This window comes from Pseudonocardia sp. ICBG601 (genome assembly GCF_020496245.1).
Genome location: NZ_JAHLJA010000148.1, coordinates 2,656,897 through 2,767,749, shown reverse-complemented (window position 1 = coordinate 2,767,749; position 110,853 = coordinate 2,656,897). Strand labels below are relative to the sequence as shown.

Annotated in this window: 119 protein-coding genes, 1 tRNA gene, 2 pseudogenes and 2 riboswitches (2 of these 124 cut by a window edge); of the genes and pseudogenes, 54 read left to right on the top strand and 68 right to left on the bottom strand. The window is 74.3% G+C overall.

Annotated features, from left to right (window positions below):
* On the top strand, positions 1 to 331 hold the final stretch of the coding sequence (locus KPL57_RS42645) for a hypothetical protein (protein ID WP_226356075.1). Its footprint begins 866 nt before the window's first position; only the last 331 of its 1,197 coding nucleotides appear in the window; its start codon lies off the left edge, out of view; its stop codon occupies positions 329 to 331.
* Between the two features lie 73 nt (positions 332 to 404).
* Here the strand turns inward: KPL57_RS42645 and KPL57_RS42640 are convergent, their stop codons facing one another.
* Positions 405 to 1,526, bottom strand: a complete 1,122-nt coding sequence (locus KPL57_RS42640; RefSeq protein WP_226356074.1) for a DoxX family protein — start codon at positions 1,524 to 1,526, stop codon at positions 405 to 407.
* Positions 1,527 to 1,616: 90 nt separating this feature from the next.
* On the opposite strand from KPL57_RS42640, the gene KPL57_RS42635 reads away from it, so the two are divergent.
* Together KPL57_RS42635 and KPL57_RS42630 are read left to right on the top strand one after the other, a co-directional pair.
* A complete protein-coding gene (locus KPL57_RS42635) occupies positions 1,617 to 2,579 on the top strand; it encodes an ROK family protein (protein WP_178375448.1) in 963 nt (320 codons plus the stop codon).
* A 43-nt stretch (positions 2,580 to 2,622) separates the two neighbouring features.
* Entirely contained in the window at positions 2,623 to 4,344 is a 1,722-nt protein-coding gene (locus KPL57_RS42630) for an alkaline phosphatase D family protein (protein WP_226356073.1), read from the top strand.
* 23 nt (positions 4,345 to 4,367) lie between these two features.
* Here the strand turns inward: KPL57_RS42630 and KPL57_RS42625 are convergent, their stop codons facing one another.
* Positions 4,368 to 5,147: a maleylpyruvate isomerase family mycothiol-dependent enzyme gene (locus tag KPL57_RS42625; RefSeq protein WP_226356072.1), complete on the bottom strand. Its 780-nt coding sequence runs from the start codon at positions 5,145 to 5,147 to the stop codon at positions 4,368 to 4,370.
* Between the two features lie 164 nt (positions 5,148 to 5,311).
* Here KPL57_RS42625 and KPL57_RS42620 point away from each other — a divergent pair, with 164 nt between their 5' ends.
* The gene (locus KPL57_RS42620; RefSeq protein WP_226356071.1) at positions 5,312 to 5,617 is read left to right on the top strand and encodes a hypothetical protein; all 306 of its coding nucleotides are present in this window, start codon (positions 5,312 to 5,314) and stop codon (positions 5,615 to 5,617) included.
* Between the two features lie 114 nt (positions 5,618 to 5,731).
* On the top strand, positions 5,732 to 8,971 hold the full coding sequence (icmF, locus tag KPL57_RS42615; protein WP_226356070.1) for a fused isobutyryl-CoA mutase/GTPase IcmF: 3,240 nt from the start codon (positions 5,732 to 5,734) through the stop codon (positions 8,969 to 8,971).
* A gap of 36 nt (positions 8,972 to 9,007) precedes the next feature.
* On the opposite strand, the gene KPL57_RS42610 is transcribed toward icmF, so the two are convergent.
* On the bottom strand, positions 9,008 to 10,423 hold the full coding sequence (locus KPL57_RS42610; protein ID WP_226356069.1) for an MFS transporter: 1,416 nt from the start codon (positions 10,421 to 10,423) through the stop codon (positions 9,008 to 9,010).
* Positions 10,424 to 10,941: 518 nt separating this feature from the next.
* On the opposite strand from KPL57_RS42610, the gene KPL57_RS42605 reads away from it, so the two are divergent.
* From KPL57_RS42605 to KPL57_RS67865, 3 genes and pseudogenes are all read left to right on the top strand, one after another.
* Entirely contained in the window at positions 10,942 to 11,520 is a 579-nt protein-coding gene (locus KPL57_RS42605; RefSeq protein WP_226356068.1) for a hypothetical protein, read from the top strand.
* A gap of 128 nt (positions 11,521 to 11,648) precedes the next feature.
* Positions 11,649 to 11,903 (top strand): annotated as a pseudogene (locus KPL57_RS72935) (protein kinase); the annotation flags it as partial.
* A 64-nt stretch (positions 11,904 to 11,967) separates the two neighbouring features.
* The gene (locus KPL57_RS67865; protein WP_308253091.1) at positions 11,968 to 12,636 is read left to right on the top strand and encodes a serine/threonine-protein kinase; all 669 of its coding nucleotides are present in this window, start codon (positions 11,968 to 11,970) and stop codon (positions 12,634 to 12,636) included.
* A 7-nt stretch (positions 12,637 to 12,643) separates the two neighbouring features.
* Here KPL57_RS67865 and KPL57_RS42595 read toward each other — a convergent pair whose 3' ends face one another.
* Complete coding sequence (locus tag KPL57_RS42595; RefSeq protein WP_226356067.1) at positions 12,644 to 13,888, bottom strand: MFS transporter; 1,245 nt, start codon at positions 13,886 to 13,888, stop codon at positions 12,644 to 12,646.
* 67 nt (positions 13,889 to 13,955) lie between these two features.
* On the opposite strand from KPL57_RS42595, the gene KPL57_RS42590 reads away from it, so the two are divergent.
* Positions 13,956 to 14,855, top strand: a complete 900-nt coding sequence (locus tag KPL57_RS42590) for a LysR substrate-binding domain-containing protein (protein WP_226356066.1) — start codon at positions 13,956 to 13,958, stop codon at positions 14,853 to 14,855.
* A gap of 58 nt (positions 14,856 to 14,913) precedes the next feature.
* Here KPL57_RS42590 and KPL57_RS42585 read toward each other — a convergent pair whose 3' ends face one another.
* Positions 14,914 to 16,044, bottom strand: coding sequence for a zinc-binding dehydrogenase (locus tag KPL57_RS42585; protein WP_226356065.1), 1,131 nt, complete (start codon positions 16,042 to 16,044; stop codon positions 14,914 to 14,916).
* Positions 16,044 to 16,598, bottom strand: coding sequence for a 2,4'-dihydroxyacetophenone dioxygenase family protein (locus KPL57_RS42580; protein ID WP_226356064.1), 555 nt, complete (start codon positions 16,596 to 16,598; stop codon positions 16,044 to 16,046). Before KPL57_RS42580 ends, KPL57_RS42585 begins: the two co-directional genes overlap by 1 nt.
* Before the next feature lie 102 nt (positions 16,599 to 16,700).
* Here KPL57_RS42580 and KPL57_RS42575 point away from each other — a divergent pair, with 102 nt between their 5' ends.
* Positions 16,701 to 17,765 carry an AraC family transcriptional regulator gene (locus KPL57_RS42575; RefSeq protein ID WP_226356063.1) on the top strand — a complete coding sequence of 355 codons (1,065 nt, stop codon included), beginning with the start codon at positions 16,701 to 16,703 and terminating at the stop codon, positions 17,763 to 17,765.
* Positions 17,766 to 17,812: 47 nt separating this feature from the next.
* Here KPL57_RS42575 and KPL57_RS42570 read toward each other — a convergent pair whose 3' ends face one another.
* From KPL57_RS42570 to KPL57_RS42515, 12 genes are all read right to left on the bottom strand, one after another.
* Positions 17,813 to 18,889, bottom strand: coding sequence for a phosphotransferase family protein (locus tag KPL57_RS42570; RefSeq protein ID WP_226356062.1), 1,077 nt, complete (start codon positions 18,887 to 18,889; stop codon positions 17,813 to 17,815).
* Positions 18,886 to 20,079 (bottom strand): acyl-CoA dehydrogenase family protein, encoded by a 1,194-nt coding sequence (locus KPL57_RS42565; protein WP_226356061.1) that lies wholly within the window; start codon positions 20,077 to 20,079, stop codon positions 18,886 to 18,888. Before KPL57_RS42565 ends, KPL57_RS42570 begins: the two co-directional genes overlap by 4 nt.
* A gap of 53 nt (positions 20,080 to 20,132) precedes the next feature.
* The gene (locus KPL57_RS42560) at positions 20,133 to 20,966 is read right to left on the bottom strand and encodes an enoyl-CoA hydratase/isomerase family protein (RefSeq protein ID WP_226356060.1); all 834 of its coding nucleotides are present in this window, start codon (positions 20,964 to 20,966) and stop codon (positions 20,133 to 20,135) included.
* Positions 20,963 to 21,886: an enoyl-CoA hydratase-related protein gene (locus tag KPL57_RS42555; protein ID WP_226356059.1), complete on the bottom strand. Its 924-nt coding sequence runs from the start codon at positions 21,884 to 21,886 to the stop codon at positions 20,963 to 20,965. The genes KPL57_RS42560 and KPL57_RS42555 overlap by 4 nt, the downstream gene beginning before the upstream one ends.
* 11 nt (positions 21,887 to 21,897) lie before the next feature.
* Positions 21,898 to 22,713 carry an SDR family oxidoreductase gene (locus KPL57_RS42550; protein ID WP_226356058.1) on the bottom strand — a complete coding sequence of 272 codons (816 nt, stop codon included), beginning with the start codon at positions 22,711 to 22,713 and terminating at the stop codon, positions 21,898 to 21,900.
* 85 nt (positions 22,714 to 22,798) lie between these two features.
* On the bottom strand, positions 22,799 to 24,046 hold the full coding sequence (locus KPL57_RS42545; protein ID WP_226356057.1) for an ABC transporter substrate-binding protein: 1,248 nt from the start codon (positions 24,044 to 24,046) through the stop codon (positions 22,799 to 22,801).
* Between the two features lie 105 nt (positions 24,047 to 24,151).
* Positions 24,152 to 26,092 (bottom strand): ABC transporter permease, encoded by a 1,941-nt coding sequence (locus KPL57_RS42540; RefSeq protein ID WP_226356056.1) that lies wholly within the window; start codon positions 26,090 to 26,092, stop codon positions 24,152 to 24,154.
* Complete coding sequence (locus tag KPL57_RS42535) at positions 26,089 to 26,817, bottom strand: ABC transporter ATP-binding protein (RefSeq protein ID WP_226356055.1); 729 nt, start codon at positions 26,815 to 26,817, stop codon at positions 26,089 to 26,091. Before KPL57_RS42535 ends, KPL57_RS42540 begins: the two co-directional genes overlap by 4 nt.
* Positions 26,814 to 27,578, bottom strand: coding sequence for an ABC transporter ATP-binding protein (locus KPL57_RS42530; RefSeq protein ID WP_226356054.1), 765 nt, complete (start codon positions 27,576 to 27,578; stop codon positions 26,814 to 26,816). Before KPL57_RS42530 ends, KPL57_RS42535 begins: the two co-directional genes overlap by 4 nt.
* A gap of 111 nt (positions 27,579 to 27,689) precedes the next feature.
* On the bottom strand, positions 27,690 to 28,409 hold the full coding sequence (locus KPL57_RS42525; protein ID WP_226356053.1) for an SDR family NAD(P)-dependent oxidoreductase: 720 nt from the start codon (positions 28,407 to 28,409) through the stop codon (positions 27,690 to 27,692).
* The gene (locus tag KPL57_RS42520) at positions 28,406 to 28,942 is read right to left on the bottom strand and encodes a 2,4'-dihydroxyacetophenone dioxygenase family protein (protein WP_226356052.1); all 537 of its coding nucleotides are present in this window, start codon (positions 28,940 to 28,942) and stop codon (positions 28,406 to 28,408) included. Before KPL57_RS42520 ends, KPL57_RS42525 begins: the two co-directional genes overlap by 4 nt.
* A gap of 45 nt (positions 28,943 to 28,987) precedes the next feature.
* Positions 28,988 to 30,034 carry an alcohol dehydrogenase catalytic domain-containing protein gene (locus KPL57_RS42515; protein ID WP_226356051.1) on the bottom strand — a complete coding sequence of 349 codons (1,047 nt, stop codon included), beginning with the start codon at positions 30,032 to 30,034 and terminating at the stop codon, positions 28,988 to 28,990.
* A 396-nt stretch (positions 30,035 to 30,430) separates the two neighbouring features.
* Between KPL57_RS42515 and KPL57_RS42510 the strand changes: the two genes are divergently transcribed.
* The 3 genes from KPL57_RS42510 to KPL57_RS42500 are packed head-to-tail and all read left to right on the top strand — an operon-like array spanning position 30,431 to position 34,581.
* Positions 30,431 to 31,312: a TetR family transcriptional regulator gene (locus KPL57_RS42510; RefSeq protein ID WP_226356050.1), complete on the top strand. Its 882-nt coding sequence runs from the start codon at positions 30,431 to 30,433 to the stop codon at positions 31,310 to 31,312.
* A gap of 29 nt (positions 31,313 to 31,341) precedes the next feature.
* On the top strand, positions 31,342 to 32,112 hold the full coding sequence (locus KPL57_RS42505) for a helical backbone metal receptor (protein WP_226356049.1): 771 nt from the start codon (positions 31,342 to 31,344) through the stop codon (positions 32,110 to 32,112).
* Between the two features lie 27 nt (positions 32,113 to 32,139).
* Positions 32,140 to 34,581 (top strand): glycoside hydrolase family 3 C-terminal domain-containing protein, encoded by a 2,442-nt coding sequence (locus KPL57_RS42500; protein ID WP_226356048.1) that lies wholly within the window; start codon positions 32,140 to 32,142, stop codon positions 34,579 to 34,581.
* A 9-nt stretch (positions 34,582 to 34,590) separates the two neighbouring features.
* Here the strand turns inward: KPL57_RS42500 and KPL57_RS42495 are convergent, their stop codons facing one another.
* The 3 genes from KPL57_RS42495 to KPL57_RS42485 are packed head-to-tail and all read right to left on the bottom strand — an operon-like array spanning position 34,591 to position 39,212.
* Complete coding sequence (locus KPL57_RS42495; RefSeq protein ID WP_226356047.1) at positions 34,591 to 36,147, bottom strand: GMC family oxidoreductase; 1,557 nt, start codon at positions 36,145 to 36,147, stop codon at positions 34,591 to 34,593.
* Positions 36,144 to 37,700 carry an APC family permease gene (locus tag KPL57_RS42490; protein WP_226350874.1) on the bottom strand — a complete coding sequence of 519 codons (1,557 nt, stop codon included), beginning with the start codon at positions 37,698 to 37,700 and terminating at the stop codon, positions 36,144 to 36,146. Before KPL57_RS42490 ends, KPL57_RS42495 begins: the two co-directional genes overlap by 4 nt.
* A 42-nt stretch (positions 37,701 to 37,742) precedes the next feature.
* Complete coding sequence (locus tag KPL57_RS42485; RefSeq protein WP_226356046.1) at positions 37,743 to 39,212, bottom strand: aldehyde dehydrogenase family protein; 1,470 nt, start codon at positions 39,210 to 39,212, stop codon at positions 37,743 to 37,745.
* A gap of 127 nt (positions 39,213 to 39,339) precedes the next feature.
* On the opposite strand from KPL57_RS42485, the gene KPL57_RS42480 reads away from it, so the two are divergent.
* Complete coding sequence (locus KPL57_RS42480; RefSeq protein WP_226356045.1) at positions 39,340 to 40,101, top strand: IclR family transcriptional regulator; 762 nt, start codon at positions 39,340 to 39,342, stop codon at positions 40,099 to 40,101.
* 9 nt (positions 40,102 to 40,110) lie between these two features.
* On the opposite strand, the gene KPL57_RS42475 is transcribed toward KPL57_RS42480, so the two are convergent.
* Positions 40,111 to 40,575, bottom strand: coding sequence for an SRPBCC family protein (locus tag KPL57_RS42475; protein ID WP_226356044.1), 465 nt, complete (start codon positions 40,573 to 40,575; stop codon positions 40,111 to 40,113).
* 203 nt (positions 40,576 to 40,778) lie between these two features.
* Between KPL57_RS42475 and KPL57_RS42470 the strand changes: the two genes are divergently transcribed.
* The 3 genes from KPL57_RS42470 to KPL57_RS42460 all read left to right on the top strand — a co-directional run bounded on the left by KPL57_RS42470 (position 40,779) and on the right by KPL57_RS42460 (position 43,559).
* Positions 40,779 to 41,138: a hypothetical protein gene (locus KPL57_RS42470; protein ID WP_226356043.1), complete on the top strand. Its 360-nt coding sequence runs from the start codon at positions 40,779 to 40,781 to the stop codon at positions 41,136 to 41,138.
* Positions 41,135 to 42,751 carry an alpha/beta hydrolase gene (locus KPL57_RS42465; RefSeq protein ID WP_226356042.1) on the top strand — a complete coding sequence of 539 codons (1,617 nt, stop codon included), beginning with the start codon at positions 41,135 to 41,137 and terminating at the stop codon, positions 42,749 to 42,751. The genes KPL57_RS42470 and KPL57_RS42465 overlap by 4 nt, the downstream gene beginning before the upstream one ends.
* 160 nt (positions 42,752 to 42,911) lie before the next feature.
* On the top strand, positions 42,912 to 43,559 hold the full coding sequence (locus KPL57_RS42460) for a TetR/AcrR family transcriptional regulator (RefSeq protein ID WP_226356041.1): 648 nt from the start codon (positions 42,912 to 42,914) through the stop codon (positions 43,557 to 43,559).
* A 67-nt stretch (positions 43,560 to 43,626) separates the two neighbouring features.
* On the opposite strand, the gene KPL57_RS42455 is transcribed toward KPL57_RS42460, so the two are convergent.
* The 5 genes from KPL57_RS42455 to KPL57_RS42435 form a co-directional block, all read right to left on the bottom strand.
* Positions 43,627 to 43,830, bottom strand: a complete 204-nt coding sequence (locus KPL57_RS42455; RefSeq protein ID WP_020624259.1) for a cold-shock protein — start codon at positions 43,828 to 43,830, stop codon at positions 43,627 to 43,629.
* A gap of 147 nt (positions 43,831 to 43,977) precedes the next feature.
* Positions 43,978 to 44,349, bottom strand: a complete 372-nt coding sequence (locus tag KPL57_RS42450) for a hypothetical protein (RefSeq protein ID WP_226356040.1) — start codon at positions 44,347 to 44,349, stop codon at positions 43,978 to 43,980.
* 42 nt (positions 44,350 to 44,391) lie between these two features.
* On the bottom strand, positions 44,392 to 44,799 hold the full coding sequence (locus tag KPL57_RS42445) for a hypothetical protein (RefSeq protein ID WP_226356039.1): 408 nt from the start codon (positions 44,797 to 44,799) through the stop codon (positions 44,392 to 44,394).
* Positions 44,800 to 44,860: 61 nt separating this feature from the next.
* On the bottom strand, positions 44,861 to 46,117 hold the full coding sequence (locus KPL57_RS42440) for an alpha-hydroxy-acid oxidizing protein (protein ID WP_226356038.1): 1,257 nt from the start codon (positions 46,115 to 46,117) through the stop codon (positions 44,861 to 44,863).
* Positions 46,118 to 46,189: 72 nt separating this feature from the next.
* Positions 46,190 to 46,948 (bottom strand): SDR family oxidoreductase, encoded by a 759-nt coding sequence (locus KPL57_RS42435; RefSeq protein WP_226356037.1) that lies wholly within the window; start codon positions 46,946 to 46,948, stop codon positions 46,190 to 46,192.
* A 101-nt stretch (positions 46,949 to 47,049) separates the two neighbouring features.
* Between KPL57_RS42435 and KPL57_RS42430 the strand changes: the two genes are divergently transcribed.
* Positions 47,050 to 47,892: a helix-turn-helix transcriptional regulator gene (locus KPL57_RS42430; RefSeq protein ID WP_226356036.1), complete on the top strand. Its 843-nt coding sequence runs from the start codon at positions 47,050 to 47,052 to the stop codon at positions 47,890 to 47,892.
* A 12-nt stretch (positions 47,893 to 47,904) separates the two neighbouring features.
* Here the strand turns inward: KPL57_RS42430 and KPL57_RS42425 are convergent, their stop codons facing one another.
* A complete protein-coding gene (locus KPL57_RS42425; protein ID WP_226356035.1) occupies positions 47,905 to 49,116 on the bottom strand; it encodes a cytochrome P450 in 1,212 nt (403 codons plus the stop codon).
* Positions 49,117 to 49,187: 71 nt separating this feature from the next.
* Here KPL57_RS42425 and KPL57_RS42420 point away from each other — a divergent pair, with 71 nt between their 5' ends.
* Positions 49,188 to 49,793, top strand: a complete 606-nt coding sequence (locus KPL57_RS42420; RefSeq protein WP_226356034.1) for a TetR/AcrR family transcriptional regulator — start codon at positions 49,188 to 49,190, stop codon at positions 49,791 to 49,793.
* A gap of 34 nt (positions 49,794 to 49,827) precedes the next feature.
* Positions 49,828 to 50,253, top strand: coding sequence for a PPOX class F420-dependent oxidoreductase (locus tag KPL57_RS42415; protein ID WP_226356033.1), 426 nt, complete (start codon positions 49,828 to 49,830; stop codon positions 50,251 to 50,253).
* Positions 50,254 to 50,258: 5 nt separating this feature from the next.
* Here the strand turns inward: KPL57_RS42415 and KPL57_RS42410 are convergent, their stop codons facing one another.
* The 3 genes from KPL57_RS42410 to KPL57_RS42400 form a co-directional block, all read right to left on the bottom strand.
* A complete protein-coding gene (locus KPL57_RS42410) occupies positions 50,259 to 50,636 on the bottom strand; it encodes a hypothetical protein (RefSeq protein ID WP_226356032.1) in 378 nt (125 codons plus the stop codon).
* 108 nt (positions 50,637 to 50,744) lie between these two features.
* Complete coding sequence (locus tag KPL57_RS42405; protein WP_226356031.1) at positions 50,745 to 51,236, bottom strand: SRPBCC family protein; 492 nt, start codon at positions 51,234 to 51,236, stop codon at positions 50,745 to 50,747.
* Positions 51,237 to 51,411: 175 nt separating this feature from the next.
* Positions 51,412 to 51,483, bottom strand: a tRNA-Asn gene (locus tag KPL57_RS42400).
* Positions 51,484 to 51,657: 174 nt separating this feature from the next.
* On the opposite strand from KPL57_RS42400, the gene KPL57_RS42395 reads away from it, so the two are divergent.
* Complete coding sequence (locus KPL57_RS42395; RefSeq protein ID WP_073577971.1) at positions 51,658 to 51,855, top strand: hypothetical protein; 198 nt, start codon at positions 51,658 to 51,660, stop codon at positions 51,853 to 51,855.
* Positions 51,856 to 51,903: 48 nt separating this feature from the next.
* Here KPL57_RS42395 and KPL57_RS42390 read toward each other — a convergent pair whose 3' ends face one another.
* From KPL57_RS42390 to KPL57_RS42370, 5 genes are read right to left on the bottom strand one after another with little or no spacing between them, the layout of a single operon-like run.
* On the bottom strand, positions 51,904 to 52,677 hold the full coding sequence (locus KPL57_RS42390) for a trans-aconitate 2-methyltransferase (protein ID WP_226356030.1): 774 nt from the start codon (positions 52,675 to 52,677) through the stop codon (positions 51,904 to 51,906).
* Complete coding sequence (locus KPL57_RS42385; protein ID WP_226356029.1) at positions 52,674 to 53,186, bottom strand: hypothetical protein; 513 nt, start codon at positions 53,184 to 53,186, stop codon at positions 52,674 to 52,676. The genes KPL57_RS42390 and KPL57_RS42385 overlap by 4 nt, the downstream gene beginning before the upstream one ends.
* Positions 53,183 to 55,051: a DNA primase gene (gene dnaG / locus KPL57_RS42380; RefSeq protein WP_226356028.1), complete on the bottom strand. Its 1,869-nt coding sequence runs from the start codon at positions 55,049 to 55,051 to the stop codon at positions 53,183 to 53,185. The genes KPL57_RS42385 and dnaG overlap by 4 nt, the downstream gene beginning before the upstream one ends.
* 10 nt (positions 55,052 to 55,061) lie before the next feature.
* On the bottom strand, positions 55,062 to 56,045 hold the full coding sequence (locus KPL57_RS42375) for a DMT family transporter (RefSeq protein ID WP_226356027.1): 984 nt from the start codon (positions 56,043 to 56,045) through the stop codon (positions 55,062 to 55,064).
* A gap of 54 nt (positions 56,046 to 56,099) precedes the next feature.
* Complete coding sequence (locus KPL57_RS42370) at positions 56,100 to 56,237, bottom strand: hypothetical protein (RefSeq protein ID WP_226356026.1); 138 nt, start codon at positions 56,235 to 56,237, stop codon at positions 56,100 to 56,102.
* A 126-nt stretch (positions 56,238 to 56,363) separates the two neighbouring features.
* Between KPL57_RS42370 and KPL57_RS42365 the strand changes: the two genes are divergently transcribed.
* The gene (locus KPL57_RS42365; RefSeq protein ID WP_226356025.1) at positions 56,364 to 57,146 is read left to right on the top strand and encodes an HNH endonuclease family protein; all 783 of its coding nucleotides are present in this window, start codon (positions 56,364 to 56,366) and stop codon (positions 57,144 to 57,146) included.
* A gap of 69 nt (positions 57,147 to 57,215) precedes the next feature.
* Here KPL57_RS42365 and KPL57_RS42360 read toward each other — a convergent pair whose 3' ends face one another.
* The 4 genes from KPL57_RS42360 to KPL57_RS42345 all read right to left on the bottom strand — a co-directional run bounded on the left by KPL57_RS42360 (position 57,216) and on the right by KPL57_RS42345 (position 61,424).
* The gene (locus tag KPL57_RS42360) at positions 57,216 to 58,514 is read right to left on the bottom strand and encodes a deoxyguanosinetriphosphate triphosphohydrolase (protein WP_226356024.1); all 1,299 of its coding nucleotides are present in this window, start codon (positions 58,512 to 58,514) and stop codon (positions 57,216 to 57,218) included.
* Positions 58,511 to 59,128 carry a YdcF family protein gene (locus tag KPL57_RS42355; protein ID WP_062404469.1) on the bottom strand — a complete coding sequence of 206 codons (618 nt, stop codon included), beginning with the start codon at positions 59,126 to 59,128 and terminating at the stop codon, positions 58,511 to 58,513. Before KPL57_RS42355 ends, KPL57_RS42360 begins: the two co-directional genes overlap by 4 nt.
* A gap of 89 nt (positions 59,129 to 59,217) precedes the next feature.
* The gene (locus KPL57_RS42350; RefSeq protein WP_226356023.1) at positions 59,218 to 60,264 is read right to left on the bottom strand and encodes an XdhC family protein; all 1,047 of its coding nucleotides are present in this window, start codon (positions 60,262 to 60,264) and stop codon (positions 59,218 to 59,220) included.
* Between the two features lie 80 nt (positions 60,265 to 60,344).
* Positions 60,345 to 61,424 (bottom strand): C4-dicarboxylate ABC transporter, encoded by a 1,080-nt coding sequence (locus KPL57_RS42345; RefSeq protein WP_226356022.1) that lies wholly within the window; start codon positions 61,422 to 61,424, stop codon positions 60,345 to 60,347.
* Between the two features lie 154 nt (positions 61,425 to 61,578).
* Between KPL57_RS42345 and KPL57_RS67860 the strand changes: the two genes are divergently transcribed.
* The 4 genes from KPL57_RS67860 (at position 61,579) to KPL57_RS42330 (ending at position 64,399) form a co-directional block, all read left to right on the top strand.
* On the top strand, positions 61,579 to 61,707 hold the full coding sequence (locus tag KPL57_RS67860; protein WP_255625041.1) for a hypothetical protein: 129 nt from the start codon (positions 61,579 to 61,581) through the stop codon (positions 61,705 to 61,707).
* The gene (locus tag KPL57_RS42340; protein WP_226356021.1) at positions 61,704 to 63,125 is read left to right on the top strand and encodes a hemolysin family protein; all 1,422 of its coding nucleotides are present in this window, start codon (positions 61,704 to 61,706) and stop codon (positions 63,123 to 63,125) included. The genes KPL57_RS67860 and KPL57_RS42340 overlap by 4 nt, the downstream gene beginning before the upstream one ends.
* Positions 63,122 to 64,111: a CNNM domain-containing protein gene (locus KPL57_RS42335; RefSeq protein WP_226356020.1), complete on the top strand. Its 990-nt coding sequence runs from the start codon at positions 63,122 to 63,124 to the stop codon at positions 64,109 to 64,111. Before KPL57_RS42340 ends, KPL57_RS42335 begins: the two co-directional genes overlap by 4 nt.
* Positions 64,112 to 64,198: 87 nt before the next feature.
* Complete coding sequence (locus KPL57_RS42330; RefSeq protein WP_226356019.1) at positions 64,199 to 64,399, top strand: hypothetical protein; 201 nt, start codon at positions 64,199 to 64,201, stop codon at positions 64,397 to 64,399.
* A gap of 64 nt (positions 64,400 to 64,463) precedes the next feature.
* Here the strand turns inward: KPL57_RS42330 and KPL57_RS42325 are convergent, their stop codons facing one another.
* Positions 64,464 to 65,870: a glycine--tRNA ligase gene (locus KPL57_RS42325; RefSeq protein WP_226356018.1), complete on the bottom strand. Its 1,407-nt coding sequence runs from the start codon at positions 65,868 to 65,870 to the stop codon at positions 64,464 to 64,466.
* 203 nt (positions 65,871 to 66,073) lie between these two features.
* Entirely contained in the window at positions 66,074 to 66,304 is a 231-nt protein-coding gene (locus KPL57_RS42320; protein ID WP_226356017.1) for a hypothetical protein, read from the bottom strand.
* A 54-nt stretch (positions 66,305 to 66,358) separates the two neighbouring features.
* Here KPL57_RS42320 and KPL57_RS42315 point away from each other — a divergent pair, with 54 nt between their 5' ends.
* A complete protein-coding gene (locus tag KPL57_RS42315; protein WP_226356016.1) occupies positions 66,359 to 66,877 on the top strand; it encodes a hypothetical protein in 519 nt (172 codons plus the stop codon).
* Positions 66,878 to 66,915: 38 nt separating this feature from the next.
* On the opposite strand, the pseudogene KPL57_RS72930 reads toward KPL57_RS42315, so the two are convergent.
* Both KPL57_RS72930 and KPL57_RS42310 read right to left on the bottom strand, forming a co-directional pair.
* A pseudogene (locus KPL57_RS72930) lies at positions 66,916 to 67,014 on the bottom strand (hypothetical protein); the annotation flags it as partial.
* 195 nt (positions 67,015 to 67,209) lie between these two features.
* Entirely contained in the window at positions 67,210 to 67,539 is a 330-nt protein-coding gene (locus KPL57_RS42310) for an antibiotic biosynthesis monooxygenase (protein ID WP_226356015.1), read from the bottom strand.
* Between the two features lie 105 nt (positions 67,540 to 67,644).
* Between KPL57_RS42310 and KPL57_RS42305 the strand changes: the two genes are divergently transcribed.
* The gene (locus KPL57_RS42305) at positions 67,645 to 68,022 is read left to right on the top strand and encodes a helix-turn-helix transcriptional regulator (RefSeq protein ID WP_020624590.1); all 378 of its coding nucleotides are present in this window, start codon (positions 67,645 to 67,647) and stop codon (positions 68,020 to 68,022) included.
* Positions 68,019 to 68,471 (top strand): Fur family transcriptional regulator, encoded by a 453-nt coding sequence (locus KPL57_RS42300; RefSeq protein ID WP_373324130.1) that lies wholly within the window; start codon positions 68,019 to 68,021, stop codon positions 68,469 to 68,471. The genes KPL57_RS42305 and KPL57_RS42300 overlap by 4 nt, the downstream gene beginning before the upstream one ends.
* A 10-nt stretch (positions 68,472 to 68,481) precedes the next feature.
* Here KPL57_RS42300 and KPL57_RS42295 read toward each other — a convergent pair whose 3' ends face one another.
* The gene (locus KPL57_RS42295; RefSeq protein ID WP_226356014.1) at positions 68,482 to 69,849 is read right to left on the bottom strand and encodes an aminotransferase class V-fold PLP-dependent enzyme; all 1,368 of its coding nucleotides are present in this window, start codon (positions 69,847 to 69,849) and stop codon (positions 68,482 to 68,484) included.
* Between the two features lie 43 nt (positions 69,850 to 69,892).
* A riboswitch (SAM riboswitch) is annotated at positions 69,893 to 70,007 on the bottom strand.
* Positions 70,008 to 70,081: 74 nt separating this feature from the next.
* Here KPL57_RS42295 and KPL57_RS42290 point away from each other — a divergent pair.
* Positions 70,082 to 70,717, top strand: coding sequence for a hypothetical protein (locus KPL57_RS42290; protein WP_226356013.1), 636 nt, complete (start codon positions 70,082 to 70,084; stop codon positions 70,715 to 70,717).
* An 80-nt stretch (positions 70,718 to 70,797) separates the two neighbouring features.
* Positions 70,798 to 70,998 carry a DUF2795 domain-containing protein gene (locus tag KPL57_RS42285; RefSeq protein ID WP_226356012.1) on the top strand — a complete coding sequence of 67 codons (201 nt, stop codon included), beginning with the start codon at positions 70,798 to 70,800 and terminating at the stop codon, positions 70,996 to 70,998.
* Between the two features lie 37 nt (positions 70,999 to 71,035).
* On the opposite strand, the gene KPL57_RS42280 is transcribed toward KPL57_RS42285, so the two are convergent.
* The 13 genes from KPL57_RS42280 to hrcA form a co-directional block, all read right to left on the bottom strand.
* On the bottom strand, positions 71,036 to 71,452 hold the full coding sequence (locus KPL57_RS42280) for a hypothetical protein (protein ID WP_226356011.1): 417 nt from the start codon (positions 71,450 to 71,452) through the stop codon (positions 71,036 to 71,038).
* Complete coding sequence (locus KPL57_RS42275) at positions 71,449 to 72,234, bottom strand: isoprenyl transferase (protein ID WP_226356010.1); 786 nt, start codon at positions 72,232 to 72,234, stop codon at positions 71,449 to 71,451. Before KPL57_RS42275 ends, KPL57_RS42280 begins: the two co-directional genes overlap by 4 nt.
* A gap of 34 nt (positions 72,235 to 72,268) precedes the next feature.
* Positions 72,269 to 72,631 (bottom strand): hypothetical protein, encoded by a 363-nt coding sequence (locus tag KPL57_RS42270; RefSeq protein WP_062401510.1) that lies wholly within the window; start codon positions 72,629 to 72,631, stop codon positions 72,269 to 72,271.
* Positions 72,632 to 72,854: 223 nt separating this feature from the next.
* Positions 72,855 to 73,691: a DNA repair protein RecO gene (recO, locus tag KPL57_RS42265; RefSeq protein ID WP_226356009.1), complete on the bottom strand. Its 837-nt coding sequence runs from the start codon at positions 73,689 to 73,691 to the stop codon at positions 72,855 to 72,857.
* A gap of 20 nt (positions 73,692 to 73,711) precedes the next feature.
* Positions 73,712 to 74,614, bottom strand: coding sequence for a GTPase Era (gene era / locus KPL57_RS42260; protein ID WP_224403076.1), 903 nt, complete (start codon positions 74,612 to 74,614; stop codon positions 73,712 to 73,714).
* The gene (gene lhgO / locus KPL57_RS42255; RefSeq protein WP_226356008.1) at positions 74,611 to 75,843 is read right to left on the bottom strand and encodes an L-2-hydroxyglutarate oxidase; all 1,233 of its coding nucleotides are present in this window, start codon (positions 75,841 to 75,843) and stop codon (positions 74,611 to 74,613) included. Before lhgO ends, era begins: the two co-directional genes overlap by 4 nt.
* 114 nt (positions 75,844 to 75,957) lie before the next feature.
* On the bottom strand, positions 75,958 to 77,382 hold the full coding sequence (locus KPL57_RS42250; RefSeq protein WP_226356007.1) for a hemolysin family protein: 1,425 nt from the start codon (positions 77,380 to 77,382) through the stop codon (positions 75,958 to 75,960).
* 37 nt (positions 77,383 to 77,419) lie between these two features.
* Entirely contained in the window at positions 77,420 to 77,965 is a 546-nt protein-coding gene (ybeY, locus tag KPL57_RS42245) for an rRNA maturation RNase YbeY (RefSeq protein WP_226356006.1), read from the bottom strand.
* Positions 77,966 to 78,056: 91 nt separating this feature from the next.
* Positions 78,057 to 79,121, bottom strand: coding sequence for a PhoH family protein (locus KPL57_RS42240; RefSeq protein ID WP_226356698.1), 1,065 nt, complete (start codon positions 79,119 to 79,121; stop codon positions 78,057 to 78,059).
* Positions 79,122 to 79,253: 132 nt separating this feature from the next.
* Positions 79,254 to 80,150: a S9 family peptidase gene (locus KPL57_RS42235; RefSeq protein WP_226356005.1), complete on the bottom strand. Its 897-nt coding sequence runs from the start codon at positions 80,148 to 80,150 to the stop codon at positions 79,254 to 79,256.
* Positions 80,151 to 80,243: 93 nt separating this feature from the next.
* A complete protein-coding gene (locus KPL57_RS42230) occupies positions 80,244 to 80,999 on the bottom strand; it encodes a 16S rRNA (uracil(1498)-N(3))-methyltransferase (RefSeq protein WP_226356004.1) in 756 nt (251 codons plus the stop codon).
* Between the two features lie 4 nt (positions 81,000 to 81,003).
* On the bottom strand, positions 81,004 to 82,170 hold the full coding sequence (gene dnaJ / locus KPL57_RS42225) for a molecular chaperone DnaJ (RefSeq protein ID WP_161151755.1): 1,167 nt from the start codon (positions 82,168 to 82,170) through the stop codon (positions 81,004 to 81,006).
* A 45-nt stretch (positions 82,171 to 82,215) separates the two neighbouring features.
* Positions 82,216 to 83,235: a heat-inducible transcriptional repressor HrcA gene (hrcA, locus tag KPL57_RS42220; RefSeq protein WP_226356003.1), complete on the bottom strand. Its 1,020-nt coding sequence runs from the start codon at positions 83,233 to 83,235 to the stop codon at positions 82,216 to 82,218.
* Between the two features lie 92 nt (positions 83,236 to 83,327).
* Between hrcA and KPL57_RS42215 the strand changes: the two genes are divergently transcribed.
* The 3 genes from KPL57_RS42215 to KPL57_RS42205 are packed head-to-tail and all read left to right on the top strand — an operon-like array spanning position 83,328 to position 86,268.
* Positions 83,328 to 84,467: a hypothetical protein gene (locus KPL57_RS42215; protein ID WP_226356002.1), complete on the top strand. Its 1,140-nt coding sequence runs from the start codon at positions 83,328 to 83,330 to the stop codon at positions 84,465 to 84,467.
* Positions 84,464 to 85,414: an ABC transporter ATP-binding protein gene (locus tag KPL57_RS42210; protein ID WP_226356001.1), complete on the top strand. Its 951-nt coding sequence runs from the start codon at positions 84,464 to 84,466 to the stop codon at positions 85,412 to 85,414. Before KPL57_RS42215 ends, KPL57_RS42210 begins: the two co-directional genes overlap by 4 nt.
* Complete coding sequence (locus tag KPL57_RS42205) at positions 85,411 to 86,268, top strand: ABC transporter permease (RefSeq protein WP_062401494.1); 858 nt, start codon at positions 85,411 to 85,413, stop codon at positions 86,266 to 86,268. Before KPL57_RS42210 ends, KPL57_RS42205 begins: the two co-directional genes overlap by 4 nt.
* Positions 86,269 to 86,290: 22 nt before the next feature.
* On the opposite strand, the gene KPL57_RS42200 is transcribed toward KPL57_RS42205, so the two are convergent.
* Positions 86,291 to 87,076: a lipase gene (locus tag KPL57_RS42200; protein ID WP_226356000.1), complete on the bottom strand. Its 786-nt coding sequence runs from the start codon at positions 87,074 to 87,076 to the stop codon at positions 86,291 to 86,293.
* Positions 87,073 to 88,266: a radical SAM family heme chaperone HemW gene (gene hemW / locus KPL57_RS42195; protein ID WP_374203870.1), complete on the bottom strand. Its 1,194-nt coding sequence runs from the start codon at positions 88,264 to 88,266 to the stop codon at positions 87,073 to 87,075. The genes KPL57_RS42200 and hemW overlap by 4 nt, the downstream gene beginning before the upstream one ends.
* A 435-nt stretch (positions 88,267 to 88,701) precedes the next feature.
* Here hemW and KPL57_RS42190 point away from each other — a divergent pair, with 435 nt between their 5' ends.
* The 10 genes from KPL57_RS42190 (at position 88,702) to KPL57_RS42145 (ending at position 96,486) form a co-directional block, all read left to right on the top strand.
* Positions 88,702 to 90,369: a nitrite/sulfite reductase gene (locus tag KPL57_RS42190; RefSeq protein WP_226355998.1), complete on the top strand. Its 1,668-nt coding sequence runs from the start codon at positions 88,702 to 88,704 to the stop codon at positions 90,367 to 90,369.
* Positions 90,366 to 90,542: an Insertion element protein gene (locus tag KPL57_RS42185; RefSeq protein ID WP_226355997.1), complete on the top strand. Its 177-nt coding sequence runs from the start codon at positions 90,366 to 90,368 to the stop codon at positions 90,540 to 90,542. Before KPL57_RS42190 ends, KPL57_RS42185 begins: the two co-directional genes overlap by 4 nt.
* Positions 90,539 to 91,243 (top strand): phosphoadenylyl-sulfate reductase, encoded by a 705-nt coding sequence (locus KPL57_RS42180; RefSeq protein WP_226355996.1) that lies wholly within the window; start codon positions 90,539 to 90,541, stop codon positions 91,241 to 91,243. The genes KPL57_RS42185 and KPL57_RS42180 overlap by 4 nt, the downstream gene beginning before the upstream one ends.
* Entirely contained in the window at positions 91,240 to 92,178 is a 939-nt protein-coding gene (cysD, locus tag KPL57_RS42175; protein ID WP_226355995.1) for a sulfate adenylyltransferase subunit CysD, read from the top strand. Before KPL57_RS42180 ends, cysD begins: the two co-directional genes overlap by 4 nt.
* On the top strand, positions 92,178 to 93,476 hold the full coding sequence (locus tag KPL57_RS42170; protein WP_226355994.1) for a sulfate adenylyltransferase subunit 1: 1,299 nt from the start codon (positions 92,178 to 92,180) through the stop codon (positions 93,474 to 93,476). Before cysD ends, KPL57_RS42170 begins: the two co-directional genes overlap by 1 nt.
* Before the next feature lie 272 nt (positions 93,477 to 93,748).
* Positions 93,749 to 93,901 (top strand): hypothetical protein, encoded by a 153-nt coding sequence (locus KPL57_RS42165; protein ID WP_226355993.1) that lies wholly within the window; start codon positions 93,749 to 93,751, stop codon positions 93,899 to 93,901.
* Between the two features lie 96 nt (positions 93,902 to 93,997).
* The gene (locus KPL57_RS42160; RefSeq protein WP_226355992.1) at positions 93,998 to 94,900 is read left to right on the top strand and encodes a sulfite exporter TauE/SafE family protein; all 903 of its coding nucleotides are present in this window, start codon (positions 93,998 to 94,000) and stop codon (positions 94,898 to 94,900) included.
* Positions 94,901 to 94,988: 88 nt separating this feature from the next.
* Positions 94,989 to 95,129 (top strand): hypothetical protein, encoded by a 141-nt coding sequence (locus KPL57_RS42155; protein WP_226355991.1) that lies wholly within the window; start codon positions 94,989 to 94,991, stop codon positions 95,127 to 95,129.
* A gap of 53 nt (positions 95,130 to 95,182) precedes the next feature.
* The gene (locus KPL57_RS42150) at positions 95,183 to 95,335 is read left to right on the top strand and encodes a hypothetical protein (RefSeq protein WP_226355990.1); all 153 of its coding nucleotides are present in this window, start codon (positions 95,183 to 95,185) and stop codon (positions 95,333 to 95,335) included.
* Positions 95,332 to 96,486 (top strand): putative sulfate exporter family transporter, encoded by a 1,155-nt coding sequence (locus KPL57_RS42145; protein WP_226355989.1) that lies wholly within the window; start codon positions 95,332 to 95,334, stop codon positions 96,484 to 96,486. The genes KPL57_RS42150 and KPL57_RS42145 overlap by 4 nt, the downstream gene beginning before the upstream one ends.
* 37 nt (positions 96,487 to 96,523) lie before the next feature.
* Here the strand turns inward: KPL57_RS42145 and KPL57_RS42140 are convergent, their stop codons facing one another.
* The 3 genes from KPL57_RS42140 to KPL57_RS42130 all read right to left on the bottom strand — a co-directional run bounded on the left by KPL57_RS42140 (position 96,524) and on the right by KPL57_RS42130 (position 99,545).
* Entirely contained in the window at positions 96,524 to 98,476 is a 1,953-nt protein-coding gene (locus KPL57_RS42140) for an FAD/NAD(P)-binding protein (protein ID WP_226355988.1), read from the bottom strand.
* A 233-nt stretch (positions 98,477 to 98,709) separates the two neighbouring features.
* The gene (locus tag KPL57_RS42135; protein ID WP_226355987.1) at positions 98,710 to 99,081 is read right to left on the bottom strand and encodes a barstar family protein; all 372 of its coding nucleotides are present in this window, start codon (positions 99,079 to 99,081) and stop codon (positions 98,710 to 98,712) included.
* Complete coding sequence (locus KPL57_RS42130; protein WP_226355986.1) at positions 99,078 to 99,545, bottom strand: ribonuclease domain-containing protein; 468 nt, start codon at positions 99,543 to 99,545, stop codon at positions 99,078 to 99,080. Before KPL57_RS42130 ends, KPL57_RS42135 begins: the two co-directional genes overlap by 4 nt.
* 314 nt (positions 99,546 to 99,859) lie before the next feature.
* Here KPL57_RS42130 and KPL57_RS42125 point away from each other — a divergent pair, with 314 nt between their 5' ends.
* Entirely contained in the window at positions 99,860 to 100,102 is a 243-nt protein-coding gene (locus KPL57_RS42125) for a hypothetical protein (protein ID WP_145983293.1), read from the top strand.
* Positions 100,103 to 100,111: 9 nt separating this feature from the next.
* Here the strand turns inward: KPL57_RS42125 and KPL57_RS42120 are convergent, their stop codons facing one another.
* Positions 100,112 to 100,972 carry an LLM class F420-dependent oxidoreductase gene (locus KPL57_RS42120; protein WP_226355985.1) on the bottom strand — a complete coding sequence of 287 codons (861 nt, stop codon included), beginning with the start codon at positions 100,970 to 100,972 and terminating at the stop codon, positions 100,112 to 100,114.
* Between KPL57_RS42120 and KPL57_RS72925 the strand changes: the two genes are divergently transcribed.
* The 3 genes from KPL57_RS72925 to KPL57_RS42110 are packed head-to-tail and all read left to right on the top strand — an operon-like array spanning position 100,953 to position 102,489.
* Positions 100,953 to 101,195, top strand: a complete 243-nt coding sequence (locus KPL57_RS72925) for a putative leader peptide (protein ID WP_374203841.1) — start codon at positions 100,953 to 100,955, stop codon at positions 101,193 to 101,195. The two genes, KPL57_RS42120 and KPL57_RS72925, sit on opposite strands and share 20 nt — an antisense overlap.
* A gap of 38 nt (positions 101,196 to 101,233) precedes the next feature.
* Entirely contained in the window at positions 101,234 to 101,683 is a 450-nt protein-coding gene (locus KPL57_RS42115; RefSeq protein WP_073578011.1) for an OsmC family protein, read from the top strand.
* Between the two features lie 17 nt (positions 101,684 to 101,700).
* Positions 101,701 to 102,489 carry an enoyl-CoA hydratase-related protein gene (locus tag KPL57_RS42110; protein WP_226355984.1) on the top strand — a complete coding sequence of 263 codons (789 nt, stop codon included), beginning with the start codon at positions 101,701 to 101,703 and terminating at the stop codon, positions 102,487 to 102,489.
* 54 nt (positions 102,490 to 102,543) lie between these two features.
* On the opposite strand, the gene KPL57_RS42105 is transcribed toward KPL57_RS42110, so the two are convergent.
* Positions 102,544 to 102,732, bottom strand: coding sequence for a hypothetical protein (locus tag KPL57_RS42105; RefSeq protein WP_226356697.1), 189 nt, complete (start codon positions 102,730 to 102,732; stop codon positions 102,544 to 102,546).
* Positions 102,733 to 103,150: 418 nt separating this feature from the next.
* Between KPL57_RS42105 and KPL57_RS42100 the strand changes: the two genes are divergently transcribed.
* The gene (locus KPL57_RS42100) at positions 103,151 to 103,996 is read left to right on the top strand and encodes an NAD-dependent protein deacetylase (RefSeq protein WP_226355983.1); all 846 of its coding nucleotides are present in this window, start codon (positions 103,151 to 103,153) and stop codon (positions 103,994 to 103,996) included.
* A gap of 4 nt (positions 103,997 to 104,000) precedes the next feature.
* Here the strand turns inward: KPL57_RS42100 and KPL57_RS42095 are convergent, their stop codons facing one another.
* A complete protein-coding gene (locus KPL57_RS42095) occupies positions 104,001 to 104,183 on the bottom strand; it encodes a hypothetical protein (protein WP_020626278.1) in 183 nt (60 codons plus the stop codon).
* A 44-nt stretch (positions 104,184 to 104,227) separates the two neighbouring features.
* Between KPL57_RS42095 and KPL57_RS42090 the strand changes: the two genes are divergently transcribed.
* A complete protein-coding gene (locus tag KPL57_RS42090) occupies positions 104,228 to 105,193 on the top strand; it encodes a zinc-binding dehydrogenase (RefSeq protein ID WP_226355982.1) in 966 nt (321 codons plus the stop codon).
* A 221-nt stretch (positions 105,194 to 105,414) separates the two neighbouring features.
* The gene (locus KPL57_RS42085) at positions 105,415 to 105,843 is read left to right on the top strand and encodes a MarR family winged helix-turn-helix transcriptional regulator (protein WP_062401445.1); all 429 of its coding nucleotides are present in this window, start codon (positions 105,415 to 105,417) and stop codon (positions 105,841 to 105,843) included.
* Positions 105,844 to 105,930: 87 nt separating this feature from the next.
* Here KPL57_RS42085 and lepA read toward each other — a convergent pair whose 3' ends face one another.
* A complete protein-coding gene (gene lepA / locus KPL57_RS42080; RefSeq protein ID WP_226355981.1) occupies positions 105,931 to 107,793 on the bottom strand; it encodes a translation elongation factor 4 in 1,863 nt (620 codons plus the stop codon).
* Between the two features lie 232 nt (positions 107,794 to 108,025).
* Here lepA and cynS point away from each other — a divergent pair, with 232 nt between their 5' ends.
* Together cynS and rpsT are read left to right on the top strand one after the other, a co-directional pair.
* The gene (gene cynS, locus KPL57_RS42075; RefSeq protein ID WP_226355980.1) at positions 108,026 to 108,490 is read left to right on the top strand and encodes a cyanase; all 465 of its coding nucleotides are present in this window, start codon (positions 108,026 to 108,028) and stop codon (positions 108,488 to 108,490) included.
* 171 nt (positions 108,491 to 108,661) lie between these two features.
* Positions 108,662 to 108,925 (top strand): 30S ribosomal protein S20, encoded by a 264-nt coding sequence (rpsT, locus tag KPL57_RS42070; protein WP_062401442.1) that lies wholly within the window; start codon positions 108,662 to 108,664, stop codon positions 108,923 to 108,925.
* A gap of 110 nt (positions 108,926 to 109,035) precedes the next feature.
* On the opposite strand, the gene holA is transcribed toward rpsT, so the two are convergent.
* Positions 109,036 to 110,004 carry a DNA polymerase III subunit delta gene (gene holA, locus KPL57_RS42065; RefSeq protein WP_179760589.1) on the bottom strand — a complete coding sequence of 323 codons (969 nt, stop codon included), beginning with the start codon at positions 110,002 to 110,004 and terminating at the stop codon, positions 109,036 to 109,038.
* 140 nt (positions 110,005 to 110,144) lie between these two features.
* Positions 110,145 to 110,298, top strand: a riboswitch (SAM riboswitch).
* A 6-nt stretch (positions 110,299 to 110,304) separates the two neighbouring features.
* On the opposite strand from holA, the gene thrC reads away from it, so the two are divergent.
* Positions 110,305 to 110,853, top strand: partial view of a threonine synthase gene (gene thrC / locus KPL57_RS42060; RefSeq protein WP_226355979.1) — the beginning only. It continues 720 nt past the right edge of the window; the window shows 549 of its 1,269 coding nt (coding positions 1-549); it begins with the start codon at positions 110,305 to 110,307; its stop codon lies off the right edge, out of view.

Sequence of the window (110,853 nt, the reverse complement as noted above, 5' to 3'; positions counted from 1 at the left end):
CACCGCGGCCGACCACCTGCTGCGCGCACCGAACCGGCCGCTGACCGCGCTGCGGCCCTTGATCGAGAGCGACCTCGCGGGCCGGGCCGCCGACGTCGCGCGGCTGCACCGGCTGCTGACCACGCTGTCGACGCTCCCGCAGACCGTGCGCAAGCGTTCCGGCGGGATGATGCCGAACCTGATCGCCGACCAGGCGGCGGCCAACGCGCGCAGCCAGGCGCTGTTCACGCGGATGGCGAACGCGCTGCGGTCCCCGGTGTGGGACGGCCGGGTCGTCGTCGAGGTGCGGTCGCTCGACTCGGGCGAGCTGCAGGTGCTGCGCCCGGTCTGACCCCGGACACGCCACGGCCCTCCCGTCCGGCGTGGAGCCGGTCGGGAGGGCCGTGGACGGGTGTCGCGGTGGGTCAGCGGGCGACGGCCTTGGCGCGCTTGCGCGCGTCCTTCGCCGACGCCTTGGCCTGCTTGGCGGCCTCGGCACCGGCCACCGACGCGCGGTCGGCCAGGTCCGAGCCGAGCTTCGCGGCCTGCGACTGGGCCTGGGTGACCAGGGTGGAGAAGCGGTCGGCGTACTCGGGGGCACGCTTCTCCGCGCGGGCGGCGGCCTTGCGGGCCTGCTTCTCCCAGCGGACGCGGCGCTTCTCGGCCTCGCGCACCCACCTGTCACCGGTGCGCCCGGCGGCCTTGCGGTACTGGGCGCCCTTCTTGTCCACGACCTTCTCGAGCTGGGCGCCGCGCTTCTCGGCCGCCTTCGCCAGCTTGGCGCCGCGCTTCTCGGCGACCTTGGCCTGCTTCTGGGCGGCCTTGGAGGTGCGCTCGGCGGCGGCCGAGAGCTGCTCGGACCAGGTGGACGCCTTGTCCGAGGCGACCTCGGACAGGTGCGCGGCCTGCTCGGAGGCCTTGCCGCCCCACTCGGTGGCGCGCTCACGCACGACCGGGCCGTACTCCTCGACGGCCTCGGCCAGCTTCTCCCGGCTACCCGCGGCGGCCGCGGCGATCGAGGTGCCCGCGCCGGCCAGTCCCGCGGCGAGCTGGGCACCGGTGTCGGAACCGGAGCCGGAGAGCCGGGCCTGGGCCCGCTCGGCGGCCTGGCGCGTCCGGTAGGCGTGCGACGGCTTGCCGTGGGTGTCGGCGGCCGCGATGAGCAGCCCGCCGAGCAGGCCGACGTTCTTCAGGAAGTGGATCTGCTCGTTGGCGCGCTTCTGCTGGTCGGTCTCCTCCCAGAAGCGGTGCCCGGCCAGGGTGGTCGGGACGAGCGAGGCGGCCAGCGCGGTGGCCGACAGGCGGGGGAACTTGCCCAGGGCGAGCAGCGATCCCGCCACGATCTTCACCCCGGCGTCGACCTTGACCAGGGTCTCGTTGTCCGGGCGCCGGTCCAGCGGGGCGTTCTCCACGACCTTGTCGATGGCCGGGGCGGCCTGGTCGAGAACGGGCTGTGCGGCGGAAGTCAACGCGTCGGCGTTCCGCAGCTCGTTGATTCCGCCGTAGATGAACACGGCCGCGAGGGCGGGTCGGGCTACACGTCGCAAGACTGGCATGGGGCACCTTTCCCCGGCTCGTCCGTCCGCAAACCCGGGGTGGGTGTGGCGTCACCGCCGTGGGATGGCAATCATGCCCGGGTGACGAACGGACGGCGGGCCATCGGGCTCGACATCGGAGGAACGAAGGTCGCCGGAGCGATCGTGGGCGAGGATGGCACGGTCCACGCCGAGCTGCGGCGCAACACCCCGGACACGTCCGATGCGGACACGATGACCACCCTGTTGCGGGAGATGGTCGAGGAGCTGCGCGGCGACGCCGAGGGGGCGGACGTGTCCGCGATCGGCGTCGGTGCCGCGGGGACCGTGGAGTGGCCGGTCGGCCGGATCCGCTGGGCGCCCAACAACAACTACGAGAACTGGGACGTCCGCGGCCTGCTGGAGTCCGCGTGCGGGCTGCCGGTGGTCGTCGACAACGACGGCAACGTCGCCGGTCTGGCCGAGGCCCGGCTCGGCGAGACCCGCAACGACGACATGGTGCTGCTGACCGTCGGCACCGGCGTCGGGGCGGGGATCGTGCTCGACGGGAAGATCTACCGCGGCCCGCACGGGCTCGGTGCCGAGGTCGGGCACATGAACGTCAACCCGGACGGCCCGCAGTGCGGCTGCGGCAACTACGGCTGTCTGGAGGCGGTCGCGTCGGGGACCGCGCTGACCCGGATGGGCCGCAGCGCCGCCCTGCACGACCCGCGGGGCATGATCGCGACCCTGGCCGCGGAGGCCGGGGGCGAGGTCACCGGCCAGCACGTGACGATGGCCGCGATGGCGGGCGACAGCACGGCGGCGTCGCTGTTCCAGCGGCTCGGGCGGTCGCTGGGGATCGGCATCGCCAGCATCAACGCGATCTTCGAGTTCGAGGTCGTACTGATCGGCGGCGGCCTGGTCGACGCGGGCGAGCTGCTGCTCGAGCCGGCCCGCCGGGCGGCCCGGGAGTTCCACTACGGCCCGCCCGAGGTCCGCCCGATCCCGCCGGTGCTGCCCGCCACCTACAAGGGCGACGCCGGGAAGATCGGTGCGGGGCTGCTGGCGCTGGAGGAGACCTGATCTCGTCCCGCAACCGGGCCGGGGCACGACTACGCTCGGACGGGTGACACTCCTGCTCGGACCGGTGCTGCGGCACGTCGACGAGACCAGCGCGCTGGTCTGGGTGCAGACCTCCGGCCCGTGCCGCGTCTCGGTGCTCGGCTGCGACGCCGCGACCTTCGAGGTGTCGGGCCACCACTTCGCCCTGGTCCAGGTGACCGGGCTGACGCCGGGCACCCGCACCGCCTACGAGGTCCACCTCGACGGCGAGCAGGTCTGGCCGCTGCCGCACTCGCCGTTCCCGCCGAGTCTGATCGCCACGCGCGGCGCGGACACCGGGGCCCACCAGCGGATCGTCTTCGGCTCCTGCCGCTACGTGAAGCTGGCCGACCCGAAGCTGGCCCGGCAGTACGGCCTCGACGCGCTCGACGTCTACGCCGGCCGGATGGCCGGGCTGCCCCCGGAGACCTGGCCGACCACGCTGCTGCTGCTCGGCGACCAGGTCTACGCCGACGAGCTCACCCCGCAGACCCGGCGGCGGATCGCCGGGCGGCGGGAGCGGCACCCGGACTGGCCCGACGACGAGATCGTCGGCTTCGACGAGTACTCGGGCCTCTACCGCGACACCTGGTCGGACCCCGAGGTGCGGTGGATGCTCTCCACCGTCCCCACCGCGATGATCTTCGACGACCACGACGTCCGCGACGACTGGAACACCTCCGGCGCCTGGCGCGAGCAGATCGCCCGCAAGCCCTGGTGGTCCGAGCGCATCCGCTCCGGCCTGGCCTCCTACTGGGTCCACCAGCACCTGGGCAACCTCTCCCCCGCCGAGCTCGCCGCCGACCGGACCTGGCAGGAGGTGCAGGCCGCCGAGGGCGACGTCTGGCCGCTGCTGTCCGAGCGGGCCGCCCTCTGGGACGTCGAGACCGGCGACGGCGACGACCGCGGCAAGGACGAGCGCTTCTCCTTCTGCTGGGAGCTGGGCCGCACCCGGCTGATCGTCATCGACTCCCGCAACGGGCGGATCGTCGAGTCCACGCCGCGGCGGATGGTGTCCGACGCCGAGTTCGACTGGATCTCCGCGAAGGCGCTCGCCCCCGGCGACGTGGACCACCTCGTCCTGGGCACCTCGGTGCCCTGGCTGATGCCCCAGGTCATCTCCGACCTGGAGGCCGCGACCGAGAAGGGCGCGAACGGCTCCGGCCGGGTCGCCGCCGTCGCCGAGTGGGCCCGCCAGGAGGCCGACCTGGAGCACTGGCCCGCGTTCGGGCACTCCTTCGCCCGGCTCGCCGAGCTGATCCGCGAGGCGTGCCGCCCGCGCGCCGGGGACGCCCCGCCCGCCACGGTGTCGGTGCTGTCCGGCGACGTCCACCACTCCTACGCCGCCGTCGCCGACGTGCACACCCACGCCCCCGGGGACCGGCCCGGCCGCGGCCCGGAGGGCACCCGGGTCCACCAGCTGACCTGCTCACCGGTGCACAACGTGGTCCCCGCGGTGATGCGGGTGATGTTCCGGATCACCTGGTCGCGGCTGCTGGGCAGGATGACGACCCGCTGGACCCGCCGGACCGGGGCCGGCAGCGCGGGCGTGGCCTGGGAGCGGACGACCGGTCCGCTGTTCGGCAACCTCGTCGCGACCCTGGAGACCGACGGGCGACGGGCGTCGTGCCGGTTCGAGCGGCCGCGCTCGGCCGCGGTGCTCGACACCGCGGCCGAGGTCGTGCTGACCCCGCAGGCCCCGCCCATGGCGGCCCGGCAGCGGAGGGGGACCGCCCCGGCGGTCTGACCGGGGGCCGCGGTGACGGCCCGTCAGTATCCGGTACGGGCCAGCCAGCCCGTCCAGACCTCGGCGTCGCCGAGGACCTGGAGACGGTCGTCGGCGGGGATGCGGCGGGTGACGCCCCGGAGCAGGTCGGCGGCGGTGCCGCGGACGGCGGCGTCGCCCTTGCCGTGCCCGTGCTCCCAGACCACGCGCCCGCCCGCGCCGCGCACCATCCACTCCCCCGCCGCGTCCGGCACGTCGTCGGTGGCGTGCAGGTGCAGCGTGGCGCCGTCGGCCAGCGGCGGCTCGTCGGCGGCGGGGCGGGCGGCGAGCAGGCCCAGCCACTCCGAGACGCCGTCGGCCGCCACCTGCGGGTCGATCGGGAACGGCGCCCCGAGCGCGACGGCGGCGTCGGCGCGATGCACCGTCGCCTCGTGCAGCCGCCGCCGCACCCACCACGCCGAGGGCTGCGGACCGGTGAAGGTCCACACCGGCGCGGTCGGCCCGGCCGCGACGACGGCGTCGAGCAGCTCGGTCGCGCCGTCGCGCAGCCACTGCGCCGCGACCTCCGGGCCGCCCTCGGGCGGCTTCCCGCCGGGCACCTCGCGCGGGTCGAGGGCCTCGGTGGCGCCGGTGGCGACCATCCGGGCCGCCCACCGGTGCCCGCGCCCGACGTGGCGGAGCAGCTGCAGCAGCGACCAGCCCGGACAGGTCGGGACCGGGGTGGCCGGATCGGCCGTCGTCAGGAGGGTGGCCAGCCGGTCGTTCTCCGAGAGGAGGACGGCGGCGTACGGGTCGACCGCGGTGCGGTCCGGTGTCGTGGTCATGAATTCGTACCCCCGGTCGCGGAACATGTGGGCGGGTTGCGGGCGAGTCGTGCATGACGATCGCGGAGTTCGGGTAGGCAGGGATCATGCCGCCTCATCGCGACTGGACGCGACGGGGCGCGGGGCGGGCACTGCTGTACTGGCCATTGACGGCCTTCCTGTTGGTGGCCGCATTCCCCGCGTACTCCGTGGTGCTGGTCATCGCCTCCGGGATCCTGCTGCCCACCCTCGGCCTCGTCGCCGGACTGGCCGGGAAGCGCTGGCGGGCGCGCAAGCTCGCCCGGGCGCGGCGCGTGCTGTCCGACGTCGTGGACCCCGGCCCACCCGCCGACGACGACCTCGTCGCGCACGAGGACGAGCCCGACGCGACAGGTCCGGGGACGTCCTGGCCGACCGGCCGGCACGCCCGCCGGGGCCGCGAGCAGGCCGCTCCGGCCACCGGGGAGCCCGCGGCACGCGACGCGGCCTGACCCCCACCGCACGACCCCTGTGACGCTCGCCGGGTTCCTTGTACGTCCGATACTAGGATGTCAAACTAAACCGGCCGGGACACCGCCGTCCGCCCGGCGGGAGGAACGTCCCCGATGAGCACGGACACGAACGCACAGGCCGAGCTGCACGTCCCCACGCACCCGGTCCGTTTCGTGACCGCGGCCAGCCTGTTCGACGGGCACGACGCCGCCATCAACATCATGCGCAGGATCCTGCAGCGCCAGGGCGCCGAGGTGATCCACCTCGGCCACAACCGCTCGGTCGACGAGGTCGTGACCGCCGCGATCCAGGAGGACGTGCAGGGCGTCGCCATCTCGTCCTACCAGGGCGGGCACGTCGAGTACTTCTCCTACCTGGTCGAGCTGCTGCGCGAGCGCGGCGCCGGCCACATCAGGGTCTACGGCGGGGGCGGCGGCGTGATCGTCCCCGAGGAGATCGAGCTGCTGCACTCCCGCGGCGTCGCGCGCATCTTCTCCCCCGAGGACGGCCAGCACCTGGGCCTCCCCGGGATGATCAACATCATGATCCGGGAGTGCGACACCGACCTCTCGGCCGAGCCGCCGTCGTCGTACGACGGGGTGTTCTCCGGCGAGACCGCGACGCTGGCCCGCGCGCTGACCATGGCCGAGACCGGGACGCTGCCCGACGAGGTCCGCGAGCGCATCGCCGCCTCCGAGCGCCCGGTGCCGGTCCTCGGCATCACCGGCACCGGCGGCTCCGGCAAGTCCTCGCTGACCGACGAGCTGGTCCGCCGGTTCCGGCTCGACCAGGAGGACAAGCTCCGCATCGCGGTGCTCGCGGTCGACCCGACCCGGCGCAAGGGCGGCGGCGCACTGCTCGGCGACCGCATCCGGATGAACGCGCTGTCCGGTGACCGGGTGTTCTTCCGCAGCCTCGCCACCCGCGGCAACGACGGCGGCTCGCTGCCCGAGCGGCTCGGTGACACCATCGCGGTGCTCCGCTCCGCCGGGTTCGACCTGGTGGTCGTCGAGACGCCCGGCATCGGCCAGGGCGACGCGGGCATCGTCCCGTTCGTCGACCACTCGCTGTACGTGATGACGCCGGAGTTCGGCGCCGCGTCCCAGCTCGAGAAGATCGACATGCTGGACTTCGCCGACGTCGTCGCGATCAACAAGTTCGAGCGCCGCGGCGCCGAGGACGCCCGCCGCGACGTCGGCCGCCAGCTCGTCCGCAACCGCGAGGAGTTCGGCGCGACCTGGGAGGACATGCCGGTCTACGGCACCTCGGCCGCCACCTTCAACGACGACGGCGTCACCGCGCTCTACCAGCACCTGCGCGACCTGCTCGCCGAGGGCGGACTGACCGTCGGCGAGGGGCGTCTCCCCCGCGTCGACACCAAGACCTCCAGCGACTACGCGGCCGTCATCCCGCCGGAGCGGGTCCGCTACCTCGCCGACATCGCCGGCGCGGTGCGGGACTACCACGCCGACACCGAGACCCACGCCCGTGCGGCCCGCACCGCGCAGCACCTGCGCACCGCCGCCGAGCTGGTCGGCGGCGACGACCTCGACGAGGCGCTGCGCACCGCGGAGAAGAAGGTCCCCGCCGAGTCCGCCGAGCTGCTGGAGTCCTGGCCGTCGCGGGTCGAGGACTACTCCGGCGACGAGTACGTCTACACCGTGCGGGACAAGGAGTTCCGCACGAAGCTGACCCGCGAGACGCTGTCCGGGAACCCGGTGCGCCGGGTCGCGCTGCCGAAGTTCGACGACGACGCCGCGCTGCTGCGCTTCTTGCGCCGGGAGAACCTGCCCGGCTTCTACCCCTTCACCGCCGGGGTGTTCCCGTTCAAGCGGGAGGGTGAGGACCCGGCCCGCATGTTCGCCGGCGAGGGCGACCCGTTCCGCACCAACCGGCGGTTCAAGTACCTGTCGGAGAGTTCGGACGCCAAGCGGCTGTCGACGGCGTTCGACTCGGTCACCCTCTACGGCCACGACCCGGACACCCGCCCCGACATCTACGGCAAGGTCGGCACCTCGGGCGTCTCGATCGCGACCCTGGACGACCTCAAGGCGCTCTACGACGGCTTCGACCTGTGCTCGCCGACGACCTCGGTGTCGATGACGATCAACGGCCCGGCGCCGACGATCCTCGCCTACTTCCTCAACGCCGCGATCGACCAGCAGGTCGACCGCTTCCGCGACGAGCAGGGCCGCGAGCCCGACGACGGCGAGCGCGAGGAGCTCGTCGCCTACGCGCTGGCGAACGTCCGGGGCACGGTGCAGGCCGACATCCTCAAGGAGGACCAGGGCCAGAACACCTGCATCTTCTCCACCGAGTTCTCGCTGCGGATGATGGCCGACATCCAGGAGTGGTTCATCGCGCACAAGGTGCGCAACTTCTACTCCGTCTCGATCTCCGGTTACCACATCGCCGAGGCCGGGGCGAACCCCATCAGCCAGCTCGCCTTCACCCTCGCGAACGGGTTCACCTTCGTCGAGAGCTACCTGGCGCGCGGGATGGACGTCGACGACTTCGCGCCGAACCTGTCGTTCTTCTTCTCCAACGGCATGGACGCCGAGTACACGGTGATCGGCCGGGTCGCCCGCCGCATCTGGGCGGTCGCGATGAAGGAGCGCTACGGTGCCAACGAGCGCTCCCAGAAGCTGAAGTACCACGTCCAGACCTCGGGACGGTCCCTGCACGCGCAGGAGATGAACTTCAACGACATCCGCACCACGCTGCAGGCGCTCTGCGCACTCTACGACAACGCGAACTCCCTGCACACCAACGCCTACGACGAGGCGGTCACCACGCCCACGCAGGAGTCGGTGCGCCGCGCGATGGCCATCCAGATGATCATCAACAAGGAGTGGGGCCTGTCGCTGAACGAGAACCCGCTGCAGGGCTCGTTCGTCGTGGACGAGCTCACCGACCTCGTGGAGGAGGCGGTGCTGCGCGAGTTCGAGTCGATCGCGGAGCGCGGCGGCGTGCTCGGGGCGATGGAGACCGGCTACCAGCGCGGCCGGATCCAGGACGAGTCGATGCTCTACGAGCACCGCAAGCACACCGGTGAGCTGCCGATCGTCGGCGTCAACACCTTCCTCAAGCCGGCCGACCCGGACGAGGCGCACCAGGAGATCGAGCTGGCCCGCGCCACCGAGGCCGAGAAGCAGTCCCAGCTCGACCGGCTCGCGGACTTCCAGTCCCGCCACCGCACGGAGGCCGAGCAGGCGTTGCGCCGCCTGCAGGACGTCGCGACCGGCGACGGCAACGTGTTCGACGAGCTGATGTCGGCCGCGCGGGTGTGCTCGCTGGGTCAGCTGACGACGGCGTTCTTCGAGGTCGGCGGACAGTACCGGCGCAACATGTGACGGCGGGCGGGGCCGGTCCACCCGGCCCCGCCTCCCTCACCAGCGGCCGCGCCGGTTCGGGATCCGTGCGGCCGCCAGGCCGACCGCCGCGAGCGCCACCGCCAGCACCCCGTAGGCGATCCCGGCGGCGACGCCCGGGTCGTCGGCGGCGGTGACGGCGGCGGTCAGCACCGACACCGCGGCGATCCCGCCCATCTGCCGGAACATGATGCGCAGCCCGGACACCGCGGCGACCTCGTCGGGCACCAGGTGCATCCCGGCGTTGTTGGCGGCCGGCCCGGACAGGCCCGTGCCCAGCCCGAGCAGGGTGGAGCCGGCGAGCAGCCACACCGTGGGCCCGCCGAACGGGGGCGCCACCGCGGTGACCACCAGCCCGGCGACGACGGCGACCAGCCCGCCGAGCAGCAGCGGCCGGAAGCCCAGCCGGCGCAGCAGCGCGACCGCGGCCGCCGAGGTGACGATGGTGCCGATCGCGCGGCCGGTCAGCAGCGCCCCGGCGACGAAAGCGGGCAGGTCGTAGCGGACCTGGGCGTAGAGCGGCAGGGTCGCCGAGAACCCGATCACCACGGCGCCGAAGACGACGTTGGTGACGTTCATGATGCCCAGGCCGCGCCCGGCGAGCAGGTGCATCGGGACGACCGCGTCGGGCCGGCGCCGGGCGTGCCGGACGAACACCGCACCCGCCGTCAGCGCGACCACACCGGCCATGACGGTCCAGCCGGGCCCCGACCCCGGCGAGCCGAGCCGGGTGATGGTGAGCATCGTGGCCAGCAGGGTCAGGACGAGCAGCGCGATCCCGACGGCGTCGATCCGCGCGGTCCGCCGGTGCGGCGGGTCGTCGACAAGGGCGAGCCCGACGGCGACGAGCAGGATCCCGATCGGCACGTTCACCAGGAAGATGCCGTGCCAGGTCCAGGTGGTGAGCACCAGTCCGCCGACCAGCGGCCCGAGGATCGCGCCGATCGGGAAGACGCTGGTGAACAGGGCGAGCGCCCGGTCCCGGTCACGGCCGAACTGGTGGGCGACGATCCCGTTGGCGGCCGGCAGCATCACGCCGCCGGCGAGGCCCTGCACCAGCCGGCAGGCGATGAGCACGCCGATCGAGGGGCTGAGCGCGCTCAGCCCGGACATCACCGTGAACACGGCGACCCCGGCCAGGAACATCCGCCGGCCGCCGAAGCGGTCGGACAGCCAGCCGCCCAGTGGCAGCGCGAGGATCTGCCCGACGGCGGCGACGCTCACGACCCAGCCGGTCCAGGCCAGGTCGGCGCCGAGGTCGCCGCTGATCGTCGTCAGCGCGGTGGCGACCGACGTCCCGTCGAGGGAGAACATCAGCAGCGCCAGGCCGACGACGGCGAAGACCGGCACGCGCCGGGGCAGCGGGTCGTCGCCGGGCGGCCCGGCGGAGCCGTCCCCGGGCAGGCGGTGGGTGTCGTGGGCGGCGTCGGTCACGTGGTGGGCACACCTGTCTTCCCGGAGGAACCGGACAAGATGTGCTTACCACAAGCTAAACAGTCGGGCGGTGGCAGCGCCCACCCACGTCAGCGGCGGGACCGGCTCCGGCGACGCCCGCGGTTCCACCCGCCGAGGATGCCGATGGCCTCGACGAACGACTCGGCGGCCTTGGAGAGCTTGCGACCGGCCTTCTTCATCGGGGGTCCTCCCGGGGTGCTGCTGGGGTGCTGGGGGCTTCTCCACCGTGGCAGACGGCGGAGCGTGCCGGACGGCGGGGGTGTGCTCCACACGGGTGACGAAACGGACACACGTCCTACCGTTCCGGAGACGATTCCACCTGCCCGGAGCACCCTCCCCCGGCGTGTCGCCCGCCTGTGTGCGCGGACGGAGCAGCGCGTCCCGCGTTCCGGAGCGTCACTCCTCCATGCGGAGGGACCTGGCCGTGATCACCGCGCGTGATCGCCGGCGGGGCGGGATGCTGACCGGACGGGTCTCGCCCCGGAGGGGGAACACCGATGTCACCGGACGTCATGTTGTGGGTCGTCGTCGCCGTCGTGGTGCTGGTCGTGCTGGGTCTGGCCCTCGTGGTCGGGTCCCGGGTGCGCGGCCGCCGGCGGACCGCCGCCCTGCGCCGGCACTTCGGGCAGGAGTACGACCACGTCGTCGAGCAGTCCGGCGGGAAGGACCGCGGCGAGACCGAGCTGCGCCGCCGGCTGAGCCGGCGCCGCGAGCTGGACGTGCGCGACCTCGACGCCGACGAGCGCGAGCGGTTCGCCGGGGACTTCGCCGGGGCGCAGAACGCCTTCGTCCGCACCCCGCGGGCCGGGCTGCGCGACACCGACCTGCTGCTGCAGCAGGTGATGCGCACCCGCGGCTACCCGGTCGAGCACTTCTCCGAGCGCGAGCAGATGATCTCGGTCGACCACCCCGACCTGGTCGGGCACTACCGCGCGGCGCACGCCGTCGCCGTCGCCGAGGACGACGCCGACACGGAGTCGCTGCGGAAGGCGATGCTGGACCACGGCTACCTGTTCGACGAGCTGATCGGCGCCGGGCACCCGGAGAGCACGCAGCGGACACTGCCGGCGTCGTGAGCGGGACGGCCGAGCTGCCGGGCGCGGCCGGACCGGAGCGCACCGACGAGATCCCGGCCGGCCTGCCGGGCGCGGGTGACGTGGTGGGCGGCCGCTACGAGCTGCGCCACGTGCTCGGCCGGGGCGGGATGTCGGCGGTGCACCTGGCCCACGACCGGGAGCTGGACCGCCCGGTCGCGGTGAAGCTGCTCCTGCGCGCGGGCGACCCCGGCGACGTCGCCCGGCTGCGCGACGAGGCCCGCGCCGCCGCCGCGATCGACCACCCCGGCGTCGTCACCGTGCACGACACCGGCACGACCGGGCACACGGCCTGGGTCGTCATGTCCTACGTCGAGGGCGAGACCCTCGCGCGGCGGATCGGGCGGACCGGCCCGCTGGAGCCGCGGGAGGTGACCCGGATCGGGGCGGCCGTGTCCGAGGCGCTCGCCGCCGCGCACCGGGCCGGGGGTGGTGCACCGCGACGTCACCCCCGGCAACATCATCCTGCGTCCGGACGGCACCGTCGTCGTGACCGACTTCGGCATCGCGCGCCTCGGCGACGGCGCCGGGCGCACCCGGACCGGGCACGTGATCGGCACCCCGCTCTACCTGGCCCCCGAGCAGGGCCGCGGCGCCGCGCACCTCGACGGCCGGGCGGACCTGTACGCGCTGGCCTGCTGCCTGTTCACCGCGCTCACCGGGCGGCCGCCGTTCACCGACGCCGACCCGCTCGCGGTGGTCGTGGCGCACCTGCGGGAGACGCCGCCGCGGCCGTCGTCGCTGCGCCCGGGCATCCCACCCGCGCTGGAGGAGGTGCTCCTGCAGACCCTGGCCAAGGACCCGGACCGGCGCCCGCGCGACGCCGCGGCACTCGCCGCCCGGCTGCGCGCGGTGCACGGCGACCCGGCTCCCCCGCCGGTCGGTACCCGGGAGCTGCCCGCCGGTGACGAGACCGTCCCGGCCGCGCCGTCCGCACCCGGGGACGGAGCGGGGACGCACGCGCTGGACAGCACGCTGGCCGAGGTCGAGAACGACGACGGTGCCGCCGCCGACCGCCGTCGCGGGGCCGGGGCGCTGCTGCTGGTGCTGGCCGCGCTGCTGCTGCTCGGCGCGGTCGTGGCCCTCCTGCTGTTCTGAGCCGGGCTCAGGCCGGGGCCGGGGTGCGCCGCAGGACCAGGGCGAGCCCCAGCGCCCCGGCCAGCAGGGCGCTGACGTAGCCGACGACGCCCGCCCAGCCGGCGTGGTCGTAGGCGACCCCGCCCAGGGCACCGCCGACGCTGGACCCGGCGTAGTAGCCGACCAGGTAGAGCGACGACGCCTGGGCCGGCACCGCGCCGGGCAGCATCGCCGAGCGCCGCCCCACCCAGGAGCTGGCGACCGAGTGGGCGCCGAAGAAGCCGACGGTCACCAGCAGCAGCCCGGCCAGGGTGGTGAGGAGCAGGTCGGGCAGGGTCACCCAGATCCCGCCGAGCGCGACCAGCGTCGCCACCCACAGCACCGGGCGGCGCCCGAACCGGTCCCCCAGCCTGCCCGCGCCGGTGGAGGCCCAGCTGCCGGCGAGGTAGCCGAGGAACACCAGCCCCACCAGGGTGCCGGGCAGCGAGAACGGCGGGGCCAGCAGCCGGAACCCGAGGTAGTTGTAGACGGTCACGAACGCGCCCATCAGCAGGAACGCCATCCCGAACAGGCAGAGCAGGCCCCGGTCGGTGAGGTGGCGGCGCAGCGGTCCGCCGAGGTCGCGCAGCCGGGTGCGGGCCGGGGCGGGCGCCGTCGCGGGCGGCAGGAGCAGCCGGAACGCGACGGTCGCGAGCACCGAGACCGCACCGACGGCGGCGAGCCCGGCCCGCCAGCCGCCGAGCTCGGCGACCCAGGACGCGACGAGCCGCCCGGACAGCCCGCCGAGGGTGTTGCCGGCGATGAGCAGCCCGACCGCACCGCCGAGGTGCCGCGGCGCGACCTCGTGGGTGAGGTGGGCCATCGACAGGGCAGGCAGCGCCGCGAGGGCGATGCCCTGCAGCCCGCGGACGACGACAAGGGTCTCGAAGGTGGGCGCCAGCGGGGCGAGCAGTGCGAGGACCGCCGACGCCGCGAGCGCCCAGGTCATGACCCGCGCGCGGCCCCAGGACTCGGTGAGCGCGGACAGCGGCAGCACGGCGAGGGCGAGGGTGCCGGTCGTCGCCGACAGGACCAGGCTGGCCGTCGACGAGGACACGCCGAACTCCGCCGACAGCGTCGGCAGCAGCCCCTGCACGCTGTAGACCAGCACGAACGTCGCCAGACCCGAGAGCCACAGGGCGATGCCGAGCCGCCGGTAGCCGGGGGTACCGCGCTCGTGGGGCGGGGCGGGCCGGGTGGCGGTCGGAGCCGGGGGACGCTCGGTCGTTGTCATCGCACACGACCGTAGGCGCCTGCGTCGGATGCGTCCAATGCATGCTTCGTCGAAGTATCATGCATCGATGCATGAGTCGTTGGCGCCGGCGCTGCACCGCTTCGTCGCGGTCGCGCGCGACGGTCACCTCACCCGCGCCGCCGAGCGGATCGGGGTCCCGCAGCCCACGCTGTCGCGGGCGATCGCCCGGCTGGAGGGCGAGTTGGGCGTCGCGCTGTTCCGGCGGTCCGGGCGCGGGCTGGCGCTGACCGCCGCCGGGCGGACGCTGCTGCCGCGGGCCGAGGCCGCGCTGGCCGAGCTCGGTGCGGGTGTCGCCGAGCTGGCGGGCGACGCCGACCCGGTCACCGGCCGGGTCGCGCTGGGCTTCCTCGGGACGATGGGTACCACCGCGGTGCCGGGGATCCTGCGGGAGTTCCGCGTGCACCACCCTCGGGTGCGGATCGAGCTGGTGCAGGTGCCGCACGCCGCACTGCTGGAGCGGGTCCGCGACGGCCGGGTCGACCTGGCCCTCACCTCCCCGATGCCCGACGAGCCGGGCCTGGTCGCGACCCCGCTGGCCGAGGAGGAGCTGCGCCTCGCGGTGCCGTCCGGGCACCGGCTGGCGGGCGCGGCTGCCGCGGACCTCGCCGAGGTCGCCGACGACCCGTTCCTGCTGTTCGCCCGCGGCTACGGGCTGCAGGGGGTGGTGGAGTCGTGGTGCGCGCAGGCCGGGTTCCGCCCGCGCCGGGCGTTCGAGGGCGGGGAGACGGCGACGCTGCGCGGCCTGGTCGGGGCCGGGCTGGGCGTCGCGCTGCTCCCCGCCGGGCCGGACGTGCCGGGGGTGGTGCAGGTGCCGGTGCGCAGCCCGCACACCGCGCGGACGCTGGGGATGGTGCACGCGGCCGACCCGCGGCCGACGGCGCCGGTGCGGGACCTGCGGGCGTTCGTCGTCCGGCACGGGCCACGGTGGCTCGCCGACCACGGGTGACCCGGGGGCGGCGGCACGGCGGACCGGGGCGAGGGGGGCGTCCCGGCCCGCCGGCCTGTCAGACGGCCGCGGTGGCCGCGGCGGCGGCCTCCGGGCGGCGGCCGGCGATCTTCGCCGGGTCGATCAGGATCTTCGTGTCGACCGGGTCGGAGGACAGGCGCGCGAACACCTCCGGCACCTCGTCCAGACCGACGGTCCCGCTCAGCATCGGTGCGACGTCGAGCGAGCCGTCGCACACGTCGGAGAAGGTCTGCGCGAACTGCTCCGGCGAATACATGAGGCTGAACCGGATGTCGATCTCCTTCAGCACCGCGGTGGTGGGCTGGAAGGAGTCCGGCCCGGCACAGAGCCCGGCGACGACGATCCGCGACGCCGCCGGTGCCGACGCCACGACCTGGTCGATCACCCCGGGCACCCCCACGCACTCGAACGCCACGGTCGGACGCAGCGGCAGCGCGCCGAGGATCGCCGTCGGCGGGGCGGCCCGCGTCGGGTCGTCGGTGGCGGCGGCCTGCGCCCAGGCCGTGTAGGGCGAGGTCACGGCCGGGTCGACCACGACGTCGGCGCCGAGACGCCCGGCCAGCTCGCGCCGGCTCGCGGAGTAGTCGGCGGCGACGATCGGCCCGGCACCCGCCCGGCGCAGCGTCGCGATCACGCCGAGCCCGATCGGCCCGCAGCCGACCACCAGGGGCACGTCGTCGGGGCCGAGCTGCGCCCGGGCGACCGCCCGGTGTGCGACGGCGAGCGGCTCGGTCAGCGCCGCGACCGCGGTGTCGACGTGGTCGGGCACCGGCATCAGCAGCGCCTCGGTGAGCAGCATCCGCTCGGCGTAGCCGCCGGGCAGCTCCGGACCGCAGAACCCGAGGAAGGCGGGCGTCTCGCGGACCAGGGCCGGGACCGACACCACGCGGGTGCCGACCGGCAGCGCACCGGTGGTGCCGGGGCCGTGCCCGGCGATCGCGCCGACGAACTCGTGCCCGAACGACACCGGACGCGACAGGTCCATCAGCTCGACGCCGAGCGCGTCGCGGGTGGCGACGTTGAACTCCGCGGCGTGCGTGGCGCTGTGCAGGTCGGACCCGCAGATCCCGCAGGCCAGGACGTCGACGAGCACCTCGCCGGCGCCGGGGACCGGGTCGGGCACCTCGCCGACCGACAGGGCCCGGTCCTGCATGAGGACGGCGCGCATCAGGAGCGCTTCGGGGACTCGGTGAGACCGGCCTCGCCGCCCTCGATGTAGTTCGGGGGCTCCTTGGCCAGGGTGTCGGTCAGGTGGCGCAGCAGCAGGGTGTCGAGGATGGAGTGGAACGAGCCGTCCTCGTTGAAGTTGACGTTGGAGCCGGAGACCCGGACGAACATCAGGGTGTCCTCGGTGTTGGTCTCCGGGCAGACGAGGGTGTGCACCGACCCGCCGGGCTCGTACAGGTAGGAGCCCGCGGTCTGCGGCTGGTCCGGGTACTCCAGGTAGTGCCAGCTCCCGGCCATCGTCAGCAGGTCGACGGGGCCGGTGTGGTAGTGCACGGGCAACCGGGTGCCGGGCGCCATCTGCGCGATGACGACCCACTCGTTGCGCTCGAGGTCCAGGCGCAGCGGCTTGAAGCTGATGCCCTCGCCGAGCGCGTCGCGGACGAGCTCGATGTCGGCCTCGTTGACCGAGAGCAGCTCGGTCTGCGGCAGCGACACGATCGGGATCTCGGCGCCCGAGCTCGTGCGGACGGGGGCGGGACCGGTGGACTGAGGCATCGTCGGCTCCATCGCTGGTCGTGGTGGGAACGGCTCCGACGCTACGACTGTCGTGCGGATCACCTCTTGACATCGGACGACAGTGATTTGACAGTTGGCGACATGGACGGGCTGATCCGTGCGAGCTCGCTGCAGGGGTTCGACGGGCTGGTCGGCGACCTCGGCGGCGACCCCGCACCGCTGCACCGCCGGGTCGGGCTGCGCCCGGGCCTCGTCGACGAGCCGCAGGCGCTGCTGCCCTACCGGGCGCTGGCCGAGCTGGTCGAGGAGGCCGCCGCCGCGCTGGGGCGACCGGACTTCGGGCTGCTGCTGTCGCAGCGCCAGGGCATCGAGATCCTCGGGACGGTCGCGCTGATCGCCCGGCACTCGGCGACGGCCCGCGAGGCGATGGCCGGTCTGCGCCGGTACCTGCACTCCTACAGCACGGCGTTCGAGGTGGACGTCGCGCCGCTGACCGGGGACGTGGCCCGCTACACGTTCACCGTCGTACTGCCCCGGGTCCCCCGCCAGGTCCAGATCCTGGAGCTGAGCCTGGGGGTGTCGATGGACCTGTTCCGGATCCTGTTCGGGCGGGACTTCCGGCCGCGCCGGGCGCTGCTGCCGCACTCCCCCGCCGGGCCGCCGGAGGCCTACCGGGAGATCTTCGGCTGCCCGGTGGAGTTCGAGGCGCCGGTGTGCGGCCTCGACGTCGACGCGGCCGGGCTGGACCGGCGTCGCGCCGGGGAGGACCGTGCGGTCCGCGACCTGGCCGAGCAGTACCTGCACGACCTCGTCGGTCCCGAGGACGGCGACCCGACCGTGCGGGTCCGGGAGCTGCTGCGACGGCTGCTGCCCACCGGGCAGGCCGGGCTCGTCGTGACCGCGGGTCACCTCGGGATGCACCCGCGCACCCTGCAGCGGCGGCTGCGGGAGGACGGCACGTCGTTCGAGCGGCTGCTCGACGAGCTGCGGCGCGAGCTGGCCGGGCAGTACCTGTGTCACTCCGACCGGCCGCTGCCGCAGGTGTCGAGCCTGCTCGGCTACTCCGAGCAGAGCTGCCTGACCCGCTCGTGCCGGCGCTGGTTCGGGATGCCACCGCTGCGGGTGCGCGGCGGGGCGGCCCGGCGCGGTGCCGGGCCGCCACCCGGTCCGGCGACGACCGGGCCGCCGCCGCTCAGCCCGGTGTGAGGGCCGGGCCGCCGCTCGGCCCGGTCCGAGGGCCGGGCCGTCGCCGCTCAGCCCGCTGCGAGGGCGCTCGGGCGGGCCGCCGCGACCCCGGCCGCGGCCAGCGGTGCGGTCGCCTCGCCGACGAGCCCGAAGCCCTCGCCGCGGGTGTCGCCACGGACGTGCCGGGCGTGGATGCCCTCGGCGATCACGGCGGACTTGAAGTAGGCGAGGCCGAGGTGGAATGCCCAGTGCCGCGGGGTCCGCCCGGAGGCGGTGACGTAGCGGTCGACCAGCTCCTCGGCGGTCGGCATGCGGGGGCTGGTGGAGGCCGCGGACCCGCCGAGCACCGGCGCGAAGGCCGGGTCGCCGTAGACGGTGTGCAGGGCCAGGTCGGCCAGTGGGTCGCCGAGGGTGGCCATCTCCCAGTCGACCAGTGCGCGCACCACGGTGGGGTCGTCGCGGTCGAGGATGGCGTTGTCGATGCGGAAGTCCCCGTGCACCACGGCGTGGTCGCTCTCGGCCGGGCAGCTCGCCTCGAGCAGGCCGTGCAGGGTGTCGACGTCGGGCAGCTCGCGGGTGGCGACCCGCTGCCACTGGCCGTACCAGCGCTCGACCTGACGGCGCAGGTATCCGGCGGGGCGGCCGAGCTCGGCCAGGGGGCCGGTGGTGACGTCGACGGCGTGCAGCGCGGCGAGGGTGTCGACCAGGCAGAACGCGGTCGCCCGCACGGTCGGGGCGTCGAGGGCGGCGAGGTCGTCCTCGCTGCGCACCACGATCCCGTCGACGAACCCGGTGAGCGCGAACGGCACCCCGAGCACCGCGTCGTCGGCCAGCGCGACCGCCGGTGCGACCGGGACCCCGCTGCCCGCGAGGGCGGCGACGACCCGGTACTCGCGGCCCATGTCGTGTGCGGACGGGGTCAGTGTGCCGAGCGGGGGGCGGCGCAGGATCCAGACGTGCTCGCCGTCGGTGACCCGGTAGGTCAGGTTCGACCGCCCGCCGGAGACCAGTTCGGCGGTGACCCCGCCGCGGTAGCCGTCGACGTGCTGGTGCAGGAAGACGTCCAGCGCGGCCAGGTCCAGGCCGTCGGTCGTGCCGACGGCGTCGGTCGTGCCGGACGTCTCGGTCGTATCGGTGACGCTCATCGGGCCTGCTCCGCGCGGTAGCGGCCGACGGTGCGCTTCGCGATGGACCAGCGGTGGGTCTCCGACGGCCCGTCGTAGATCCGGAACGGACGCACCTCCCGCAGGAACCGGCCCAGCAGCACGTCCCCGGACACCCCGCGCCCGCCGTTGAGCTGCAACGAGCGGTCCACCACCCGCCACACCGCCTCCGCCGTGAACGTCTTCGCGATCGAGACCTCCATCCCGGCGGGGCGGCCCTGGTCGAGCTCCCAGCAGGCGCGCAGGATCAGCCCGCGCGCGGCCGCGATGTCGATCTCGTTGTCGGCGATCATCGCCTGCGCCATCCCCAGATCCGCCAGCCGCGACCCGAACACCCGCCGCTCCGCCGCCCACGCCACCGCGATGTCCTGCGCACGGCGCGCGATGCCCAGCCACCGCATGCAGTGGGTCAACCGCGCCGGGCCGAGACGCACCTGGGCGTAGCGGTAGCCCTCGTCGACCTCACCCAGCACGGCGTCGTCGCCGATGCGGCAGTCGGAGAACTCGACCTCCAGGTGCCCGCCGTAGAGCGACTCGTCCAGCGTCGGGATGTGCCGTCCGATCTTCATGCCGGGGTTGTCGGCGTCGACCAGGAACATCGTCGCCCCGCCGCGGTCACCGGGGGCACCGGTGGTGCGGGCCATGACGATCGCGAACGCCGCGCCGTCGCCGCCGGTCACGAACCACTTCCGGCCGTCGATCCGCCAGCCGCCGTCCACCCGGACCGCGGTCGTGGACAACGCGTCCGGGTCCGACCCGGCACCCGGCGCGGGCTCGGTCATCGCGAAGCACGAGCGCACCTCCCCCGCCGCGAGCGGGACCAGGTACCGGCCCTTCTGCTCCTCGGTCGCGACCCGCTCCAGCAGGTGCACGTTGCCCTCGTCCGGGGCGGCGATGTTCAACGCGAGCGGACCGAGCAACGAGTACCCGGCCTCCTCGAACACCGGCGCCCGGCCGCACATGTCCAGGCCGTGCCCGCCGAGCTCCGGGGAGGCGTGCGGCACGAACACCCCGGCCTCCCGGGCTGCGGCCTGCAGCGCGCGGCGCTCCGGCTCGGGGGGCGCGACGCCGTCGTGGGCGTTCTCGACCGGGATCACCGTGGTCCGGACGAACTCCGCGGTGCGTCGGGCCAGCTCGGTGATGGCCGGGTCGTGGGTGAGGTCGACCGTCACAGTCTCTCCAGGTGGGTGTGACGACGGCGGGGACCGTCGTCGGTGGACGGCGCTCAGCGGCGCCGGTAGGTCGGGGGGCGTTTGTCGAGGAAGGCCCGGGTCGCCTCGCGGGCGTCGTCGGTGAGCGCGGTGAGGACCTGCTGGCGGTTCTCGAACTCGACCGCCGCGGCGAAGCCCGGGTTCTCGACCCCGGCCCACATCCCCTGCTTGGTCAGCTCGACCGAGAACGGGGGGCTCGCGAGGATCGCCCGCGCGGTGGCCGCGGCCGTGTCCGTCAGCTCCTCCGGTGCGACGACGTCGGTGACCAGCCCGATCCGGAGCGCCTCGGCGGCGTCGGCACGGCGCCCGGTGAGCATCAGCTCGTGGGCACGACCCGTGCCGACGATCCGCGGCAGCAGCCACGAGATCCCGATGTCGCAGGCCGAGTAGCCGGCGCGCAGGAACCCGACGGCGAACACGGCCGAGGTCGACGCCACCCGGATGTCGCTCGCCAGGGCGAGGGCCAGTCCCCCGCCCGCGGCGGGCCCGTTGACCGCGGCGACCACCGGCGGGCGGAGCTCGTGGATGCGCACGGCGAGCCGGGCGATGTCGCGCTGGCGGGCCAGCCGTTCGATCGGGCCCTCGCCCGGTGCGGTGTCCCCGCCGCCGGGCGTCTCGAAGCCGTCCAGGTCGAGGCCGGCGCAGAAGCCGCGGCCCGCGCCGGTGAGGATCACGACCCGGCAGGCCGGGTCGGCGTCGGCGGCGGTCAGCGCGGTGTCGAGCTCGGTGACCAGCCGCCGGTCCAGTGCGTTGAGCCGGTCGGGCCGGGACAGGGTGATCCGGACGACGCCCGGCTCGGGGCGCTCGACCTCCACCACGGGCGGGTCGGGGTGCACGGTGCTCCTCATGCGGGGCCGTCGGGGTGCGGACGTGCCCCCGGCGGGGGTGCATAGGCGGGCGCGGCGGGCAGCACGTCGGGGGCGTCGGACACCCGGTCGGTGAACCGGGGTGGCCGGCGTTCGAGGAAGGCCCGCACCCCCTCACGGGCGTCCGCGCTGGTCCCGCGCCGGTTCAGCGCGAGCGTCTCGGTCTGGTGGGCCTGCACCGGGTGGGTCGCGCCGAGCCCGGCCAGCAGCATCCGCCGGGCCAGCGACACCGAGGTCGGCGAGCACTCCGTGAGCTCGACGGCCAGTGCCCGGACGGCGTCGGCCAGCTCGGCGGCGGGGTGGACCGACCGGAGCAGGCCGCCGCGCAGGGCCTCCCCGGCGTCGAACCGGCGGCCGGTCAGTACCCACTCGAACGCCTGCTGCACCGGTACGAGCCGCGGGAGCAGCCAGCTGGAGCAGGACTCCGGCACCACGCCGAGCCGGGTGAAGGGGAACGCGAAGCGGGCGGTGTCGGCGGCCAGGCGCAGGTCCGCCGCGAGGGTCAGGCCCGCGCCGACACCGATCGCGGGCCCGTTCACCGCGGCGATGATCGGCGTACGCGACTCCAGCATGCGCAGCACGACCCGGCCGCCGCCGTCGCGACGCAGGGGCAGGTCCTCGCCGGGCAGGTCGAACCGGGTACCGGGCGGCGCGGTGTCGCTGCTGCGCCAGTGGGCGAAGGTGGCGTCCGGGTCGGCCTCGGCGAGGTCCATGCCGGCGCAGAACGCCCGGCCGGCACCGGTGAGGACGACGACGCGGACCTCATCGTCGGTGTCGGCGCGGTCGAACGCCGCGACCAGCTCGGCCTCCATCCGGTCGGTGAAGGCGTTGAGCCGGTCCGGCCGGTCGAGGGTGACGGTGAGGACGTGGGCGTCGAGGGACAGGGTGACGTGCGACGGCATCGGGCCGGCTCTCAGACTCGGGGGGCGGGGGCGAGGACGGTCCGGTTGACCAGCGCGGGACCGGACAGCGCGAGCCCGCCGTCGATGTGGACGACGGTGCCGGTGACGTAGGCGGCCAGCGGCGACAGCAGCACCGCGGCCATCCGGCCGACCTCCTCGGCGTCGGCGAAGCGGCCGAGCGGCACCGAGTCCGTCCACGGTGCGCTGCCGCCCTCGGCGAGGCGGCGCATCCCCTCGGTGTCGTGGACCGGGCCCGGCAGCAGCGAGTTCGACCGGATCCCGTGCGGCCCCCACTCGACGGCGAGGGTGCGCATCAGCTGGTCGACGCCGGCCTTGGCGGCACCCACGTGGGCCTGGTGGGCGAAGGCGCCCGCGGACTGGGCACCGGTCACGAACAGGACGCTGCCGCGGGTGCGGGTCAGCTGGTCGAACGCGGCGTGGGCGCAGTGGAAGCTGCCGATCAGGTCGATGTCGACGACCGCCCGGAACCCGTTGGAGCTGATCGACTCGGCGGGGGCGACGAAGTTCCCGGCGGCCCCGCACACGACGCCGTCGACCGGGCCGAGCCCGGCCTCGGTGCGCTCGAACGCGTGCGCGACCTGCTCCGCGGAACGCACGTCGCCCGCCGTGGTGACGACGCGGGCACCGCGGCCGCGCAGCTCCTCGGCGGCCTCGTCGAGGCGGGAGGCGGTGCGCCCGTAGAGGGACAGGTCGGCGCCGAGGTCGGCGAGGACCCGGGCGATGCCGAGGTTCACGCCGCTGCCGCCGCCGCTGAGGAACACGACCCGGCCGTCGAGGAGGTCGTCGGGGAGCTGGTGTGCCGGCACGGTGGCCTTCCTGGTGGGGGTGGTCGGGTGGGACCGGGCCGGCCGGGCGGGACGCGCCCGGCCGGCCCGGTGGTCGGGTGCCGGGTCAGCCGGCCCGGTTCATGAAGTCGTACGGGTTGAACCAGGGCTGGACGGTCTCGAGCCTGCCGCCCTTGTACTGGAGCACCTGGATCTGCGGGCGCAGGTTCGCCGGGGCGTCGGGGGTCGCGTACTTGCGGCTCAGCGGCTGCGCCATGAACATCGGGAAGTTGTCGACGGTGGTCAGGAACGCCTTGAGCGAGGCGGCGTCGAACTTCTCCGGGCCGATCTTCTTCGCGATCTCGGCGAGGGTCATGACGTTGGCGAAGCCCCACTGGGAGAACTCGGACTTGCCGTCGCGGCCCGCGTACTGCTGCATCGCGTCGCGGTAGAGCTTCACCTGCGGGTCGGACAGGTCGTCGGGGTTCTGGTAGGCGTAGCTGAAGATCGTGCCGTCGGCGATCTCGGGCGAGACCTTGGTGAAGAAGCTGTCGAAGTCGGCCGCGCCGCCCTGGTTGAGGATCCGGTCGGTCGGGAAGCCCTGCTGGTGGAAGGCGGTGTAGGCGGACACGGCCTGCGCGCCGCTCTGGTTGGTGAACACGACGTCGGGCTTGCCGGAGACGGCCTTGGCCACGAACGGCGTCGGGTCGGCGGTGCCCGAGGGCAGGTAGACCGGGGTGACGGTCATGTCGAAGCCGTAGCGCTGCACCGCCTTGGTCACCCGGGCGACCTGGTCCTGGCCGGAGGGGTTCTCGTCGGTGAACACGACCGCGCTCTTCGCGGCGAGGGTCTTGCCGGCGTAGTAGACCTGGGCCTCGTACTCCGAGGAGCCGCCGGTGACGTAGGAGTTCCCGGCCTCCTGCAGGTCCTGCGGGTTGACCGGCGGGTTGAGGCTGGGGACACCGGCCCGGGCCAGCACCGGGAACCCGTTCTCGCCCCAGGCGACCGACAGCCCGAGCTTGGCGACGGCCTTGTTCTGCACGGCCTCCTGGGCGCACGCGGTGGTGGCGGCCGGGTCGGCCTTGCTGTCGCACTTGACGATCTTGATCGGCCGTCCGCCGACCCCGCCCTGGGCGTTGATGTGGTCCTGTGCGGCGAGCTCGCCGGTGGTGAACTGGGAGATCGCGGCGCTGACCGCGCCGAGGCCGGTGGCGTCGGTGATGTCGTAGAAGACGATCGGGTCGCCCGCGGGGCCGGCCACCGATCCGGGTTCCTTGGCCGTGCTCGACGACGTGGCCGCCGAGGAGCAGGCGGCCAGGCCGACGGCGAGGGCGGACGCGGCGGCGATCACCGCGACGCGCGTGCTGAACTTCATCGTTCGCTCCAGATCAGGGGGTGGCGGCGCGGGCCGCCGGAGGAGGGCGTGCGGGGGCTGCCCACCCGGTGGGGTGGGTCGGGCGGGTCCGGGGTCGCCGGAGGGTCAGTCGGACCGGACGGCGGCGGCGACGGCCGGTTCCGGGGCGTCGCCGGTGCGGTCCACCGGCTCGGGCGCCCGTGTCCCCGGCCGGCCGAGCCGGTCGCGGACGAAGCGGTACTGGTCGCGGAGTGCCACCGCGATGCCGTCCGGCTGCAGCACCGCGTTGACGATCAGCAGCGCGCCGGACAGGACGATCCACCAGGCGGAGATGCCGGGGACGGAGTTGAGCAGGACGTAGAGGATCCCGCCGTTGACGATGACGCCGGCGGCCACGGCCCCGTACACGGTGGCGACGCCGCCGATGTAGACCACGGCCAGCACACTGATCGAGGCCAGCGGGACGAAGCGGGTGAACGCGACGGCACCGAGCTGGTAGCCGAGCACGCTGCCGCCGACCGCGGCGATGAACGCCGACAGCGCGAAGGCCTGCAGCTTGGTGCGGGCGACGTCGATGCCGACCGCGGCCGCCGCGCGCTCGTTGGCGCGCACGGCCAGCATCCGGCGGCCGATGGCGCTGCGGCGCACGTTCATCACCCCGGCCAGCAGGGCGAGTGTGACCACGGTGGCGAACAGGCCGAACCGCACCGGGTGGACGACCGGGTCGAGCGAGAGGCCGAACAGGTCCGGCGAGGGGACCGGGCTGCCGTCGGCGCCGCCGGTCCAGTCGACGTTGCCGAACACGAAGCTCGACACGGCGACGGCGGCGCCGAGGGTGACCACGGCCAGGTTGATGCCGCGGACCCGGATGGCGGGCAGACCGAGCAGCACGCCGACCGGCACCACCACGAGCACCGCGAGCAGCATCGGCAGCGGGAACGGCAGCCCGAGCTCGACCGCGCCGCGGGAGACCATGAACGCCGCGATCCCGGCGAAGGCCATCTGCATCAGCGAGATCTGCCCGGTGAACCCGGTGACGACCACGACCGAGAGCGCGATCATGACGGTGACCAGCGAGGTCGTGATGCCGCCGCGCAGGGTGTCGGGCAGCACGGCCAGCCCCAGCACCGCCAGCCCGCCGACGACGAGCAGCGGCCGCAGCCTGCTGTGCACCGCCGGGGCCAGCGGCAGCCGGGCGACGGCGCGGGCGCCGCGACCGGGGATCAGGCGCCCGGACACGATCATGACCAGCACGATGATCACGAACGGCAGCGCGTCGTTGATGCCGGGCTGGGTGACGAACCGGGTGAGGATCGACTGCAGCATCCCGATGCCCACGGCGACGCCGACGGTCACCCCGAACGAGGTGAACCGGCCGACGAGCGCCGCGGCCAGCGCGGGCACCACGAGCAGGCTCAGGGTGGCGATGTTGAGCGCGGTGATCGGCGCGAACAGCACCCCTGCGAGCGCGGCGAGCATCGAGCCCAGCGCCCAGTTCGCCGCCCCGATGACGTCCGGGGAGTACCCCAGCAGCGCCGCGCCGCGCTCGTTCTCGGCGGCGGCGCGGGTGGCGGTGCCGAACCGGGTGAACCGGTAGAGCGCCCACAGCCCGGTCGCCAGCAGCACCGCGGTGGCGAGCAGCAGCAGCCGGTCGATCCCGAAGCTGATGCCCGAGATCTGCACGGTGTCGGTCAGGAAGATCGCCGGGGCGATGACCGTCGGGACGTTCCAGATCTGGGTCGCCAGCCCCTGCAGGACCAGCATCAGACCGAGCGTGGTGACGATCTTGGCCAGCAGCGGGGCGTGCCGCAGCGGACGCATCACCAGCAGGTGGAACAGCAGCCCGCCGACCCCGGCGGCGACGACGGCGGTGACGGCCGCGACCGCGGGGGCGGTGCCCTCGCTGGTCGAGACCCCGAAGTAGATGGCCGCGACGCCGGCGATCGCCCCGTGGGCGAAGCTGACGGCGCCGGTGGCCTTCTGGATCACCACGATGCCCAGGGCGATCAGCGCGTAGACGGCGCCGGCGCCGGTCCCGAGGATCGCGAACAGCAGGATGTCGCTCATGCGATGGCCTCCGTGGCCAGGTAGCTCGCGCGCAGCCGGTCGCGGTCGGACCGGAGCTCGGCGGACGTGCCCTCGAGCACCACCCGCCCGCGGTTGAGGACGTAGACGCGGTCGGAGTGGGCGAGGACGAGGTCCACGTGCTGCTCGACGAGCAGGACGCCGACGCCGGCCTCCGCGGCGATCCGCCGGATCGTCGGGAGCATGTCGCGCACGACCAGCGGGGCCAGGCCGAGGCTGAGCTCGTCGATCATGAGCACCCGGGGGTCGGTGAGCAGCGCCCGCCCGACGGCGAGCATCTGCTGCTCGCCGCCCGAGAGCAGCCCGGCCCGCACCCCGAGCTTGGGCCGCAGCGCCGGGAACCGCTCCAGCAGCGCGTCCTCGGTCTCCCGGCGGGAGCGCCGCACGCGCGGCCGGACGAGGTGCAGGTTCTCCCGCGTGGTGAGGTCGGCGAAGACCGAGCGGTCGTCCGGGACGAGCATGACGCCGTTGCGGGCCTGGCGGTGCGGGCGCCCGGCGTGCACCGGCCCGCCCGCGGCGAGCACCTGGCCCGACTCCGGGACGAGGACCCCGCTCAGCGCGAGCAGGGTGGTGGTCTTCCCGGCGCCGTTGCCGCCCAGCAGCGCGACGACCTCGCCGGGCTGCACGTGCAGGTCGACCCCGCGCAGGACCGGGACGCCGGCGTACCCGGCGACGAGCGAGCGGCACTCGATGGCGGGGGCGGTCATGCGATCGCCTCGGCGTCGTCGGCGTGGCCCAGGTACGCGGCGACGACGGCGGGGTCCTCGCGGACCTGCGCGGTCGGTCCGGACGCGATCAGCTTTCCGAAGTCCAGCACGTTGATCCGTTCGCAGGTGCGCAGCACCAGGTCCATGTCGTGGTCGACCAGCAGCACCGAGACCCCGCTCGCGGCGACCCGCCGCAGCTGCTCCCCCAGCGCGAGGCTCGCGTCGGAGTCGAGGCCCGCGGCGGGCTCGTCGAGCAGCAGCACCGACGGGCGGCCCGCCAGGGCACGGGCGACGCTGACCAGCTTGCGGGCCGACAGCGAGAGGTCCGGCGGGTAGGCGTCGACGTGCGCGGCGAGCCCGACGAGGTCGAGCACCTCCTCGACGACCTCCGACAGCCGCGACGACACCGGCCGCACGAACTCGGCGACCGGTGACCACCAGTGCGACCGCTCGGTCGCGACGAGGACGTTCTCGCGGACGGTGAGGTCCTCGAACAGCTCCAGGTTCTGGAAGGTGCGGCTGAGCCCGGCGCCGACCCGGCGGTGCGCCGGGAGCGGCAGCATCGCGACGTCGCCGAGGGTGACCCGGCCGGTGGCCGGGGTGAAGCCGGTGACGGCGTCGATGAACGTCGTCTTGCCGGCGCCGTTGGGGCCGATCAGCCCGGCGAACTCGCCGGGCTCGACCGTGATCGAGACGCCGTGCAGTGCGGTGAGGCCGCCGTAGCGCACGGTCAGGTCCTCGGTCACGAAGGTTCTGGTCATGAGTGGGTTTCTCCGCATCGGGGCAGCCCGGGGCGGCGCGCGCACCCGGGGTGGGTGCGCGCGCTGCGGGAGGAGGGGGTCGACCGGCGCGGGCGTGCCGCGGGCGGTCGGTCAGACGGTAAGGTAGCCGCCGTCGACCGGGAGCACGGCGCCGGTCACGAACGACGCCCGGTCCGAGCAGAGGAAGGCGACGACCTCGGCGACCTCCGCGGGGTGCCCGGTACGGGCCAGCGGGGTGCGCTCGGCCAGCGCCGCGATCACCGCGGGGGCGACCTCACGGGCCTGTTCGAGCAGGGGGGTCTCGATCCAGCCGGGTGCGACGGCGTTCACCCGCACCCCGCGCGGGGCGTAGACCTGGCACAGCGACCTCGCCAGGGCGACGATCCCGCCCTTGCTGGCGGCGTAGGCGGGGCTGGCGGCGGACCCGAAGTAGCTGTACATCGACGCGATCAGCACGACGGCGCCGCCGCCCGCGAACAGCAGCGGCTCGGCGGCGCGGCAGCAGGCGTGCACGCCGCGCAGGTTGACCTCCAGCACGGTGGCGAACCCGGCGGGGTCGTGCTCCGCCTCGCCGAGCGACATCCCGGCGGCGGGGACGAGCAGGTCCAGCGCGGGCAGGCCGTCGAAGAACGCCGACACCACCGCGTGGTCGGTGACGTCGAGCTCGGTCAGCTCCACGCCGGGCGGGGCGTCGGTGACGGCGCCGGCACCGAGGCCGACGCCGTGCACCCGGGCGCCGCGCTCGGCGAGCAGCCGGGCGATCGCCAGGCCGATGCCCGACGTCGCCCCGGTCACCACCGCGGTGCGGCCGGCGAGGTCTCCGGTGGTCACCGGCGGAACAGGGCCGGGTTGACCTCGATGCCCTTCGTCCGGCAGTACTGCTCGTAGCGGTTGATGTTGTAGAAGACGTCCTCGGTCAGCACCACGTTGTCGTTCTCGTCGAACCACTCGATGGAGGCGTTGATGACGAAGAAGGCGAGGAAGCCGTCGGGGTTGACGCTGCGCAGGGTGTGGATGACGCCCGGGCTCTCCTGGACGACGTCGCCGGGGCCGGCCTCCCAGTCGTACTCCTCGTAGCCCCAGCTGCCGCTGACGGTGTAGGCCATCACGCCGGAGCGGTGCCGGTGGCGGCCGAGCACGCCCGGGCCGTCGGAGCGGACCATCGCGGCCCACTGCCCGAGGCGGACGTCGAACCACAGGTAGCGGGCCCACATGCCCTCGGAGCCCTCGATGAACATCCAGGGCGAGTAGCTCTCGTCGGCCGGGGCGTAGATGTCGTCGACCTGGTAGCGGGTCGCGACGTCGTCGAGCTGCTGGGCGTCGTTGAGGGTGATGTCCTCGGTCTTGATGGTCAGGTCCGTCATCGTGACTCCTCGTCGAGTACGGGTGGTGGTGTCGGGTCGGTCAGGTCAGGTCAGGTCGAGCAGGATCTTGGTGGCGGTCCCGGCGCGCAGGTCCGCGAACGCGGTGAGCACCTCGTCCACCGGGCGGACCTCGGTCCAGTCGCCGGTCGGGTAGGTGCCGTCGGCCAGCCGGTCGACGACGGCGCGGAAGTCGTCGTCGGTGTAGGTCGAGGAACCGCTCATGGTCACCTCGCGGTAGAGCATCGAGGTGGGGTCGAACGACATCGGCGCCTCGTGCAGGCCGAGCAGCACCAGCCGGCCGCGCGGGCCGAGGTTCGCGACGGCCTCGGCGACGACGTCACCACGCCCGGCCGCCTCGACCGCCGCGTCGAGCACCCGGCCGGCGAGGACGTCGGCGAGGTCGCGGTCGGCCGGGTCGTAGACGTCGGTGGCGCCCATCTTCGCGGCGAGGTCGCGGCGCACCGGTGACGGCTCGGCGACCACGACGGTCCCGACCCCGCCGGCCCGCAGGGCGGCGACCGCCCCGAGCCCGATGGGCCCGGCGCCGCCGACGAAGGCGACGGCCGGTGCGGCGTCGAGGAGCATCGCCACGCCGTGGTGGGACACGGCCAGCGGCTCGACGAGCGCTCCCTCGCGCAGTCCGACCGCGCCGGGAAGCGCGAACAGCATGGAGTCGGTGACGGTGGTGTAGGTCGACAGGCCGCCGCCGTGCGCGCTGAGGCCGTGGAAGGCGAGGTCGGTGCAGGAGTTGGGGTGCCCGCGCCGGCAGGCCGGGCAGTGCCCGCAGCTGTAGGTGGGGCGCACCGCGACCCGGTCACCCACCGCGACGGCGGTGACGTCCGGCCCGGTCTCGACGACGGTGCCGGCGAACTCGTGCCCGAGCACGACCGGCAGTCGCGCGCCGGTCAGCGGGTGCGGGTCGACGGGCGTGACCGTCTGCGCCGCGTAGTACTCGTGGAGGTCCGACCCGCAGATGCCGGCGTAGGCCACCTGCACCGTGACCTCGTGGGACACCGGCGACGGGACGACGACGTCCTCGATCCGGAGATCGCCGACGCCGTGGTAGCGCACCGCCCGGGCCTGCCGGTCCATCCTCATCACCTCTGATGCATTCAACCTACGGAACACTCGCTCGGTCCGTTGACGTCGCATACCGTAGGAGCGACCTGGGTCACCCGTCAAGAGCTGTCTGCACCGAACTTCGCCGGCCGTCCACACCGGACCGCGACCGTCCGGCGCAACACTCTGACCTGCTGAATCGTGCAGAACGGCCAGAGCGACGACCACGAAACGCGCCCGTCCGGCCGTTGCCGCGGGTCGCCGCACGCCGGAGTCCGGGTCGTGCAAAAGGTGCCGGATCGGCGTGCATGTGGTGGGCTCGCCCCGGTCGATCACCGCGCGTCGCGGGACCGGCGCTTGACGTGGCCGGTGACCGGGTCCACTCTCGTGTTGTGTTCAACCGACGGAGCGCTCGCACTGTTGCGTGCAGTGCCTGACGCCGTGGCCCTCGAGAGCCTCGGCGGCACCCTGCGCCGGGCGCGCAAGAGCGCCGGGCTCACCCTGACCGACCTCGCGACCGAGGTCGGCGTCAGTGCCGCGACGCTCAGCCGCGCCGAGACCGGCCGCGGGAAGCTGACCGCCGACCGGTTGCGGCGCTGCGTCGCCGTGCTCGGCCTGGAGCTCTCGGACCTGGAGCACTCCGCGGCGGGCGAGGAGGTGGCCAGCGTCCTCGACGGCGGCGGCCCCGCCGGCCTGTTCGACCCCACCCGTCCCGGCGGCTGGCGCGAGTTCCCGCCGCTGCGCCTCCCCCCGGCACTCGACGCCGCCCAACGCTGCTTCCTCGCGCTCGGATACCACGGCACGACGGTCCGCGACATCGCCGACCTGGCCGGGCTCTCGGTGCCGGGGCTCTACCACCACCACCCGAGCAAGCAGTCGCTGCTGGTCGCGCTGATGTCGATGCTCATGGAGGACTTCCACGCCCGCTGCGAGGCCTCCCTGCGCGACGGCGACACCCCCGAGGAACGCTTCGACCTGCTGATCGACTGCTTCACGCTGTTCCACACCTACCGGCGGGACTGGGCGTTCATCGGCGCGAGCGAGATGCGCAGTCTCGACGACGCCGACCGCCGCCGGATCGCCGGCATCCGCAACGCCTGCCAGTCCCTCGTCGACGACGCCGTGACGCGCCTGGCGGCCTCCGGCCGGATCCGGGTGACCGACCCGTCGGACATCTCGCGGGCCGTCGTCACGATGCTCGTCGGCATCGCGAGCTGGTACCGCTCCGACGGCCCCATGACGCCCGAGCAGATCTCGGTCCGCTACCTCGCCTACAGCCGCACCCTGGTCGGTCTGCCCGACCACGGCTGACCGGCGGGCGCCGGGTTACGGTCGGCCCCATGACTGCGCGGACTGCGGCACCGGTCGACGACGAGGGCCGCGAGGTCCCGATCACGGGCACCGTGCGGCGGGTCGTGTCGATCGTGCCGTCGCTGACCGAGGCGCTGGAGGCGACCGCGCCCGGCATCGTGGTCGGCGCGACGGACTGGTGCACCCACCCCGGCGACCTCGGCGCGGAACGGATCCGGGGGACGAAGAACCCCGACGTCGAGCGGATCGTCGCGCTGGCACCGGACCTGGTCGTCGCCAACCAGGAGGAGAACCGGCTGCCCGACCTCGACGCGCTGCGCGCCGCGGGCCTGCCGGTGTACGTGACCGACATCCGCGACGTCGACGGCGGGCTCGCCTCGCTGGGCCGGATGCTCGCCGCGTGCGGGCTGGACGAGCCGGACTGGCTGCGCGAGGCCCGTGCGCTGTGGGCCGCGGTCGAGCCCGCCCGCGACCGTCGCCGCGCCGTGGTCCCGATCTGGCGCAGGCCCTGGATGGCGGTCGGCTCGGACACCTTCACCGGCGCCGTGCTGGACCGGCTCGGCGTGGTCAACGTCCTGGACGGCTCCCCGGAGCGCTACCCCCGCTTCGACCCCGCCGACCTGCCCGACCACGACCTCGTCGTGCTGCCCGACGAGCCGTACCTGTTCACCGCCGAGGACGGCCCGGAGGCGTTCGACGCGCCGTCGGTGCTGGTCAGCGGGCGGCTGCTGACCTGGTACGGCCCGAGCCTGCTGGAGGCGGCGCGCGAGCTGCCCGGGGCGCTGACCCACCCCGGCTGAGCCCCGGCCCTCGGTACGGTCGGGGTCATGGCAGCCGACGACGAGGACCTGATCGACACGCTCATCCCCCGGCTCGACCTGGACGCGAAGGTCCGGCTCCTCACCGGCGCCGACTTCTGGTCCACCCCGGCCGAACCCGCGATCGGGCTGCGCCGGATGGTGCTGTCCGACGGCCCGTCGGGGGTGCGCGGGGAGAGCTTCGACGAGCGGGCCCCGTCGCTGTCGCTGCCGTCGTCGACGGCGCTGGGCGCGACCTGGGACCCGGCCGCGGCCCGCCGCTACGGCTCGGCGCTGGGCGCGGAGGCCCGCCGCCAGGGCGCCGACGTCGTCCTCGGCCCGACGATCAACCTGCACCGCAGCCCGTTCGGCGGCCGGCACTTCGAGTCGCTGTCGGAGGACCCGCTGCTGACCGGGGAGCTCGCCGCGGCCTACGTGGCGGGGCTGCAGTCCCACGGCGTCGCCGCGACCCCGAAGCACTACGTCGCCAACGACGCCGAGACCGAGCGCTTCACCGTCGACAACCGGGTCGACGAGCGCACCCTGCACGAGCTGTACCTCGCGGCCTTCGAGCCGGTCGTCACCCGGGCCGGGGCCTGGGCGCTCATGTCCGCCTACAACGCCGTCAACGGGCCGACGATGAGCGAGAACCCGCTGCTCGCCGAGCCGCTGACCGGCGAGTGGGGCTTCGACGGGCTGGTCGTGTCCGACTGGGGCGCGGTCCGGACCACCGAGGCCTCGGCGAACGCCGAGCAGCACCTGGTCATGCCCGGGCCGGTGGGCGTCTGGGGCGAGCGGCTCGTCGCCGCCGTCCGCGACGGCCGGGTCGCCGAGGCCACGGTGGACGAGAAGGTGCGCCGGCTGCTGCGCCTGGCCGCCCGGGTCGGCGCGCTGGACGGGGCGGGCGCCCCGCCCGTCGCCGCCCCGGCCGCCGAGGACGGGCCCACCGTCGCCCGGGAGCTCGCCGCCGCGGGCAGCGTCCTGGTCCGCAACACCGGTGAGCTGCCGTGGGACGCCGCCACCCTCGGCACGGTCGCGGTGCTCGGCCACAACGCGGCGCTCGCCCGCATCCAGGGCGGCGGCAGCGCCACCGTGCGACCGGCCGCCGTCGTCTCCCCGCTGGAGGGGCTGCGTGCCGTGCTCGGCGGGGACCGCGTCCGGTACCGGCTGGGCGCGCAGGTCGCCGAGGGTGTCCAGCCCTTCGACCCCGGCCGCATCACCAACCCGGTCACCGGCGGTCCCGGGCTGCGCGCGGTGTTCCGCGACGCCGACGGCGCCGAGCTGCGCGCCGAGGACCGCCTCGGCGCCTCGCTGATCTGGATGGGCCCCGAGATCCCCGAGGGCGCCGACCACGTCGAGATCTCCCTGCGCTGGGACGCCCCGGCCGGGGAGCACCGGGTCGGCGCGGCCGCCGTCGGGCACCTGACGCTCGACGCGGGCGGCACCACCGTGCTCGACACCGAGGGCGTCCTGACCGGCGACGAGGGTCCCGGCGCGGCGATCTTCGAGGCGCCGTCGGTGACCGCCGGGGTCACCACCGACGGGCCGGTCGACCTGGTGCTGCGGTTCCGCCCCTCCGGGCAGGAGGCCGGGATGGCGCTGGTCGCCGTCACCGTCGGGACCGAGACCGTGGTCGCCGACCCGGACGCCGAGATCGCCGCCGCGGCCGCGCTGGCCGGGGAGTCCGACGTCGCCGTCGTCGTGGTGGGCACGAACGACCGGATCGAGAGCGAGGGCTTCGACCGGTCCACCCTGGCGCTGCCCGGGCACCAGGACGCCCTGGTGCGGGCGGTCGCCGCGGCGAACCCGCGCACGGTGGTCGTCGTGAACTCCGGCTCACCGGTGCTGCTGCCCTGGCGCGACGAGGTCGCCGCGGTCCTGCTCGGCTGGTTCGGCGGGGAGCGCTTCGGCGAGGCCCTCGCCGACGTGCTGCTGGGCGCGGCGGAGCCGGGCGGGCGGCTGCCCACCACCTGGCCGGCGACCGGCGAGGAGCGGTCGGTGCTCTCCGGCGTCCCGGCCGGCGGGGTCCTGCGCTACGACGAGGGCGTCCACATCGGGCACCGCAACTGGCTGCGGCACGGCGAGACGCCGGCGTACCCGTTCGGCCACGGTCTCGGGTACACGACCTGGACCCTCGACGACGCGACGACCGGCCCCTGGTCCGCCGACGGCGTCGAGGTCACCGTGACGCTGACCAACACCGGCACCCGGACCGGGCGCCAGGTCGTGCAGGCCTACCTCTCACGACGTGGGGGCGACGTCGAGCGCCCGGCCCGGTGGCTGGCCGGGTGGGCCGTCGTCGACGCCGACCCCGGCACGACGACGGTCACCGTCCCGGTGTCCCGGCGCGCGTTCCGGCACCGGGCCGGGGCCACCTGGGCCACCGAGCCCGGCACCTGGACCCTGCACCTGGGGTTCTCCGTCACCGACACCCCGCTGCACGCCGACGTCGAGGTCGCCGCGCAGGGGTGAGGCGCCCGGTCAGGCGTGCGCGGCCCGCACCAGGTCCGAGCACTTCTCCCCGATCATCATCGTGGTGATGTTCGGGTTGATCGCCGGCAGGAACGGCATCGCCGACGCGTCGGCGACCCGCAGGCCCTGCACCCCGCGGACCCGCAGCTGCGGGTCCAGGACGGCGCCCGGGTCGTCGTCGGTGCCCATCCGCGCCGTGCACGCCGGGTGGTAGACGGTGTTGTGGGTCTTGCCGATGTAGTCGGCGAGCTCGTCGTCGGTGACGGCGTCCGGGCCCGGCGCCAGCTCGGCGGCGATCCACTCCTTCAGCTCCGGCTGCTCGGCGATGCGGCGGGCCAGCCGGATGCCCGCGGTCATCACCCGCATGTCGTGGCCCTCGGGGTCGGTGAAGTAGCGCGGGTCGACCCGGGCCCGGTCCCGGAAGTCGCGGGTGCGCAGCCGCACGGTCCCCCGGGACCGGCCACGGGTGACGTTCGGGGTGAGGCAGAACCCGTTGTCGGTGGTCGGGTAGCCCCAGCGCAGCGTGTTCATGTCGAACGGCACCGAGCCGTAGTGCATCATCAGGTCCGGCCGGTCCAGGGCCGGGTCGGTGCGCTGGAACAGCCCGATCTCCCACCACTGGGTCGACTCGGTGACCATCGGCTTCGCCGCGTCCCAGAAGACCAGGCCCTCGACGTGGTCGTCGAGGTTCGAGCCGACGCCGGGCAGGTCCGAGCGGACCTCGATGCCGAACTCGCGCAGGTGCTCCCCCGGGCCGATGCCCGAGAGCATCAGCAGCTTCGGGGTGTCGATCGCCCCCGCGGAGAGGATCACCTCGCGCTCGGCGTGCGCGGTCTCGCGGCCCGGGCCGATCCCCCGCTGGTACTCGACGCCGGTGGCGCGGGTGCCGTCGAACAGCACCTGCGAGGCCCAGCAGTCGGTGCGCACCTCCAGGTTCGGGCGCGAGCCCAGGATCGGGTGCAGGTAGGACACCGACGCCGAGGCGCGGGTGCCGTCGGGGAAGGAGTTGATCTGGAAGTACCCGGCGCCGTCGGTGACGGTGTGGCCCTCGTTGAACCGCACCGTCGGCATGCCGACCTGCGCGGCGGCGGCCAGCACGGCGTCGCCGCAGGGGTCCTTCGCGGGGATCTGCATGAGGTTGACCGGGCCGGAGCGGCCGTGGCCGTCCCAGTCGCCGTCGTTGGTCTCCAGGCGCCGGATCAGCGGCCAGCACTCGTCGGCGGACCAGCCGGTCAGGCCGGACGCGGCCCACTCGTCGAGGTCCTCGCGCGGGGTCCAGAAGGCGATGCAGGAGTTGTGCGAGCCGCAGCCGCCGAGCACCTTCGCCCGGGCGTGGCGCATGTGGGAGTTGCCGCGCTCCTGCGGCTCGACCGGGTAGTCCCAGTCGTAGCCGGAGTCGAGCAGCGCCATCCAGTCGGTGAGCCGCAGGATGTTCGGGTCGCCGACGTCGGACGGGCCGGCCTCCAGCAGCAGCACCCGCGCCGCGGGGTCCTCCGAGAGCCGCGCGGCGAGCGCGCAGCCCGCCGAGCCGCCCCCCACCACGATGTAGTCGAACCGGTCGGTCACGCCGTCTCCCCCATGCCCTGCTCGATCTCCTTCGCCCGGTGCTCGGGCAGACAGCCCAGCCCGTGGCGCCCGCGCAGCCGGAACCACGCCAGCCCGGCCAGCGCCACGACCCCGATGAACAGGAACGCGATGAACCGCAGCCACCCGGTGCCGTAGACCTCCTCGCGCGGCCAGGCCAGGTTGATCGCCATCGCCGCGCCCCACAGCACCGCCAGCACGTTCACCGGCAGGCCGAGACGCCCCAGCGAGAAGTACCCCTTCTGGCCCTCGTCCGGCCACTGCCCGCGCAGCCGCCGCACCAGCATCGGCACCGTGACCAGCAGGTACGCGATGTAGATCATGATGATCGCGACGCTGGTGACCGCGGTGAAGACCTCGGGCACGCCGACGTTCGCGACCAGGATCAGGATCGCGACCACCCCGACGACGATCGCCGGCACCACCGGCGTCTTGTGCTTCGGGTCGATCCGCGCCAGCACGGAGCCGGCGGGCAGTGCGTTGTCGCGGGCCATCGCGAACATCAGCCGGATCGCCGCGGTGTGCACCGCGAGCAGGCAGACGATCACCGCGATGCTGATGGTGATCAGGAAGACCCGGCCGATCGTGCCGCCGGCGACCTCCAGCAGCACGAGCTGCCCGCCGCCGTCCTTGCTGCCCAGGCGCGGGTCGGCCAGGTCCGGTGCGGCCAGGATGATGCCGAGCAGGATCAGCCCGCCGAGCACGAACGACGCGACGACCGCGCGCAGGATCGCCGCCGGTGCGGTGCGCCGCGGGTCGACCGTCTCCTCGCCGAGCGAGCTGGCGGTGTCGAAGCCGTACATCACGTAGGCCGAGGCGAGCGCCGCGACGAGGAACGTGCCGAAGTACCCGCCGCCGCCCGCCGCCGGGGCCGGGGTCTCGAACAGCACCGAGACGGGGTTGCGGATGCTCAGCAGCAACGCCACGACGATGACGACGGCGGCGATCAGCTCGATGAACACCCCGGTCGAGTTGATCCGCGCCATCAGCTTCACCCCGACCGCGTTGATCACCGTGGTGAGCACGATGAGGATCGCGCCGAGCAGCACGCCGTTGACGGCGGCGTCGCCCGCGTCGGAGGCGTCGCCGACGAGCTGGAAGCCCGACCAGATCTGCGGGAACGTCAGCTGCGCGGCCAGCGCGACCGCCGACAGCGACACCACCGAGGCGGTGAACATCATCCAGCCGGCCAGCCAGGACACGGTCGGCCCGGCCAGCTGCTTGGACCAGTTGTAGACCGACCCGGCGACCGGGTAGCGCCCGGCCAGCTCGGCGAACGACAGCGCCACCATGAACTGGCCGGCGAACACCATCGGCCAGGACCACCAGTACGCCGCGCCGCCGGTGCCGAAGCCGAAGTAGAACAGCTGGAACGTGCCGGTCAGGATCGAGATGTAGCTGATCCCGGCCGCGAAGCTGGCGAACTTGCCGATGCTGCGGTCGAGGGTCTGGCTGTAGCCGAACTCGGCGAGCCCTCCCCCGTCGCCGTCGGCGTCCGGGGAGCGGTCCCGCCGGGCCGGTCCGGGAACGGTCATCGTCGACCTCCTGTGCCGTTGCGTCGCGTCATCATGGAGGCCTCAGCGGCCCGAGAACCACCCCTGCGGTACCGGGGCGGTGTTGGTCCAGACGTGCTTGATCTCCTGGTACTCCGCCAGCCCGGTCGGGCCCAGCTCGCGGCCGTTGCCGGACCGGCCCATGCCGCCCCACTCCGCGCCCGGGAAGTACGGGTGGAAGTCGTTGATCCAGACGGTGCCGTGGCGCAGCGCGGAGGCGACCCGGTGGGCGCGGCCCATGTCGGCGGTGAACACCGCTCCGGCCAGGCCGTAGGCGGTGTCGTTGCCGAGCCGCACGGCCTCCTCCTCGGTGGTGAACCGCTCGACGGTCAGCAGCGGGCCGAAGGTCTCCTCGCGGATCAGCCGCGAGTCCGGGGCGAGGTCGGTGATGACCGTCGGCAGGTAGAAGTAGCCCTTCGCCAGCTCGGGGTCGTCCGGCCGGGCGCCGCCGCAGCGGATCGTGGCGCCCTCGGCGCGGGCGGCCGCGACGAAGTCCTCGATCTTGGCCAGGTGCGTGGCGGAGACCAGCGGGCCGACCTCGACGCCGTCGGTGAGGCCGTTGCCGAGCCGGATCAGCTGCGCGCGGCGCACCACCTCGTCGACGACGGCGTCGGCGACCGAGTCCTCGATGATCAGCCGGGCGCCCGCGGAGCAGACCTGACCGGAGTGCAGGAACACCGCGAGCATCACGTAGTCGACGGCGAGCTCGAAGTCGGTGTCGGCGAAGACGATGTTCGGGTTCTTCCCGCCCAGCTCGACGGCGGTGCGCTTCACCGTCTCGGCCGAGGCGCGGATGATCTTCTGCCCGGTCGCCAGGCCACCGGTGAAGCTGACCATGTCGACGTCCGCGTGCTCGGAGAGCGGGCCGCCGACCGAGGGGCCGTCGCCGAGGACGATGTTGACCACCCCGGCCGGGATCCCGACCTCCTCGCACAGCTCGACGAGCGCGATCGAGGTCAGCGGGGTGACCTCGCTGGGCTTGACCACCATCGTGTTGCCGGCGGCGATCGCCGGGGCGACCTTCCAGGACAGCTGCAGCAGCGGGTAGTTCCACGGGGTGATCAGCGCGCAGACACCGACCGGCTCGTGCACGATCCGCGAGACGACGGCCGGGTTGCCGGTGTCGACGATCCGCCCGGCGTCCTTGTCGGCCAGCCCGGCGTAGTAGCGGAAGACGGCGGTGACGTCGTCGATGTCCTGGCGGCCCTCCGCGATCGTCTTGCCGGTGTCGAGGGTCTCCAGCCGGGCGATCTTCTCCCGGTCGCGGACCAGCAGGTCGGCGATCCGCCCGAGCAGGGTGGCGCGCTCACCGGTCGTGGTCCGTCGCCACGGCCCGTCGTCGAAGGCGCGGCGGGCGGCGGCGACGGCACGGTCGACGTCGTCGGGCCCGGCCTGGTCGACCTCGGTGACCGTCGAGGCGTCGTAGGGGTTGACCACCGGGGCGGTCCCGGCGGACCCGGTGGTCCAGCTTCCGTCGATGTAGAGGCTCGGCACGGCGCGAGCTTTCACCGGGAACCGGTCGGTGTGCAAACGCGGGCCCGGCGTCCTTGCGTGGGGAGACGGTCACGCTTTCCGGCCGCCCCGCGTGGCAACGTGCCGAATGCCGGGTTAGGGTTGCGCGATGAGCAACACGGTGCGCGGACGGGAGCCCGGGGTGCAGTCGGTCGACCGGGCCATCACCCTGCTGACCCTGCTGGCCGACCGCAGCGAGGCGGGGGTCAGCGAGCTCGCGGCCTCGCTCGACGTCCACAAGTCGACCGCCTTCCGGCTGCTCGGGGCGTTGGAGGAGCGCGGGCTGGTCGAGCAGATCGCCGACCGCGGCAAGTACCGCCTCGGGTTCGGGCTGATCCCGCTCGCCGGCCGGGTCGCCGAGCGCCTGGAGGTCACCACCCAGGGCCACCCGGTCTGCGAGACGCTCGCGGAGCGGCTCGGCGAGACCGTCAACATCGCCATCCCCGACCGCGGGTGGGCGGTCAACGTCGACCAGGCCCGTGGCCCGTCGATGGTCACCACGTTCAACTGGCTCGGCCGGATCACCCCGATGCACAACACCTCCAGCGGCAAGGTGCTGCTCGCCTCGGTCGTCCTCGACGACCCGGCGACGATGCCGGACACGGTGCCGGAGCAGGGCCGCGACACGCTCGTCGAGGAGCTGCACCGGGTCCGCCGGCACGGGTACGCGTGGTCGCTGGAGGAGCTGGAGACCGGCCTGAACGCCGTCGCCGCGCCGGTGCTGGACCACGGCGGTGCGGTGGTGGCCGCTCTCTCGGTGTCCGGGCCCGCCTACCGGCTCTCGGCCGAGCGGATCGAGCGGATCACCCCGGAGGTCGTCGCCGCGGGGCGCGAGATCAGCCGTCGCATGGGGTTCTGGCGCGACCGCTGAGCCGCGGGCCTACGGCGGTGGGGCCGGCGCGGGCCCCTGCAGGCGTTCCAGCACCGGCGGCAGGGTGCGCTCCAGCTCGTCGCCGTGCCGCTCGAACTCGCGCCGCAGGAACGGCGCCGCCAGCTTCAGCAGACCCTTGAGCCGCACCCGGGCGTGGAAGCTCACGACGCTCCCCCCGTCCTCGGCCGGCTCGACGACGATCTCCTCGGTCGCGGTGACCGTCGGGTTCTCCCCGACGAACACGACCCGGCCCGCCGACAGCTCCCGCAGCGTGTGGTCGAGCTCGCTCTCCCGCCCGCCCCACACCGACACCGTGTGCCAGGCGGCGCCGACCGCGACCGGGCCACCGCCGTCGGAGCGGGTGCTGGAGCGCACGGTGGGGTCCCAGATCTCGCTGTGCCCGTGGTCGGCCAGGTAGCCGAGCACCGTCTCGGCAGGGGTGGACACCGTCATCACCCGCTGGACGCCGACCACGACGCTCCTCTCCCCGGCCGGGCGCCGCTCGGGACCCGGCCCGCTGCTCCCGACCGGCGCAGATGGTCTCACGGCGACCGGCCATGATCGAGAGCACCCGCGCCGGATTCCCCGGAACGCCCGTGCCGGGGCCGCGCGGCACGCACACTCCTCCCGACGCGGGCGGGCCGGGCGGGCCCGCCACCGACGACGGAGGTGCCGCGGTGCACGACCGAGACCGACCGGGGACGCCGTGGACGAGCGGACGGCCCCTTCCCGGGCCGCACCCGTCGTCGGGCGGGGTGGCGCGCTCCGACCCGGACGGGCTCGACGCCGCCGCCGCGGCGCTCGACCGCGTCGCCGAGGGCCTCACCGGGGACGCGGCGCTCGTCGGCCCCGCCGTGCCGGTGCCCGGCTTCGCGGCCGGGACGGCCGCCGCGGCCTGGGAGGACGCGATGGTGCGGGCCGTCCGGGAGCACGCGGGGCACACCGCGTCGACGGCGTCGGCCCTGCGCGCGGCCGCCGCGGCCTGGCGCGCCGCCGACGACGACGCCGCGGTGGCGTTCGCCGGGCGCGCCTCGTGAGCGCCGGGCCCGCGCTGGGCGACCTCGTGGCCGCCGACCCCGGCGCGTGGCTGCGCCGCGCCGGCACCTGGGACGGGATGTCCCGGGCCCTGTCCGACCGCGCGGCCGAGCTGGAACGCTCCGCACCGGAGTCGTGGAGCGGGGCCGACGCCGACGCGGCCGCGCTCGCCCGCGCCGAGCAGGTCCGCAGGCTGCGTGCCGACGCGGGCACCGCGTCCCGGGCCGCGCAGGTGCTGGGCACCCACGCCGGTGAGGTGCTCGACGCCCAGCGCCGGCTCGTCGTCGCCGCGCTGGCGGTGCACCCGCAGTTCGTCGTCGACCTCGAGCGCGGCACGCTGTCCGCCGGCGTCGGCGCGCACCCGCCGGGTGTGTGGCGGCTGCCCGCGATGGTCGCCCGCTTCGGGGCGGACCTGGTCCGCCTGTCCACCGCGGTGGCCGACGCCGTCGGCGCCGCCGCCCGGTCCGACCGCGCCACGGCCGCCGCGCTCGACGCGCTCCGCCCCGCCCCCGCGGCGGCGCCCCGCCCGGTCGCGCCCGCCGCGGCGCCGCCCGCCGGTGCGGACGCCGGTGCCGTGCGGTCCTGGTGGACCGGGCTGCCGGGGGCCGACCGGGAGCAGCTGCTGCACACCCGGCCCGGGCTCGTCGGCGGGCTGGACGGCGTGCCGGTCGCCGACCGGGACCGGGCGAACCGGGTCCTGCTCGACGCCGAGCTGTCCCGGCTGCGGGCCCGGGCGGCGCTGCTGGACCGGGCCGGGGACACCGCGGGCGCGGACCGCGCCCGGCGGGCCTCGGCCGGGCTGGAGACCACCCGTCGACGTCTGGACGCCGGAGACGCGTACCTGCTCCGCCTGGAGCGCGGGAGCACCGGCGGGCGGCTCGTGCTCGCCGTCGGCGACCCGGGACACGCCGCGCACGTGCTCACCCACGTCCCGGGGACGACCGCGGGCTGGGACACGGTGCCCGGCGACCTGGCCCGGGTCGAGGCGACCCGCGCGGCCGCCCGGGCGGCCGCGCCGGACGGCGCCGTGGCCGCGGTGCTGTGGACCGGCTACGACGCTCCCCCGGACCTGCTCGCGGCGGCGGACCCCGCGGCCGCCCGCGCCGCCGCCGGGGACCTGCGGTCCTTCCAGGACGGCCTGCGGGCCGGGCACGCCGGACCGGTCCACCTGACCGTCGTCGGGCACTCCTACGGCTCGACGGTGCTCGGGAACGCCGCGCGGGGCGGCGGCCTCGCCGCCGACGACGTCGTGTTCGTCGGCAGCCCCGGGACCGGCACGGGGCACGCCTCCGAGCTCGGCACCGCACCCGGGCACGTCTGGGCGACGACCGCGCGGCACGACCCGATCGGCCGGGTGCCCGGGGTCGAGGTCTTCGCGACCTCGCGCGGTCTCGCCCCGACCGGGCTCCTGCACGGCCCGGACCCGGCGGCACCGGGGTTCGGTGCCCGGGTGTTCGACTCGGCCCCCGGGTCGGTGCTCCCGCGCCCGGACGACCCGGCCACCCCGAACGACGAGTCCGCGTTCGCCGCCGCGCACGGCGGCTACTGGGACCCCGGCTCGCCGAGCCTGCGCACCCTCGGCCGGATCGTCGCCGGAGCACCCGTTCCGTCGTGACGCTCCGTCATGATCGATCCGCTTTGCGAGACCACCGCACGTCCGTCCGGCCGAACGAACGACCGCTCAACGAACCAGAGATGGGCCAGGTCACAGGTAGTCGTCAGACCAACCGCGACTAGCCTGTCCCGGACGTGGGCACGGGCAGTAGCATGCGGGCGTGACCGAGACCGAGAGCAGACCGGCACGGCGCACCGGCCGTCCGCCACTGACCGACCGCGCGACACTGCTGGCCGCTGCGCGCGAGCTCGGCTTCTCCGACCTGACGGTCGGTGCGGTGACCGCCCGGGTCGGCGTGAAGTACTCCACGTTCTACCGCCACTTCCCCAGCCTGGAGGCGCTCGTCGCCGCGCTGGTGGACGACGTGGTGACCGACGACGTCTTCCCCGCGACCGACGAGGGCCGGTGGCAGGAGCAGATGCTGGCGTTCGCGGCGGCGACGTTCGACGTGATGGCCGAGCACCCGGGGCTCGCCCCCGCGATGGTGCGGCTGCCGGAGTCCCCCGAGGCGGTGCTGTCGGCGTTCCGGCGGCTGACCGACCGGCTGCTGGAGGCGGGCTTCACCGCCGAGGACGCGGTGCTGGGCGCCTCGACCGCCATCCACATGGGAATGCAGCCGTGGCTGACGGCCAACTCCCTCGGCATCGGGGACGCGCGCCGGCGCGACCAGGTGCTGGAGTCGGCCGAGCCGTTCGACGCGCAGATCCGCTCGGTGTTCCGCGACCGGATCGACGACCCGCCGCGCAGCTGGACCCTGAGCCGCGTCGAGCTCGTCGTCGCCGGGCTGGAGACCCGCCTGGCGTCCTGACCCCCGACACGACGACGCCCGGGGTGCTTCGCGTGAGCACCCCGGGCGTCGGCGTCGGATCAGGCGGTCAGGTGGGAACGACCTGGTCCGCCTGCGGACCCTTCTGACCCTGGGTGACCTCGAAGGTCACGGTCTGCCCCTCGTCGAGGCTGCGGTATCCGGAGGACTGGATCGCGCTGAAGTGGACGAACAGGTCCTGCCCGCCTCCGTCCGGCGTGATGAACCCGTACCCCTTCTCCGCGTTGAACCACTTGACGGTTCCCTGTGGCATCCGGATGTCTCCTCGCGTCTTGCCGGTTCCTACGGGGTGGACATTAGCCGTACCGGACCCCGCCGTGCTACAGGCGACGTGCGATCGGGTACCGGCGCGTCGCGTCGAGCGTCCCTTTCGACCGCTTTTGCGGGGTCCCCGGGGCGGTCAGGCGAGGATCGCGGCCAGTACCAGCCCGCCGCTGGTCGCGACGAAGGACAGTCCGCTGACGACCCGGAAGACCGGGTGCCGGACGACGTCCGGTCCCCAGGCCATCGGCAGGAACAGCGCCGGGTTGACCCAGGTGCCGAACACCAGCACGGCCACGAGCCAGCCCGGCAGGTCCGGCGCGGCCAGCCCGACGGCGACCAGGATCAGCCCCATCAGCACGAAGTCGAGGTGCGCCTGCAACAGCCGGCGCGGTTCCACGATCCCGATCCGCCGCCACGCGTCGGGGCGGGTCACCGACACGACCACCGCCCAGCCCAGCATCGCACCGAGGGCGAGCTCGACGAGCCCGATCCGCACCATCGCGTCCATCCGGTGATCATGACGGTGGGCCGGCGACGGACCGGCACCGGCTCACCGGCGCGGGATCAGCCCGCCCGCGTAGAGCGCCCACGCCACCAGCAGCGGCTGCCCGGCCAGCCGCGCGGCGCGCTTCGTGTCGGTGTCGAGGCCGAACCCGTCGACGCGGTTGCGGTACTGGGAGACGTTGCCCGGGAAGATCGCGGTGAAGAACGCCGCGGCCAGGCCGCCGACCCGGCGGCGCTCCTTCGGGAGGCCGGCCAGCGCGGCGCCGAGCGCGATCTCGGCGGCCCCGGAGAGCAGCACGACGTCGTCGGTGTCCATCGGGACCCACGGCGGCACCTGGGCGCGGAACTCGCGGCGGGCGAAGGTGAGGTGCGAGGTCCCGGCGAACACCAGCATCGCGCCGAGCGCGAGGCGGGCGACGTCCTGCCGGGTACGGGTGGCCGTCGTGCGCGTCATGATCCGACCGTGCCACGGCCCGGGCGGGCGGGCGCGCCGGACCGCACCGCCGGGTGACCCGTCAGGGACGCTCGCGCAGCTCGATCCCGGCCGGAGTGGTGGCCCCCGCCAGCCCGCAGACCAGGTCGAGCTCGGCGACGACGTTCTGCAGCACCTGCGCGACGCCGCGGGCCCCGTCCAGGGCGAGCCCGTGCACGAACGGGCGCCCCAGCAGCACGGCGCGGGCGCCGAGCCGGACCGCGGTCGCGACGTCGGCGCCGGTGCGCACCCCGGAGTCGAGCAGCACCGGCAGCGCGTCGCCGACGGCGTCGACGACACCGGGCAGCGCGTCCAGCGAGGCGACCGCGTGGTCGATCTGGCGGCCCCCGTGGTTGGACACGACGACGCCGTCCACCCCGGCGTCGGCGGCGCGGCGGGCGTCGTCGGGGTGCAGGACCCCCTTGAGCAGGATCGGCAGCCGGGTCCGCGAGCGCAGGGTCGCCAGGTCCTCCCAGGACAGCCGCGGTCGCGAGTAGACCCGCAGGAAGGTCTCCACGGCCGCCCGCGGGACGGGCGAGCGCAGGTTGTCCCGGAACCGTCCGGGGGCGTTGCGGGTGATCTCGAGCAGGGTGCGCACGGCCTGCGGGGTGACCTTCGGCGGCGCCCCGGCCGACGGCGCGGCGAGGGTCTGTTCGACCAGGCCGCGGAACACCGGGTCGGAGGTGTACTGGGCGATCCCGATGCCGCGGGCGAAGGGCAGGTGGCCCAGGTCGAGGTCGCGGGGGCGCCAGCCGAGCATCGTCGTGTCGAGGGTGACGACGACGGCGTCGCAGCCGGAGGCCTCGGCGCGGCGCAGGAAGCTGTCGACGAGCTCGTCGGAGGTGGACCAGTACAGCTGGAACCAGGTGGGGCCGCCGACGGCGGCGATGTCCTCCATCGGCGTCCCGGCCTGGTTGGAGATCACCATCGGGACCCCGGCGGTCGCGGCCCCGCGGGCGACGGCGAGGTCGGCGCCGCGCCGGACCAGGTCCAGCGCGCCGATCGGGGCGAGGAGCAGCGGGGCGGGCAGCGTGCGGCCGAACAGCTCGACGCTCAGGTCGCGCTCGCCGACGTCGCGCAGCACCCGCGGCACGATCTCCCGGCGCGCGAACGCCGCTCGGTTGGCGCGCATCGTGGTCTCGGCGCCCGCGCCACCGGTGACGTAGGCGTCGGCGCGCCGGCTCATGGCCCGCCGCGCGCGACGCTCCAGCTCGTCGGGACCGGTCGGGACCCGGGGACGGGCGCCGGAGACGCCGTCGCGGTAGATCCGATCCTGCCGAGCCCGGCCCGGTGCCGTCATGGCGCCCTCCCCCGTCGTCGCGCGGTCAGCCTACGGACCGCGCCGCCGGTCCCGGGCCGGTGCGGTGCCGGGTCAGTGCGGGTCGGCCGCGTTCAGCCGGGCGACGACGTCGGCGTACTCGCCGCGGGCCTCCGCGCGGCGCAGCGGCAGCACCCGCTCGACGAGGACCTCCCCGCCCGGTGTCCCGGCCTCGAGCAGCGCGAGGACCTCGGCGACGAAGTCGTCGAGCGGCATCGCGATCGGGCTGTCCTGATGGCCGGGCAGCAGGTCGGTCGCCACCGACGGCGGCACGATCTCGACGAGCTCGACGGTCGTGTCGGCGAGCTGCAGGCGCAGCGACTCGGTGAGCATGTGCACCGCGGCCTTGGTGGCGTTGTAGCTGGGCGTCGCGGCGAGCGGGACGAACGCCAGCCCCGACGACACCGTGACGACCGACGCGACCGGCCGTCCCCGCAGGTGCTCCACGAGCGCGCCGATCAGCCGGATCGGGCCGAGCAGGTTGGTGGCGACGACCTGCTCGGCCGAGGCCAGGAAGCCCTCGGGGCCGTGCCAGTCCTCGACCCGCATGATCCCGGCCATCGCGACGAGCACGTCGAGGTCGGGGTGCCGGTCGAGGACCTCGGTGACGGCCTTCGTGATGCTCGCCGGGTCGACCGTGTCGATCTCGACGGCGTCGAGACCGGGGTGGGCGGCGACGAGCTCGTCGAGCAGGTCGCGGCGCCGGCCGCCGAGGACCACGGTGTTGCCCCGCTCGTGCAGGGCCAGGGCCAGTGCGAGTCCGATGCCACTCGTCGAGCCGGGGATGAAGACGGTGCGTCCGGTGATCTGCATGTCCCCACCGTCGCCGCGCGGCGGACGGGACGGCAGAGACCGGTCATCGGGGGATCACCGGTCCCTGGTTGCCCGGCGGGTCCCCGCGGATACTCGGCGGCGTGGACCGTGCAGCCCTGGCCGACTTCCTGCGCCGGCACCGCGCCGGCCTCCGCCCCGGCGACGTCGGGCTCCCCGACGGCGCGCGCCGGCGCACGGCGGGGCTGCGCCGCGAGGAGGTCGCGACGCTCGCGGTCATGTCGGCCGACTACTACACGCGGCTGGAGCAGCAGCGCGGACCGCAGCCGAGCGAGCAGATGCTGGCGTCGCTGGCCCGGGCGCTGCGGCTCGGCACCGAGGAGCGCGACTACCTGTTCCGGTGCGCGGGCCGGAACGCGCCGGCGTCGGGCCCGGTGTCCGATCACGTGGCCCCGGCACTGCTGCGGGTGCTGGACCGGCTGCACGACAGCCCGGCCCTGATCCTGACCGTGCTCGGCGAGACGCTCGTGCAGAACGACATGGCCCGGGCGCTGTTCGGGGACCACACCCACCACACCGGGCTCGCCCGCAGCGAGGTCTTCCGCTGGTTCACCGACCCGGACGCCCAGCGCCTGTACCCGCCCGCCGACCGGCCCCGCCAGAGCCGCGCGCAGGTCGCGACGCTGCGGGCGGCACTGGCGATGCTCGGGCCCCGGTCGCGGGCCGGGGAGCTGGTGGGGGTGCTGTCGGAGCGCAGCCCCGAGTTCGCCGCCCTGTGGGAGCTGCACGAGGTCGGGCGCCGGTTCGCCGACCACAAGACGCTGCTCCACCCGGAGCTCGGCGAGCTGGAGGTGGACTGCCAGGCGCTGTTCACCGAGGACCGGTCCCAGGCGCTGCTCGTGCTCACCGCGGCGCCGCGCAGCGAGACCGAACGGCGCCTGGAGCTGCTCCGGGTGATCGGCAGCGAGCAGTTCAGCGCGGGCTGAACCGGGTACCGGTCATGCGTGCAGGCGCACCGGGAGTGCCGTGAGCGCGTGGATCAGCGTGCTCTCCCGGTGCTGCCCGGGGGCGCCGGCGAGCGCCATGTCCGGGAACCGCGTGAGCAGCGTCCGGAACGCAACGTCGGCCTCGAGGCGGGCCAGCGGGGCGCCGAGGCAGTGGTGGATGCCGTAGCCGAACGCGAGGTGCCCGGAGGTGTCGCGATCGGGGTCGAACCGCTGCGGGTCCGGGTAGCGCCCGGGGTCGCGGTTGGCCCCGATCAGCGAGACGAGCACGACCTCGCCGGCCGGGATCGTCACGCCGGAGTACTCGACGGGCTCGTCGGTGAAGCGGATCGTGGCGAGGTTGACCGGTCCGTCGTAGCGCAGGAACTCCTCGACCGCCTGCGGCACCCGGTCGGGGTCGGCGCGCAGCCGGGCGTGCTGGTCGGGGTCGCGCAGCAGCGCCAGCACGCCGTTGCCGATGAGGTTGACCGTGGTCTCGTGCCCGGCGACCAGCAGCAGGAACGCCATCGCGGTGACCTCGGTGGGGCTGAGCGAGTCGCCGTCCTCCGAGGCGCGGACGATCTCGGACAGCATGTCGTCGCCGGGGTGGGCGGACTTGTCCGCGACGAGCTCGGACAGGAACTGCGCCATCGACGCGGCGGCCGCGGCGCGCTCCTCGTCGGGGCCGCTGGAGAGCAGCAGGTTCGACCAGTGCCGGAAGTCCTCGCGCCGCTCCCCCGGGACGCCGAGGATCTCGGAGATGACCGTCATCGGCAGTGGGAACGCGAAGTGGTCCAGCAGGTCCAGCTCGGGGCCCGCCTGCTCGGCGGCGTCGGCGAGCTCGGTGGCGATCTGCTCGATCCGCGGCCGCAGCCGGGCGATCGCGCGGACGGTGAACGCCCGTCCGACCAGCTTGCGCAGCCGGGTGTGGTCCGGCGGGTCGGCGTTGAGCATGTGCCCGACGAGCGAGTCGGCGAACTGGCGGATCGAGGTCGCACCGTGCCGCTGCAGCACCTCGGGCAGCCGCCGGGAGTCCTTCTGCAGCCGCGGGTCGTTCAGCGCGGCGCGGGCGTCGTCGTAGCGGGTGATCATCCAGAACGTCAGCCCGTTCGGGCCGGTCGCACGGGTGACCGGACGCGCGTCGCGCAGCTCGCGGTAGAGCGCGTCGGGGTCGTCGAAGAAGTCCTGGTCCAGCCGTACCGGCCGGGTGTCGTGGTCGATCGTCATCGTCCGCTCCTCGTCCTGGGTGACCTCGGCTCTCGCCAGGATTGCACTCCTCGTGCAAAAATGCACTCGTGATGAAAGGGACGGAGCGGCGGCCGTCGGCCCGGGAGCGGAACCGGCGGTCCATCCTGGACGCCGCGCAGGCCGTGCTGCGCGAGGATCCGGACGCCTCGCTCGACGAGGTCGCAACCCGCGCCGGCGTCGTGCGGCGCACCGTCTACGGCCACTTCACCAGCCGTCACGACCTGGTGGTCGCGCTCGTCCGGGCGGCGTCGGCGGACTTCGTCGAGCAGGTCGGCGAGGTCGACCCCGACGCAGCCGACCCGGCCGGCGAGCTCGCAGCCACCCTCCTGCGCACCTGGAGCACGTCGCGGCGCTACGGCCCGGTCATCGCGCTGGCCCGCCGGACCGCCGACGACGAGATCCGCGCCGCGATGGCGCCGTTCCACACGATCATGATCCGGCTGCTGGAGAACGGGCAGCGGGCCGGTGTGTTCTCCCGGCACGTCGCGGCCCCGGTGCTGGCCGAGGTGCTGCAGGCGGGGTCGATGGCCTACCAGCACGCCGCGCAGGACGGACGGTGGGACGGCGACGAGGCCGACGTCGCCCTCGGGCACCTGCTGACCCTCGGGGTGCCGGAGGCCGAGGCGCGGGCCGCGGTCGCGCGGGCCACTACTTGACCTGAAGTTTCGTTCAGGTCCTAGGTTCAGCGGCATGTTCACCGACGAGGAGATCGCCTACCTGCGCAGCCGGCGGATCGGGCGGCTCGCCACCGCCCAGCCGGACGGGACGCTGCAGGCCAGCCCGGTGGGGTTCGGCGTCAACACGAGGCTGGGGACCATCGACATCGGCGGCTTCCGCATGGACCGCAGCCGCAAGTTCCGTAACGTCGCCGCGAACGGGCAGGTCGCCTTCGTCGTCGACGACGTGCTGTCGACCGACCCGTGGCGGGTGCGGTTCGTCGAGATCCGGGGACGGGGCGAGGCGCTGACGGAGCCGACGGACTCCGCGGGGCAGTCGGCGGGGTCGGGACCGATCATCCGGATCCACCCGACGCGGATCCTCACCCTCGCGCTGTCACCCGAGGATCAGCAGGTGGATCCGCACGAGGCGGGGATCCGGGCGCGCGACGTGGGGTGAGACCGCTACAGCAGCGCGTCGATCTCACCGCGGTGGAACGCGAGCGGTGTGGTGGGGAATCCGTACCGGTCCTGGTGCCGCGTCCCCGAGCCGCACCACCCGCAGCGGCCCACCGCGTCGTAGACCGCCCGGCCCTCCAGCTCGGCCCGGCGGGCCGTGACCGCACGGTCGGCGCGGGTGGGCCGCGGGGCCGACCGCCGCGCGGGGCTCGCCGACGAGCGGCCGGACAGACGCGAGTACAGCCAGATGCCCGCCACCGGCAGCGCGACCAGACCGGCGGCGACGACGACCCACTGCAGGATGCCGATCACCGTGCCGACGACGAGGACGGCGAGCACGACGATCCCGATCGCCTGGGCGAGCTTCAGCACGACGTTCGACATCGCGGGTCCTCCACGTCCGGTGTGGGTGGTTGCGGTCCCGATGTCGGATCGCCGCGATGCCGCGTTACACCGCCCCGGCGGGCCCGTGCACCGTCGCGCGCGGCGCGGTCAACCCTCCGCGTCACGGACGTCGGCACCCCGCTCGGCGAATGCCACGAAGTCCTGCATGTGCAGTCGTGACTGCCGGCGGAAGACGCCGCGCAGGAGTGGCGCCGCCAGTCGCATGGACAGGCTGCTGAACCGGTACTCGTTCTCGCTCGTCCAGAGCGTCGTCCCCGGACCGGCCTCGGTGAACCGTTCCCGAGCGGCACTCCACATACCGTCGGCGACGATCTCACGTTCGAAGTGGACGACCCTGTCCGCCGGGATCCCGTTCAGGTCCGCCGGTTCCCGGCGCGTGATGGTCTCGACGGCCTCCATCTCCTGCCCTCCCGTCCGCAGCACGACGCGCGACCGGGTACCGACCTCCCCGTGCAGTCCGTCGATGGGCTCGTGCAGCACCAGGCCGCGCAGCCATCTCGGCAGGTGGACGGGGTCGGCGAGCAGCTGGACCACGCTCTCCCGCGGCAGGGCGATCTCGGTCGAGACGGTGTACCTCACGGCGGGTGCTCCAGGGGCTCCGGACGAAGGGTGCACACGCTAGTGACCGTGACCACGGGCGTCCACGACCGTCGGATCGTCCCCGGAGACGGAGCGACCCCCGGAACCATCGGTGATGGTCTCGGGGTTCGATCGTGAGTGGCTGCCCGGGTCACCTGACTGACCTCGGGAAATGCTCCTCCGATTGGACTCGAACCAATAACCGCCCGATTAACAGTCGGGTGCTCTGCCATTGAGCTACGGAGGACCGTTCATGCCGTTCCGGATGGTGTTCCCGGCGACGAGAAGAACTCTACAACACCCCGTACAGCCCTCTCGCAACCCCCCGTTCGGCCGCTGTTCCCGCAGGTCGGAGCCCCATCCGGGTGGCGGTCGGACAGCGGCCGCGGTCCGGGTACGGTCGCGGTCGGAGGTGAGGGGAATGGTCAAATTCCTCGTGGGTGTCGCCGTCGGGTACGTCCTCGGCACCAGAGCCGGTCACGAGCGCTACGAACAGCTCGTCCGTGCCTATCACCGGGCGGCGGACCATCCCGCGGTGCAGGGCGCCGCGGGCGTCGCGCGGGCGGGTGTCGAGGGTGCGCTCGACAAGGTGCGCGGCGGCCAGAACACCGGGCACTGAGGGCTCGCCCCGTCCCGTGACCCGTCCCCGGGTCACGGGACGGGCGGGTCAGCGTGTGCGGGCGACCGCGAAGACGCGGCGGAACGGGAACCAGGTGCCGCCGTCGGCGCTCGGCGGGTAGGCCGCCCGCAGCCGGGGCGCGAGCTCGCGGACGAACGCGTCGTAGGCGTCGTCGTCGAGGGCGTCGCGGACCGGGCGCAGAGCGGTGCCGGAGATCCAGCGCAGGACCGGGTCGTCGCCGTCGAGCCGCTGCAGGTAGGTCGTCTCCCAGGCGTCGACGTCGGCGCCCGCGGCGGCCAGGATGTCGGCGTAGCCGAGCGGGTCGAGCACGGTCTCGTTGCCGCGCAGCACGATCCGGTCGCGCCACTGCGGGAGCGTGGCGACCTCGCGGGTCTGCACGTGTGAGGGCGCGTCGAAGTTGCCGGGGACCTGCACCGCGATCCACGCGCCGGGCGCCAGCGACGCCATCCAGCGGCGCAGCACCTCGGGGTGCTCGGGCACCCACTGCAGCACCGCGTTGGTCAGGAGCACCCCGGTGTCGCGGGGCGGGGTCCAGTCGCGCACGTCGACCTGCGCGGCGTCGACGCCGGCGGCGCGGGCCGCGGCGACCATGTCCGGGGAGGAGTCGAACGCCTCGACCGTCGCCGTCGGCCAGCGGCGGGCCAGCAGCCCGGTCAGGTGGCCGGGGCCGCAGCCGGCGTCGACGACCCGGGTCAGCGCCGGGTCGGTCTCCCCCACCCGGGCCAGCAGGTCCAGGAACGGGCGCGAGCGGTGGTCGTCGAAGGCGCGGTAGAGCTCCGGGTCCCAGCTGGTCGTGGTCACGGTTCGTCCGGGAGTCGTGCGGCGATGCCCTCCGCCAGCCTCCGGGCGGCGACCGGGTCGGTCCCCGGGTCGGGGCGCACCTGCAGGACCAGCCCGTCGCGGCCGGGGACCCGGCGCTGCAGCACCCAGACCCCTCCCCCGGGCAGCTCGCGCCGGTTCCGGGTGCGGATGGACTGGGTGACCCGCTCCTGCACCGCCTGCGGCACCTTCCCCGGGTCGGTGAGCCGGAACCGCAGCGGGCGCCCGTCGGCGAGCAGCTCGGTGCCGGGGGCGATCTGCTCGGCCGAGGTCGGCGTCACGACCAGGCTGACCTTGTCCCAGGTGGCCTTCGCGATCTCGTGCCAGCCCAGCCGCTCCCCACCGGGCGGCCAGATCCCCCACGAGGTGACCACGAGCATCCCGTCCGGGGCCTGCGCGGTGGCGACGACGGCCTCGGAGTCGGCGAGGGCGTCGGCGACCGCGTCGGGCACCGGCTCGCGGCCGAGCAGCCGCGCCCAGAAGCCCGTCACGACGCGACCCCGGACGCCTGCTCGCGCAGCTGGATCTTGTACTGCTCCAGCGGGACGAGCACGCCGAACAGGTCCATGTACTCGTCGTGGTCGGTCTCGGCGTTGGTGCGCTGCAGCTGCGACTTGAGGTCGGCGATCTCGCGCTCGACCAGGCCGAGCCGGACCCCGGCGAGGACGCCGTTGACGTAGCGGACCTCGTCGGTGTTGCGCTTGGGGAGCTCCAGGTTCTCCACGGCCAGCTCGCTGACCAGGCGCTTCACGTCGTCGCCCGCACCCTCGGCGACGACGGCGTCGAGCCAGTCCGACCCGTCCAGCCCGGCGCACACCCCGCCCGCGGCCATGATCGCCCGGTGCACCGCGGCCAGCTGCGGGTGGGTGAACCCGGCCTCGGGCAGCTCGTCGAAGCCGGGTCCGACGACGCCGGGGATCTGCAGCGCCGCCTTGAGCGCCTCGCGCTGCAGGTGCAGCTGGGTGTCGTCGCGCTTCGGGGCGGGCAGCGGGGCGCGACGCCGGGAGCGGCCCCCCTCGGGCGACACCCCGGCGCTCTCGCGCACCCGTCGCACGACGACGGCGATGTCGTCCCAGCCGACCCAGCCGGCCAGCCGTCGCGCGTACTCGTCGCGCAGGTCCTCCCGCTTGATCTGCGCGACCAGCGGGACGGTCCGCTGCAGCGCAGCGACCCGGCCCTCGGCGCTGGCGAGGTCGTGGCTGCGCAGCTCGGTGCGGATGGCGAACTCGAACAGCGGCTCGCGCCGGGCGACGAGGTCCTTCACGGCGGCGTCGCCGTGGTTGTTGCGCAGGTCGCAGGGGTCCTGACCGTCCGGGGCGACGGCGACGAAGGTCTGCGCGGCGAAGTTCTGGTCGCCCTCGAACGCCTTCATCGCGGCGCTCTGCCCGGCCGCGTCGCCGTCGAAGGTGTAGATGACCTCGCCGCGATCGAAGGAGTCGTCGCCGATCAGCCGGCGGATGACCGAGACGTGCTCGGTGCCGAACGCCGTGCCGCAGGACGCGACCGCCGTGGTCACCCCGGCCAGGTGCATCGCCATGACGTCGGTGTAGCCCTCGACGACGACCACCTGCCGGGTCTTCGCGATCTCCCGCTTGGCCTGGTCGAGACCGAACAGCACGTGGGTCTTGCGGTAGACCGGCGTCTCGGAGGTGTTGAGGTACTTGGCCTCGATGCCGTCGTCGTCGAACAGCCGGCGCGCGCCGAAGCCGACGACGTCGCCGCCCAGGTCGCGGATCGGCCACAGCAGGCGCCGGTGGAACCGGTCGATCGCGCCGCGCCTGCCCTCCTTGGAGATGCCGGCCTTGATCAGCTCGTCGAGCGCGAACCCCTGGGACAGCAGGTGCTTGGTGACGGTGTCCCAGCCGGCCGGGGCGTACCCGCAGCCGAACTTCTCCGCGGCCGCGGTGTCGAAGCCGCGGTCGGCCAGGAACTGCACGCCCGCGCGGCCCGCGGGGGTGGCGAGCTGCTCGGCGTAGAACGCCTGGGCCTTCTTGTTGATCTCCAGCAGGCGGCTGCGGGTGCCGCGGTCGCGCTGCACCGAGGACCCGCCGCCCTCGTAGGTCAGCCGGACCCCGCACCGCTCGGCGAGCCGCTCGACGGCCTCGGGGAACCCGATGACCTCCATCTTCATGACGAAGTCGATGACGCTGCCGTGCTCGCCGCAGCCGAAGCAGTGGAACGTGCCGTGCGAGGGGCGGACGGTGAACGACGGGGACTTCTCGTCGTGGAACGGGCACAGGCCCTTCAGCGAGCCCGCCCCGGCGCGGCGGAGGGCCACGTACTCCTCGACGATCTCCTCGACCCGCGTGCGGTTGCGGACCTCGGTGATGTCGGCGTCCCGGATCCGTCCTGCCACGCCGGCCAGTCTAGGCGCCTCCGGCCCGGCGCCCCGGTCCGCCCGCTGCCGGTGCGACGGCGTGTCCAGCCGGCTGCTCGGACGGGGCGGCGACGGCCGCGTCGGCGACCACCCGGCGGCCGCGCAGGCCGGGCACCCGGCCCAGCCCGACGAACATGCCGACCAGGGCGATGCCCAGGCCCAGCACGGCCTGCACGGTGAGCGGCTCCCCGAGCACGGGCACGGCGACCAGCGCCGTCGTCGCCGGGACCAGGTTGAGCAGCGACGACACGAACACCGTGGACCGCAGCCGCAGCAGCACGAACATCAGCACGAAGGCGCCCGCCGAGTTCACGACCCCCAGGAAGGCCACGGCCGCCCAGCCCGACGGCGCGCGGGGCAGCCAGTCCGCGCCGAGGAACGGCCAGGCGGCCAGGGTCGCGACCAGCGAGGTCGCCATCTGGACCACGACGCTGGTCACCACGGGGGTGCTGTCGTTGAACCGCTTCTGGTAGAGCGTGCCGGCCGCCAGCGACAGCATGCCCAGCACCGGGAAGACGAGGTTGCCGCCGAGACCGGCACCGAGGTCGTCGGCCAGCACGACGTAGACGCCGGTGGCGCCGATCAGCAGGCCCAGCACCGGTCCGACGCCCAGGCGGGTGGCCAGCAGCAACGGGGTCAGCAGCCCGACCAGCAGCGGCGCCATCCCGAGGATGAGGCTCGACAGCCCGGCGGGGACGCCCGAGGCGAGCCCGCTGTAGACGAAGGTGAACTGCCCGACCTGCAGCAGCAGCGCCGTGACCGCGAGGTGCAGCCAGGCCCGGCCGCGCGGCAGGCCCGGCCGCAGCACCGCGACGGCGGCGAGCATCACGACCAGTGCGATCACGAACCGCCAGAGCAGGACCGCGGGGACGTCGGTGGACCCGGTCGCGATCTTGCCCGCGATGAAGCCGGACGCCCACAGCGGGACGAAGAGCACGGCCAGCACCGGGACGAGCCAACGCGAGGAGGTCACGCCGCCACTCCATCGCAGTGCTAACGACCGGGGCAAGCCGGGGTGGCGGGAGCCTCACCCCCGCCGGGAGAGGCCGTCCGGAGCGTGCCGGGCGAGCCACGGCGCCGCCGCGACCAGGGCGAGCAGCACCAACGCGACGGTGACCCCGAGTAGCCCGGCCGTGGTGACCAGGACCGATGCGAGCGTGACCATGTCGCCATCGTGCGCCCCGAACCTGTGAACGCACTCGGAGCTTCCTGGCAAGATTCTTCACACTGAGTGACGAACACGCGGCGTGTCCGCACGGCTCCGGCGTTCGCGTTCGCGAACATCTCCGCTGTGCGTGTTCGAGGTGTGCGGGTCGCCGGGCTGCTGGTGACGATGCTGGTGATGGCCGGGTGCGGATCCCCCGGGTCGTTCGTGGACGTGCTGGACGCGGCACTCGACACGGGCGTCGTCGACGTCGGTGTGGTCGCCCCGGTGACGCCCGGGACCGTGGAGGGTGCGGCCGCGGGCAGCGCGTCGACGACGCTGAAGACGCTGGCGGTGAAGGGCCGGGCACCGAAGACCGGCTACACCCGCGAGCAGTTCGGACGCCGCTGGGCCGACATCGACCGCGACGGCTGCGACCAGCGCAACCAGGTCCTCGCCCGGGACATGGACCGCGAGACGTTCAAGGCGGGCACCCACGACTGCGTCGTGCTCACCGGGTCGCTGCGCGACTCCTACACCGGCACCACCATCTCCTTCACCCGCGGTCAGGGCACCAGCGAGAAGGTGCAGATCGACCACGTCGTCGCGCTGTCCGACGCCTGGCAGAAGGGCGCCCAGCAGCTCGACGCGACCACCCGGGAGAAGATCGGGAACGACCCGCTGAACCTGATCGCCGTCGACGGCCCGACCAACGCCCGCAAGAGCGACGGCGACGCCGCGACCTGGCTCCCGCCGGACAACCGCTACCGCTGCGCCTACGTCGCGCGGCAGGTCGCGGTGAAGAAGAAGTACAAGCTGTGGGTGACCGGCGCCGAGCGCGACGCGATCGACCGGGTCCTCGGGACCTGCCCGACCCGCGCCGTGACCAGCGAGGCCGACGCGACGAAGCCCGCGATCACCCTGCGCTGACCTCTGCCGACCCGGCCCCGCCGTCCGACCGGACGGCGGGGCCGTCGGCGTCCCGGGGCCGGTGTGGTCTCAGGGCCGGCAGAGCGTGCGGTGCCAGGCGTGCGCCTGCGGGTCGGTCAGCGTCGCGACCTGGTCGATCACGACGCGCAGCCGCGCGCGGTCGTCGGGGGCGGCCGTCCAGTCCTCCGCGCGGGCCGGGTCCAGGGCGTCCGGCCCCCGGGCGCACAGCGCCGCGACGAGGTCGTGCAGCAGGTCGCGCTGGCGGGACTGCATCTCCAGCCGACGCGGGTCGCTCATCACATAGCGGGTGGCCAGCGCCTTGAGCACCACGACCTCCGCCGCCGCGACGACCGGGACCACCAGGTCGGCGCGGTGCCGGGCCAGCGGTGCGTCGCCGTAGGTGTCCAGGGTCGCGTCGGTGGCGGCCAGCGCGAACCGGCCCACCAGCTCGGAGGTCATCCGCTTCATCGCGACCAGGTCGTCGCCCGCGGCGGTGGCGGCGTCGAACCCGCGGACCGCGCGGACCACCGGCAGCGCGTCGAGCCGGGCGGCGGCCTCGGCGCAGGCGCCCTCGTCCTCGCCGAAGCGCAGCGACGCCTCCACCGCGAGCGCCGCGCGCTCGGCGGGTGAGGACAGCACCGCCAGGTCCATGCGGCCGGCGTGCACCGCGTCCTCGACGTCGTGCACCGAGTAGGCGACGTCGTCGGCCCAGTCCATGACCTGGGCCTCCATGCTCCGCACCCCCGGCCGGGCCCCGGCGCGCAGCCACTCCAGGGCGGGCAGGTCGTCGGTGTAGGCACCGAACTTGCGCTCCGCTCCGCGCCGCGCCCACGGGTACTTGGTGGCGGCGTCCAGCGTCGCCCGGGTCAGGTTGAGCCCGCCGGGGACGAGGCCGTCGCCGGAGCGGGCCTTCGGCTCCAGGCGGGTCAGGATGCGCAGGGTCTGGGCGTTGCCCTCGAACCCGCCGCACTCCGCACCCGCGACGTCGAGCGCCCGCTCGCCGTTGTGCCCGAACGGCGGGTGGCCGATGTCGTGGGCGAGCCCGGCGGCGTCGACGACGTCCGGGTCCAGCCCCAGCTCCTCGGCGACACCGCGGCCGATCTGGGCGACCTCCAGCGAGTGCGTCAGCCGGGTCCGCGGGATGCCGCTGACCTCGGCGCCCTCCCCCGGCCCGACCACCTGGGTCTTGCCCGCGAGCCGTCGCAGCGCCGCGCAGTGCAGCACCCGGGCCCGGTCCCGGGAGTAGGGGCTGCGCCGCTCGACGCGGCCGCGCTCCCCCAGCCCGGACCCCTTCGGGGCCTCGGGGTGGCGGCGCTCGGCGTCGGCGGCGGTGTATCCCGGATCGGCCGGGGCGTGCTGGACGGTCATCCCAGCCCGCTGCTCGCGGTGTCGACCGAGGCGTGGGTCAGCTCGTAGAACAACAGGGCACCGGTCTCGCGGTAGATGTAGCGCAGCTGCGTCTCGCGGGTCTGCACGATCGGGCCGCTGCGGGTCGGAGAGGTGTAGGCCTTCAGCCCGGCGTCGCGGGCCATGGTGCGGGCCCGCAGGCTGTGCCACGGGTCGGACACCAGCAGCGCCGAGGACCAGCCCTGCTGCCGCGCGGTCGCCGCGACCGCCTGCAGGCTGCCGAGCGTGTCCGCGCCCTCGGGCACGGCCTCGACCGCCGAGGACGGCACGCCCTGCTCGATCAGCCAGTCCCGGCTGGCCTCGGCCTCGGTGTAGCGGTCCCCCGTCCGCCCGCCGCCGACGGTGACGATCCGCGGGGCCACGCCGTCGCGCCACAGCTGCTCGGCGTGCTTGAGACGGTTGGCCAGCACCGCGCTGGGCTCGCCGTTGTACTGGGCGGCGCCGAGCACGACGACCGCGTCACTGGGGCGCTGGTCGTCCACCCGGGCGACCTGCCACACCCGCAGCGCGGTCACCCCGACCACCGCGACGAGCATGACCAGCCCACCGACGAGCAGCCGCGCGCCCCAGGTCATGCCGGTCCGCACCGGGCGGCGCACGGTGCGCCGGTCCGGACCGGGCTCCGGCGGTGCGCCGCCGAGCCCGCGCCGCGACGACGTGCCGGTCATCCGCCGATCCGACCGGCGGAGGAGGCGAGCGCCGACGCCGAGCGCCCGGCGCGCAGCGCGACGACCTGGGCGACGATCGACACCGCGGTCTCGGCCGGGGTGCGGGCGCCGAGGTCGAGACCGACCGGCCCGTGGACAGTGGCCAGGGCGTCCTCGGTGACCCCGGCGGCGAGCAGCCGCTCGCGGCGCGCGGCCTGGGTGCGCCGCGACCCGAGCGCCCCGAGGAACCCGCGGCCGTGGGCGAGGCCGTCGAGCAGGGCCGCGTCGAAGGCCGGGTCGTGGTCGAGCAGCACCAGCACGTCGGCCTCGGTGAAGGCGGCGACGGCGGCGCGCGCGTCGTCGACGGTGGTGACGGTGCGGGCGCTCCAGCCGAGCAGGCCCGCCTGGGCGTGCAGGGCGGCCCCGAGCGCACCCTCGCCGACGACCAGCACCGACGGGACCGGCACCAGCAGGTCGACCAGGACCGCGGTGCCGTCGACGTCGAGCCGCTCGGTGGCCGTGGCCCCCCGGCGCAGCAGCGCGCGGGTCTGCTCGGCCGCCGCGGCGGTGACCCCGCCGAGGTCGCCGGTGGACTCCTCCAGGCCGGGCCCGGTGAGGACGAGGGCCGCGCCGGTGTCCACGACCGACAGCAGCGCGGCGGGCCGACCGGCCTCCAGTGCCTCCCCCAGCGCAGCGGCGGGACCGGCGGGCAGCGGGTGGGCGAGCAGCGTCGCCCCGCCGGCGCAGGCGAGCCCGGCCGCGACCGCGGAGGACTCCCCGACGTGCGCCTCGCGCACCGTCGCCGTCCCGGACGCCGCCTCGGCGGCGAGCGGGTGCGCGGCGTCGTCGAGGGCACCGAGGTAGAGCAGGCCGCCGACCTCGCCGTCGGTGGTGCCCGCGACCAGCTGGCCGGACTCGACGGAGCCGAACCCGTGCCGGTCGAGCACCCGGACGACGCCGATCCCCGGGCCGCCGGTCACCGCCCAGCGGCGCAGGGCCGCGCCCAGGTCACGACGAGGGTCGGCCGGTGGCCGTGCCGCGGAGGAGGTCGCCGAGGTGCTCACGGTCGCCAGGGTAGCGACGGGGCCTGACGGTGAGCTGAGAACGGGCCACCGCGCGCCGCTCACGAGGACCGTGTCCGGGGTTAGGCCCGTACCGACCGTCGCGACGGAACGATCTCGTCGGCGACGTCGGACAGTGCCGACCGCACGGTGGCGGCCGCGACCACCACCCACACCAGGACCAGTACCGCGAACAGCACCACAGCCGCCCCGACGACCGGGGGCAGCGCCGTCCGCGCGGCGAGCGCGTTCGTGCCGGTCACCAGGGTGCCGAACGGGAAGGTCACCGCCCACCAGGAGGCGCTGAAGGGCATCCCCCGGCGCAGGGCGTGGCCGATCAGCACCGCCGACAGCACCGTCCAGCCAACCGCGAAGCCCCAGGCGGGCGCGCCGTAGAGCAGTCCCGCGCCGATCGCGACGCCGGCGAACGGCTCGGGCAGCAGCCCCTGCGCCTGTCCCGCGAGGAGGTTCGCCGCCGTCACCGACTGCCCGAAGGGCCCCAGCACGATGACGACGGTCGGGGTGTCGGCCAGGGCGAGCCCGGCCGTGCCGAGCCGGGCCAGCACCCGTGGCAGCAGGGCCAGCGCCGAGACCACGCCCAGCCCGAACAGGGCCACGCAGACCAGCAGCATCGTCGACGCCGCCGCCGGGCCCGGGATGTGTCCGATCAGCAGCGCGCCGTCGGCGGCGGCGACCATCGGCCCGACCACCGGCATGATCCAGGCGGGCGCCGGGTCGGTGGCCGATCCGGGCCTGCTGATCCAGCGGAACGGCACCCACACCGCGACGACCAGCACCACCACGGTGCCCGACGACCACAACGTCCAGCTCAGTGCGGCCGCGGCCGGCTCGCCGAGCAGGCCGGGACCGAGCTCGACCGCCCCCGCGCCGACGGTGAGCATCCCCAGGCCGGGTGCACCGAGGAACGGCAGGTCCGACGGGTCGGGACGGTCACCACGCCGTCGTCGCGCCGCCCCGGCCCGCACGACCAGCACGCCCAGCGCCACCAGCAACGCCGCCGCGAGCAGCCACAGCACGGTCCCCACGACGCGCAGGCCCGGCACCGGCACCGGGAACGAGGTGGTCGCGACCGCGACGATCCCGGTCCCCATCACCGCCCCGAACCAGGGCGGACCGGCCTGTTCCAGGCGAGACGTGATCACGGACGGGGATGACCCGCTCCGGCGTTGCACCAAACACCGGTACCGCCGTTCGGGCCATCACAGGGTGACCACCGCGACGGCTGCGTTCCGGAACCGTACGATTCCGGCACGCGTTGTACGCGTCGAACACCCATCAGATCGCGAGTCAGGAGTCATGGACCCCACCTGCAGTCCGCGCGCCGACCGTCCCCGTGACGGCCGGCGACCCCGCATCGTCCTCGTCCCCGCCCACGCCGTGCACATCCCGGCCGGGCCCGAGACCCGGGCGGTGACCTCCCGGTGATCGGCACGATCCTCGGCATCCTCCTGGGCATCCTGGTGGTCCTCGCGATCACCGCCCTGACCGGCTACTTCGTGGCCCAGGAGTTCGGCTACATGGCCGTCGACCGCTCCCGCCTCAAGGCCCGTGCGGCCGAGGGCGACACCGGAGCGTCCCGTGCCCTCGACATCACCCGTCGCACCTCGTTCATGCTGTCGGGCGCCCAGCTCGGCATCACCGTCACCGGTCTGCTGGTCGGTTACGTCGCCGAGCCGCTGATCGGTAACGGCATCGGTGAGCTGCTGGGCCTGGTCGACGTCCCGCTCGGCGTCGGTGTCGCGATCGGCACCGTGATCGCGCTGCTGTTCGCCACCGTCGTCCAGATGGTGTTCGGCGAGCTGTTCCCGAAGAACCTCGCCATCGCCCGGCCGGAGCCGGTCGCGCGGTGGCTGGCGCTGTCCACCAAGACCTACCTGGCGCTGTTCGGGTGGCTCATCCGGATCTTCGACGCGGCCTCCAACCTGCTGCTGCGTGCGCTGCGGATCGAGCCGGTGCACGACGTCGAGCACTCGGCCACCCCGCGCGACCTCGAGGCGATCATCGACGACTCGAAGGACTCGGGTGACCTCAACCCGGAGCTCGCGGTGCTGCTGGACCGCGCCGTCGACTTCGGCGACCGCACCGCGCGGGCCGCGATGATCCCGCGGCCGCGGGTGTCGTGGGTCCGCGCCGACGCGACCGTCGAGAGCCTGGTCGGGCAGATGGCCGTCCAGCACTCGCGGTACCCGGTGCTCGGGCCGCCCGCCGAGGCGGCGGACCCGGAGAACGCGCTGGAGCTGGTGGGCGTGGTCTGCCTGAAGGACGTGCTGGCCCTCGCCGACCGCGACGACCGGCCGTTCGACGAGGTGCTGGTGTCGGACCTGATGCGGGCCCCGGTGCTGGTGCCCTCGTCGCTGCCGCTGCCGCAGGTGCTGGCCCAGCTGCGCGCCGACGACGAGGAGCTGGCGTGCGTGCTCGACGAGTACGGCGGCCTGGCCGGCGTCATCACCGTCGAGGACGTCGCCGAGGAGCTCGTCGGTGAGATCACCGACGAGCACGACCAGGCCGGGACGGACCAGGCACTGCGGTCCGACGACGGCTGGGTCGTGCCGGGTGACCGGCACGTCGACGAGGTCGGCAGGCTGATCGACGCCGAGCTGCCCGAGGGCGACTACCAGACCGTCGGCGGTCTGGTGATGGCCGAGCTGCAGCGGCTGCCGGACGCCGGGGACGCGGTCGTCGTGACGATCGCGGCCGAGAGCCCGGACGACGAGGACCGCGCCCTGCGCCTGGTGGTGCAGGAGGTCGACCGGCGGGTCCCGTCGGCGGTCCGCCTGGAGTGGACCGAACCGGTGTCCGCCGGTTCCGAGCAGGACAGCGACGAGCGGGAGGTGCGGGCATGAGTGCCTTCGAGATCGTGGTGTCGATCCTGCTCGTCGCGGCGAGCGCGTTCTTCGTGGCCGTCGAGTTCGCGCTCGTCGCCGCCCGGAACTACCGCCTGGAGGAGGCCGCGCTGACCTCGGCGTCGGCGCGGGCGGCGCTGCGCAGCGCCAAGGACATCTCGCTGCTGCTGGCGGGGTCCCAGCTGGGCATCACGCTGTGCGTGCTGGGGCTCGGTGCGATCACCAAGCCGGCCGTGGACTACGCGCTGCGCCCGGTCATCGAGGGCTGGGGCGTCCCCGGCGGGGTCGCCGGGGTGGCGTCGTTCGTCGTCTCCCTGATCGTCGTGACGTTCCTGCACCTGGTCGTCGGGGAGATGGCGCCGAAGTCCTGGGCCATCTCGCACCCGGAGCGCTCGGCGATCATGCTGGCGATCCCGATGCGCGCCTTCATGGTGACGGCCCGGCCGGTGCTGCTCCTGCTGAACGGCGCCGCCAACCGCTGCCTGCGGCTGTGCGGGGTCGAGCCGGTCGACGAGATGGCGTCGGGCCGCAACGCCGACGACCTGCGTCAGCTGGTCGACCACTCGGCCAAGACCGGCACCCTGGACCAGGGGCGCCGCGACCAGCTGGTCACGGCGCTGGAGCTGGAGCGGACCCCGCTGGGCGAGCTCGCGCGCGAGCCCTCCGCGGTCGCCGCGGACGACGACGTCGCCGCCATCCAGGCGACCTGTCGCCGGACCGGCCACCTCCGGCTCGTCGTCCGCGACGGCGACACCCCGATCGGGTACGTGCACGTGCGCGACACCCTGACGCGGACCCCGGGGACCCGGGCCCGGGACCTGATGCGCCCGGTGCTCACCCTGTCGGCGGACACGCAGTACCACACTGCGGTGAACACGATGCGTGAGCAGCGTGCGCACCTGGCGCTGGTGGAGTCCGACGACCGCCCGGTCGGCATCGTCACCCTCTCCGACCTGGTGGAACGGCTCCTCCCCGAGCCGGTGTAGGAGCGACCCCGGACCGGGTACCCGAACTGCGCCCGGTCCGGGGCGGCCCTACTCTGGGTCGCCTCCCGATCACCCACGGAGGTTGTGATGACCGCTCCGACGCTGCGTCCCGCCGATCTCGACGACTCGGCGCTGGCCAGGCTCAAGCAGCTCGAGGACCGCATCGGCGGACCGCTCGTGGCCTACCGGCCCGAGTCGCCCTACGCCGCGCTGACCGCCGAGCAGCTGGAGGAGGTGCGCCGCACCGAGTCCGAGCTGGGCGTGCAGCTGCTGGCCTACCGGCACTGACCCACTCACGACGAACGCCCCCGCCCGGATCCCGGGCGGGGGCGTTCGTCGGTCCGGAGCCTGCTCAGCAGCCGAGCAGGCGCGTCGCCAGGTAGGTCTCGACCTGGTCGAGGGCGACCCGCTCCTGCGCCATCGAGTCGCGCTCGCGGATCGTCACCGCCTGGTCGGTGAGGGTGTCGAAGTCGACCGTGATGCAGAACGGGGTGCCGATCTCGTCCTGGCGGCGGTACCGGCGGCCGATGGCGCCGGCGTCGTCGAAGTCGACGTTCCAGTTCTTGCGGAGCTGCGCGGCCAGGTCCTTCGCCTTCGGCGACAGGTCGGCGTTGCGCGACAGCGGCAGCACTGCGGCCTTGACCGGGGCGAGCCTGCGGTCGAGCTTCAGCACGACGCGCTTGTCGACGCCGCCCTTCGCGTTCGGCGCCTCGTCCTCGGTGTAGGCCTCGATGAGGAAGGCCATCATCGACCGGCCGACACCGGCGGCGGGCTCGATCACGTACGGCTTGTACCGGGTGTCGGAGGCCTGGTCGTAGAACGACAGGTCGACGCCCGAGTGGTTCGAGTGCGTCGTCAGGTCGAAGTCGGTGCGGTTCGCGATGCCCTCGAGCTCGCCCCACTCCTGGCCGGTGAAGTTGAACCGGTACTCGATGTCGACGGTGCGCTTCGAGTAGTGTGAGAGCTTCTCCTTCGGGTGCTCGTACTGCCGCAGGTTCTCCGGGTCGATGCCCAGGTCGGTGTACCAGCGGGTGCGCTCGTCGATCCAGTACTGGTGGATCTCCTCGTCGCTGCCGGGCTCGACGAAGTACTCCATCTCCATCTGCTCGAACTCGCGGGTCCGGAAGATGAAGTTGCCCGGGGTGATCTCGTTGCGGAAGCTCTTGCCGATCTGGCCGATGCCGAACGGCGGCTTCTTCCGCGACGTGGTCTGCACGTTCAGGAAGTTCACGAAGATGCCCTGCGCGGTCTCCGGACGCAGGTAGGCCATGCCCTCCTCGGACTCCACCGGGCCGAGGAACGTCTTCAGCATCATGTTGAACTCGCGCGGCGCGGTGAACTGGCCGCGGGTGCCGCAGTTCGGGCAGGGCACCTCGGACAGGTCGTTCGGGTCGGCCTGCTCCGGATCGCGGCCCTTGCGCTCGGCGAACTCCTCGGCCAGCTGGTCGGCGCGGTAGCGCTTGTGGCACGAGGTGCACTCGACCAGCGGGTCGGTGAACGCGTTCACGTGACCGGAGGCGACCCACGTCTGGCGCGGGAGGATGACCGAGGAGTCCAGGCCGACGACGTCGTCGCGGCCGGTCACCATGGTCTTCCACCACTGGCGCTTGATGTTGTCCTTCAGCTCGACGCCGAGGGGCCCGTAGTCCCACGCCGACCGGGTACCGCCGTAGATCTCACCGGAGGCGAAGACGAATCCGCGCCGCTTGGTCAGCGCGACGATGGTCTCGATCTTGGCGGAGGTGGGCTTGCTGGCCACTGGCGGTACTCCAGAGAAGGTGGTTCGGAGGTCCCCCGGATACGGGGCGTCCCAGGTTACCGACCCGCCGTGCATCCCCACCCCCTGCCCCGCCCCCAGCCCCGCCGCGGTGGCTCCGACCGGCCGACCTCGCACAGGTTCCTGCGACCTCGCACACCCTGCAGAGGCTGCGAGGTCGCAGAACGGTCTGCGAGGTCGAGCGCTCACGCGACACGGTCCAGGGCGCGGTGCAGGCGGGCGACGGTCGGGGCGAACGACGCCGCGCTGTGCAGGTCGGCCCACACCCAGCGCACCACCGCGACGCCCTCGGCCCGGATCGCGTCCTCCCGCAGCTTCTCCCGCCACAGGACCTCCTCGAGGTCGCCACCGGGGTCGAGCCGCCGGCCGTACTTGATGCGCCCGTCGAACTCCCCGCCACCCGGGCCTGCTCCCACCAGAAGTCGACCCGGCCGAGGAACCGTCCCGCCGGATCCCGCAACTCCTGCTGGGTGGCCGGTGCGGGCAGGCCGCAGGAGTGGAGGAGGAGCCTGCTGCGGGTCTCCCCCGGGCCGTCCGCACCGCCGTCGGCCGCGGCGAGCACCCGGCGGGCGGCCGGGGTGCCGGGACGCCGCGCGGACCGGGCCACGGCGGCGGCGAGCTCGTCGGCGGTGACGGCTCCGGCGTGCAGCGCCGCGTCGGTGACCGCGACCGCCACGACGAAGGGCAGAGCGCGGGCCAGGTCGACGACCGTGCGCGGGACCGTCGTCACCGGGACGCCGTCGACGACGGTGATCTCGTCCGCGGCGAGCGTCGCCGCGTGGCACCGCGCCGACGGCGCCGTCCGCGCACCGCTGCGCCGGTTCCTGGTCACCTCCACCCGGTCGAGCGGGACCCGCCACAGCCCGATCCCGTGCATCGCCGCCGCCGAGACGTGGCTGAACACCGCGTCCGGGGACAGGGTGCGGACCGCCGCACGCACCGTCTGCCGGTGTCGTTCCACCGGTCCGAGGTCACCGGCTCCGACGTAGGCGCCGCGACGCAGCCGGACGAGCCGGCCCGAGGCCCGGAGCCTGCGGAGCTCGTCGTCGCCCACCCCCGCCGCGACCAGGTCCCGGCGCAGCACCGGGGCGGGCGAACCGGGCGCCGGTCGCGGGTCGGAGTCCATGTCCCCACCGTCGCCGCGCACCGGGAGCGGGGGAAGCCCGTCACCCGTCCGGCTGTGGACGGTCCCAGCTCGCGCCGGGCGTCGAGCGCGCGCTGTGGACAACCAGGCCCCTCCGCCGCACCTCACACACGTTCCTGCGACCTCGCACGCTCTGCAGCGGCTGCGAGGTCGCAGGAACGTGTGCGAGGTCGGAGGTCAGCTCAGCAGGCTGGGGTGGTGGACGGGGGTGGCGCGGGGGGTCACCGTGATCAGGGACTCGTAGGTCGCCTCGGTGGTCGTGTCGGCCTCGGCCAGCAGCGGGTGCACGTGCTCACGGACCTCGAACGGCCCCAGGGCGCGCCGGTAGGCGTCGACGGAGTCGAAGCGGACGGTCAGGACCCACTGCCCGGCGTCCTCGATCGCCCGGCCCGCCTCACCCCCGCGGCAGCCCGGCCGGGCGGCCAGGAGCTCCAGGGCACGGGCCGCGCGCGTGGTGAACGCGGACTCCTCGGAGGGGGACACGCGGAAGCGGCAGACCAGCAGCACGGCGCGACGATAACGAACACGCCTACCATGTCGGGTGCGGCCGGCACGGCACAGCAGCGCCGGGGGGTGTGGCCGCCGCCTCCGGGGAACGGACGGGTCCACCACATGTCTGCCGCAGCCCAGACCACGCACGCACCGGGAGCCGGCCCGGGTGCGGACGACGACCACCACCCCGCGCCCGAGCCCGGCCCGACCCGCGACCCGCGCACCCTCGCCGCCGCGGGCGACCTGCTGCGGGCACTCGCCGCACCGGTCCGGATCGCCATCGTCCTGCAGCTGCTGGAACACTCCCGGTGCGTCCACGACCTGGTGGACGCGCTCGGGGTCACCCAGCCCCTGATCAGCCAGCACCTGCGGGTCCTCAAGGCCGCCGGGGTGGTCGAGGGCGAGCGGAAGGGCCGTGAGGTGCTGTACTCGCTGGTGGACGACCACCTGGCGCACATCGTGGTGGACGCCGTCGCCCACGTCGAGGAGGACACGTGACGGAGACGACCGACCGGACGACCGCGGCGACGATCACACAGCGGTCCACCGCCGGGCCGCGCGGCATCCGCGCCACCCGGCAGCGGGCCGCCGTCACCGCGCTGCTCGACCGCCTGGAGGACTTCCGGTCCGCCCAGGAGATCCACGAGGAGCTGCGGCGCGCCGGTGAGGGCATCGGCCTGACCACGGTCTACCGGACCCTGCAGACCCTCGCCGACGGCGGCGAGGTCGACGTGCTGCGGGTCGCGTCCGGCGAGGCGGTCTACCGGCGCTGCGAGACCGAGCACCACCACCATCACCTGGTGTGCCGCCGGTGCGGCGCCGCCGTCGAGATCGAGGGCCCCGCGGTGGAGTCCTGGACCGAGTCGGTCGCGCAGAAGCACGGCTTCACCGAGGTGTCGCACACCCTGGAGATCTTCGGCCTCTGCGGCCGCTGCTCGGCGGGCTGACGCCCCGGGCTCAGTCCCCGCAGCCGGGGACGGCGGGCAGCTCCCGGTCCCGGGCGAACGGGTCGGCCGGGCGCGGGTCCGGGGTGGGCGCCCACCGGCCGTCGACGAGGGCGTAGGTCCAGGCCGGACCGCGCCGCGCCAGGTCGGTCAGCGCGTCGACCAGCCGGTCGACGTCGGAGGGGCCGGTGCGCAGGCCCAGCGAGGCGCGCACCGCGTCGCCGCCGCCGGTGAGCCGCTCCAGCAGCGGGTGCGCGCAGAACCGCCCGTCGCGGACGCCGATGCCGTACTCGGCGGACAGCGCCGCCGCGACGAGGCCCGCGGGCAGCTCGCCGAGGGTGAACGAGACGGTCGCGGTGCGGTCGGCGTCGGGCCCGTCGTCGAAGCAGGACAGGATCCGCAGGCCGGGGACGGTCGCCAGGCCCGCGCGCAGCCGGGCGGCGAGCTCGCGCTCGTGGGCGGGCACGGCGTCGTCGATCAGGTCCTCGAGGGTGCGGCAGGCCGCGCCCAGCGCAGCGGCGCCGAGCACGTTCGGGGTGCCGCCCTCGTGGCGCTGCGGTGCGGGCAGCCACTCGGTGACGGTCTCCCCACCGGCCACGGCGACCGAGCGGACCGCTCCCCCGCCCGCGACGTGCGGCTCGGCGGCGTCGAGCCAGTCCCGGCGACCGACGAGGACCCCGGCGCCGTAGGGCGCGTAGAGCTTGTGCCCGGACAGCGCGACGTAGTCCGCGCCCCACCCGGCCAGGTCGACGCGCCGGTGCGGGGCGAGCTGCGCGGCGTCGACGCACAGCCGGGCGCCCGCGGCGTGCGCGATCCGGGCGATCTCGGCGACCGGGAGGAGCTCGCCGGTCACGTTGGACGCACCGGTGACCGCGACCAGCGCGGCGTCGGGACGGGCGGCGAGCTCGGCCCGCAGCGCGTCGAGGGTCGCGGCGATGCTGCGACCGGCCCGCACGACCCGGTGCTCGGCGCCGCCGGTACCGCCCCGCCAGGCCAGCAGCGTCGCGTGGTGCTCCAGATCGAGGGTCACCACCGGGCCGGGCACGGCGCGGGCGAGCAGGCCGAGCGCGTCGGTGGTGTTGCGGGTGAACACCACGACGTCGTCGGCGCGGGCCCGGACGAACCGGGCGACGTCGGCGCGGGCGTTCTCCACCAGGGCGGTGCAGACCTTCGAGGTCCAGCCGGCGCCGCGGTGCACGCTGCCGTGGTAGGGCAGCACCTGCGCGACGTGCGCGGCGACGCTCTCCAGCGCCGGCGCCGACGCGGCGGAGTCGAGGTCGCAGTAGCGGGCCCACCCGCCGTCGACGAGCGGGACGGAGAGGTCCGCGCCGACGACACGGGGCAGCGCGTGCTGGACGGAACGCGACAGGGCGAGGGTCATGATCGGGCCTCCGGCCGATCTCGGGGACCCGGCGTGGCGCACGGATCCGCGCTTGCCGACTGCGGGTGTCGCGTCGGCCCGGTCATCACCCGGGGCACCCCACCGCGGAGGAGGGTTGCCGTCCAGCGAGCCGGGGCTTCGCGCTGGCACTCGTGACCTTCGCCGCCGAAGCTAGCAGACCGTCTCAGAAGGAGACACCGTGACCGTCGCCACCCCGGATAGCGTCTGAACGATGACCGACACGCAACCCGCCCCGGGCACGGTACGGCGGATCGACGTCCCGGAGTCCGGCGAGCTTGCCCAGCTGGCGGCGGTGTTCGACGACCTGCAGTACGTGCTGCAGTGCTGCGAGCACCTGGTGACCGCGCTCGGCGGTCCGGAGTCCGGCCCGGTCCGGGTGGCCGCCGACCCGGCCCTGGTCGAGGCACTGTGGACCGGCGCGGTGATCGGCTACGTGCGCTGCTTCTCCGGCCGCACCAAGACCCTCACGAAGGACGACCTGTCCACCCTGGAGCTCGAGGGTGACGTCACCGGGTTCCACGACATGATGTCGACGCTGCGCGACCACTACGCGTCGCGGCACGTCAACCCGCGTGAGTCCTACGAGATCGGCGTCGCCCAGTCCAACGACGGCGCCCCGCGCGGTGTCGCGGTCGTCTCCACCCCGCGCCCCCAGGTCGACGAGACCACGGTGCGGCTGCTCGGCCGGGTCGCCTACGGCCTGTCCGGGCTGGTGGACGCGCGGATGACCAAGGCCCAGAACGACGTGCTGGGCGTGGCGCACGCGATGACCGCGGGCCAGCTGGCGGCGCTGCCGATCGTGCACCTCAGCGACGCCGGGGAGGCGGACCCCGCCGGGGAGGGCTGACCGTCGTGCGGCCGTCCCGTGCATGGACGGCCGCACACCGGCTATCCGGTCACCGAACGTCCACGACGAGAGGTGACCCCATGACATCCCGTACGACGACCGCCGACGCCGTCCGCAGCGCCCTGCACGGTCTCGAGTTCCCCGCCTCCAAGGACGACCTGGCGTGGACCGCCGAGCGCAACGGCGCCGACGCCGCGACGGTCGAGGCCCTGCGTTCGGCACCGGCCGAGGACTACACCTCGGTCGACGCCGTCGTCGCGGCCGTCGACACCGGCGAGTGACGGGTCCGGCCGGGGGTGCGCCCCCGGCCGGGCGGTCTCAGCTCCCGACCAGCTCCGCGCGCATGCTCGACGCCGAGGACACGACCAGCATCAGCAGGGTGCCCATCGGCCCCTCGCCCAGCCCGGCCGCGGGGAAGGCGTAGCGCAGCGTCACGTCCCAGCCGCGCTCGCCGCGCACCACCCGGGGCGTGCCGAACAGGCCCTCCCCCACCCCGAGGCCGACCCGTCGCGGCACGTCGTGCTCCGGGTCCGCGGACTCCGGCAGGTCCCACGCGACGACGCAGGTCAGGTTGAGGACCGGCAGGCCCTCCTCCAGCTCGGTGCCCTGCACCACGCACAGCACGCCGCCGTGGGCGAAGGTCAGCGCGCCGTCGTCGTCGGTGGTGACGTCGTGGAACCGCTCCAGCGCACCCTTGGCGGTGGCGAGCATCCCGGAGATCACATCGGTGGTCACGGTGTCACTCCCGTCGTGGCGTCCACGGCTCCCCCGAAACGCCGGTCCCGGCGCGCGTAGATCTCGATCGCCTGCCAGATGTGGCGGCGGTCGAAGTCCGGGAACAGCGTGTCCAGGAAGACCATCTCGGCGTAGGCGCTCTGCCAGAGCAGGAAGTTCGACGTCCGCTGCTCCCCCGAGGAGCGCACGAACAGGTCGACGTCGGGCATGTCCGGCTCGTCGAGGTACCGGGCCAGCATCCGCTCGTCGATCTTGTCGGGGTTGATCCGGCCCTCCGCGGCGAGCCGGGCGAGCTGCCGCACCGAGTCGACGATCTCGGCGCGGCCGCCGTAGTTGACGCACATGGTCAGGTTCAGCACGTCGTTGCCGCGGGTGCGCTCCTCGGCGATCTCCAGCTCCTTGATCACCGAGCGCCACAGCCGCGGGCGACGGCCCGCCCAGCGGACCCGGACCCCCATCGCGTCCATCTCGTCGACGCGGCGGCGGATCACGTCGCGGTTGAAGCCCATCAGGAACCGGACCTCGTCGGGGCTGCGCCGCCAGTTCTCGGTGGAGAACGCGTACGCCGACAGCCAGCGCACGCCCAGGTCGATGCAGCCGCGGGCGACGTCCATCAGCGAGGCCTCGCCCCGCTTGTGGCCCTCCGTGCGGGGCAGGCCGCGGGCGTTGGCCCAGCGGCCGTTGCCGTCCATCACGAGGGCGACGTGGCGCGGCACCAGCTCCGGCGGGATCGCCGGGGGCCGGGCACCGGACGGGTGCGGTGCGGGAGGCTGGAACGGCACGTCGCCGACCTTACGTCGGGGACGGCGGACGGGTTCAGTCGCGGTGGTCGGGCTGCGGCCAGGCCGGCACGGCCGGGTCCTCCAGCCGCTCGATGGTCTCGCGCAGCCGGCGCATCCCGCGGTGCCCGCGGATCCGGTCGGCCTCCGACATCGGCTCGGACTCGTCGGGCCGGATCACCGGCAGCATCGGGATGGCCGGCCACGCGCCGTCCTCGGTGCGGGCCCGGACCTGACGCATCGCGCGGGTCGGCCCGTCCTGCGGGGACTCCGGCATCGCCTCGGTGCGGACCGGGAACTGCTGGGTGGGCGGCACCGGGATGCGCTGCGTGGCGGCCGGGAGACGGTGGGTGCGACCGGTGTGGTCGTCGTCCGGCGGCGGGGTGTGGGGTCGGTTCACGACTGCCTCTCCGACGGGGCTGGGGTCCCCTCGATCACAGGAGCGTAACGAGACGGCGGAACCGGTTGCCCGTCGAAAGCGACGATCACCCGGTGGAGTCGGCGGAAGTCCCGTGCGACGCGACCGGCGGCACCGCGACGGGCGGCGCGCCCGCACGTCAACCGCTCGACGAAGCGGACGGGCCGCTCACGGCATCCCACATCGGGACAAAAGTCCGGTCGGACTAGCCAGGGAGGGCGTCCGGGGGTGTCGCCGCTCCGCCGTCCGGCGGTTCCGGGGCGGGCCCCGGAACCCCGGGTACGACGACGGCGGCGGGCCGGACCCGGGCGCGGCGGTCGACCAGGGGCAGCGAGCGCAGCTGCCGCTCCAGGTGCCACTGCAGGTGCGCCGCGACCAGGCCGCTGGCCTCACGCCGGGTCGGGGTGCCCGAGGCGTCCGCGGTGTCCCAGTCGCCGTGCAGCAGCGCGGACAGCAGGGCCACCGTCTCGGTCGCCGGGGTCACCGAGCCCGGCGGGCGGCAGCGCGGGCACACCATGCCGCCGCCGGCGACGGTGAACGACCGGTGCGGGCCGGGCGTCGCGCAGCGCGCGCACTCCGACAGCGACGGCGCCCACCCCGCGTGGCTCATCGCCCGCAGCAGGAACGCGTCGAGCACCAGGGCCGGTTCACGGGCGCCGTCGGCCAGCGCCCGGGTGGCGCCGAGCAGCAGCAGGTACACCCGCAGGCTCGGCTCACCCTCCTCGGACACCAGCCGGTCCGCGGTCTCCAGGATCGCGCAGCCGCAGGAGTACGCCGACCAGTCCGCGACGATCGCCGGGGCGAACGCGTCGACGGTCTGGGCCTGGGTGACCACGTCCAGCGTGCGGCCGGTGTAGCACTGGACGTCGACGTGGTTGAACGGCTCCAGCCGGGCACCCCACCGCGACCGGGTGCGGCGCACGCCCTTGGCGACCACCCGGATCTTGCCGTGCTGACGGGTCAGCATCGTGATGATCCGGTCCGCCTCGCCCAGCTTCTGCACCCGGAGCACGATCCCGGTGTCGCGGTAGAGCTGGGCCACGCACCCAGTCTAGGTCCTGCTCAGAACCCCAGCTTGCGCAGCTGCTTCGGGTCCCGCTGCCAGTCCTCGGCGATCTTCACGTGCAGGTCGAGGTGCACCCGGGTGCCCAGCAGCTTCTCGATCTGGCGACGGGCGTCGCTGCCGACCTGCTTGAGCCGGGCACCGCCCTTGCCGATCACGATGCCCTTCTGGCTGGACCGCTCGACGTAGATGATCGCGTAGATCTCCAGCAGGTCCTTCTTCTCGATCGTCTCCTCGACGACGACGGCGATCGAGTGCGGCAGCTCGTCGCGCACGCCCTCCAGCGCCGCCTCCCGCACGAGCTCGGCGACGAGCACGTCGGTCGGCTCGTCGGTGAGGTCGCCGTCCGGGTAGAGCTGCGGGCCCTCCGGCAGCAGCCCGACCAGCAGGTCCGAGAGCAGCGACACCTGGAAACCCGACCGCGCCGAGGTCGGCACGACCTCGGTGAACTCCATCAGGGCCGACACCTCGGTGAGCCGCTCGGCGACCTGCTCGGGGCGGGCGGTGTCGGTCTTGGTGACGACGGCGACCACCGGGGTGTGCGCGGCGATCCGCCGCAGCTCCTCGGCGATGAACCGGTCGCCCTTGCCGACCTTCTCGTTGGCGGGCACGCAGAACCCGACGACGTCGACCTCGGACCAGGTCTCGCGCACCAGGTCGTTGAGCCGTGACCCGAGCAGGGTCCGCGGGCGGTGCAGCCCCGGGGTGTCGACCAGGACGATCTGGGCGTCCGGGCGGTGCACGATCCCGCGGATCGCGTGCCGGGTGGTCTGCGGGCGCGAGGAGGTGATCGCGATCTTCTCCCCGACCAGCGCGTTGGTCAGCGTCGACTTGCCGGCGTTGGGCCTGCCGACGAAGCAGGCGAACCCGGACCGGAAGCCCTCGGGCTGTGCGCCGGTCACGCCGCACCCAGCCGGTCGAGGATCTCGCGGCCGATCGGCAGGGCCGCCGTCGCCGCCGGGGAGGGTGCGTTCAGCACGTGCAGGATCGAGCCGGGGCGGCCCGCGCCGTCCGGACCGGCCTGGTCGAGGAACAGGAAGTCGTCGACCAGGGTGCCGTCGGCCTTCACCGCCTGGGCCCGCACCCCGGCGCCGGCCGGGTGCAGGTCGGAGGCGGTGACGTCGGGCAGCATCCGCTGGATCTGGCGGACCATCGCCCGTGTCGACAGCGAGCGGCGGACCTCGCCGATGCCGTAGCGCCAGTGCGTGCGCGCCACCCTCACCATGCCCGGGTAGGTCAACGTGCCCAGCAGCTCCTTCGGCCGGACCGTGCGCCAGTCGTAGCCCTCTCGGGCCATCGCGAGCACGGCGTTCGGGCCGGCGTGGACGGTGCCGTCGATGCCGCGGGTGGCGTGCACCCCGAGGAACGGGAACGCCGGGTCGGGCACCGGGTAGATCAGGCCGCGGACCAGCGAGGCGGCCCGCTCGGAGAAGCCGGAGTACTCGCCGCGGAACGGCACGATCCGCACCCCGGGGTCGGCACCGGCCAGGCGGGCGAGCTCGTCGCAGCGCAGGCCGCCGCAGACGACCGCGCGGGTGCCGAGCAGGTCACCGCGGGTGGTGCGCACGACGACGTCGGACGGGCGGCGGGCGAACCCGGTGACGGTGCGGCCCAGGTGGACCTCGCCGCCGTTCTTCTCCACCAGCTCGCCCAGCTTCTCCGCGACCAGCCGGTAGTCGGTGATCCCGGTCGAGGGCACCCACAGCGCGGCGAGACCGCGGACGTCGGGCTCGTAGGTGCGGATGCCGTGCTCGTCGAGGCGGTGGTTCTCCACGCCGTTGGCGTCGCCGCGGCGGGCCAGCTCGTCGAGCCGGGGCAGCTCCTCGGGCTCGGTCGCGACGACGAGCTTGCCGCACACCTGGTGCGGCAGGTCGTGCTCGCGGCAGAACGCGATGGTCTCGGCACACCCGGCGACGGCCAGGCGGGCCTTGTAGCCGCCCGGCGCGTAGTACAGCCCGGAGTGCACGACGTTGGAGTTGTTGCCGGTCTGGTGGTTCGCCAGGCGCTGCTCACGCTCGACGACGGCGACGCTGAGCCCGTTGCGGGTGGCGGCGTACGCGGTGGCCAGGCCGACGATCCCACCGCCGACGACGACCAGGTCGTAGCGCGGTGTCGCGGGCAGCCCGGTCACCGGGCACGCTCCGCGGGGATGGTCGTGCGGGCAGCCATCAGGTCCTCCTCGCGTCCCACCCGTGGCGGGACGGTCACGTCCGTCGGTCGCTCCCCGTGGCCGGGGACGGCCAGGTCAGTGCCGGTCGGCGCCGGCGTGCTCGGTGGGGTCGCCCGCGACGTGGTCGGGCACGTCGGACTCCCGGGTGTCCCCGCGCGGCTCGTCGTGGTCGGTGTCCTCGGTCTCGGCCGGCTCCAGCGGGCTGACCAGCACCGAGGTGATGCGGACACGGCCGCGGGCGTCCTTGCCGCCCTCGCCCTGCAGCCGCAGCAGACCGTCCAGCTCGGCGGTGGCGCCGGGCAGCGGCACCTTGCCCAGCCGCTGGGCGAGCAGCCCGCCGACGGTGTCGACGTCGGCGTTCTCCAGCGCCTCGTGCAGCTCGTCCTCGCGCGGGGTACCGCGGAACCGGCCGGCGAACAGCTCCTCGAGGTCCTCGGCGGGCAGCCGGGCGGAGACCCGGAAGGCGCCGTCGGAGGCCTCGGCGACCTCGGGCACCTCCTCGGTGTCGTACTCGTCGGTGATCTCGCCGACGATCTCCTCCAGGATGTCCTCGATCGTCACCACGCCCGCGGTGCCGCCGTACTCGTCGACGACGACGGCCATGTGGTTGCGGGTGCGCTGCATCTCGCGCATGAGGTCGTCGCTGCGCTTGGAGTCCGGCACGAAGGCCGCGGGGCGCAGGATGTCGAGCAGCGGGACCTCCCGCTCGCCGCGCCGGGCCTCCTCGCGGGCCCGGACCAGGTCCTTGAGGTAGGCGATGCCGATGACGTCGTCCACGCCCTCGCCGAGCACCGGGATGCGCGAGTAGCCGCTCTTGAGCGCCAGGCGCAGCACCTTCTCCACCGGGGTGTCGCGCTCGGTCCAGATCAGGTCCGGCCGCGGCACCATGATGTCGCGGACCGGGGTCTCCCCCAGCTCGAACACCGAGTGGATCATCTTGCGCTCGCCCTCGTCGACCACGCCGCGGTTGCTGGCCATGTCGACGAGCTCGCGCAGCTCGACCTCGGTGGAGAACGGGCCGTCGCGGAAACCGGGGCCCGGGGTGATCGCGTTGCCCAGCAGGATCAGCAGCTTGGCCAGCGGGGACAGCACGACGCCGATCGCGCGGATCGGGCCCGCGAGCAGCAGCCCGATCCGGTACGGGTGCTGGCGGCCCAGCGTCCGCGGGCCGACACCGATCAGGACGTAGCTGGCGAGCACCATGAGCACGCCCGTGAGCAGCAGCCCGATCCAGGTGGCGGAGAACAGCGGCGCGAGCGCGAGGGCCAGCAGGATGATCGCGACCGTCTCGCAGGTGACCCGCAGCAGCATCAGCAGGTTGACGTGCCGCGGCCGGTCCGCGACGACGGCGGCGAGCGCCTTCGCGCCGGCGCGGCCGGCGCGCACCACGGCGTCCACCCGGGCACGCGAGATCGACATGAGGGCCGAGTCCGCGGCGGCGAACACCCCGGCCAGCAGCACGAGCAGGACCGTCGCGACGATCAGCCAGACGGTGGTCACTTCTGCTCCTCGGAGAACGTGGTCGTGGGTCTTCCGGTCACCGGCCGGACTCGTCCTCGAAGCCGGCGGCACCGAGCAGGCGGTCGTCGCTGCGCTTCTGGGCGTCCCGGGCGCGCTCGCGGGCCCGGTCCTCCCGCCAGCGGACCAGCAGCCGGTTCTGCAGCGCGAACATCTCGCGCTCGTCCTCGGGCTCGAGGTGGTCGTACCCCAGCAGGTGCAGGATGCCGTGCACGGTCAGCAGGTGCAGCTCGTCGGCCAGGGTGTGCCCGGCCTTGCGCGCCTGGTCCCGGGCGAAGGCCGGGCAGAGCACGACGTCGCCGAGCAGGGCGGGGCCCAGGTCCGGCGCGTCGGGGCGCCGGGTGTCCTCGGCGAGGGAGTCCATGGGGAACGCCATGACGTCGGTGGGGCCGGGCTCGTCCATCCAGCGGACGTGCAGCTCCTCCATCGCGTCCAGCCCGACGGCGGTGATCGCCAGCTCGGCGGACGGGCTCACCTTCATCGCGTCCAGCGCGTACCGGGCGACCGACACGATCTGCGCCTCGTCGACCGTGATCCCGGACTCGTTGACGACCTCGATGCTCACGCCGCCGCTGCCCTGCCCCTGCTCGCCGATACGGATGTAGGGGGCAGCCTAGACGGCCGTACCGACGGTCCCGGTGCCACCCGCCCCCCGGTCACCGCCGCCGGTCGGGTCGCCGCGCGGGGCCGTTGCGGGGTGCGCCGTTGCCGACGGCGGCCGTGCGGTGCTCGGACGCGTCGAACCGGGCGTAGGCGTCGACGATGTCGGACACCAGGCGGTGCCGGACCACGTCGGCGCTCTCGAGCCGGGAGAAGTGCACGTCGTCGACGCCGTCGAGGATGTCCTGCACGACGGCCAGGCCGGACCGGGCGTTGCCCGGGAGGTCGACCTGGGTGATGTCGCCGGTCACCACGATCCGCGAGCCGAAGCCGAGCCGGGTGAGGAACATCTTCATCTGCTCGGGCGTGGTGTTCTGCGCCTCGTCGAGGATGATGAACGCGTCGTTCAGGGTCCGGCCGCGCATGTACGCCAGCGGCGCGACCTCGATCGTCCCGGCGGCCATCAGCTTCGGGATGGACTCGGGGTCGAGCATGTCGTGCAGCGCGTCGTAGAGCGGGCGCAGGTACGGGTCGATCTTCTCGAACAGCGTGCCGGGCAGGTAGCCCAGCCGCTCCCCCGCCTCGACCGCGGGCCGGGTCAGGATGATCCGGTTGACCTGCTTGGCCTGCAGCGCCTGCACGGCCTTGGCCATCGCCAGGTAGGTCTTGCCGGTACCGGCCGGGCCGATGCCGAAGACGATCGTGAACGCGTCGATGGCGTCGACGTAGCGCTTCTGGTTGAGCGTCTTGGGCCGGATGGTCTTCCCGCGCCGGGACAGGATGTCCAGACTCAGCACCTCGGCCGGGGACTCGCCCAGGCGCTCGTCGGCGGTGTTCTCCGCCGAGAGCATCTGCACGGTGCGGCGCACGGTGTCCGCGCCGACCAGCTGGCCGCGCTCGGCCAGGGTGATCAGCTCGGTGAAGACCCGCTCGGCGAACGCGACGTCGCCCGGGTCCCCGGACAGGGTCAGCTCGTTGCCGCGGACGTGGACGTCGGCGGTCAGCTCCTCCTCGGCGGCGCGCAGGCTCTCGTCGCGCGAGCCGAGCAGGGACAGCAGGGCGGTGTCCGGCACGGCCATCCTCGACCGGACGGTCCCGCCCGGTGCCGCGGTGGACCGCAGGTCGGTCCGGGGGGTGGAGCCGGGTTCGGTGCCGGTCAAGAGTGTGTTCGCCTGCCTCGTACGTCGGGTCGCCGGACTGCGCCGATCGTACCGGTCGGACCGCCGACGGCACCCGCGGATTCTCCCCGCGGATCAGGCGGGGGTGCTCAGCCGTTCCACGGCCTGCAGCGCGGCGGCCCAGCCGGGGTGGGCGACGTCGATGAGCTGCAGATGGTTCGCGCCCTCGACCCGCACGAGCTCCGACCGGTCCCCGGCGGCCGTCGCGGCGGCGACGAAGTCCTCGCTCTGGGAGAGCGGGACCACCTCGTCTGCGGTGCCGTGCACGCACACCGACGGCACCCCGAGCGGGACGGCCTCCAGCGGGCTGGTCGCCCGGAAGCGGGCCGGGTCGGCGCCCGGGGTCGCCGCGACGAGGTCGGCGACGGCGCCGTCGCCGAGCAGCATCCCGCCGGCCAGGTCGAGCACCCCGGCAAGCGAGACCACCCCGGCCGGGCGCACCGCGGGCGTCGCGCCCGGGTCGCCGGGGGCGAGCTTCGCGCGCATCGCCAGCCAGCCCGCGAGGTGCCCGCCCGCCGAGTGCCCGAGCACGACGAGCCGGCGCAGGTCGAGCCGGGTGGAGCGCAGGGTGGCGAGGTGGTCGGCGGCCATCGCGACGTCGTCGAAGGTGGAGGGCCAGCCACCGCCGGCGTCCACCTTCCGGTACTCGATGTTCCAGACCGCGAAGTTCGCCGCGACCAGCGCGTCGACGACCGGGCGCATGATCGTGAGGTCGGTGCCGGCCCGCCAGAACCCGCCGTGCACGACGATGACGGCGCCGCGGGGCAGGTCCCGGCTCGCCGGGAAGGTCAGCTCGCCGAACTGGTCGGGCTGGCCGCCGTAGGCCATCCGCTCGGTCCGCGGGGCGGTCTCGTCGCGCGGGGGCCGCCGCGGGGCCGCGGGGGCGTCGTTGCCGCAGGCGCCGAGCAGCGGGGCGGCGGCGAGGCCGGCCAGCAGCGCGCGGCGTCCGATCCGGGGAGCGTGGTCACTCACGCGGCGGATGATGACACCCGCGCCCCGTCCCCGACGACCGGTTCGCCGGATCGTGACCGGCGTCCGCGGGTGGCGGTGACGCGACCGGACGGCTCAGCGGGCCCAGCGGCCGGTGCGCACGGCGAGCGCGCCGAGCGCGACGCAGGCCGCGGTGGAGGCCCGCAGCACCTCCGGCCCCATCCGGACCGGGACGGCGCCGGCCTCGGCGAGGCGGTCGAGCTCGGCGTCGTCGACGCCGCCCTCCGGTCCGACGGCGAGCAGCACCTCCCCCGCCGCGGGCAGCGTGACCGAGGCGAGGTCCTCGCCCGCGGACTCGTGCAGCACCAGCGCGGTGTCGGCGGCACCGACCCGGGCGGCGAGCTGCGCGGTGGTCACCGGATCGGCGACGTCGGGCTGCCACGGGCGGCGGGCCTGCTTGGCGGCCTCGCGGACGGTGGACCGCCAGCGTTCGAGGGCCTTCGCGCCGCGCGGGCCGTCGTCCCAGCGGGTGACGCAGCGGGCCGCCTTCCAGGGGACGAACCCGTCGGCGCCGGCCTCGGTGGCGGTCTCCACGGCGAGCTCGCCGCGGTCGCCCTTGACCAGCGCCTGCGCGACGACGACGCGGACCGCGGGTGCGGGCACCCGGGTCACCTCGTGCAGCCGCACGGTCAGCGCGTCCCGCCCGGCGACATCGACGACCTCGGCGCGGGCGAGCCCGCCCCGGCCGTCGGACAGCACCAGCGCCTCGCCGGGACGCAGCCGTCGCACGGTCGCGGCGTGGCGCCCCTCCGGGCCGTCGAGCACCGTGTCGGAGCCCGGGCCCGGGAGGGACGCGACGTCGTCGACCAGGAACAGCGGCGCCGTCGTCACCGGGTCAGCGTCCGGTCCAGCTGTCGCGCAGCTTGGAGAACAGGCCGTGCCCGTTGCGGGAGCCGCCGATCAGGTCCGGCTGCTCCTCACCGCGCAGCTCGGCGAGCCGGCGCAGCAGGTCGGTCTGCTCCTTGTCCAGCCGGGTCGGCACCGCCACCTCGACGTGCACGAGGAGGTCGCCGTGGCCGTCGATGCGCCCGGTGGAGCGCAGCCGGGGCATGCCCTTGCCGCGCAGCGTGCGGACCGTGCCGTGCTGGGTGCCCGCCTCGACGTCGATCTCGGCGACCGAGCCGTCCAGCAGCGGCAACGGCAGCGTGGTGCCGAGCGCGGCCGCGGTCATCGGCAGCGGGAGCGTGCAGTGCAGGTCGGCGCCGTCGCGGGTGAACAGCTCGTGCGGCGCCTCCTCCACCTCGACGTAGAGGTCACCGGCGGGACCGCCGCCGGAGCCGACCTCGCCCTGGCCGGACAGGCGCACCCGCATGCCCTCGGCGACGCCCGCCGGGATCTTGACGGCGACGGTGCGCCGCGACCGGACCCGGCCGTCGCCCGCACACTGGCGGCAGGGGTCGGGGATGACCTCGCCGAACCCGCGGCAGGTCGGACAGGGCCGTGCGGTGACGACCTGCCCGAGGAACGAGCGCTGCACGCTCTGGATCTCCCCGGAGCCGCCGCAGGTGTCGCAGGCGGTGGGGTGGGTGCCCTCGGCGCAGCCGGAGCCCTGGCACTGGGTGCACAGGACCGCGGTGTCGACGGCGAGGTCGCGCTGCACACCGGCGGCGCAGTCCTCCAGCGTCAGCTCCATCCGGATCAGCGCGTCGGCGCCGGGCTGGACCCGGCTGCGCGGGCCGCGCCCGCGTCCGCCGCCGGCGGTGCCGCCGAAGAACGCGTCCATGATGTCGCTGAACCCGCCGAACCCGGCGAACGGGTCACCGCCGCCACCACCCCCGCCGCGGGCGTCGAGGGGGTCGCCGCCGAGGTCGACGACCCGGCGCTTCTCCGGGTCGGTCAGCACCTCGTAGGCGGCGCTGACCTCCCGGAACCGCTCCTGTGCCGCGGGGTCGGGGTTGACGTCCGGGTGCAGCTCACGGGCGAGCTTGCGGTACGCCCGCTTGATCTCCGAGGCGTCGGCGCCGCGCTCGACGCCCAGGATCCCGTAGTAGTCGCGTGCCACCTGGCTCTTTTCCTCAATGAAGTACGTACAACAACGATGAAAGGTCTACCGACCGGTCAGGATCTCACCCACGTACCGGGCGACCGCATGCACCGCCGAGATCGTGCCCGGGTAGTCCATCCGGGTCGGTCCGACGACGCCCATCCCGCCCAGCGGAGTACCCGATCCGTACCCCACCGTGACCACGGACGCGGTGCGCAGGTCCTCGGCCTCGTTCTCCTCGCCGATCCGGACCGTGACCAGCCCGGAGTCCTGCGAGGCCGCGAGCAGCCGCATGACCACGACCTGCTCCTCCAGGGCCTCCAGGACCTGGCGCAGCGAGCCGGGGAAGTCGGCGTGGCTGCGGGTCAGGTTCGCCGTGCCGCCCAGCACCATCCGCTCCTCGGGGTGCTCGACGAGGGTCTCGATGAGCACCGTCGCGAGGTGCAGCAGCGGGGTGCGCAGGTCCTCCGGCGCGGTGTCGGGCAGCTCGGCGACGGCCGCGGAGGCCTCGGCGAGCTTGCGGCCGTTGAGGGCGTTGCCCAGCATCTCGCGCAGCCGGGCGACGTCGGTGTCGGCGAGCACGTCCCCCAGGTCGACGACGCGCTGGTCGACGCGCCCGGAGTCGGTGATCAGCACCAGCATCAGCCGGGCCGGGGTCAGCTGCACGACCTCCAGGTGGCGGACCGTGGAACGGGTGAGCGTCGGGTACTGCACGACGGCGACCTGGCGGGTCAGCTGCGCGAGCAGCCGCACCGAGCGGCGCAGCACGTCGTCGAGGTCGACCGCGCCGTCCAGGAACGTCTGCACGGCCCGCTTCTCGGCCGACGACAGCGGCTTGACCTGCGAGATCCGGTCGACGAACTGCCGGTAGCCCTTGTCGGTGGGGATCCGGCCCGCGCTGGTGTGCGGCTGCGCGATCAGGCCGTCCTCCTCGAGGACGGCCATGTCGTTGCGCACCGTCGCGCTCGACACCCCGAGGTTGTGCCGGTCGACGATGGCCTTCGAGCCCACGGGCTCCTGCGTCGACACGTAGTCGGCCACGATGGCCCGCAACACGGCGAACCGCCGCTCGTCGGCGTTCATCTCCTCGCACCTCCCCCGGTGTGCCCCGTCCATCCTAGGCGCCGTCGTGGCCGCGCGGCCGGGGCACGCGGCGTGGCACGGTGGGTGGGGTGATGTCCGCACGCCGCTTCGGCCGGCGCTCCCTGCTCGTCGGTGCCGGTGCCGTCGCCCTGGTCGCGGTGGGCACGACCGACCGCTGGCTCCCCGTCGGCGACGTCGCCGGGACCTCGGACCCGGTCGCGCTGCGGGCCCGGATCCTGGCGGGTGTCGTCCCCCACTCCGGCCTGGCGACGGCGACCGGCCGGCTCGGGCTGCCCACCGTCGCGCCGATCGGGTCCGCGGCCCGGCTGCTGTCCACGACCACCCGGATCCGCGTGCAGGTCGCCGACGCGGGCCGCTGGCGGGTCGACGAGCTGACCCCGGTCGGCGAGGTCGACACCTACCGCGACGGACAGGTCGAGCGGATCTGGGACTACGGCGCGAACCGGCTGACCACGGTCTCCCTGCTCGCCCCGGTGCGGTTCCCGCGGGCCTCGGACCTCGCCCCGGCCGACCTGGCCCGCCGGCTGCTCGGCGCGACCCCCGACGACCCGGTGACGGCGCTGCCGGCACGGCGGGTGGCCGGGCTGGCCGCGGCCGGGCTGCGGGTGACCCCGGCCGACCCGGACAGCCTGGCCGGGCGGATCGACGTCTGGTCGGTCCCCGTCGGCGACGGCGCCCTCCCGGTCGCGGTCGAGATCGCCGCCCGGGACGGTGCGGGCCCGCTGCTGGAGACGGCGTTCGAGGCGCTGGACACCGCCGCGCCACAGGCCGCGGCGCTGGTCCCGGCGCCGCCGTCGTCGGCGGAGCGGGTGCGGGCCCGTCCCGACGACCTGACCGGCTCGCTGCGCGGGGTCGGCGCGGTGCCCCCGCCGGACCGGCTGGCCGGCCGGGACCGGGTGGAGCTGCCGGTGTCCGGGGACGTCCCGGCCGCCGAGCTGCTGCCCGGGGTCGGTGTCTACGGCACCGGGGTCGGCCGGTTCGTGCTGGTCCCGGCCGGGCCGGAGGTCGTCGACGGGATCGTGCGCGGCTCGGCCGCCGCGGGCGGGGTGGACGTGCCGGGCCTGCCCGGCGGCTCGGCCGCCCGGGTGGCGACGCCGCTGCTCAGCCTGGTCGTCGCCCGTCGGCGACGGCGCGGGGTGCTGCTGGCCGGGACGGTGCGGCCCGGTGTGCTGGAGTCCGCCGCCGTCGAGCTGATGGGGACCCGCCGGTGAACGACCCGGTGCTCGCGACGCACGCCCTGACCAAGCGGTTCGGCCGGGTCACCGCCGTCGACGGCGTCGACCTGGCGGTGCCCGCCGGCTCCCGGTTCGGGCTGCTGGGCCCGAACGGCTCCGGCAAGACGACGCTGGTGCGGATGCTGCTCGGGCTGGTGCACGCCACCTCGGGGTCGATCGAGGTGCTGGGCTCGCCGATGCCGCGGGCCGCCCGCACGGTGCTGCCGCGGGTCGGTGCGCTGGTCGAGTCCCCCGCCGCCTGGCCGGGGCTGTCGGGCCGGGCGAACCTGACCCTGCTCGACGCGGCGGGCTCGGTGGGCGGCCCGCTGCACCGGCCCGCCGACCGGCGACGACGCGTGCAGGAGGCCCTGGAGCAGGTCGGCCTGGGCGGGGTCGACCGCCGCCCGGTGCGGGCCTACTCGCTGGGGATGCGCCAGCGCCTGGGCATCGCCTCGGCGCTGCTGCGCTCCCCGGAGCTGCTGCTGCTCGACGAACCGACCAACGGCCTGGACCCGCGGGGCATCGGCGAGATGCGCGCCCTGCTGACCGCGCTGAACGAACGGGGCACGACCGTGGTGCTGTCCAGCCACCTGCTCGCCGAGGTGGAGACGCTGTGCACCCGGGTCGGGGTGATGGACGCCGGGCACCTCGTGCTCACCCAGGACCTCGACGAGCTGCGGGCGCCGACCGGCCGGGTCGTCGTCCGCACCCCGGCCCCGGCGGCCGCGGCGCGGGTGCTCGGCCGGGCGCTGGAGTCCGCCGACGGCGACCGGCTCATGGTGCGCGCCGTCGACCCCGCCGACCTCAACGCGCACCTGGTGCGGGCCGGGGTGCCGGTGGCGTCGCTGGAACCGGAGCGCCGCACCCTGGAACAGGTGGTGCTGGAACGGACCGGTGACGGCTCGGACCGGGTGGCGACGGCCGGGCCGGGGGTGGCGCGGTGATCCTCGTCGAGCTGGCGCTGCTGCTGCGCCGCACCCGGGTGTGGCTGTGCTGGCTGCTGTTGTGCGCGCTGCCGGCGCTCGTCGCGGTGGTCGTGTCGGCCACCGGGATCCTCCCGCCGCCCGGGCAGGGGCCCGCGTTCCTGTCCGCGGTCGCGACGAACGGGCAGATCTTCCCGGCGTTCGCGCTGGCGCTGGTGCTGCCGATCCTGCTGCCGATCACCGTGGCGGTGGTCGCCGGGGACACCGTCGCCGGGGAGGCCGCCGCGGGGACCCTGCGCTACCTGCTGATCCGGCCGGTCGGGCGGCTGCGGCTGCTGGTGGCGAAGCTGGTGTCGGTGGCGTTCTTCGTGGTCACCGCGGTGACGCTGGTCGTGCTGACGTCCTACGCGGTGGGGATCGCGGTGTTCGGCACCGGCACCACCACCGCCACCGGTGGCCTCACCCTGCCCCCGGTCGACGCCGGGCCCGGCTCGGTCGCGTCGCTGTCCGGGACGGTGATCGAACCGGTGGACCTGGCGACCCGGACCGGGCTGACCGTGGCCTACCTGGCGCTGTGCATGCTCACCCTGGGCGCGCTGGGGATCTTCTTCTCCACCCTGACCGACTCGCCGCTGGCGGCGGCGCTGGCGGTGCTCGCGGTCGTGGTGACCAGCGCGTCGCTGCAGGCCCTCGACGCCTCGGCCGCCTTCGTCGACTTCCTGCCGACGGCGCACTGGCTGGCCTGGATCGACCTCTACCGCGACCCGGTCCTCTACGACGCCGCCCGCACCGGGGCGTGGGTGCAGGCGGGCTGGGTCGCCGTCGCCGTCGGGGCGGCGTGGGCGAACCTCGCGACCAAGGACATCGCGAGCTGAGCGCGCGGCGCGCCGGGCCGCCTCAGCCCGCGGCGCGCAGGGTGCCGCAGGCGGCCGGGGCCTGCTCGATCGGTGCCGTGGACAGGGCACGGACGACCAGGCCGATCACGGCGTCGTCGGCGGGCAGGCCGCCGTGGCCCACGGTCGAGCCCGGGCACAGCTGCTGGAGCTCCACGTTGACCGCACCGTCGAGGCGGGCCGAGGTGGGCGGGGTGACGACCTGGTCGCGGTCGGTCCACACCGACAGCCAGGGCACCGCCGTCCCGGCCCCGGCGAGCTCGCCCAGCAGCGCCGACCCCGGGGCGAGCTGACGGCAGGCCTGCGGGCAGGCATCCGGGGCGACGGCCGCGGCGGAGCCGGCCACCGTCGTCCCGGCCAGCGGGGAGCCGATCGACACGATCCGCCGGGCCCGGGCCGGGCCGTCGTCGCGGATCGCCCACAGCCCCGCGACGACGCCGCCCGCGGAGTAGCCGACGACGTCGACCGACGGGGCCCCGCCGTCGGTGGCGACGGTGACCGCGCGGTCCAGCACCGCCACCTGCCGGTCGAGGTCGCCGGTGCCGTCGCCGTCGAGGGCCAGGACGCGGGCGTCGCGGCCCTGGGCGCGCAGGGCCCCGGCGAGGACCTCCAGGCCGGTGCGGTCGCCGCCGTAGCCGGGGACGATCAGGACCGGGCCCGGCCGGTCCTGGGCGACGGGCCCGCCCGCGCCGCGGGACCCCTCGGGCAGGGCCGCGACGACCGCGGCCACCACGCCGACCGCCACCAGCAGGGCGACGACGACCAGCAGCGCCCGGCGGCGCGGGCTCACCGGGCCCCCGCCGGGGCGTCGTCGGCGATCAGCAGGTCGGTGACGACCCGGTCGGCCAGCAGCCGTCCGCGGTCGGTCAGCACCGCGCGGCCCGCGGCGTGCGCCGCAAGGTCCAGCAGCCCCTCGGCGACGGCGCGGGCGGCGGCCGCGCGACCGCCGTCGCGCAGCAGGGTCAGGGCCATGCCCTCGGCGAGCCGCAGCCGCAGCATCACCCGCTCGGTGTGCCGCTCGTCCGCGGTGAGCTCCTCGCGCCCGCCCTCGGGGGTCTCCCCCGCGGCGAGCGCGCCGGCCCAGCGCGCCGGGTGCTTCACGTTCCACCAGCGCGTCCCGGCCAGGTGGGAGTGGGCGCCGGGGCCGATCCCCCACCAGTCGCCGTCGCGCCAGTAGCCCAGGTTGTGCCGGCACTCGGCGCCGGGCAGCGACCAGTTCGACACCTCGTACCAGGACAGCCCGGCATCGCGCAGCCGCGCGTCGAGCAGCTCGTAGCGGGTGGCGGCGACGTCGTCGTCGGGGGCGGGCAGCTCCCCGCGGCGGACCCGGCGGGCCAGCGCGGTGCCGTCCTCGACGATGAGCGCGTAGGCCGAGACGTGGTCCACCCCCGCGTCGAGGACGGCGTCGGCGGAGGCGCGCAGGTCGTCGTCGGTCTCGCCGGGGGTGGCGTAGATCAGGTCCAGGTTGACGTGGCCGAACCCGGCGGCCCGGGCCTCCCGGGCGGCGGCGACGGCGCGCCCCGGGGTGTGCGTGCGGTCCAGTACGGCGAGCACGTGCGGGGCGGCGGACTGCATGCCCAGCGAGATGCGGGTGAACCCGCCGGCCCGGAGCCGATCGAAGAACTCCGGCGAGACCGACTCGGGGTTGGACTCGGTGGTGACCTCGGCGTCCTCGGCGAGCGGGAGGTGCTCGCGGACCGCGTCGAGCATCGCGACGAGCCGGTCGGCGCCGATCAGCGACGGGGTGCCGCCGCCGACGAACACCGTCTCCACGGTGCGGTCCCCCACCGTGCGGGCGGCGAGCGCGATCTCGGTGCGGGCGGCGGCGAGCCAGCCGTCCGGGGACGCGGCGTCGCCCGCGAGCTCGGAGGCGGTGTAGGTGTTGAAGTCGCAGTAGCCGCAGCGGGTCGCGCAGAACGGCACGTGGACGTAGAGCCCGAAGGCCGGCGGCACGGAGGTCACGTCCGGCGAGTGTGCCACCGCCGGGCCGGTCGGTGCCGGGCGCACCTCGGGCCCGGACCGCTCCCCGGCAGGTCCGGGGCGCGCGGACGGGCCGGTCACGACGGGGGTGGCATCCGGGACCCCCGCGGTGGACGATGGGTTCCACCGCGCCCGTGACCCGGGGATTCCGGGTGAACCGGACACCGCGCGGCGAACGTCCGGACCTATCCGCCCACCTCTCCCAGGATGCGAACATCACTTTGTGGCAGGTCCGGACACCGTGGCACCCTGTATCCGTGCCCGCACTCCGTCTCCGCCTCGTGGCGCGTCGCCACGTGGACCTGAACCGGACCCGTAGCGCGCTCTGTCGTCGTCGCTGACCCGACGGCCCCCTCCCGAACCGCCCCGGGCCGCTCCGTGCCCTGTCCCGGGCCGGGGTGTGCCCGATCCGCCCGACATCGGAGCACCCACCACATGGCGCCCTCGAAGACCGCACCCCGCCGCCCGAAGGGCCAGGGGCAGTGGAAGCTCGGCCACCGCGAACCGCTGAACCCCAACGAGCGCAGCAAGCGCGACGACAACCCGCTGAACGTGCGCGCGCGGATCGAGAACGTCTACGCCAAGCGCGGCTTCGACTCGATCGACCCCGCCGACCTGCGCGGACGGTTCCGCTGGATGGGGCTCTACACCCAGCGCAGGCCCGGGATCGACGGCGGCCGCACCGCGGCGCTGGAGCCCGAGGAGCTCGACGACGAGTACTTCATGATGCGCGTGCGCCTCGACGGCGGGTCGGTGGACGTCGCCCAGCTGCGTGCGCTCGGTGAGGTCTCGCAGCGCTACGGCCGCGACACCGCCGACGTCACCGACCGCGAGAACATCCAGTACCACTGGATCCGCGTCGAGGACGTCCCGGCGATCTGGAAGCTGATCGAGCCGCTGGGCATGCAGACCACCGAGGCCTGCGGCGACTGCCCCCGGGTGGTCATGGGGTCCCCCGTCGCCGGCGTCTCCGCCGACGAGGTGGTCGACCCGACCCCGGCCATCGACGAGATCGTGCGCCGCTTCATCGGCGACCGCGAGCTGTCGAACCTGCCGCGCAAGTTCAAGTCCGCGATCTCCTGGCAGCAGGACGTCGCGCACGAGATCAACGACATCTCCTTCGTCGGCGTCGAGCACCCCGAGCACGGCCCCGGCTTCGACCTGTGGGTCGGCGGCGGGCTGTCGACCAACCCGCGGATCGCCGAGCGGCTCGGCGCCTGGGTCCCGCTCGACGAGGTCCCCGACGTGTGGCACGGCGTCATCCAGGTCTTCCGCGACTACGGCTACCGCCGCCTGCGCCACCGCGCGCGCATCAAGTTCCTCATCGCCGACTGGGGCCCGGAGAAGTTCCGCCAGATCCTGGAGGACGAGTACCTGGGCCGGAAGCTCGTCGACGGCCCCGCCCCGGCGGTCCCCGAGCGGCCCATCGACCACGTCGGCGTGCACAAGCAGAAGGACGGCCGCAACTACGTCGGCGTCGCCCCGCCGTCGGGCCGCGTGTCGGGCACGACGCTGCTCGCCGTCGCCGACGCCGCCGAGCGCGCCGGGTCGGACCGGATCCGGTTCACGCCGTACCAGAAGATCGTCGTGCTGGACGTGGCCGACGACAGGCTGGACGGCCTCATCGAGGACCTCAACAGGCTGGGCCTGCCCGCGCGGCCGTCGACCTGGCGCCGCTCCACGATGGCCTGCACCGGCATCGAGTTCTGCAAGCTCGCGATCGTCGAGACCAAGGAACGCGCGATCCGGCTGGTCGAGGACCTGGAGAAGCGCCTCGCCGACGTCGTCCCGGACGTCCCGATCTCGCTGCACCTCAACGGCTGCCCGAACGCCTGTGCCCGCACCCAGGTCGCCGACATCGGCCTCAAGGGCCAGATCGTCACCGACGCGGAAGGCAACCAGGTCGAGGGCTTCCAGGTCCACCTGGGCGGCGGGCTGGGGCTGGACTCCGGATTCGGCCGCAAGCTGCGCGGGCTCAAGGTCACCAGCGCCGAGCTGGGCGACTACGTCGAGCGCGTCGTGCGCCGCTTCGCCGAGCAGCGCGACGGCGACGAGCGCTTCGCCCAGTGGGTCCTGCGCGCGGACGAGGAGGACCTCAAGTGAGCGGGCGCGCCGCCACCTTCTACTGCCCGTACTGCGGCGAGGAGGACCTCCGTCCGGCCGAGCGGTCGGACAAGGTCCCCGGCGCAGCCTGGTGGTGCGCGGGCTGCCTGCGCACCTTCGTCGTGACCTTCGTGGGGATCGGCGTCCCCGAGACCTCGGGAGCGGAATCATGAGTGTTGCCCTGGAGACCGACCTTCGCGCCACCGCCGAGCGCGGTGCCGCGGACCTCGGTCCCGACGCGACCGCCGAGCAGCTGCTCGACTGGGCCGCGGAGACCTTCGGCGACCGGCTGATCGTCGCCTCCAACATGCAGGACGCCGTGCTGGTCGACCTGGCCCAGCGGGCCCGGCCGGACATCGACGTGCTGTTCCTGGAGACCGGCTACCACTTCGCGGAGACCATCGGCACCCGCGACGCGGTCGACGCCGTCTACCCGCAGCTGCGCATCGTGAACGCGCAGGCGGACCAGACGGTCGCCGAGCAGGACGCCGAGTACGGCAAGGACCTGTTCGCCCGCGAGCCGGACCGCTGCTGCGCGCTGCGCAAGGTCGTCCCGCTGGAGCGGACCCTGTCCGGCTACGACGCCTGGGTCACCGGCGTCCGCCGCGTCGAGGCCCCGACCCGGGCGAACACCCCGCTGGTCACCTACGACGAGAAGTTCGGCCTCGTCAAGATCAACCCGATCGCCGCATGGTCCGACGAGGACATGGACGCCTACATCGCCGAGCACGGGATCCTGGTGAACCCGCTCGTCGACGCCGGCTACCCGAGCATCGGCTGCGCGCCCTGCACCGCGAAGCCGAAGCCCGGCGAGGACCCCCGCTCCGGCCGCTGGGCCGGACGCGCCAAGACCGAGTGCGGGCTGCACGCATGACGACCGTGGAGGAGACCCCCGTGACCGCCGCCGTCACGACCCCGGCGCTGGACGCCCTCGACGCACTGGAGTCCGAGGCGATCCACGTGTTCCGCGAGGTCGCCGGCGAGTTCGACCGCCCGGTGATCCTGTTCTCCGGCGGCAAGGACTCGACGCTGCTGGTGCACCTGGCCATCAAGGCGTTCGCGCCGGCCAAGGTGCCCTTCGGCCTGCTGCACGTCGACACCGGGCACAACTACCCGGAGGTCATCGAGTTCCGGGACCGGATCGCCGCGCAGTACGGGCTCCGCCTGGAGGTCGCCCGCGTCGAGGACTACCTCGCCGACGGGCGGCTCGTCGAGCGCGCCGACGGCACCCGCAACCCGCTGCAGACCCAGCCCCTGCTCGACGCCATCACCGAGCACCGCTTCGACGCCGTGTTCGGCGGCGGCCGGCGCGACGAGGAGCGCGCGCGGGCCAAGGAGCGGATCATGAGCCTGCGCGACGCGTTCGGTCGCTGGGACCCGCGCAAGCAGCGCCCGGAGCTGTGGAACCTCTACAACGGACGGCACGCCGCCGGTGAGCACGTCCGCGTCTTCCCCATCTCCAACTGGACCGAGCTCGACGTCTGGCGCTACATCCGGCGCGAGGGCATCGATTTGCCGTCGATCTACTACGCGCACGAGCGCGAGGTCTTCCAGCGCGACGGCATGTGGCTCGCCGAGGGTCCCTGGGGCGGAGCGCGCGACGGCGAGCAGCTGGTGCGCAGGTCCATCCGCTACCGCACGGTGGGCGACGGCTCGTGCACCGGCGCGGTCGAGTCCACCGCCACCACCCTCGACGAGGTCATCGCCGAGGTCACCGCGTCGCGGCTCACCGAGCGCGGCGCGACCCGGGCCGACGACCGGCTGTCCGAGGCCGCGATGGAGGACCGGAAGAAGGAGGGCTACTTCTGATGGTCGACACCGCTGCCCCGCGCGACCTGCTGCGCTTCGCCACGGCGGGCTCCGTCGACGACGGCAAGTCCACCCTGGTCGGGCGCCTGCTCTACGACACCAAGTCGGTGCTGGCCGACCAGATCGAGGCCGTCGAGCGCGCCTCGGTCGACAAGGGGATGTCGACGCCGGACCTGTCGCTGCTCGTCGACGGCCTGCGCGCCGAGCGCGAGCAGGGCATCACCATCGACGTCGCCTACCGCTACTTCGGCACGCCGACCCGGGAGTTCGTCCTCGCCGACACCCCGGGCCACGTCCAGTACACCCGCAACACCGTCACCGGCGCGTCCACCGCCGAGCTGGCGGTGCTGCTGGTCGACGCCCGCAACGGCGTGGTCTCTCAGACCCGCCGGCACGCCGCGGTGCTGTCGCTGCTGCGCGTCCCGCGCCTGGTCCTGGCGATCAACAAGATCGACCTCATCGAGTACGACCAGGCGAAGATCGCCGACATCGAGCGCGAGTTCACCGAGCTGACCCGCTCGCTGGGCTTCACCGACGACGCCGTCCAGGTCATCCCGGTGTCCGCGCTGGTCGGGGACAACGTGGCGTTCCGCAGCGACAACACGTCCTGGTACACCGGGCCGACGCTGCTGGAGCACCTGGAGTCGGTCCCGGTCGACGGCCCCGACGCCGACGCCCCGTTCCGGATGCCGGTCCAGTACGTGATCCGCCCCAGGACCGACGAGCTGCACGACTACCGCGGCTACGCCGGCCAGGTCGCCTCGGGCACCGTCCGGCCGGGCGACGAGGTCGTCGTCCTGCCCGAGGGGCACCGCACCACCGTCTCCGAGGTCCGGACCGCCGACGGCCCGCTGGCCGCCGCCGGGGCTGGCCTGAGCGTGACGGTGCTGCTCGCCGACGACATCGACGCCCCCCGCGGCGCCCTGATCGCGGCCGCGTCCGACGTCCCGGAGGTCACCTCCGAGATCGACGCGACGCTGTGCTGGCTGGCCGAGAAGCCGCTGCTCCCGGGCGCGCGGCTGCTGCTCAAGCACGGCACCCGCACCACCCAGGTGATCGTCGGGGCGCTGGGGTCGCGGCTGGACACCGAGACGGTGTCCTACGCCGCCGCCCCGGAGAAGCTGGAGATCAACGACATCGGACGGGTGTCGCTGCGCGTCGCCGACCCGCTGCCGGTGGACGAGTACTCCCGGGTCCGCACCACCGGCGGGTTCCTGCTGATCGACCCGCCGACGGGCAACACGCTCGCCGCCGGTCTGGTGGGCGACCCGCTCGCGGCGGTGCCGGCCGCAGGCTGACCCGCTCCGCGCCGTCCACGGCCCCCGCACCCGCTCCGGGTGCGGGGGCCGTGTCGTGCCGGGCGGAGGTGTCGTGCCGGGCGGGGGTGTCCGGACCGGGCGGTCGTGGCCCGGGTCACCCGGACCGCCCGGACGCGCCGACGCGGCACCCGCCACCGCGCGTCCTCGCAGGTCGGGGACCCGCGACGGCCACGTGTCCGGACAGGTTTCCCGTCGTCCCGACCAGCGGACGACGACTTGTCGACCCCCTCGATCCGTTCCACCATGGACGGGTGACCACGACTGCCGCCCCCGCCGACCGGACCCTCGCGTCCGGCCGCGCGGAGTCGGACCCGGCGGTCTCCTGGCACCTCGTCGCGCACCTCGAGCGGTTCTGGCCGTCGCGCCGGCTCGACGCGTTCGACGAGTTCTGTCGTCGGGGCTGACGCACCTCCCCCGACCGACCTCCCACCACGTACCGCGTACCCCTCGCCCGGGTCACGGACGCTCCCGCACGCCCGGCGTGCGCAGGAAGCAGGATCATGTTCGACCCCTCGCTCGCGCTCGCCGGCCTGCTCGTCGGCTTCCTCGTCGGCCTCACCGGCATGGGCGGCGGTGCGCTCCTGACCCCGCTGCTCGTCCTGGTGTTCAAGGTCAACCCGCTCACCGCGATCTCCTCGGACCTGCTGACCTCGCTGGTGATGAAGCCGGTCGGCGCCGCGGTGCACGCCCGCCGGCGCACCGTGCACTGGCGGCTCACCGGGTGGCTGGTGCTCGGCGCCGTCCCCGCCGGGTTCGCCGGCGCGGTGGTCATCGGGATGATCGGGAAGGGCGTCGGCGTCGAGGACCGGCTCAAGGTGTTCATCGGGATCGCGCTGGTCGCCTCGGTGCTGACCACGCTGTTCCGGCAGGTCATGGACCGGCGCGGCAGCCGCAACGCCGTCGACGTCGACGCGCCGGTGGACGTCCGTCCGCTGCGGACGGTGCTGATCGGCGTCGTCGGCGGGCTGGCGGTCGGGATGACCTCGGTCGGCGCCGGGTCGCTGATCATCGCGATGCTGCTGCTCGCCTACCCGCAGCTGCACCCGTCGCGGCTGGTCGGCACGGACATCGTGCAGGCGATCCCGCTGGTCGCCGCCGCGACGGTCGGGCACCTGTTCTTCGGCGACGTCCAGTTCGGTCTCGCCGCGGCGCTGCTCGTCGGCGCCCTGCCCGGCGTGTGGTTCGGCGCGCGGCTGTCCTCCGGGGGCACCGGCCGGCTCATCAAGCCGGTCGTGACCGCGGTGCTGCTCGCCTCGGCGCTCGCGCTGCTCGGCGTCCCCGGCCCGTGGGTGTTGGTGGCGACGGCGGCCGCGCTCGTCGTGACCGTCGCCCTGCTGCCGCGCCGCCGCCCGGCCGTCGCCGAGCCGGAGCGGGTCCCCGAGCCGGTCGGCGCCCGCGACTGACACCGCCACCGGACCGGCCTGTCCGGACAGTCGTCCGCCCGGTGGGCGACACCTTGTCCCCTTCGTCCCCGGCACGCACCATCGGCACATGACCGCCCGGATGCCCCGTCGCCTCGCGACGTCTCCGCGCGCGGCCCGGCACCTCACCCGGTGCCTCGAGGAGTTCTGGCCGTCGCGACGGCCGCACGCCTACGACGAGTTCTGTCCGCGGGCCCGCCCCCGCCCCTGACCGACCCGTCCCGAAGGAACTCCCATGTCCCGCACCACCTCCCGGGTACGCCCGTGAGCACCCCCGCCGACACCCCGCACGAGCCCGACGACGTCCCCGCGCAGCGCCGGCTCGCCCTGAACGAGGACTGGGCCGCGACGGTCGTCGGCCTGCTCCTGCTCGTCCTGGTCCTGTCCGGGCTCTGGCCGGGATGGCTGGTCCCGTGACCGGGCCGCACGCCGGCCGACCGGCCGAGCAGCAGACCGAACCGCACACCGGGCCCGGGACGGCGGCGCCCACCCGCTCCCCCGTCCTGTGGGCGCTGGGCGGCGTCGCGGTCGTCCTCGTCCTGGGCGGGCTCGTCCGCTTCCTCGAACAGACCGTCCCCGACGCCGCCGAGGGCACGGTGTTCTCCGGGATCGCCGACGCGGTCGAGTACCCGGTCTACGCGATCGCCCTCGGGCTGCTCGGCAACGTCGTCCTCACCCTCACCGGGCTGCGCGAGCGGCTGTCGGGTGGGTTCCGCACCGAGTTCTTCATCAAGACCGGCCTGGTCCTGCTCGGCGCCTCGATCGACTTCTCGGTGATCGTCCGCGCCGCCGGACCCGCGGTCGTGCAGGCGGTCGTCCTGATCACCGTGGTCTTCGGCTTCACCTGGTGGCTCGCCGGGCGGGCCGGGGTCGACGACAGGCTGCGCGCCCTGCTCGCCTCGGCCGTCTCCATCTGCGGGGTCAGTGCGGCGATCGCCGCCGCCGGAGCCGTGCAGGCCCGGAAGGAACAGCTCGCCTACACGGCCAGCCTGGTGATCATCTTCGCGCTGCCGTCGATCTTCCTGCTGCCCGCCGCGGTCGGGGCGCTGGGCATGTCCCCGGCCGTCGCCGGGGCATGGATCGGCGGCAACATCGACACCACCGCCGCGGTCAGCGCGGCCGGGGCCATCGTCGGCGAGGAGGCGCTGCAGATCGCGACCATCGTCAAGACCACCCAGAACGCGCTGCTGGGCGTCGTCGCGGTGGCGCTGACGGCCTGGTTCACGCTGAAGGTGGAGCGCAGCGGGTCGGCGGGCAGGCCGGGGCTGCGCGAGTTCTGGGAGCGCTTCCCGAAGTTCGTGCTCGGGTTCCTCGCCGCCTCGGTGATCGCGACGGTGTTCGTCGCGACCGCCGGGTCCGACGTCGCGAAGCCGCTGATCGGCGACGTGAACGCCTTCCGGACGATGTTCCTGATCCTGGCGTTCGTGTCGATCGGGCTGGAGTTCCGGGTGGCGCCGCTGCGGGAGGCCGGATGGCGCCCGATCGCGGTGTTCGCCGCGGCGACCGGGGTCAACCTGGCCGTCGGTCTCGGGCTGGCGGTCCTGCTGTTCTCCGGGCTCACCGTGTGAGGACCCCGTCCCGCCCGGGCGCGCCGGGCGGGACGGCTCAGGCCGCCGGGACGGCGCGGGACGCGGCGCCGGGCAGTGCGCCCAGCACGGCGCGGGCGACGGCGTCGTTGTAGCGCAGGCTCTGCGCGTTCATCCCGGGCCGGGTGAACGCCCCGGCGACCTTGACCGTCGTGTGCGGCCCGACCGCGAACCGTCGCTCGTGCACCCCGCCGTCCGCGGTGTGCAGCGCGCCGTCGGCCGGACGGACCGACAGCAGGCCGGTGTTGCGCAGCGGGGCGCCGTCGTCGTCGTACAGGACCTCCTCGACGGCCTCGCCGCGGGCGAGCAGACCGCCCAGCAGCCCGTCCACCGTGCGCGAGACGCTCGGGTCGGGCAGCCGGGCGTCGACCAGGACCCGGGTCGTCACCGGCTCCGCCCCGGCCAGGGTGGTGCTGGTGGCGTGGAAGCCGTCGGCGTCGACGTCGACGCTCATCCCGGCGCCGAGGAACCGCAGGTACCCGGCACGGGACAGGGCGAGCATCTGGCGGACCCGGAAGCCGGGCGGGCCGGAGGCGACCGAGTTGAAGAACGACTGCCACCACGGCATGTCCCGCGCCCGCGAGCGCGGCGAGAGCACCCCGGACCCGGCCAGGCGGGTGGTCTCGGTGTAGACCGACAGCATCGCGACGAACGCGCCGAGGTGCGGGGTGTGCCGCTCGTCGACGTGCTGGCGCAGGTCCTCGGCGATGCGCTCGCGCACCAGGGGTTGCAGGGCGTCGAGGTCCGGGGCGTGCACGCCGTCGAGCGGGCGGCCCAGCGCGGTCAGGTCGAGCCGGTCGAGCGGGTCGGGCACCAGCTCGGCGATCAGCGCCGCCTCCTCGGGCGAGCCGTGCGCGACGGCGGCGAAGCGCCCGGCGAACTCGTCCCACCCGGCGCGGACGCGGTCGGGGTGGCCGACGAACAGCTCGTGGTACCAGCCCCAGCCGATCTCCTTGGCCATCAGCGGCCACACCCGGGTGGCGACGTCGACCGGGCCGCCGGAGGCGATGAGGTCGTCGGTCACGTCGGGGCCGAGGAACCGCGGCAGCGGCGGACGCCCGGCCCGCAGCTGGTAGTGGGTCTTGGAGTGGTAGGTCGCGCCGCGCGGGGACCCGCCGACGAGCACCGGCTCCCGCCCGCACGGCTCGTAGCGCAGCCGGCCCGGGTCGGCGTCGTCCGGGTCGGCGACGAAGCGCCCGCCGCGCCCCTCGAACAGCAGCACCACGAGGTCGACGAACGCCAGCCCCAGCCCACGGGCCAGCACCGTCTCGCCCGGCGCGATCACCGAGAGGTCGGAGTCGGAGGTCTGCTCCGGGGGCAGGTAGCGCAGGCCGAGCTCGTCGGCGCGGGCGGCGAGCGCGATCTCGTCGTCGGTGGGGGTGGCGTCGAGGTGCCCCGAGGCGAGCACGACGGCGTCGCCGCGCAGGACGGTGCCGTCGGCGAGGGTCACGACCTGCCTGCCGTCGGCCTCGTCGAGGGCCTCGGCGGTGGTGCGGTGCACGTGCACCCGCATCCCGGCCGGCGCCCGGCCGACGACCTCGCGCAGCACCGCGGCCAGGTAGTGGCTCTGCAGCCGCCGCGACGGGAACGTCGACGCCGTGACCTGCGCCAGCTCGTCGGCGAGCTCCGGGCAGAGCTCGGCCCGCGGGTCGCCGTGCTCGCGCAGGTCCTGCGCCCAGTCCCAGAACGACGGGCCGGGTGCCACCGGGCCGTCGCAGACGACCGAGGAGTCGGTCCACATCGTGACGTCGGCGGCCATCGAGTTCATCGCGAGCAGCGGGGACTGCGCGTGCCGCCAGATGCGGCCCGCCCCGGCCGGGAACGGGTCGACGAGGTGGACGTCGACGCCGGGTCCGGCGAGGGCGTCGGACAGCAGCTCGGGCGCACTCGCGACCATGCGTTCCAGCACGCCGGCCCCTCGGGGGCCGGCGCCGACGATCACGACGGACGGGGCGTGCGGGCTACGGGACATCGAGGCGCTCCTGGGTCGGCGGGCGGAGGGGGACGACCCCTCACGGCGCCCACCGCAGGCGGCACAGGTCGACGTGCCTGCGCCTCACCAGCCGGAGACCCATGGATGCCACGGTAGGTCGCCTCTCTCGCCGTGGCCACCCGCCACGGTCGGTCCACCGGCCTCAACGCCGCACCGGGCCCCCGGGATTCCGCACCCCGTCCGCGAGCGCGGGACCGGTGGCGGCGCGGTCGTCAGGCGGACGGACCGGCCAGGGTGACGTGCAGCGGCCGGTCGGTCCCCGCCGTCGTGGCGACGGCCTCGGCGAGGATCTCCAGGACCGTCGCGTGGGTGCCGGGGTCGGCCGCGGCGAGCGGACCGTCGGCGACGACGAGCTCGACCGGTCCGGCGGGCAGCCAGGACAGGTCGCCCAGGCAGTCCGCCAGCGCGTCGAGGTTGTGGCCGTAGTACTCGGGGAAGCTCAGCGCCCGGCCGAGGGCGGACAGGACCGCGTCGCGGTCCGCGACCCCGTCGACGACGGCGACGAGACCGGAGCCACCGGCCCGCCCCCGGGCCGCGTCGACGGCGGGGGCGGTTCCGGCGCTCTCACGGGGAAGGGTGCTCACCTCGAGACGTCTACCACGACGAACGAGGCGTAGTGGTCGGCCGTGTAGTAGTACTCCCCGCCCGATCCGGTGACGATCCGCCGGGCACCGCGGGTGCTCGCGCCGGGGGTCTTCACGGTGAACTCCTCGTAGTAGCCCGAGGACCTCGCGGGCAGGATCCCCTCCCGGTTCTGGAAGGTCGTCCCGTCCTGGCTGTACGGGTACGGCCCGCCGGAGCGGATCAGCCGGTAGGTGTCGGTGGCCTGCGACGGCAGCGACGACAGCGCCCGCACCGGCAGCCCGGACTCCTGCTCCCCCGGCACGGCGGCCGGGGCGACGGGAGCGGCGACGGCGGTCGGCACGGCCGGGGCGGGTGCGGCGGCGGCCGCGGCGGGCAGGGCGAGGCCGAGGGCGGCCAGCACGGCGACGAGTGCCCCGACGATCAGGGCACGCGTCCCGGACCGCGCATCCGGTCGAATGATCATGGTCCGGACGCTAGGCGGGGTCACCCGTTCGGGTACAGACGTCGCGACGAACCGCCACCGTCCCGTCACCCGCCGTTTCCACGGCTGCCGCGCCGACCACCCTCCGTTCGCCCGCCGACCGCATCGGCGGCCCCGTGACGGGCCATGATCACGACCGGTCACCGCGTAGGTGCACCCGGTCACCGTGTCCTGCGTCGCACCCCTGTTCTACGCGCAGTAAAAGCGCGTTGAAGCGGGTACAACGGAGTTCGAGAGACCAGGAACGACTGCGCATGACACGCCCCGATCCCGACACGTTCAACGGAGAACGTCGCATGACCGCAGAGCTGATTCACCCCCTGCCCGAGGCTCCCGCACCCGTGGAGCTCCCGGCACCCCAGGCCGGCCGCTCGACCGTGGACCGGCTGCTGGACTCGATCGACGACCTGGTGCGACGGCACCGCGCGCTCGCCGCGCACGACGGCGCCTCCGCCGCCCTGCACGCCGAGCTGATCGCGGCCGAGCTGGACCAACAGGTCGCGATCCTGCGGACGATGCCCCGCCAACCCGGCAGCTGACCGCGCGGGTCAGAGCTCGGCGGCCGCCGGGATGATCTCCGACCCGAACACCCGCAGCGGCTCGATCGCCGCCATGTCCGGCACCCAGGTGTGCACGTGCTGCACGCCGAGTGCCGCGTAGCCGCGCAGCTCCTCGACCACGGCCTTCGGGTCGGCCGGGTCGAGCCGCGCCATGACCGTCTTCTCGATCTCGTCGTAGTCGCGCCCGACCTCCTCACAGCGGGTGCGCAGCACGTCCAGCTTGCGCTCCAGCTCGGGGCCGCCGAACAGGTTGCACGCGTCGGCGTACTGCGCGACCAGGCGCAGCGTCTTCCGCTCCCCACCGCCGCCGATCAGGATCGGCGGGTACGGCCTGCGCAGCGGCTGCGGCGTGTTCATCGTGGCGCCGAGCAGGTAGTGGGTGCCCTCGAAGGGGCCGTCGTCGTCGCTCCACATCTGACGGGCGATGCGCAGCGTCTCCTCCAGCCGCTCGAACCGCTCCGCGGTCGGCGGGAAGAACAGGCCGAGCCCGGTGGCCTCCTCGTCGTTCCAGGCGGCGCCGATGCCCAGCATCGCGCGACCCTTCGACAGCACGTCCAGGGTGGTCACGGCCTTCACCAGCAGGCCGGGGTCGCGGTAGGTCACCGCGGTCACCCAGGCCAGCAGGTCGACCTTCTCGGTGCGGGCGGCCAGGTAGCCGAGCACGGTGTACGCCTCGAGCATGTCGGTCTCGACCGGCCCGACCGGCCGGATCTGCCAGAGGTGGTCCATGACGCTCACCCGGGAGAAGCCCTGCTCCTCGGCCGCGACGGCGATCCGGGACAGGTCGTCGGCCAGACCCGCCGGCCCGGCCGGGTAGGTGAAGTCCGCGATGTGCAGTCCGATCTTCACGGCATGTCCTCTCATAAACGGAGCCAACTCCGTTTCGAGCGTAGCCCCCTCCCGGCGACCGGCGCCACCGCGCCCATCGGACCGCGGGCGTCGCCGGTTCGGTCGGCTCCGTCACGTCGCGCACAACCGTTCGGTGCGGTTCACTGATCGCGTGATCGCGCTCGTGCGGAGGCTGCACATCGACCTGGGCCGGACGGCCGGGGCCCTCTGTCCCCGCTCCTGACCCCGTCCCCCCGCAGCCCCTCGTACAGGAGATCACCCATGCCTCTCGTCACCTTCGCCGTCAGCGGTCAGGGCACCGGCGTCGCGCAGACCGTCGCGGTCGACGGTGCCGGCTACGTCATCGAGACCGACGCCTACCCCGCCTTCGGCGGCAAGGACGAGCACCCCAGCCCGCTCGCCTACACGCTCGCGTCGCTGTCGTCGTGCAACCAGGTCACCAGCTCGATCGTCGCGAAGGAGCTCGGCATCACGATCGAGCACGTGCGCTTCGACGTCGCCGCCGACTTCAACCCGACGACGATGACCACCGGTACCCACCGCGACGGCGAGACCACCTTCCAGAACCTGCGGGTCGACGCCGTGATCACCACCGACGGCACCGACGAGCAGGTCGCGCAGCTGGCCCGGGAGACCGAGCGCCGCTGCCCGGTGTCGCAGCTGTTCGCCCTGGCCGGGGTGTCGATCACCAGCACCTGGACGAAGGCCTGAGGTCCTAGTCTGCGGGGGTGGCAGACACCGTCGACTCCCCCGAGCTCGTCCACCTGGCCATCGAGGCCGGGATCGCGACGATCACCCTGGACTCCCCGCGCAACCGCAACGCACTCTCGGCGCAGCTGCGCCGGGAGCTGATCGCGCACCTCGACGCGGCGATCGCCGACGACGCGGTGCGGGTCATCGTGCTGACCCACACCGGCACGGTGTTCTGCGCGGGCATGGACCTCAAGGAGTCCCGCAGTGCAGGCGCCGAGCAGCAGGGTGTCACCGAGGTGCCGCGGATCCTGACGACGCTGTGGGACTCCCCCAAGCCGGTCGTCGCCCGGCTGTCGGGCCCGGCCCGCGCCGGTGGGGTCGGGATCGTGGCGGCGTGCGACATCGCCGTCGCCGCCGAGTCGGTCACCTTCGCCTTCTCCGAGGTCCGCATCGGGGTCGTGCCCGCGGTCATCTCGGTGACCGTGCTGCCCCGGCTGTCCGCCCGCGCCGCGCACGAGCTCTTCCTGACCGGGGAGACCTTCGACGCGCGGCGCGCGGCGGCCGTCGGGCTGATCAACAGCGCCGTCCCGGCGGAGACCCTCGACGACGAGGTGGCCCGCTACACCGGCATGCTGCGCCTCGGTGCGCCCGGTGCCCTGGCCGGGGCGAAGGCGATGCTGCGCCGCGAGCGCCCGGCGACGATGACCGACGACTTCGCCGCGATGAACACGCTGTCCGCCTCGTACTTCGCCTCCGAGGAGGGGCAGGAGGGCATCCTGGCCTTCGGGGAGAAGCGGACGCCGTCCTGGGTGCCGGAGGGCTGAGCCCCGCCTTCCGCCGAGTGGCACACCGAGCACCTCGGACCCCCTCGGGCGGGTTCACGGCGTACCACTCGGCGCGTGGTCCAGCGCCCGGCCGATCTCCGCGACGATGCGCCCGGGCTCGTCGCGCAGGTCGAACCGGGTGTAGCGGTAGACCCGCCACCCGGCGTCGACGAGGCGGGTCACCCTCGTGGCGTCGCGCAGGACCCGGTCGGGGCCGGTGTGGTCGGCGCCCTCGTACTCGATGCCGACGCGCGCGACCGCCGGACCAGCGGAACACCGCCCGGCACCGGTCGGCGTGCCCGAGCGGGACGAGGTGCCGGGCGGCCCAGGTGTCGGGCAGCACCCGGACGAACGCCGGGCCCTGCAGCCGTCGCGCCGTCACGAGGCCCGCGCCGACGGCGGCCGAGCCACGGAAGATCAGGGGCCACCCCGGCACGTCCACCGACGCAGGATCCGGGCACACCGCGCCGGGCGGGGCCGTTCGGTGTCCCCGGTGTGCGATCGCGAACCGGTCCGGTCGCCGGGGTCCGCCGAGTGGCACACCACGGACCCGGAACCGGCCCCGACGGGTTCATGGCGTGCCACTCGGCGTATGCCGGCGGGGCGGAGGAGCGGGCCGCCGAGGGGCGGGGAGCCGCCGGGCGCGCCTACCCTGGAGGGCATGAGCGTCCCCGTCGTCAGCACCGACCCGGGCGCGGCACTGGACCTGCTCGGCGGGCGGCGCCTCGTCGTCCTCACCGGGGCCGGGCTGTCCACCGACTCCGGCATCCCGGACTACCGCGGCCCGGGCTCGCGACCGCGCAACCCGATGACCTACTCCGAGTTCGTGTCCGGGGAGCCCGCGCAGCGGCGGTACTGGGCGCGCAGCCACGTCGGCTGGGCCCGGATGCGCCGCGCCGACCCCAACCCCGGACACCGCGCGCTGGCCGCGCTGGGGGCGGCGGGCGTCGTCGACGGGCTGATCACGCAGAACGTCGACGGCCTGCACTCCGTGGCCGGCAGCCGCGGCGTGGTCGACCTGCACGGGCGCATCGACGAGGTCGTCTGCCTGGACTGCCGTCGGATCACCCCGCGCGACGCGCTGGCGGCCCGGCTCACCGCGCTCAACCCCGGCTTCACCGAGGCGCACAGTGCGCAGGTCGAGACGGCCCCCGACGGCGACGCCGCGGTGGAGATCACCGACGGCTTCCGGATCGCGCCGTGCGCGTCCTGCGGCGGGGTCCTCAAACCGCACGTCGTGTTCTTCGGGGAGAACGTGCCGAAGGACCGGGTGGCGCGCTGCTACGCGATGGTGGCCGCGCTGACCCCCGAGGACGGCGCGCTGCTCGTCGCCGGGTCCTCGCTCACCGTCATGTCGGGGCTGCGGTTCGTCCGGGCCGCGCACCGGGCCGAGGTGCCGGTCGTGATCGTCAACCGCGGGGCGACCCGGGGCGACGAGCTCGCCGACCTGCGCGTCGACGCGGGCTGCTCGGAGGCGCTGGCCGCACTCGCGGCCCAGCCGGTCTGAGCGCTCAGGCCCCGCCGTCGCGACGCCCGCGGGGCGTGTCGAAGCGCCGGGTGGCGCGGTCGGCACCGATCGCGACCAGCGCGCACGCGGGCAGGACCACCACCGTCACGAACACGACCTGCACCACGAACGGCAGGCCGGTGAGCCACAGCTCGAACGCGTCCCAGCCGTCGATGATCGTGCGCACACTCCACACGGTAGTCCCCGGGCCCAGGCATTAGGTTCGGGGCCATGTTCGCTGTCTACGCGCAGGAGCCCAACGCCGACGCTCCCCTCGACTCCCTCGTCGTGGGCGAGCGGCCCGACCCGGAGGTCCCCGACGGCTGGGTCTCCGTCAACGTCTCCGCCGCCAGCCTCAACATGCACGACCTGTGGACGCTGCGCGGGGTCGGCATCAAGCCCGACCAGTTCCCGATGATCCTCGGCTGCGACGGCGCCGGGACCCTCGACGACGGCACCGAGGTCGTCCTCTACCCGATCATCGGCGACCCGGACTGGCGCGGCGACGAGACACTCGACCCGAAGCGCACCCTGCTCACCGAGCGCCACCAGGGCACGATGGCCGACAAGGTGATCGTCCCGGCGCGCAACGCGGTCCCCGCCCCGAAGGGCCTCACCCCCGGCCAGGGCGCCGTCCTGGGCACCGCCTGGCTGACCGCGTACCGGATGCTGTTCACCAAGTCGGGACTGCAGCCGGGCCAGACGGTGCTCGTCCAGGGCGCCTCCGGCGGCGTCTCGACGGCGCTGGTCCAGCTGGGCCGCGCCGCGGGCTTCCAGGTGTGGGTCACCGGCCGCGACGAGGAGAAGCGCGCGCTGGCCGAGCGGCTCGGCGCGCACGCCACGTTCGAGTCCGGGGCGAAGCTGCCGGGCAAGGTCGACGCCGTCATGGAGTCGGTCGGCGAGGCCACCTGGAAGCACTCCATGCGGGCGCTGCGCCCCGGTGGCCGCATCGTCATCTGCGGCTCCACCTCGGGCCCGAACCCGCCCGCGGACCTGCAGCGGCTGTTCTTCCTCCAGCTCGAGGTGGTCGGCTCGACCATGGGGACGCGGCAGGAGCTCGCGGATCTCATGAACTTCGTGGCGACGGCCGGGATCGCGCCGGAGATCGGGACCGAACTGCCGATGGACTTCGCGAAGGAGGCGTTCGAAGCGATGTCCGCGGGGCGCACGGCGGGGAAGATCGTCCTGACCCGCTAGGGCGTTACGTGATCCGGGTGTGATGCAGTCGTGATGTCGTTGGTGGACGTCAAGCGGTCTACGAAATCGCTGGTCGTCGGCCTGTCCGTCATCGCTGCGTGACGACCGTCCGGCGCTCGGGGGACGTTTGCCCAGGACAGGGTCGGATTTCGCCCGTTCGGCAAGTACAGTGCGTCATCGTGACCGAGCCTTTCAGTCGACGGGCGTCGGGGACTGCCACCATGGCTGCCCCGACGCCTGGAGCCGCGGGTGTCGTCGAGTTCCTGGACCGGGTCGACCACGCCGTGGCCACAGCCCTGTCCACCAACCCGTCCTCGACGGACGTCAGCCGTGACGGCTGGCGGGTCCTGTTGATGCTCGCCCGCGGCACCGGCCGCAGCATGGGCGAGGTCGCGGGACACACGTCGCTGCCCGCCCCCACGGCCACCCGGATCGTGGACCGCCTCGTCGAGAAGAAGCTGGCCTACCGGTCGGCCGACCCGCTCGACCGGCGCCGTGTGCTGGTGCACCTGTCGGCCGAGGGACGGACGGTCGTCGAGTCCGTCTGCCAGCGGGTGCAGCGCATCCTGTCGCCGCGCCGTGCCCCCGCCGCCCGGCCCGCGCCGTGCGACGGACCGATCCCCGGCCCCCGGGCGGGCTCGGTCATGTAGACCGACCCCCGCGCTCCCCCGCCCCCCACCACGTACACCTCGGGCCCGACCCCCAGCTGGGAGTCGGGCCCGCTTCGCGTCCGGGGGCTACTTCTTGGGCTTCTCGGTGGCCGTCCCGCCGCCGGTGGACAGCGCGGCGACGAAGGCCTCCTGCGGGACGTCGACGCGGCCGATCGTCTTCATCCGCTTCTTGCCCTCCTTCTGCTTCTCCAGCAGCTTGCGCTTGCGGGAGATGTCGCCGCCGTAGCACTTGGCGAGGACGTCCTTGCGGATCGCGCGGATCGTCTCGCGGGCGATGATCCGGGCGCCGACGGCGGCCTGGATCGGCACCTCGAACTGCTGGCGCGGGATGAGCTCGCGCAGCTTGGTCGCCATCGAGGTGCCGTAGGAGTACGCCGACTCCTTGTGCACGATCGCGGAGAACGCGTCGACGGCCTCGCCCTGCAGCAGGATGTCGACCTTGACCAGGTCGGCCACCTGCTCGCCGGCCTCCTCGTAGTCGAGGCTGGCGTAGCCGCGCGTGCGGGACTTCAGGTTGTCGAAGAAGTCGAAGATGATCTCGCCGAGCGGCATCGTGTAGCGCAGCTCGACGCGGGTCTCGGACAGGTAGTCCATCCCGCCGAGCTGGCCGCGCCGGCTCTGACAGAGTTCCATGATCGTGCCGACGAACTCCGACGGCGCCAGGATGGTGATCTTGGTGATCGGCTCGCGGACCTCGGCGACCTTGCCCACCGGCCAGTCGCTGGGGTTGGTCACCTCGATCTCCTCGCCGTCGTCGGTGGTGACCTGGTAGACGACGTTGGGCGCGGTGGAGATCAGGTCGAGGTCGAACTCGCGCTCGAGCCGCTCGCGGGTGATCTCCAGGTGCAGCAGGCCGAGGAAGCCGCAGCGGAAGCCGAAGCCCAGCGCGGCCGAGGTCTCCGGCTCGTAGGTGAGCGCGGCGTCGTTGAGCTGCAGCTTGTCCAGCGCCTCACGCAGGTCGGGATACTGCGACCCGTCGATCGGGTAGAGCCCGGAGTAGACCATCGGCTGCGGCTCGCGGTAGCCCATCAGCGCGTCCGTCGCACCGTTGCGCTTGCTGGTGACGGTGTCGCCGACCTTGGACTGGCGGACGTCCTTCACCCCGGTGATGAGGTAGCCGACCTCGCCGACGCCGAGGCCGTCGGACGGCTTGGGCTCCGGGGAGACGATCCCGATCTCGAGCAGCTCGTGCTCGGCACCGGTGGACATCATCTTGATCTTCTCGCGCGGCGAGAGCTTCCCGTCGACGACCCGGATGTAGGTGACGACGCCGCGGTAGGTGTCGTAGACCGAGTCGAAGATCATCGCCCGGGCGGGGGCGTCGGCGTCGCCGACCGGGGCGGGGACCTGCGCGATGACGGCGTCGAGCACCGCCTCCACACCCTCACCGGTCTTGGCGCTGCAGCGCAGCACGTCCTCCGGCTCGCAGCCGGTGATGTGCGCGATCTCCGCGGCGTAGCGCTCCGGGTCCGCCGCCGGCAGGTCGATCTTGTTGAGGACCGGGATGATGTGCAGGTCCTTCTCCATGGCCAGGTACAGGTTGGCCAGGGTCTGGGCCTCGATCCCCTGCGCGGCGTCGACCAGCAGGATCGCGCCCTCGCACGCCTCGAGCGCCCGGGACACCTCGTAGGTGAAGTCGACGTGGCCCGGGGTGTCGATCAGGTGCAGCACGTGCTCGGTCTCGACACCGTCGGCGTTCTTCGCGGTCCACGGCAGCCGCACGTTCTGCGCCTTGATCGTGATGCCGCGCTCGCGCTCGATGTCCATCCGGTCCAGGTACTGGGCCCGGGCGTCACGCGCGCTGAGCACCCCGGTGACCTGCAGCATCCGGTCGGCCAGGGTCGACTTCCCGTGGTCGATGTGGGCGATGATGCAGAAGTTCCGGATGCGCTCCGGCGGGGTGAACGTGCGGTCGGCGTACGTCGTCACTCAGCTGTACTCGGCTTTCGCTCATGCGTGGGGCTTCGGGCACTTCGGGTGCTCAGGGCACTCGGGGCTCGGGGCACTGGGACCCATCGTCCCATGTCGGGCCGGGCGACCGCCGTGGTGGCACCGCAGGTCGTCACACGCCGTTCACGCGCGGGCTCCCGGCGTTGCCGCCCCCGGCCCGGGGCGCGCACGATCGGGTCCGCCCCACGCCGCCCGACGCAGGAGGATCACCGTGTTCGTCAGCCCCCTCACCCCGCTCGACCGGCTCGGCGCCGCCCGCATCGTGCTGGCCCAGAAGAAGCGGCTCGGCCTGCGCTGGGACGCGGTCGCCGAGGCCGTCGGCGCGTCCCTCGAATGGTCCACCTCGGCCCTGCTGGGCCAGCAGACGATGACCCGCGAGCAGGCCGAGACCGCCGGGAACCTGCTGGACCTCGACGCCGACGTCGTCGACGCCCTCACCCTCCCGCCGGTCCGCGGCGCGGCCGCGGTGGACCTCACCGACCCGCTGGTCTACCGCCTCTCGGAGATGGTGCAGGTCTACGGGACGACGATCTCCGAGCTCGTCCGCGAGGAGTTCGGCGACGGCATCGTGTCCGCGATCGACTTCGAGCTCGACCTCGCGCGGGTGCCCGACCCGAAGGGCGACCGGGCCGTGATCACGCTGAACGGGAAGTTCCTGCCCTACCGCGTCTGGTGACCCGGCACAGGGCGCGACGACGCCGCTGGTAACCTTGTGCGTCGAGCGCTCGGCGTGCTCGCCCGAAACGGCCTGGACCCTCTCTCCAGTGATGCTGTTCGGTGCCGCCGGAGCGGACCCGGACGAGAACACTCACCAGCCGACCAGCAGGCAGGAAGACCAGAGGCAGACGTGGCCAACATCAAGTCGCAGATCAAGCGAGTCAAGACCAACGAGAAGCGCCGGCAGCGCAACAAGTCGGTGAAGTCGTCGGTCAAGACCGCGATCCGCCACTTCCGCGAGGCCGCCGACTCCGGCGCCGACAACGTCGTGGAGCTGCAGCGCAAGGCGGCCAAGGCCCTCGACAAGGCGGCCGGCAAGGGCGTCATCCACCGGAACCAGGCGGCGAACCGCAAGTCGGCCCTGGCCAAGCGTCTCAACGACGTCCAGGCCTGAGCCACCCCGGTTCTTCCGACGACGGCGCCGCCCCACCCGGGCGGCGCCGTCGTCGTGTTTCCGGGCCCGCCCGGGGTCGCGCCGTCGGTGCGCTCCGGGGTCCGGCCGGGTCAGCGCGGGGTGCGCGCGGAGACGACGGCCAGCACGGCCCGCTCCAACGCGTACCCGGCGTCCGCGGCGACACCCTTGACGTCGGCGTTCACCCGCGCCGTCGCCGCGATCGCGACGGCGAGCTGCTCCGGGCGCCACTGCCGGACCGTCTGCTGCGCCTTCCGGATCTTCCAGGGCGGCATGCCCAGCTCCCCGGCCAGCCGGTTCGGGTCGCCCCGCCCGGCCGAGCCGACCTTGGCCAGTGTGCGCACCGAGTCCGCGAGCGCGTCGGCGATCAGCACGTGCGGGACACCGAGCACCAGCGCCCACCGCAGCGCCTCCATCGCCGCCCGCCGGTCCCCCGCGACCGCCGCGTCGGCCACCGCGAAGCCCGAGGACTCCGCCCGGCCGCGGTGGTAGCGCCGCACCCCGGCCTCGTCCACGGCACCACCGGTGTCCGCGACGAGCTGCCCGGCCGCGGCCGCCAGCTCCCGCAGGTCCGACCCGACCGCCTCGACCAGCACCGCGAGCGCCCCGGGCGTGATCGTGCCGCCGTGGCGGCGGACCTCGTCACGCACGAAGTCCGACCGCTCGTCGGCGCGGGTGATGCGGTTGCAGGTGACGGTGTGCGCCCCGGCCTTGCGCATCAGGTCCAGGACCGCCTTGCCCTTCGCTCCCCCGGCGTGCTGGACCACGAGCACGATCCCGTCGGCCGGGTCCTTCACGTAGTCGGCGATGGCGGCGGTCATGTCCTTGTTCGCGTCCTGACCGTGGGTGAGCACGATCACCCTGCCCTCCGCGAAGAGCGAGGGGCTGAGGTGCCCGGCGAGCTCGCCGGGTGCCACCTCGGAGGTGCGGAAGCGGCGCAGCTCGGTCTCCGGATCGCGCTGCCGGGCGCGCCGGACCAGGTCGGACACCGCCCGCTCGGCCAGGAACTCCTCGTCCCCGACGACCAGCTGCAGCGGGCCCGGTTCGCTCGTGCTGCTCACACCCCCATGGTGGCCCACACCCCCGACAACGGGTGAGCCGCGTCCCGACCGGAGGACGTCGTCTGGCGGTGGGGTGCCCCGCTCGCGTACGGTCGTCGTCGACTCCGGCGCCCGGCGTCCGGAGCACCACAACCGCATATGGCTCATCCAGAGGGGCAGAGGGAACGGCCCGTTGAAGCCCCGGCAACCGGCGTCGCACGACGATCCGCCCAGACCTGCGCATCCCGCGTGGTGAGGACGTCGACGAACACGGTGCCAATTCCGGCCCGCCACGTCCGGCGGGACAGATGAGGAGATCTCGTGACTCTCACTGCTGCGCCCGAAACCACCTCCGCCTACGACCTCGGTTCCGCGCGCGCTCTCGCGTGCCGCGAGTGCCGCCACGAGATCCCGCTCGCCGCGGAGTTCGCGTGTCCGCGCTGTTTCGGCCCCCTCGAGGTCGCCTACGAGTTCCCGAAGGTCACCCGCGCCTCCATCGAGGCCGGGCCGAAGTCGATCTGGCGCTACAAGGACCTGCTGCCGGTCCCGTCGACCGTCGAGCAGCACGCGAACACCGAGCCCGGCCTGACCCGGCTGATCGAGGCCGACAACCTGGCCCGCGCGCTCGGCGTCCGCAAGATCTGGATCAAGGACGACACGGGCAACCCGACGCACTCGTTCAAGGACCGCGTCGTCGCCGTCGCGCTCGCCGCCGCCCGTGAGCTCGGCTTCTCGGTGCTGTGCTGCCCCTCGACGGGCAACCTGGCCAACGCCGTCGCCGCCGCGGCCGCCCGCGCCGGCTGGGACTCGGTCGTGCTGATCCCGTCCTCGCTGGAGCAGGCGAAGATCGTCACCACCGCCGTCTACGGC

Coding starts and splice junctions, on each gene's coding strand:
- KPL57_RS42515 (WP_226356051.1), bottom strand. CDS start 30,034: ATGGACCGGCAGGCCCGGGCGGTGCGCTACCACGGCGTCGGCGATCTC.
- KPL57_RS42555 (WP_226356059.1), bottom strand. CDS start 21,886: ATGCCGTCGCACGTCACCCTGTCCCTCGACGCCCACGTCCTCACCGTC.
- KPL57_RS42290 (WP_226356013.1), top strand. CDS start 70,082: ATGACCGACACGCAACCCGCCCCGGGCACGGTACGGCGGATCGACGTC.
- KPL57_RS42435 (WP_226356037.1), bottom strand. CDS start 46,948: ATGCAGATCACCGGACGCACCGTCTTCATCCCCGGCTCGACGAGTGGC.
- KPL57_RS42100 (WP_226355983.1), top strand. CDS start 103,151: ATGAGCGTCCCCGTCGTCAGCACCGACCCGGGCGCGGCACTGGACCTG.
- KPL57_RS42115 (WP_073578011.1), top strand. CDS start 101,234: ATGCCTCTCGTCACCTTCGCCGTCAGCGGTCAGGGCACCGGCGTCGCG.
- KPL57_RS42540 (WP_226356056.1), bottom strand. CDS start 26,092: ATGAGCGACATCCTGCTGTTCGCGATCCTCGGGACCGGCGCCGGCGCC.
- KPL57_RS42190 (WP_226355998.1), top strand. CDS start 88,702: ATGGCGCCCTCGAAGACCGCACCCCGCCGCCCGAAGGGCCAGGGGCAG.
- KPL57_RS42215 (WP_226356002.1), top strand. CDS start 83,328: ATGTCCGCACGCCGCTTCGGCCGGCGCTCCCTGCTCGTCGGTGCCGGT.
- icmF (WP_226356070.1), top strand. CDS start 5,732: ATGAGCACGGACACGAACGCACAGGCCGAGCTGCACGTCCCCACGCAC.
- KPL57_RS42130 (WP_226355986.1), bottom strand. CDS start 99,545: ATGATCATTCGACCGGATGCGCGGTCCGGGACGCGTGCCCTGATCGTC.
- KPL57_RS42440 (WP_226356038.1), bottom strand. CDS start 46,117: ATGACGGCACCGGGCCGGGCTCGGCAGGATCGGATCTACCGCGACGGC.
- KPL57_RS42500 (WP_226356048.1), top strand. CDS start 32,140: ATGGCAGCCGACGACGAGGACCTGATCGACACGCTCATCCCCCGGCTC.
- KPL57_RS42415 (WP_226356033.1), top strand. CDS start 49,828: ATGTTCACCGACGAGGAGATCGCCTACCTGCGCAGCCGGCGGATCGGG.
- KPL57_RS42490 (WP_226350874.1), bottom strand. CDS start 37,700: ATGACCGTTCCCGGACCGGCCCGGCGGGACCGCTCCCCGGACGCCGAC.
- KPL57_RS42410 (WP_226356032.1), bottom strand. CDS start 50,636: ATGTCGAACGTCGTGCTGAAGCTCGCCCAGGCGATCGGGATCGTCGTG.
- KPL57_RS42445 (WP_226356039.1), bottom strand. CDS start 44,799: ATGACGCGCACGACGGCCACCCGTACCCGGCAGGACGTCGCCCGCCTC.
- hrcA (WP_226356003.1), bottom strand. CDS start 83,235: ATGAACGCCGACGAGCGGCGGTTCGCCGTGTTGCGGGCCATCGTGGCC.
- cysD (WP_226355995.1), top strand. CDS start 91,240: ATGACGACCGTGGAGGAGACCCCCGTGACCGCCGCCGTCACGACCCCG.
- KPL57_RS42170 (WP_226355994.1), top strand. CDS start 92,178: ATGGTCGACACCGCTGCCCCGCGCGACCTGCTGCGCTTCGCCACGGCG.
- KPL57_RS42455 (WP_020624259.1), bottom strand. CDS start 43,830: ATGCCACAGGGAACCGTCAAGTGGTTCAACGCGGAGAAGGGGTACGGG.
- KPL57_RS42425 (WP_226356035.1), bottom strand. CDS start 49,116: ATGACGATCGACCACGACACCCGGCCGGTACGGCTGGACCAGGACTTC.
- KPL57_RS42575 (WP_226356063.1), top strand. CDS start 16,701: ATGGACGGGCTGATCCGTGCGAGCTCGCTGCAGGGGTTCGACGGGCTG.
- KPL57_RS42560 (WP_226356060.1), bottom strand. CDS start 20,966: ATGAGGAGCACCGTGCACCCCGACCCGCCCGTGGTGGAGGTCGAGCGC.
- KPL57_RS42305 (WP_020624590.1), top strand. CDS start 67,645: ATGTCTGCCGCAGCCCAGACCACGCACGCACCGGGAGCCGGCCCGGGT.
- KPL57_RS42160 (WP_226355992.1), top strand. CDS start 93,998: ATGTTCGACCCCTCGCTCGCGCTCGCCGGCCTGCTCGTCGGCTTCCTC.
- KPL57_RS42505 (WP_226356049.1), top strand. CDS start 31,342: ATGACTGCGCGGACTGCGGCACCGGTCGACGACGAGGGCCGCGAGGTC.
- KPL57_RS42530 (WP_226356054.1), bottom strand. CDS start 27,578: ATGACCAGAACCTTCGTGACCGAGGACCTGACCGTGCGCTACGGCGGC.
- KPL57_RS42330 (WP_226356019.1), top strand. CDS start 64,199: ATGACCGCTCCGACGCTGCGTCCCGCCGATCTCGACGACTCGGCGCTG.
- KPL57_RS42605 (WP_226356068.1), top strand. CDS start 10,942: ATGTCACCGGACGTCATGTTGTGGGTCGTCGTCGCCGTCGTGGTGCTG.
- KPL57_RS42395 (WP_073577971.1), top strand. CDS start 51,658: ATGGTCAAATTCCTCGTGGGTGTCGCCGTCGGGTACGTCCTCGGCACC.
- KPL57_RS42155 (WP_226355991.1), top strand. CDS start 94,989: ATGACCGCCCGGATGCCCCGTCGCCTCGCGACGTCTCCGCGCGCGGCC.
- KPL57_RS67860 (WP_255625041.1), top strand. CDS start 61,579: ATGGACCCCACCTGCAGTCCGCGCGCCGACCGTCCCCGTGACGGCCGG.
- KPL57_RS72925 (WP_374203841.1), top strand. CDS start 100,953: ATGTGCAGTCCGATCTTCACGGCATGTCCTCTCATAAACGGAGCCAAC.
- KPL57_RS42085 (WP_062401445.1), top strand. CDS start 105,415: ATGGCTGCCCCGACGCCTGGAGCCGCGGGTGTCGTCGAGTTCCTGGAC.
- KPL57_RS42140 (WP_226355988.1), bottom strand. CDS start 98,476: ATGTCCCGTAGCCCGCACGCCCCGTCCGTCGTGATCGTCGGCGCCGGC.
- KPL57_RS42570 (WP_226356062.1), bottom strand. CDS start 18,889: ATGAGCGTCACCGATACGACCGAGACGTCCGGCACGACCGACGCCGTC.
- KPL57_RS42595 (WP_226356067.1), bottom strand. CDS start 13,888: ATGACAACGACCGAGCGTCCCCCGGCTCCGACCGCCACCCGGCCCGCC.
- KPL57_RS42360 (WP_226356024.1), bottom strand. CDS start 58,514: ATGACCGTCCAGCACGCCCCGGCCGATCCGGGATACACCGCCGCCGAC.
- KPL57_RS42125 (WP_145983293.1), top strand. CDS start 99,860: ATGACCGCAGAGCTGATTCACCCCCTGCCCGAGGCTCCCGCACCCGTG.
- KPL57_RS42090 (WP_226355982.1), top strand. CDS start 104,228: ATGTTCGCTGTCTACGCGCAGGAGCCCAACGCCGACGCTCCCCTCGAC.
- KPL57_RS42580 (WP_226356064.1), bottom strand. CDS start 16,598: ATGCCTCAGTCCACCGGTCCCGCCCCCGTCCGCACGAGCTCGGGCGCC.
- KPL57_RS42585 (WP_226356065.1), bottom strand. CDS start 16,044: ATGCGCGCCGTCCTCATGCAGGACCGGGCCCTGTCGGTCGGCGAGGTG.
- KPL57_RS42480 (WP_226356045.1), top strand. CDS start 39,340: ATGAGCAACACGGTGCGCGGACGGGAGCCCGGGGTGCAGTCGGTCGAC.
- KPL57_RS42370 (WP_226356026.1), bottom strand. CDS start 56,237: ATGGTCACGCTCGCATCGGTCCTGGTCACCACGGCCGGGCTACTCGGG.
- KPL57_RS42450 (WP_226356040.1), bottom strand. CDS start 44,349: ATGGACGCGATGGTGCGGATCGGGCTCGTCGAGCTCGCCCTCGGTGCG.
- KPL57_RS42355 (WP_062404469.1), bottom strand. CDS start 59,128: ATGACCTGGGGCGCGCGGCTGCTCGTCGGTGGGCTGGTCATGCTCGTC.
- KPL57_RS42295 (WP_226356014.1), bottom strand. CDS start 69,849: ATGACCCTCGCCCTGTCGCGTTCCGTCCAGCACGCGCTGCCCCGTGTC.
- KPL57_RS42590 (WP_226356066.1), top strand. CDS start 13,956: ATGCATGAGTCGTTGGCGCCGGCGCTGCACCGCTTCGTCGCGGTCGCG.
- KPL57_RS42420 (WP_226356034.1), top strand. CDS start 49,188: ATGAAAGGGACGGAGCGGCGGCCGTCGGCCCGGGAGCGGAACCGGCGG.
- KPL57_RS42545 (WP_226356057.1), bottom strand. CDS start 24,046: ATGAAGTTCAGCACGCGCGTCGCGGTGATCGCCGCCGCGTCCGCCCTC.
- KPL57_RS42335 (WP_226356020.1), top strand. CDS start 63,122: ATGAGTGCCTTCGAGATCGTGGTGTCGATCCTGCTCGTCGCGGCGAGC.
- KPL57_RS42520 (WP_226356052.1), bottom strand. CDS start 28,942: ATGACGGACCTGACCATCAAGACCGAGGACATCACCCTCAACGACGCC.
- KPL57_RS42535 (WP_226356055.1), bottom strand. CDS start 26,817: ATGACCGCCCCCGCCATCGAGTGCCGCTCGCTCGTCGCCGGGTACGCC.
- KPL57_RS42285 (WP_226356012.1), top strand. CDS start 70,798: ATGACATCCCGTACGACGACCGCCGACGCCGTCCGCAGCGCCCTGCAC.
- KPL57_RS42180 (WP_226355996.1), top strand. CDS start 90,539: ATGAGTGTTGCCCTGGAGACCGACCTTCGCGCCACCGCCGAGCGCGGT.
- KPL57_RS42625 (WP_226356072.1), bottom strand. CDS start 5,147: ATGACCACGACACCGGACCGCACCGCGGTCGACCCGTACGCCGCCGTC.